This window comes from Rhodococcus sp. 27YEA6 (genome assembly GCF_044908235.1).
GTDB classification, from domain to species: domain Bacteria; phylum Actinomycetota; class Actinomycetes; order Mycobacteriales; family Mycobacteriaceae; genus Rhodococcus_F; species Rhodococcus_F qingshengii.
This window is the reverse complement of the sequence record NZ_JBIYCY010000001.1, coordinates 682,707-797,720: the sequence shown is the minus strand read 5'-3', so window position 1 is coordinate 797,720 and position 115,014 is coordinate 682,707. Positions and strand designations below refer to the sequence as shown.

Here is a 115,014-nt window from a genome sequence, read left to right as displayed (position 1 = left end):
GTGCAGTACGACGCATCACAGCCAAGATGCTGTAGCGTGCGAGCTGCTCACAAGGTGAGAACGAAGAATGCGCTGTTCGGGTCTTCGCGGTAGTTCCCGAACGGTGGACAAGGCACGAACCCGAATTTCGCGTACAACCGGCGAGCTGGATCGAAGAACTCTTGCGTACCGGTCTCCAATTCGAGTTGCCGGTAACCTCGTTGTCTCGACTCGTCCACGACGTGTTGAAGAAGTCGCGTTCCCACGCCACGCCCCCTTGCTGCCGATGACGTTCGCATCGACTTGATCTCGCCGCCCGCCGACGACCGTTCCTTGAGTGCGACGCAACCGAGTAACTCGTCACCTTCGCTCCACAGCGTCCACATGGTCACAGAGCTATCCATCAGCCCCGTGACGTCCAGCGCGTGAACGCTGTCCGCGGGCGAGGTCGCGTGCATGTCGGCGAGATGTTCGGTGAGTAGAGCACGGACCGCATCCCGACTCAGGTCGTCAATTTCGATTCGCACAGATCCTCACTGTCCTCTTCGCTTCCGGCAGTACCGAATGAAAGTATGACTGTCCTTCACTTCGCCGAAGGCCTGGCCCGAACGTGGATGCGTTCTCCTTGGGGGCCGAACAGACTCAGTACCTCGACCGGGCCGCGCCCGTCACTGCCGAACCAATGCGGGTTTCGGGTGTCGAATTCAGCAGCTTCACCCGTACCCATCACGATGTCGTGATCGGCCAACACCAACCGCAACCTCCCCGACAACACGTACAGCCATTCGTAGCCGTCGTGCACTTGGGGATCCGGTTCCGTCTGGCTTGCCGGGATGGTCATCTTGAATGCCTGCAACCCACCCGGTTGCCGAGTCAGCGGCAATACCGTTCGCCCACTGACGCTTCGAGGCGCACTCTGGATGCGTGGATCGGCGACCTGCGGTGCCGCCACCAGTTGGTCCAACGGCACTTGGTGGGCAAGCGCGATCGGAAGCAGCAACTCCAAGCTCGGGCGACGCTCCCCCGCTTCGAGCCTCGACAGGGTGCTCTTCGAGATACCGGTGGACTCGGACAGCGCTGTGAGCGTGACGTTCCTCTGTGTACGAATGCGTTTGAGGCGCGCGCCGATCTGCGAGATGGCGGCATCGATGTGCGGACCGTTGACATTCATGGTGCCGAGTCTGACGGCAATTCCCAGAAATGGCAACATTAGTTGCTGAAGAACCCCCTCCGCGAGCAATCTGTGCTCATGCGAACACACACTGAAACTGAGATCCTCGACGCCGTGATCGTCGGCGGTGGCGCCGCCGGACTCAGCGCAGCCCTGGTGTTGGGTCGTGCTCGGCGCTCGGTCGCCGTCATCGATTCCGGCAAACCGCGCAACGCACCGGCAGCACACATGCACGGCTTCCTCTCGCGCGACGGCATGGCGCCACGTGAGTTGCTCGCCGTCGGACGCAGCGAATTGCAGACGTACGGAGTGGAATTGACACAAGATGACGTAGTCGACATCTCCTGGCGCGGTATCGAACCCGGCTTTGTCGTCGAACTTTCAGGAGGCACGACGCTCGAAACTCGTACTGTGCTGGTTGCCACCGGTCTACGGGATTCACTCCCGGAAATACCAGGCATCCAGGAGCTTTGGGGACAAAGCGTGCTCCATTGCCCGTACTGCCATGCGTACGAGATCAGCGACCAACCGATCGGCGTTCTCGGCGGCGACGCTCGCGAGATGTCACTTCACCAGGCGTTTCTACTCCGACAGTGGTCGTCGGATGTGACGTTCTTCCCCGACAAGATCTCGCTCACCCCCGACGAACGCGCGCGACTGGCTGCCCGAGGAGTGACGGTTGCCGACGGATCGGTATCTGGATTGATCGGTGAGAGAGGCGAACTGAGGGCCGTCGAACTCGACAACGGCCAGTTGGTCCCTCGCTCAGCATTGTTCGTTGCGCCACGTTTCAATCCGAACCACACGCATCTGACGCGACTCGGGTGCAAAACCGGCCCTACGGGATTCGCGGTTGTCGACCCTTCCGGCGCCACCAGCGTTCCGGGCGTCTGGGGCGCCGGCAACGTCGTCGACCCTCGCGCTCAGGTAATCAATGCCGCGGCTGCAGGTTCGACCGCGGCAATCGCGATCAACGGATATCTGGTCGAGCAAGATGTCGAATCGGCTCTTCGTTCGACCGAGCCGGAAGGGGGCTTCTCGGCGACCGTGGAGCAACGCGTCTGCGAGTTGAACGGCGGCAGCGCCCTCCACGGCATGTGACCGAGGTGTCTACGTCGCGGGGCCGCCGTGCAACTTCTCGTAGGCGGCCTTCTCGGCGTCGTGGCGCGAGATCTTCTTCGGGTTCTCGAGGTCGGAAGGCAAACCGTGACGCTCGAGGCGACGCGACCTGTTCTGAGCCATGTAGGAGACCGAATAGAACAGTGCCAGAAGCACTCCGAGCAGCACCATCGATGCCCGCAGGGCCCACGGTCCGGGGAAGAGCATGAAAGCCGCGAACACTGGAATGAACGGCACCATGCTTCGGATCAGGTGACGCGGCACGGCCCAGTCACCGATCAGGTCGTTTCGTACCCAGTCCTGCATCGAATCGGGCAGCTTGCGCCCCACTGAATAACCCAACCACTGAAGAGGATTCGGGCTCGTACGTTGCTTTTTGGAAGTCACGGAAGTCACCTGTTCGGTACGCATCGACGGTACTGACGCAGTCATCACGTTTCTTTCGGATGCAGTCATCACATTTCTCTCATTGGTCCAAGGCTCCGGCGCGGAGCGCGGCCTCGTTGACCCGCGTCAGAACGTTGTGGAGTTCTTCGAGTTCGGCGAGGCTGACGCCGAGCTTCGCGACAACCGCCGGCGGGATCTTCTCCGCCTCCGCGCGCAGTGCCACACCGGCTTCGGTGAGGTCCACGTCCAGTTGCCGTTCGTCGGCGCGGCTACGGGTGCGCGTGATCAGCCCGGACGCCTCGAGTCGCTTGAGGAGCGGCGACAGCGTCGGCGAATCGAGTTGCAGTGCCTGCCCGATTTCCTTGACCGCCATCGGCGACTTTCCCCACAGTGCCAGCATCACCAGGTACTGGGGATGCGTGAGGCCCATCGGCTCGAGCAGTGGCCGGTAGACGGACAGCACCGCCCGGTTCGCGACCGCAAGTGCAAAGCACACCTGCCGGTCGAGAGCCAGCGGATCATCCATCTGCGTCTGCGGAGCCTTCGTCGTCATGAATCCGATGTTATCAGATTAATTAGTGCAGCAACTATTATTGCACTAATCAATCTGGCGATGATCGTCACTCTTCTCCAACGTCGACGTGGGTTGCCCGGTGAGACCCACGTGCGCTTCCGCCCTCATTCGCTCCACCATGTGCGGGTAGTGCAGCTCGAACGCCGGACGCTCACTGCGGATGCGCGGCAACTCGGTGAAGTTGTGACGCGGCGGCGGGCAGGTGGTTGCCCACTCCAGCGAGTTTCCGTAACCCCACGGATCGTCGACGGTGACAACTTCGCCGTAGCGGTAGCTCTTGAAAACGTTCCAGATGAACGGAAGCGTCGAGGCACCGAGCACGAAGGCAAAGATCGTGGACACCGAGTTCAGCACCGTGAACCCGTCCGAGGGCAGGTAGTCGGCATAGCGACGCGGCATCCCCTCGCCGCCGAGCCAGTGCTGAACGAGAAACGTGCCGTGGAAACCGACGAACGTGGTCCAGAAGTGCCACTTGCCGAGACGCTCGTCCATCATGCGACCGGTCATCTTCGGGAACCAGAAGTAGATACCGGCGTACGTGGCGAACACGACCGTACCGAAGACCACGTAATGGAAGTGGGCGACGACAAAATACGTGTCGGTGACATGGAAGTCGATCGGCGGGCTCGCGAGAATGACACCCGACAGACCACCGAAGAGGAAGGTGATCAAGAAGCCGACCGAGAACACCATCGGCGACTCGAAGGTCAACTGCCCCTTCCACATCGTGCCGATCCAGTTGAAGATCTTCACACCTGTCGGCACGGCGATCAGGAACGTCATGAACGAGAAGTACGGCAGGAGAACAGCACCCGTCGCGTACATGTGGTGAGCCCACACCGCGATCGACAGAGCTGAAATCGCCAGTGTCGCATAGACCAATCCGGTGTACCCGAAGATCGGCTTACGGCTGAAGACCGGGAAGATCTCCGAGACGATGCCGAAGAACGGCAGCGCGATGATGTACACCTCGGGGTGACCGAAGAACCAGAACAGGTGCTGCCACAACAGAACTCCACCCGACGCCGGGTCAAAGATGTGCCCACCGAGATGACGGTCGACGAACAGACCCATGAACGCAGCGGTCAAGAGCGGGAACGCCATCAAGATCAGAATGCTGGTGATGAAGATGTTCCACGTGAAGATGGACATCCGAAACATCGTCATACCTGGTGCGCGCAGGCAGATCACGGTGGTGATCATGTTGACCGCACCGAGAATGGTGCCGAGGCCACCGACCGTCAGACCGAAGACCCACAGGTCGGCGCCGACGCCGGGACTGTGCACCGCGCCCGACAACGGGGTGTACGCGGTCCAACCGAAGTCGGCAGCGCCGCCCGGCGTGAGGAATCCGCCGAGAACGATGAGACCACCAAAAGTGAAGAGCCAGAATCCGAATGCGTTCAGACGCGGGAACGCCACGTCCGGGGCACCGATCTGCAGCGGAAGTATGTAGTTCGCGAAGCCGAAAACGACGGGCGTCGCGTACAGCAGCAACATGATCGTGCCGTGCATGGTGAACAACTGGTTGAACTGCTCGTTCGAGAGGAACTGCATCCCGGGGACAGCCAGTTCCGCACGCATGAACAGGGCCATCAGGCCGCCGATCAGGAAGAACACGAAAGCCGTGATCATGTACATGATCCCGATCTTCTTGTGATCGGTGGTCTTGATCATGTCGAACATCCACGACCCCTTGGGATCACGGCGCTTCGGGTACGGCCGCTCCGGAATCGGCTCCAACTCTCCGGTCCGCTCGTCCGGCACCGTTGTCGTCATGCTCGCGCGTCCTCTTTCGTGCTCGATACCGCCTCAAGAACTTTCCGCACGACCATATCGCATGTTAATAGTTAATGCACAAACTAAGTGTGGCCGACGTGAGCAACTATCGAAAACCGAACGTACGCAACCTTTTGCAGATTTCGGTGAGATAAAGTCAGGCGGCGGAATAGGTCGAGGGTCCGCCGCGTTGAACAAACCCGTGACTCTTCCCGACACATCGACAGCACCCGAGGCCTCCGCGTTGCGCGGCCTCTTCGAGCCTTTCGAGGTCAAATCACTCTCGTTGCGTAACCGTTTCGCCATGGCCCCGATGACGCGCGCCTTCTCGCCGGACGGAATCCCCGGCGCCGACGTAGCCGAGTACTACCGTCGTCGCGCAGCAGGTGGTGTCGGCTTGATCATCACCGAAGGCACGTACATCCCGGACCCGGCAGCCGGCCCGCACACCCGCGTACCGCGCATCTACGGCGATTCGAGCCTGGGTGGCTGGAAGTCGGTTGTCGACGCCGTCCACGCCGAAGGCGGATCGATCATTCCTCAGCTGTGGCACCTCGGAGTCGAACGCGGCGAGAACTCGCGCCTGAACCCCGAGGTCGAAACCGTCAGCCCCTCCGGCCTGGCACTGGACGGCACCCGCCTGGGACGAGAATTCACTACCTCTGACCTCGACGACTTGAAGCAGTCGTGGGTCGACGCCGCACTCAACGCGAAGAACACCGGCTTCGACGGTCTCGAGTTGCACGGAGCACATGGCTACCTGCTCGACGAATTTCTCTGGGCGGGAACCAATGTCCGAACCGACGGCTACGGCGGATCACTCGAGGCCCGCACCCGTTTCCCGGCCGAGGTCGTCGCCGCAATCCGAGAGGCCGTCGGGGACGAGTTCGCGATCGTCTACCGATTCTCGCAGTGGAAGTCCGGCCATTACGACGCTCGTATCGCCCAGAGCCCGGCAGAACTCGGCCGCATCCTCACTCCCCTGGTCGACGCCGGCGTCGACGTTCTGCATCCGTCCACGAGGCGTCATTGGGAACCGGCATTCGCTGAACTCGACGGTGAAGACGGCACACTCGGCCTCGCCGGTTGGACGAAGAAGCTGACCGGGTTGCCGACCATCACCGTCGGTTCGGTCGGACTCGATTCCGTGTTCACGACGGCATTCACCGGCGAAGCTGCATCTGCTGTCACCGGACTGGAGCGTCTCGAAGCTCAGTACGAGAGGGGTGAATTCGACATGGTTGCCATCGGGCGCGCGCTGCTCGCCGATCCCGAGTGGGTCGAGAAGCTCCGCACCGGACGCGCGGACGAGCACATCGCATTCACCGCAGAACATCGCACACACCTGAACTGACCTCGCACGACAAAACGGCACTCCCGCAATTGTGGGAGTGCCGTTTGTGGGTCTGCCGGAAGTACTAGCTGCCGAGCGTGGCCGGGTCGGGGCCGATGCGGCCGGCCGGGTCGTCGAGAGCACCGATCGCGTTGATCTGTTCCGGTGTCAGTTCGAATCCGAAGACATCGAAGTTGGCGGCGATACGTTCGGGGGTCACCGACTTCGGAATCACCACGTTTCCGATCTGCAGGTGCCAGCGAATGATCACCTGAGCCGCGGTGACGCCATGAGCGTCGGCGATAGCGGTGATGACGGGGTCGCCGAGAACGGTTCCCTGGCCGAGCGGGCTCCACGCTTCCGTCGCGATTCCCTTGCCGGTGTGGAAGGCGCGCAGTTCGGCTTGGTTGAACTTGGGGTGAAGCTCGATCTGGTTGAGGACCGGCACCTCACCGGTTTCGCCGATGACGCGCTCGAGGTTCTCGATGGTGAAGTTGGAGACGCCGATGGATCGAACCCGTCCGTCGGCCTTGAGCTTCTGGAATGCCTTGAACGTCTCGACGTACAGGTCCTTGGACGGAACCGGCCAGTGGATCAGGTACAGGTCGAGGTACTCGAGACCCAACTTGTCGAGGCTGGCGTCGAATGCCGCAAGCGTCGAGTCGTAGCCCTGATCGTCGTTCCACAGTTTTGTCGTGATGTAGAGGTCTTCGCGGGCGATGCCGGATTCGGCGATCGCGCGGCCGACGCCCACCTCGTTGCCGTAGATCTTGGCGGTGTCGATACTGCGGTAGCCGGTCTTCAGGGCTGTGGAGACGGCTTCCTGCGTCTCGTCGTCCGGAACCTGGAACACACCGAATCCGAGTGCGGGGATCGTCTTACCGTCGTTCAGAACAATGGTCGGTACAGAGGTCACATCGTTGGTCTCGGTCATATATGGATCCAACGCGCGAGGGCCGGGAGGCATTCCCCGCCGAACCTCCGGGCAGTGCCCTTGTACCGCCCGAAATGCCGGTCTACCTTGGAAGACAAGTATTGGAATCGCCTCGAGAAAAGAGAGAGCGATGAATCTTTCATATCGTCTCGCCTACAAGGTCGGCGTCACTCCGTGGGAGCACACCGGGCACGGGTTCGACGCTCAACTGTCCGGCCTTCTGGATGCGATTCCCGTCCCGGAAGGTGGCCGTGCACTCGATATCGGTTGCGGCACCGGACGCCATTCCATCGAGCTGGCGCAACGCGGGTGGCACGTCACCGGCGTCGACGCCGAACAGGAACCGCTGGACAAAGCGCGCATACACGCGCGTGAAGCACACGTCGACGTCCGGTTCCTCCACGAGGACGCGGCAGACCTGCACATTGCTGTCGACGGCGGGCACATGCTGGTGCTCGACATCGGCTGTTTTCACGGGCTCACCGATCATCAACGGCGGGACTACGGGAGATCCGTAAATGCGATCACCGCACCCGGGGCGTCCATGGTGATGTTCGCATTCGGACCGGGGCACCGTTGGCCGATGCCACACGGCGTCTCGGAGGAGGACGTCATGCGAGCATTCGACGGTTGGTCGATGGCCTCGAGCATGGCCGCGGACGTGAGTGAATCGCCACTTCCGGTCCGTGCGGCACATCCGTGCTGGTATCACCTGGTCCGTGGCTGACTGCTGTGCGCCTTTATTAACCGCCCGCGGTTAATAAAGGCGCACAGCACCGGGGATACTTCTCAGGTGACTGCAACACTGCGCATCAGCGGCCTCTCTGCTTCCCGGGGAGAACGCACCCTGTTCTCCGACCTCGACCTCACCGTTGCCCCCGGCGACGTCATCGGCCTCGTCGGCGCGAACGGCGCCGGCAAGTCGACGCTTCTCACCGCACTGGCCGGAATCGGAACCGCCGACGTCGAGGGTTCGATCATCCTCAGCCCGCCGGATGCTGCGGTCGGTTACCTCGCGCAGGAACCCGATCGCATCGAGGGTGAGACCGTCCTCGAGTTCCTCGGCCGCCGCACCGGCGTCGCCCACGCCGAGGAAGTCATGAACGCCGCAGCCGAAACCCTGGCCGAAGCCGAAGAGGATCTGTACTCCCCGGCACTGGAACGCTGGCTCGCTCTCGGCGGCGCCGACCTGCTCGAGCGCGCCGAGAAGGTGGTCGAAGAACTCGGTCTCGGAGTTCCACTCGATGCACATATGACGGCATTGTCCGGCGGTCAGGCCGCGCGCGCCGGCCTCGCGTCACTGTTGCTTTCGCGCTACGACATTCTCTTGTTGGACGAGCCCACCAACGATCTCGACCTACGCGGTCTCGAGCAGTTGGAGCGATTTGTCGCCGAGACGCGCGCAGCACTGGTTGTCGTGAGCCATGATCGCGAGTTCCTCTCGCGCACCGTCACCGGAATCGTGGAACTCGATCTGGCACAACAGGACATCGCCGTGTACGACGGCGGCTACGAGTCGTACCTCGCCGAACGCGAGATCGCCCGCCAGCACGCACGCGAGGCGTTCGAGGAATACGCAGGCACCCGCTCCGATCTCGAAGATCGCGCACAGATGCAGCGCAACTGGATGGAACACGGCGTCCGCAACGCGCGTCGTAAAGCCAAGGACAACGACAAGATCGGACGCGGATTGCGGACCGAGTCGACGGAGAAGCAAGCCGCGAAAGCACGCCAGACTCAACGTCGCATCGAGCGACTCGAAGTGGTCGAGGAACCGCGCAAGGAGTGGGAACTTCGTATGGAGATCGCGGCGGCGCCGCGGTCCGGATCCGTTGTCGCGACCACGAACGGCGCCAAGGTAACTCGCGGTCAGTTCACGTTCGGTCCGGTCACGACGCAGATCGACTGGGGTGATCGGATTCTCGTCACGGGCGCGAACGGGGCAGGCAAGACCACCCTCCTCAACGTCCTGCTCGGCAAACTCGTCCCGGACGAGGGCATCGCGTCGCTGGGTTCCGGTGTCGCGATCGGTGAGATCGATCAGGCGCGTGGATTGTTCGAAGGTGATCAACCAGTCGTGGAGGCCTTCGGTGCACAGGTTCCGGACTGGCCCGATGCCGATGTCCGCACTCTCCTCGCCAAGTTCGGCCTGCGCGGACACCACGTACTCAGATCTGCCGCTTCCCTGTCCCCCGGCGAGAGAACAAGGGCTGCGCTTGCTTTGCTCCAGGCTCGCGGCGTGAACCTACTGGTACTGGACGAGCCGACGAACCATCTCGACCTTCCGGCGATCGAACAGCTCGAGCAGGCAATGGAGTCGTTCGAGGGAACCCTCCTTCTGGTCACTCACGATCGACGCATGCTGCAGTCCACCCGAAGCACGCGCCGGTGGCGAATGGAGAACGGACAGCTCTTCGAGGAGTAGCCGATCGACTCTGCTTGCGCAGACAACCCGCGTGTGCAACTATTTATCAGGCGCACGCAATATTTGCATGCGCGGCATAGGTGGCCCGCGGATGACATGATCCCCCGTCGAGCTGCCACATCCCAGTCCCGAAAGGCACTCTTCAATGTTGTCGATCCCCGACCGCACACTGACTCACGGAACCACCGGCGAGCCGATCACCATCCCGCAACTCGGGTACGGCGTTTTCCAGGTACCGGACGCACAGACCGAAGAGGTCACTGCCGCAGCTCTCGAGATCGGCTACCGCCACATCGACACGGCCGCGATCTACGGAAATGAAGCCGGGGTCGGCCGCGCCATCGCAGGTTCGGATATCCCTAGGTCAGAGCTGTTCGTCACCACCAAGCTGTGGAATGACGATCAGGGCCACGACCGAACACTCGCCGCTTTCGACACCAGCCTCGACAAGCTCGGACTCGACTACGTCGACCTCTATCTGATTCACTGGCCCGCGCCGGCAAAGGGCCTGTTCGTCGAGACCTGGGCGGCATTCGAGCAAATTCTCGCCTCCGGCCGCACCCGGGCGATCGGTGTGTCCAACTTCCTGCCCGAGCACCTCGAACTGCTGGCCGAGCACAGCTCGATCACCCCGGCCGTCAACCAGATCGAATTGCACCCCAGACTGCAACAGCACGCGTCACGGGAGTACGCGCGAAGTCGCGGCATCGAAATCGAGGCTTGGAGCCCATTGGGACAGGGAACCATCCTCGACGACCCGGCCATCGGGAAAATTGCTGCAGCACACGGCAAGAGCCCGGCACAGATCATTCTGCGCTGGCATCTCGAACAGGGTCACACCGTTCTGTCGAAGTCGGTCACGCCTGCCCGCATGCGCGACAACGCCGCAATCTTCGACTTCGCACTCGATGCCGACGAGTCAGCGGCCATCGCAGCGCTGAACACCGACAGCCGTGTCGGGCCTGATCCAGTCGAATTGAACTGAATCGAAACGGCTTCAAGAATTTTCGTGGGGAGTCAACGTCAGCAGCACAGAATCGACGGACTGCTCGGCCAGGAGCGCGTCCAGCGGTAAGTGACGGAACAACGCTCGGTAATAGATCGGCGACGCCAGCGCGTCCAGGACGAAGTCCAGGTCGAAGTCGCTCCGAATGTCGCCGCGTAGCCGCGCCGATTCCAGCACTGCCGCAGTGGAATCGCGTCGAGGCTGAAAGAATGCCGACTGGAAATCCCGCGCCAATTCCGGGTCCGCCGCCAGATCCGCGACCAACGCGGGCAGGATCCGACCGACTACCGTTTCACTCAGTCCCACAACCAATGTCGTGATGCCGGCGACCAGGTCTGCCCTGAGATCGCCGGTGTCCGGCGTTGGATCAGTGCCGATGTGCGCCACGACGACGTCCACCACCAGATGCCGCTTCGACGGCCATCTCCGGTAGATGGCGGGTCGATGCACGCCCGCTCTCGTCGCCACCGAACCGATCGACAGCTCCGCATATCCGTTCTCCCCCAACAACTCCAGGGTTGCCGCCAGAACGGCGTCGTCGATCCGCTCGTCGCGGGCGCGCACCATCTACAGCACCGGCCGCGGCATGAGCACCAGACGCCAGCCGTCGGGATCTTCGAAAGTCATCCCCGCATTCTCCTCCCAGTACGGATTCTCGGCGCCAACGGGTTCGTGCCCTGCTTCCCCCAACCTCTGAACTACCTCGTACATCGCCGACTCGCCGGCGAAGTAGAGCACCAACAGGTTGTCCTGCGTCGGCGCCGGGCACGGGCTTCCGTCTTCGTGGGTCGTGAATTCGAGGTGATAGTTCGAATCCGGCAGACCCAGCATGATTCCGTCGTACCCGGCATGACCGGAGAACCGGTAGAGCTCTGGCAATCCCAGACAGTCGCGATAGAACGTAATCACGTCGTCGAGCCTGTCGGTGGGTCGCGCTACGCGCACTTGCACTACTGCGAGGTCGTTCGGCCAAGTTGTCATTCCAAAACAGTACAGTACGTACCGTAATGTTTCGAGAAGATGGCTGCCAGCCTCCCGACGGCAGCTCGCTGCAACTACAAGCGATCATTCTCCGGAAACGCCGCCTTGGGCATGAACTTCGGCCTGGCGAACAGCACAGACAGTTTAGTGGGCTGCGACTCCACCGGGCGATCGGACCGGTACAGCAACGCCTGCTGCGGGGTACTCACCCATTCACTGGCGAAGATCTCACCGAGGCGCGAAACCGGCACGTGCGACCCGTCCTCGAGTCGAACGGTGACGTCCGCCCCGATGACCGACTGGCCGTACACGACCCACCACGATTCGCCTTCCACATCCCCCGGAGTGTGCTGCCCGATACCGATGACTGCACCCTTCTCCATCGGATCGCGCCAGACCGCTTCGCGCCCTTGCGGTCCCACGCAGTAGCTACCATCCTCGCGCACCTGCACGACCAGGCCGGACTCTTCGAGCACCAACTGTTCGACCACCATGCCAAGCCCCTTCCGTTGCCCGAACCTTATCCGCCGGCACGCCCCAGAAGCGGAACAATCGCGGTTCGTGTTGACAAACTGTTGGGTTTTTACAACACTTTGATGCATGAGCCCAGTCCGGCGGGGAGACGCGCTCCCCATCTTCAATCGCATCGGAGTGCTTCGCGCCGAGCGGAAGATGAGCCGGGCACAGCTTGCGCAACTCGTCGACGTGAATCCGCAGACGGTGGGGGCACTCGAACGCGGTGACCACTACCCCAGCCTGGATCTTGCATTCCGAATCTGCTGGGTGTTCGACCTCCCGGTGGAGGCGGTGTTCTCCCGGACAGAGTTCGGGCCGCTGTCGACGGAGGTCTACCGGAATGCACCGTCGACGGAGGTCTACCGGAATGCACCGTCGACGGAGGTCTACCGATCTGACCGCACTACCGAGGGGAGTGAAAAGCCAAGTGCCTGAATCAAATCTGATCGACCGCTACCAGGCCCACCGCACTCGGCGGTTCCTGCAGAACGAGGAGACGTTCCGACATTGGCTCCCGAATTGGCGAACCCGTCGACGTCGGCGCGTACTCGTCGTCGCCCTGGCGGTCCTGTTCACCACGATGGTTGCCGTCAGCACAGCATGCCTGTTCAATCCGCTCTTCGCCGTGGCATGGCCGGTCCTCACCCTGCTGTTCCTGCCGACGTGGTCCTCACTTCAAATCGTGTCGGGCCGGCAAGGGGATGCTCCGCGGCAGGCGTTGGACGAATGGGAGATCCAGCAACGCAACGACGCTCGCTCCGTCGGGCTCAGCGTGACCCAAACGTTGGTCTTCATTGTCGCCATTTTCCTCATTTTCACCTCGTCGGTGCAGTGGAATGTAGAGAGGCTGCCTTACACGGGAGGTTTATTGGCACTGACTGCAATGCTGATCGGCGCGTGCACGCCCGCGATGATTCTCTCGTGGACCAATCCAGACCCGGATCCGATTGATTCGGAAGAGTTCGATCTCTGACCCGTATTACCGAAGCGCACCACTCGACCGATGGGAAGGACCCATGTCAGCCACCCTCACGATCGACGGCATCTCGAAACGCTACGGCGACGTCGTCGCACTCGACAACCTGAGTTTCGAAGTGCGTCCAGGCGAGATCTTCGGATTCGTCGGCAGCAACGGCGCCGGCAAGACGACCACGATGCGCATTGCGCTGGGTGTGCTCGGAGCAGATTCGGGAGAAGTTCGCCTCGGCGGCAAACCTGTCGACCTCGACGTGCGTCGCACTATCGGATACATGCCGGAGGAACGCGGCCTCTACCCCAAGATGAAGGTGGGAGCGCAACTTTCCTATCTGGCCGAGCTACACGGACTCTCGAAGGCCGACGCGCACGCGGCCACTGAGCTGTGGACCGAACGTCTGGGCATCGCCGAACGCGTCAAGGACACCGTCGATTCCCTGTCCCTCGGTAATCAGCAACGTGTGCAGCTCGCAGCGGCGCTGGTTCACGACCCATCGGTACTCGTTCTGGACGAACCGTTTTCGGGCCTTGACCCCGTAGCGGTCGATGTCATGAGTGACGTGTTGGTCGAGAAGGCTCGCACCGGTGTTCCCGTAATCTTCTCCAGCCATCAGCTGGATCTGGTGGAGCGCTTGTGCGATCGCGTGGGCATCATCAGCCGCGGCAGCATGCGAGAGATCGGAACCGTCGACGAGCTACGAGGCAAGGGTGACGGCCGAATCGAAGTCTTCGCCCCTGACGCGCCGGTCGGTTGGGCACACCATCTGATCGGTGTCACCACACTGAGCCACCTCGACGGCCGAACGCTCCTGAGCGTCGACGGCACGGCCGACGATCAGCAGATCCTGCACGCAGCATTGAAAACCGGACCGGTGCACGAGTTCACGCTACGACGTCCGTCACTGACCGATCTGTTCCGAGAGGTAGTAGCCGCATGAGCAACCAGTTGAGCGGAGGTCGAGCCATCGGGTTGGTCGCCCGACGCGAATTCATGACGCAGATCTCGAAGAAGAGTTTTGTGATCAGCAACGTCATCATTCTGGTCGCGATCATCGGCGGCATCATCGCCTTCTCGCTCTTCTCCGGCGGCGACGAGGACAAGTCGAAGATCGGCTTGGTCGGCAACCAATCACTCAGTGCCACGATGGTGTCCATCGGCGACACCCTCGGAAATCCGGTGACGGTAACGGAGGTTTCCGACGACGGCACCGCGCGTGATCAAGTCAAGGACGGCGACCTCGACGTGGCCGTGATCGCTGGATCGGGCGGCGGCGTCACTGTCGTGACCAAGAAGGAAGTAGCCACGAATCTGCGGGCCGTCATCGAGAGTTCCGTTGCACAGCAGGCACAATCGAATGCGCTTTCCGCTGCGGGGATCGACCCGGCTCAGCTCGCCGAAGCCACGTCCACCGCAGTGGTCACCATCGATGCCATCGATCCCCCGGATCCCGAACAGGGCCAACGTATAGCGATGTCGATCGCTGCTGTGGTGCTCCTGTACATGCAGATCCTGTTGTTCGGAACGTACGTGGCGATGGGCGTCGTCGAGGAGAAGTCCAGCCGTGTCGTCGAGTTGCTGCTCTCCACTCTCCGTCCACTGCAGTTGTTGTGGGGCAAGGTTCTCGGAATCGGTGCTGTCGGCCTGATGCAGATGGCCGCTTACGCTGTCGCGGGCGTCGCCACCGGATTGGCGACGGGCGTCCTGACCGTGACGGGCACCGCAATCGGCGTTCTGTTCGGCACTCTCGGGTGGTTCATTCTCGGCTTCCTCTTCTTCGCCGTGCTGTACGCCGCGGCCGGGTCCATGGTCTCGCGACAGGAGGACGTCAACGCCACCGCGATGCCTCTCGCGCTGCTCGTCATGGCAATGGTCAGCGTGGCTTTCGTTTCGGTGAGCAATCCAGAAGGAACCCTGAGCAACGTGTTGAGTTGGATTCCGCCGTTCTCGGCAATCCTCATGCCCCTGCGCATTTCCGCCGGTGTTGCTTCTCCGTTCCAGATCGTGGGAACGATTCTGCTGATGCTGGTGGTGACCGCTGCGCTGTCGATGATCGCGGCAAAGATCTACCAGCGCTCCATCCTTCGCATCGGCAAGGTCGTTTCGTGGAAAGAGGCGTTCGGACGCTGATTTATCCGGCACACAACTGACGCCACACGATCCCGGCAGCACCCCGTCCAGGTAGGTTCATCCTGGACGGGGTGCTGCTTACTTGGAGGACGTTGTGCGAATCTCGGCCGAAGAACTACTCACTGCGGTACTCGATCCCGAGAGCTTCGTCTCCTGGGACTCCCCGCCCGTCGACGTCGGACCTGGCGCGAAATACGCGGAAGACCTGGCGAAGGCCCGCGAGAAGAGCGGAGTTGACGAGTCCGTCGTCACCGGTGTGGGTACGGTTCGGGGCCGTCGGGTCGCGGTAATTGCCTGTGAATTCAGCTTTCTCGCCGGTTCCATCGGAGTCGCCGCGGCCGAGCGGATCGTGACCGCCGTCGAACGTGCTACGGCAGAACAACTCCCGCTGCTCGCCTCGCCCACCTCCGGCGGAACGCGGATGCAGGAGGGCACCGTCGCCTTCGTTCAGATGGTGAAGATCGCTGCGGCAGTGGCTGTTCACAAAGCGGCACACCTGCCCTACCTGGTTTACCTGCGCAATCCCACCACCGGCGGAGTCTTTGCCTCGTGGGGATCCCTCGGCCACATCACCGTCGCGGAACCCGGTGCTCTGGTGGGATTCCTCGGACCCCGTGTCTACGAATCGCTGTACGGCGAAAAGTTTCCCGACGGTATCCAGACGTCCGAAAACTTGTATCGCAACGGCGTGATCGACGGCGTCGTCCCCGTCGACCGCCTCCGTCTGCTGGTCAACCGAGCGTTGTGCGTGCTCACCGATCCCCCGGCCCCGGCGGCCACGGACCCGATTCCCTCACCCGAGATTCCCGATGTTCCCGCCTGGCAGTCGGTGATGCTCTCGCGCCGGGCCGATCGACCCGGCATCCGGCAGTTGCTCCGCCATGCCGCAACTGAACAGGTACCGCTCAGCGGCACCGGGCAGGGTGAAACCGACAAGACGATCTTGCTCTCGCTCGCCCGCTTCCGAGGCTTTCCGTGCATCCTGCTCGGCCAAGACCGCAGTGGCCAATCCGCGCTCACCACGATGGGACCGGCCGCGCTCAGGGAAGCGCGACGGGGCATGAAACTTGCCGAAGAACTACAACTCCCGCTTGTCCTCGTGATCGACACTTTGGGCGCGTCGCTGTCCAAAGAAGCTGAAGAACGTGGACTGGCCCCTGAGATCGCCCGTTGCATCGCCGACCTCGTGACGCTGAAGACCCCGACAGTGTCGGTGTTGCTCGGCCAGGGAACAGGCGGCGGGGCGCTCGCGCTGCTGCCCGCCGATCGGGTACTCGCGGCACAGAACGGGTGGCTCGCTCCCCTGCCGCCGGAAGGCGCAAGCGCGATCGTCCATCGCGACATCAGTCACGCACCGGAGATGGCGGCAGCGCAGGGCATTCGTTCGTTGGATCTGCTTCGAGACGGCGTGATCGACGCGATCATTCCCGAAACGCCTGACGCGGCCGACGAACCCGTGGAATTCTCCAAGAGGGTAGGGGCTGCGATAGCGCACGAACTCTTCGTGCTTGCCGAAGAGTCGGACACCGATCGCCAGTCCTCCCGTATCGCGCGCTATCGAAACCTGGGAGTTCCGCAATGACGACGAAGGACCGGAATGCGCTGACGCTGCCGCACAGTTACGACCGCGCGGCACTCGCTCGTTTCGAATTGTTCCTGTTCGCGGGCATCGCCACCGTGCTGATCACCCGCGCTTATCTGGCGGCAACGGGCTATCCCCAGATCGGGGGCGGCGCCCTCCACATCGCACACGTTCTCTGGGGCGGATTGCTGATGGCCGTAGCCATCGTGGCGACCGCCATCACCGAAGGCTCTCGCACGCGTGACCTGGCCACGCTCGTCGGCGGAATCGGGTTCGGTCTCTTCATTGACGAGGTCGGAAAATTCGTCACCGCCGACGTCGATTACTTCTACCAGCCTGCCATCGCGATCATGTACGTCGTCTTCGTTCTCTTCTATCTTGCCGCGCGCGAGGTGGTGATTCGGCGCGGAATGAATGATCGTCATCGGCTCGCCATCGGGGCGCGAGCGCTCTCGGACCTCGCTCTCGGTCAGCTCGACGAGATCCAGTACAACCACGCCCTCCGCGTACTCGACGGCGTCGAAGACCGCAGCCTCACCGACCTCGTCGATTCGATCAAAGCCGGCCTGCATTCACAGACTCCGCCGACCGGCGGTATCGAATCGAAGATCACTCGTGGCCGCAACGCGTTCTTCCACCGTGCCGAGGAACTGCTCCGGCACCGGGTCGTCCGCCGACTGGTACTGACCCTGTTCGTACTGCAGGCTCTTCTGGCGATTGTCCAGGTGATCTACGCGTTGGTTTCCGAGAACGTCGTCGAGGCCGACGACGTCTCCGACCTGGTGGTCCAGATCTCCACCGTCGCAACCGGAGTTCTTGTGGTTCTGGGAGTGTGGTTCCTCTTCCGCGGTCCGTACCTGCGAGCCCTGAAACTCCTGCGTGCATCCCTCATCGTGAGTCTCCTGGTGACGCAGGTCTATCTGTTCACGCAGGACCAGTTCGGCGCGCTTTTCGGTTTCGCAGTGTCACTGTTCATGCTCGCGACACTTCGCATCGCGATTCGAAGCGAAGAGGCCGCCGCGGCTCTACCGCAGTAATCCCCTACCGCAGCGATTCTCTACCGCACTGAGATCGCAGGCCGACTCGGTAGATCGCGGATTCCGCGGAGGGGGCTGAAGAGCAAGACCAATCCGCACGGCGCGATCAGGCAGGCCATGATCCACATCGTCCCGCGCGGTCCCACTGCGTCGCCGAGATAGCCTGCCGTCAGAGCACCGAGCGGAATGCTGCTGTGCAGCAGGAACATACTCGTTGCCACCACTCGTCCGAGGCGGTCCGGCGGACAGTAACTTTGACGGAAACTGCCGAGCACCACGTTGCACGACACGACGCCCGCAACCGTCACCATGCCGCCGATGCAGAACCAGAACAGGCCGGCACCGTACGTCGTCAGAGGTGCTAACAGGATGAACGGTCCCGTCACCAACTGACAGATGAGGACGCTTCGGGCAGTGCCGAATCTGCGGCCGAGCGGGCGCGCGATCATCGATCCGACAATTCCGCCCACCCCGGCAATCGCCAGGAGAAGCCCGAGTCCGAACTCCCCCACGCCAACCGTCTTTTCCAGGAACACGATCTGGATCGTGGAGTACCCGGTGAGACCGAAATTGAGCAGAGTGCCGTAGACGACGATCGACCGCAGATACGGATCACCGGCGACGAATCGCAGTCCGAGCGCAATCTGCCGTCGCAACGGTTCTCGCTGATTCTGTCCGCGATGGACGGTCTCCTGCACACGAATCAGCCAGATGCATACGAAGCAGAAGGCGAACGTGAACGCGTCGACAACCAGACCGGCCGCGAGCCCGACAGTTGCAACCACCAGCCCACCGACGCTTGGGCCGATCACCCGAGTTGCGGCCTCGGCGCCCTGAATCTTCGAGTTCCCTTCGACAAGATCCGCTTCGGCGAGCACCGTGGGGAGATACGAGTGATAGGCCGCCTGGAAGAAGACGGTGGCTGTACCGGTGAGCAGCGCGACCAGGAGCAGGTGGCCGTATGTCATCGCCTCCAGGAAGCCGGCGATCGCGAGGCTCGCGAAGAACAGCGCGCACGCAGCGTTCGCGATCATCATGATCGGGCGCCGAGGCAGCCGGTCGATCCAGGCACCGGCTGGTAGTCCGACGATCAACCACGGCAACCACACTGCTGATGCCAGCACACCGATCTGAAAGCTACTCGCGTCCAGTTCGCGAAGCGCGATCAGCGGCAGTACGACGGTCGTGACACCGTTTCCGATACCGCTGACTGCGTCGCCGGTCCACAGAAGTCGGAAGTCACGCAGAGCGAGGACTCCCCAGAAGCCTGCGCGTTGCGCTGCACCTGTCACATCGATCCCCCATTTCAGTCCCTGGCCTATCCCACCCCTGCGCGCCACTGGCCGACGGGACAGGCCCGCCCGGCGCAAAGGGACGGTACCCGCACCGCTACTGAGGCGCACCGCACTGACGGTGACCTAAGGTGTTTCAGGTCACCGGTAAGCGAAGTTCACGAGAGGACACACGTCGATGAGCTCTTCCGAGCAGGCGTCCCACACCACGTATGCCGACGCATATCGCGAGAGCATGGATCAGCCGGAGAAGTTCTGGCTCGACGCTGCGCGGGCCGTCGACTGGGATGTCGCCCCCACCAAGGCTCTCGACGACTCTGCCGCGCCGATCTATCGCTGGTTCCCGGATGCTTCGCTCAACACCAGCTTCAATGCCCTCGATCGGCACGTCCGCGACGGCCGCGGCGATCAGACCGCGTTGATCTTCGACTCCGCGATGGTCCCCACCAAAGCCACTTACACCTACGCCGAATTGCTCGAGCAGGTCTCACTCTTCGCCGGCGTCTTGAAAGATCAGGGTGTGGTGGCGGGCGACCGCGTGATCATCTACATGCCGATGATCCCCGAGGCTGCGATCGCGATGCTCGCGTGTGCGCGAATCGGCGCGGTGCATTCGGTGGTGTTCGGCGGCTTTGCGGCCAAGGAGCTCGCAACGCGAATCGACGACGCCGGTCCAGTGGTGCTCGTGACGGCGTCCGGCGGCCTCGAACCCGGACGAACAATCGAGTACCTGCCGATGGTCGAGAAGGCTCTGCAACTGTCCGCCACTCCCGCGCACACCGTGATCGTGAAGAATCGCGAGCAGATTCCCGGTGCAGCTTCCGACTACAAGTCAAGTGCCGCAGCCTGGTTCGACTGGGACGAGCTGATCGCCGACGCCACCCCGGCCGACCCGGTGTCGGTCGCCGCGACGGATCCGCTCTACATCCTCTACACCTCGGGAACGACCGGTAAGCCCAAGGGCGTCGTCCGGGACAACGGTGGCCATGCCGTTGCGCTGACGTGGACCATGAAGAATCTGTACGACATCAGCCCAGGACAGGTGTGGTGGACCGCCTCCGACGTCGGCTGGGTGGTCGGCCACTCCTACATCGTCTACGGACCGTTGCTCGCCGGAGCCACGACGGTCATGTACGAAGGCAAGCCCGTCGGCACCCCCGACGCCGGTGCGTTCTGGCGCATCATTTCCGAATACAACGTGTCGGCACTCTTCACCGCTCCGACAGCGATCCGCGCGGTCCGCAAGGCCGACCCGGACGCAAAAGAGCTTGCCAAGTACGACATCTCGTCGCTCGACACACTGTTCGCGGCCGGCGAGCGCTTGGATCCCGACACCTACGAGTGGGCTACTCGGATTCTCGATCGCCCGGTGGTCGATCACTGGTGGCAGACCGAAACCGGTTGGGCCATCTGCGCGAACCTGCGCGGCCTCGAACCGATGGAGATCAAAGCGGGCTCACCCACCGTCGCCTGCCCCGGATACCGCGTCGAAATCGTCGACGGCAAGGGCGAACTCGTGGGTCCGGGCACCGAGGGCAACATCGTGATCGGCCTGCCGCTTCCTCCCGGAACACTCGCCGGACTGTGGCGTGACGAGGACCGGTACGTGAAGTCCTACCTGTCGACTTTCGAAGGGTATTACCTCACCGGCGACTCCGGGTACATCGACGAGGACAACTACGTCTTCGTGCTCGGACGAAGTGACGACGTGATCAACGTTGCCGGACATCGCCTTTCGACCGGAAGCATGGAGGCCGTCGTCGCCGGCCACCCGGCTGTCGCCGAATGCGCGGTCATCGGCATTCACGACGAACTCAAGGGGCAACGGCCGAGCGGTTACGTCGTGCTCAAGTCCGGCGTCGACATCGATCCCGAAACACTCCGACAGGAACTGGTCGCGCGGGTGCGAGACCAGATCGGTGCCGTCGCCACGTTCCGGGACGTCACCGTCGTCGCCGCACTACCGAAGACTCGTTCCGGCAAGATCCTCCGCAAGACCATGCGGCAGATCGCCGACAACGAGGAGTACACGGTCCCGTCGACCATCGAGGACGCGAGCGTATTGGACGAGTTGTCCAAACTCCTTCGCGGATAAGGATTCAGCGAATTCCCCTGTTTGTCTGCCTCCGGACGTAGCAGTATGAACACGTTCCAGTTTCGGCGATTCACACGGGCAGGGGAAGTTCGATGGGCAATTTGGACGGTCAGGTCGCATTCATCACCGGAGCGGCGCGTGGTCAAGGGCGCGCGCATGCCGTCAAGCTCGCGTCCGAGGGCGCGGACATCATCGCGGTGGATCTCTGCGCGCCGGTCGCAACGGCGGGGTACGACATGGCCACCGAAGCCGACCTCGCCCAGACCGTCGCCCTGGTCGAAGCTCAGGGCCGGCGTATCGTCGCATCCGTCGCGGACACTCGCGACCTCGATGCCCTGAAATCAGCGGTCGACGCCGGAGTCGAGAAACTCGGCCGACTGGACATCGTGATCGCCAACGCGGGAATCGCGGCGTCGGCGAAATTGTCCTGGGACCTGAGCGCCGAAGAGTTCCGCGAGCTGATCGATATCAACGTCACCGGCGTCTGGTTGACGACCAAGGTGTCGATTCCGCACATCATGAACGGCAATCGAGGTGGATCCATCGTGTTGATCAGCTCGATGGCCGGGCTTCGAGGCGTGCCGGGGATTGCACATTACTCGGCGTCCAAGCACGCCGTTCGGGGGTTGGCGAAGTCTCTGGCCAACGAACTCGGCTGGGCAGACATCCGAGTCAACTCCGTACACCCGGGCAATGTGCGAACGACGATGATCGACAACGAACCGATGGTTCGTGCGTTCCGTCCAGACTTGGAGAATCCTGTCCTCGCCGATACCGCTCCGATCATGTCGAAGCTGAATCTGCTGCCCCACCCGTGGGTCGACCCCGAAGTGATTGCGGATGCGGTGTTCTATCTGGTGGGGCCGGCCGGGCGCGGGATCACCGGCATCGCGTTGCCGATCGATCTCGGCACCTCGGAAAAATTCGCCGGCGGCTGAAGGCCCGAACTGATGCAGAATTGCCTCTGCCGGATGGGTCTCGAGCACCATCCGGCAGAGGCAATTCCGGCTTGATCAAGCCTTCGTAGCAACAGAACAAGTAGTCGACAACCTCATAGGCGCTCCTCGTCTGGTGTGGGAAAAACCGTTGTGGGATGCGCAACAAACCCAAGACCCAGCGTAGAAGCATTTGGCCGCAAACGCGCGTCATTCGGCACTATTTTTTTGGATTCGGGCATACTGGACAACGCTCCCACCACGTATTATGGACCCGAGTTCACACTTACAGGGGGTAGGCACAGTGACGGTCAGATACGCTGTAATGGACCCGATTCACGGAAAAGTCGAGATCTCGTTCGATGTCGACACGGGGGTCGTCGACGTCCGAAACGGCAACTCACACGCTCTGTTGACGCGTCGAGTCGATGCCCCGCGCCGTGAAGGCACACCCATCGGAACGCGCGCCGCCGCCGACTTGTTCTTCACTGTCGGTGGCGACGAAGTCGAACTCACTGTCGGCAAAGGGTTTCTGTCCCGTCGCTCGTACTCTGTCTCGGCACTTTTCGACGGCGTGAGTTTGAACTTCGCCCCAGTCGACGACGCGAACAGTGCATTCACCCGCGACGGAGTGCGGATCGGGCACTTCTCCAAGAACGAGGAATCCGATCCCAGACAGACCGACGCAGTCTGGTCGAGCACGCCGAGCACCGACGAACTTGTCATCGGTTACGCCCTGGCCGAAGCCTTCGATTGCGGAGCACTCAACGGGGCTTTTGCGTTGATCGAATCACTGGTGCTCGGCGGCGGATAGAGACCACTCAAAGCAGGTGGATTACGAGCAGAACAACGGCAATAGCTGGGAAAAGCATCTGTACGACGGCTGCGCGGGCTTTGTCGGGAGACGAGAGAATCAGCACCAATCCCGCGGCAACCATCGATCCTGTGCCTGCCAGTACGAGGGCAATTCCGACCGACGCGGAGCCGGTCGCCGCAATCACGATGCCGACCGCCGACACGATCGCCAAGAAAAGGTTGTAAAAGCCCTGGTTGAAGGCGAGCGGCTGCGTGGTGATCGCCTCTTCCTCGGACTTCACGCCGAACGTGGCGCGGGTCTTCGGGGCCGTCCAGAGAATCGATTCGAGGACAAAAATGTATACGTGCACTGCTGCGGCCAGTCCCGCGAAGATGTAGCCGGCGACGTTCATCGTTGAGCTCCTGTTGCTTCGAGTGAATTCTGTATCGTTCGGTCCAATATATACTGGACCGAACGATATAAAAAGAGCGAGGCTTTGATGGGCAGATCACAAGAATTCGACACAACAGCCGTGGTCGCTGCCGCTTTGGACGTTTTCTGGGCACGCGGATACGAAGGCGCCTCACTCGGCGACCTCGAATCCGCGACGGGGCTGAGTCGGTCAAGTCTCTACAACTCGTTCACCAACAAGCGCGGATTGTTCGACGCCGCCGTGCAGCTGTACCTCGACCACGTCATCCGGCCACGTCTGCGCAGCCTCACGACAAATCCCGGGGCAGACGCAGTCGACGACTACCTTTCCTCGCTTGCGCACGCGATCGGCACCATGACCGCCGACTCGCCTCGGCGCGGTTGCCTACTTCTCAATACGGCTGCCGGACTCGGCGCGCACGACGATGCGGCGGCCGCAGTGATCCGCGCGTACCGCCGAGAACTCGCCGACGCGATCAACAGTGGATTACACGCCGCGTTTCCAACCGAGACAGACGCCACGCTCTCAGATCGCACTCGAATCCTTCTCTCCTGCACGGTAAGTGCATTGGTACTCGCACGAGTTGACACCGAAGAGGCCATCGCAACTCTGGAATCTGCGCGCCGACTGAACGCAGAGTGGCAGGGATAATGACCGGAAAGCTCACGCCATTGCCCGCCATCAGGCGGGTAGGCGATGATGCTTCACGTGCCCAAGTTGACCACGCCCGCTATCGCCGCTGGATATCTCCGGGGAATGGACCAACCCTCGATCCACGTCGGGACTTTCGCGATTCTCCGACCCTGGACCCGCGACGACGCACCGGCCGTCATGGAAGCCTTTCGCGATCCGTCGATTCAGCGTTGGCACATCCGCCGCGCCGACTCGATCGACGAAGCACGGGGTTGGCTCACCCAGTGGAGAGACGGGTGGGCAAGCGAATCCGAATGCCATTGGGCGATCGCCGCTCCCGAGACAAATGAACTCCTCGGTCGAATCGCAGCAAAGGGGGTGAATTTGTGGGACGGCACTGCCGAGCTCGCGTATTGGGTGACCCCAGCGGCGCGCGGCCGCGGACTGTGCACCCAGTCTGTAACCGCACTGTCCGAGTGGGCATTCCGCGAAGCGGGGTTTCATCGACTGGAAGTCGAGCACTCGATCCACAACCCACGATCGTGCCGAGTCGCCACCAAAGCAGGGTTCAGCGAAGAAGGTGTTCGACGAAGCTCCGCCAGGCACGCCGACGGCTGGCACGACATGCACGTCCACGCCCGACTACGTAGCGATCAGCCTTCGGCAACGACTCGCGCCGCGAGGGCAAGCGTCTGATCCACCAATTCCGCAACTCGCTGCGGCACGACCGGTTCGAGGTCGAACAGAATTCGGTAGATGATCGGCGCCACTACATGGTCGACCACCGAATCACCATCCACGCCGGCAGCTTCCGGCCAACGCGCGAGGATCACGTCGATCTGCGTCCGACAGAAGAAGGCACACTTGAACTTCTTCGTACCGTCCGGTGCATGCGTCTGATCGTCGCTCATCAACACGTCACGCAACGAAGCACGACCGACAGGCGCAGACATCTCCTCGAGGTACTCCTGCGCCCAAATCGTCAGATCCCCTCGGAGCGAGCCCGTTTCACGCGGGTCGGCGTCCGGGCGCAATCTCTCGATCGAGACGTCGGCAAAGACTTCGTTGATGTCACCCCACCGCCGATAGATGGTCGACGGGGTCACTCCCGCATCGGTCGCGATCATCGGCACCGTGATCTCGGCTCGATCACGCTGTTCCAACAACTTGCGCGCCGACGCATGCACGGCCTGTTGGATGCGCGCACTACGGCCACCGGGGCGCGGACCTGCGGACGGACTCATAAATCCAATACTAACGCAAAGATGTTGCATTAGGCTACGGCCAGGCGTAGCGTCCCAAACGCAAAGTATTTGCGTTTGAAGTCTTCACCACCCGCACGGGAAGCGCTACGACAATGACAACGACCGTTTCACCACAGACCGAGAGCACTTCACGCCCACGCCTTGGGCGAGGCGTCGCTTTCACACTCATCGCCGTTATCATCGCCACGTTCCTGGGCGCATCCGCGACCCCGACACCGTTGTACGAGCACTATCAACAGTTGTGGGGATTCTCCTCGCTCGCGTCGACGCTCGTGTTCGGCATCTACGCTCTCGCATTGCTCGCCACGCTCCTGACCGCCGGATCCCTGTCCGATCACATCGGCAGGCGCCCGGTCCTGCTCGGAGCACTCGCGCTCGAGGCAGTCTCGCTCGCACTGTTCGCCTCGGCCGACGGTTTGACCATCCTGCTCATCGCCCGGGTCGTACAGGGTGTTGCCACCGGCGCTGCAATCAGTGCTCTGGGTTCGGCATTGATCGACCTCGAACGCACTCCGGGCCGAGGATCGATCATCAACAGCGTCGCTCCGACGATGGGGCTTGCAGTCGGAGCAGTGGGTTCGAGCCTCATCAGCGAGCACCTGCCCCGGCCCACCAGCACTGTCTACCTGGTCCTTCTCGTGCTTGTCATTCTCGAGATCTTCGGAGTATGGGCCGCTCCCGAGACTTCGGGCGGACGCCCCGGAGCCTGGCAGTCCCTGCGCCCCACACTGGCCGTTCCTCGTCAGGCGCGCACGATGATTGCCCTGACCGCACCGTGCCTGATCGCGGTCTGGGCGCTGGGAGGTTTCTACCTCTCACTCGGACCTGCATTGGCGCGCAACGCACTTGACGTTCACAGCTCCCTCATCGGTGCCATCATGGTTGCAACACTGACAGGATTCGGAGCGGCAGCAGTACTCACCTTCCGCAAACTCGGCGGCCGGACCGTGATGCTGATCGGAACCATCGCCTTGGTGCTCGGGGTGGCCGTCACACTCATCGGTGCTGAAACATCCTCTGCCGTATTGATTCTGGTCGGTACGGCTGTTGCAGGTATCGGCTTCGGAGCAGGATTCCAAGGAACTATCCTCACCGTCATGCCGCTGGCCGAGAACCACGAACGCGCGGGTTTGTTGTCCACCGTCTACGTCATCGCATATCTGGCCAACAGTCTTCCCGCCTTGCTGGCCGGCTACCTGGTCGGCAAGGTCGGATTGGTGGATACGACGCGTGCCTACGGAGCACTCGTCATGGTGCTCGCGGCGGCCGCACTGATCGGACTGCTGGTCACCGGCGAGCGAAAGGTCGAAGCCGTCTCGGTGTCGGAGTAGGTGTCCCCCGATCGGTGGACACACCGTTCCGCCTGCACAGGGTCCGGGGAGTGGACATACGACATCGATCTGCTCCGACATAGTTGTCTTCGAGAGAGCCAACCGAACGCTCACCCGGACAAAGGACACCGACGATGACGAACCCACGCTACGTAGTTGCGGCAATCACAGCTCTGGCCGCCGGCGCCCTCACGTTGGGATTGAGCGGAATCGCCAGTGCCGGAACCCTTCCCACAACCGGCAACAGCATCACGATGACGATCAGCAACGACACCGAACAGACAATTCATCTCGAAGGCGCCGACAACCCCTACGGACAGTGGATGCAGAGCCCACGCCAGTCGCTCGCGCCCCACGAGACCGAAATCGTCACGGCGTACAACCAGGACCCGCGCGGCCTGACGGTCGACGTCGTCTATTCCACTCCCGGCGGCGGACAAGCCGTCTTCATGGCCAACGACTATCCGCAGTTCGACACCGACGGAACCCGCACCACCGACCCTGATCACTACTTCATCTCGAGCTACATCGACGGCTACTACCCGAACCTGAGCGTCGGGTACCACCTCAGTGTGGTGTGACTGCAGCAGTCGTCATAAGTAATCCATCTGCCTCTCAGACGCACTTGTTCTTGGACATTCGTCCGGCGCGCGGGGATTGTTGAACGCAGCCCCGCACGACCAGGCACACGCCCCGTTGCCGGTGGCCCGAACATCAACGGGAGAGAGAAAACCACAGTGCGACTACCCAACCAGTTTCTGATCTACGTCAGCGATGCCGCCTCCGCAGCAGCGTTCTACGGCGAATTGTTCGACGCGAAGCCTGAGGTCCTCAGCCCTCGGTACATGACCTTCGACCTCGGCGGCGGTGTGGTCCTTGCACTGTGGAGCGGCAAGTCCCGCGACCTCGATCCCGCGACACCGCGCAATTTCGAAGTCGGCATCTTGGTCGACGGCGGGAGCAACGAAATTCGGGCGATCCACGACGAGTGGGTGGCCAAGGGAGTCGAGGTCGTCGAAGAACCCAACGAAGATGTCTTCGGTCTGACGTTCGTCATTTCAGATCTGGACGGAAACCGCGTCCGCGTAGCGCCCGCAGATCACTGAGCACTCAGCCTTTGATCTCGCCGTACCGGCGCAAGGCTTCTTCACGCTCGTGCGCGTGATCGACGATCGGGTCCGGGTAGTCGACCGGGCGCATCGCCTTCAACGAGTGGACGGCCTTCCCGGGAACATCGCGAAGTTCGGGGACCCACCGACGGACGTATGTGCCGTCGGGATCGAACTTCTCCCCTTGCGTAATCGGGTTGAAGACGCGGAAGAAAGGCGAAGCATCCGTACCCGACCCGGCAGTCCACTGCCACCCGTGCTGATTGGAGGCCAAGTCACCGTCCACCAGTTGCGACATGAAGTACCGTGCGCCGCGCCACCACGGAATGTGCAGGTCCTTCACCAGGAATGACGCGACGATCATTCGGACCCGATTGTGCATCCAGTTCTCGGCGGCGAGTTGCCGCATGCCGGCATCCACGATCGGGAAGCCGGTCTTGCCTTCACACCAGGCCGTGAAGGCGGCGTCTGCGTCGACTCCCCCGTCGTGACGTAAACGGTCGAACTTGTCGTCGTAATTCTTCCGCGCGCTGTCGGGGCGCTGAAACAGGATGTCTGCGTAGAAGTCTCGCCAAGCAAGCTGGCGACGGTACGCCTGAGCGCCGTCTCCGAGTCGCTTGGAGAGATCTGCCAACATGGTTCTCGGATGAATCGTGCCGTACTTGAGCGGGATCGACATCCGACTCGTGGTGTCGAGGTCGGGTCGATTTCGTTCGTCGTCGTACCGGTCAAGATCGTTCTCGCAGTATTCTTTCCACTGTTCGAGCGCACCGGCCTCACCGACGACATCGCTGACGGTGCCGGACGGCGCGGGGATACTCACCCGGCGCGGGCCACCGTCCTTCTCGCTCGGATCGAACCAACGGACCGTCCCCGCATCGGTCGACGCGGGGCCCCGCCAACCATGTTCCATCCACTGACGGAAGTACGGCGTGAACACCTTGTACGGATCACCGTCCGCCTTGGTGACGCGTCCGGGCGCCACGGCATATGGTGACCCGGTGGCGATCAACTCCACCTTCTCGGCCACGGCCGCGTCGCGCCGTCGGCCGTAGGGCCCGTAGTCGGCACTGATGTGAACTTCTTCGGCGCCAACGGATTCCGCCACGCGGGGCACCACGTCTGCCGGATCACCTCGAACAACCATCAATCGTCCGTCGAGCTGGTTGTCGAGTGCCGACAAGTTGGCGAACAGTTGATTCTGGCGGGGTGAGCCTGCCGGTCCGAGCAACTTCTCGTCGAGGACGAACAAACCCAACGTCTGTCCGCCGGCATCCGCCGCTGCAGTCAGAGTCGGAAGATCACCGACCCTCAGATCGCGTCGAAACCAGATCACAGAGTTACTCACCCAGTCGAGCCTACCGATCAGATCTCAGAACGCATCCCACCGCGCGGGCCGCCAGTTGCGCCGCTCTTTCGGCTGTCGGTTCGGAGGTGAGCCCGAGCAGTCGCCGCCGGTGCTCCTCCCCGAGCAGCAAGGTGTACAACTGATCCGCGCACAGCGCAGCCTTCTGGCCGTGCTGATCGATCAATATCTTCTCCAGAAAGGCAATCGACTTGGCCGGGCCGGATTCGTAGAACGCTGCGGCCAATTCAGGGAACTGCACTGCCTCGCCGATCATCATGCGGTGCAGCGCAATCGAGTTGTCGCTGTGCAGGGCGATGACGATGTCCACTGCAGCGGCGAGCAGGTCGGACTGGCCCTCGCCGGCATTGTCGACGTACGCGTGCTGACGCGCAACCGCAGCTGCAAAGACCGCAGACTTGTCGCCGAAGTAGCTGTACACGGTGCGCTTGGCGACGCCGGCCACCGTGGCAATGCCCTCGATGGTAGTTCGGGCGAACCCGACATCTCGAAACGAGTCGACAGCGACGTCGAGAATCTCGTTGCGTCGTTCGGCGCGCTCGGCGTCACTGGTTCTCCCACGTCTGCGCGGTTGCTCCATCAAGTCCCCTGTTACCGTGCCGGTAAATTAATGCTACGTTGACGTTTCATTAATTCGAATACTACAGGAGCACTGCATGACCGGACAACGACTCGTCCACGTCGCTATCGCCGACGACTGGGAAGCATGCAAGCGTTTCGGTGAGTACGAGGTCTCGACGCGCGGAATCAGTTACGACGAGGCAGGATTCATTCGCGCAACGACCCCGGACGCACTCGCTTCGGTGCTCGATCTGGTGTTCGGCGACCTCACATTGCCGCTGGTCGTCGCCGTCATCGATCAGGACGCCCTGACCTCCGCGGGCATCGACGTCGAATGGGAGGCGGAAAAGCCCCGAATCCTCCGACCTCTACCGATGGACGAGGACACCGTGGTCGCCGAACTGGCCGTGGAACGCGTTGACGGGGTCTGGCCGATTCCCGACCTGACCCCGTACGCAAGCTACGCCGGCTAGACCAGCGCAGCCTCCGGTTCGATAACCGGCGCAGACGCCTTCTTCCGGCCGGCAGCCACGCACAGCGCGATCCCGACGGCAATCCAGCACACCAGCACCAGAAGTGGCGTGGTGGCGCCATGGCCGTCGAAGAACGCCATCGAACGGACGGATGCTCCTGCGGCGCCGGGTGGGAGCAGCTGCCCCAATGCGCCCCAGCCTGCGGGCAACCACGCGGCAGTTGTCGCCATCCCCGAGAGTGGGTTTCCGATGAACATCATCGTGACGGCGCCCAACGCGAACCCCTTCATCCCGAGCAGGGATTCGAGCCCCAAAATGGGAAGCGAGATGGCCGAAATACCAACGGCGAGTGTGAGCGCGGTGAGCAGGTAGTTTCCGTCAAGGCTGCTGGTACCGAACTGCAGAATGGCAGTCAGGGCAAAACCCGCGACAACCGCGACGCCGGCAGCGCCCAACACTCGCTTGACAATGCTGCGCGGAAACAGCTGCACGAGAACAACAGCAGGCATGATTCCACCGAACACCAAGGGCAAGGCCAATGCCGTGAGCCCAGCACCGGTCGGGTCGTCCGCCGTCAACGGCACAACGTCTTCGACGGGAACCTTCACCCCCGAACTCTCCGCGAGCCCACTGGCCAGACCGGTCAAGGTTTGGGCGATCGGGGTTCCGCCTGCGGTCGCGATCAACACGTGAGGACCGTTGGCATCAACGGCGATTCCGCCGACCACGTCGCGATTCCGAATCGCGTCACGCAGGGCGTCGGCGTCAGCGAATTCTCGAGTATCGAAGGCGCCTTGCTTACTCGCCTCGAGCGAGGTGCTGATCTGTTCGGTTGCCGCAGCTGGACCGGTGATGCCCAACTTCAGTTCGTGCGGGCCACTGTTGACCGAGGGCAGTACGAAGGCAAGCAGCATCAGCCCGATCACGGCGGACAAGCCCAACACCACAGCCACCAACTTCTTGCGGTCCTGTGCTTCAACTTCGGCGTTCATAACTACCCTCCCTAAGTGGAAGTTTTTCCTCCACTATTTGTGGAAGATATTCCTCCGGTTATGATGAACTGTCAATACCGGAGGTGGATGTGCGAGCCGATGCACGTGAACGCAGAAACGCAATAGTCGACGCCGCACGAGCGGTGTTCACCGAGCGCGGGCACGACGCGCCGCTCGATGCAGTCGCAGAACTCGCGAAAGTGGGCATCGCCACGCTGTATCGAAACTTTCCGACGCGCGAGGACCTCGTGACCGCCGTTGCCGTCGCAACACTGACCGATGTCCGCGAGGCTGCCGACATCGCACTCACGGCAATGTCCACCGATCCGATAAACGCGTGGCACACGCTGGTGGACCGCCTCGTGGAACTGCGCCTGGGTGCGCTCATTCCTGCACTGGTGGAACGCAGTTTCACCGAGCTGGCGCCCGAAGTTCTGGCGGTGCGTGAGGTGACGAAAACGAAGATGACCGCGACGATCGGCGCCGCTCAGAGCGCCGGACTGGTCCGCGCCGATCTGCAACCGCTCGAATTCGTCATGGCTCTGGCCAAACTGACGCGCCCGCAAATCGAGTTGTCCGACGAAGCCATGCCGAACCTGGTCCCGCGGTTGGTCGCGGTGTTCATGGCCGGTCTGCGTCCGGACGGTACCGACTTGCCGGTCTGATCAGCGAAACCCGACGTACCAGGCAAGGCACAATGGGGCTGTGACCGAGATACCGAAAATCCTCGTAGTCGACGACGACGCAGACGTCCTGACCTCACTCGAACGCGGATTGCGGCTCTCGGGATTCACCGTACTGACGGCGGTGGACGGCGCCGACGCGCTCCGAGTGATCTCCGACAAACGACCGGACGCGGTAGTCCTCGACATCAACATGCCGGTGCTCGACGGCACCGGTGTGGTGACGGCGCTTCGTGCCGCCGGCAACGAAATCCCGATCTGCGTGCTCAGTGCGCGCAACTCGGTCGACGACCGCATCGCCGGGCTCGAATCCGGTGCAGACGACTACATGGTCAAACCGTTTGTTCTTGCCGAACTGGTTGCCCGGATCCGCGCAATGCTCCGGCGCAGCAACACTCCGGCCGGCGATCACTCCGAGGGTACGAATACCCTGCGCGTCGGAAACCTCGACATCGATCTCTCCGGTCGCAGAGTTCGTGTCGACGGCAAGGAAGTACCACTCACCAAACGCGAATTCGAGCTACTCGAAGTGCTCGCACACAATTCCGGCATCGTGCTCACTCGCGAACGTCTCCTCGAACTGGTGTGGGGCTACGACTTCGTCGCCGACACGAACGTCGTGGACGTCTTCATCGGCTATCTGCGTCGAAAGTTCGAATCCGGCGGTTCACCTCGTCTGCTGCATACCGTTCGCGGCGTCGGGTTCGTGCTTCGGGAGAACCCGTGAAGCGTCGCCGCTTCTCACTACGAACTCGCGTTGCCGCGGCCGCGGCACTGGGGGCGACGTTCATCGTCATCGCACTCGGTGTGGTCGTTGCACTGGCTATCGCACGAAACAATTTGGCGCAGTTGGACCGTCGATTGGAGACGGCATCGACGGTCATCGTGGCCAATGCGGCTACAGCGGGACCTTTTCTCGGCGCGTTCGGAGACGGCGGCGCCTTTTCCGTGACCATCCGCTCCGATACCGACGGAACCGTCAAATCCAGTACCCCGACGCGACTGCCCGAACTACCGGTCGGCTCGGCGACCGTCGACGTGGACGGTACGAAGTACCGGGCATATACCGCCGAGGCCGACGGGATCAATGCCCTTGTCTCGCTGGCGGTTCCCTATGCCGAAGCGCGAGACATCACAGTCGACCAACAGCGACAGGTTGCGTTCTTCGGCGTCGGGGCCGTAGCGGCCGCAGCTGCGTTGGGATGGTTGTTCGGTGGCCCGGCGGTGCGCCCCCTCGTGGAGTTGACCCGCCGGATCGCCAGGCGCGATCCCGATCTCGCCACCGAGGTTTCCGGAATCCGTGAAGCGGACGAGCTTGCCGCAGCAGCAGAATCGATGCTCAGCGACGTCGCTCGAGCGCAAGCCGCAACCAACTCCGCCCTTGCCGCCGCCCGAGATTTTGCGTCCGCCTCGGCTCACGAACTCCGAACTCCGTTGACAGCAATGCGAACCGACATCGAAGTGTTGTCCATTCACGACCTCGATCACGAACAAAGACGCGAGATCCTCACAGATCTGGCCCGCGCGCAGGGCCGCGTCGAGTCAACTCTGAGAGACCTCGAGCGCCTGGCGAAGGGTGAGCTCTCGACGGCCGAGGATTTCAAGGACACCGATTTGACCGAGGTCTGCGACATCGCTGCCGACGACGCACGCCGACATCATCCTGGGCTCGACGTCGGCGTCGTCACGGTGGATTCCCCACTCCCCTATTGCATCCGGGCCCTTCCCGGCGGAATCCGGTTGATCCTCGACAACGCGATCACCAATGCAGTCCGCCACGGCGGCGCGAGCGCGGTGCGCATCACCCTCGCTCGCCCGGCAGATTCACCGGACACCGTCACGATCACGATCGACGACAACGGTTGCGGAATACCGGCCGAGGAACGCTCGAGCGTGTTCGAGCGCTTCACTCGCGGATCGACGGCAGGCAAGACAGGCTCCGGTTTGGGCCTGGCGCTGGTGGCGCAGCAGGCGGCCCTGCACGGCGGACGGACGACATTTCACGACAGTCCACTCGGCGGGGCTCGCCTGCTGGTCGAACTCAGGGATCAGCCCGGACCCGAATAGCCCTTCAGGTCTCGATCAACTGGCCGATCCCCGACGCTGTCACTTCGATGACCCGAGCCGAGCCGATGTCGAAGAACAGTCCGGCGATACGCAGGCGACCATCCACACGGGCCTGACCGACGAGAGGATGGCGTTCGAGAGTCTGCAATTGGACTGCGACATTGACCATTCCGAGCTGATCAACCTCCGAGAAACCTGCCTCGGCCGCAGCACGCGCGACCGGATGGCCACTCGTATAGGCCTGCAAGCTCGTCTCCGCATGCCGCAGCCATTCACCGACGACTCCCGATTCCGACGGACCGTTGGTCAGGAGTGCTTGCATCGCGCCGCAGCCCGAATGTCCGCACACGACCACCGAACTGACACCCAACTCGTCGATCCCGAAGGCCAGTGCCGCTTCCACCGACGTATCGCGGCCGCCGGCAGGAACCAGGTTTCCGACATTGCGCACGGTGAACAGGTCACCGGGGCCACTGCTCGTGATGATGTTCGGCACCACTCGCGAATCTGCGCAGGTGAGGAAAAGGGAGTCGGGGTTCTGCCCGTCGCGCAACTGATCCATGTGCGGCCGTATCGCTTCGGCGCGATGGCGATGATAGTTGGACACCCCGTCGAGAATGGGCCGCAAGGCCGGCGGGCTGCTCAGATTCCTCCCCGAAGCCTGTGGTTGCCAACTGCCCCACGGCGCGAGCAAGCCGCGCAGGTCGGTGACTGCGGCGCCGCGCTTCGGCGGACCGGTGGTCGCGCTCTCCATACTCACCGAGCCGACTTCGTCGATGATCACCGAACCACCTGCCAACTCGTACTGCCTCGCCCACTCTTCGATGACGTCGAAGACGGCATGGTCGAGGAAGTCGACTGACAGCTCGACGGTGACGTCCGACCGCGGTGGGATTCCGGCGAGCACCGACGTCAGCTTGGGCAGCACCAGGAAGGTGCACGAGCCTTCGACCAGGACGCGCCACCTCCCGGAATCGTTGTCGCCCAACTCTTCTGCGGTGACAGTTGCGCGGATGACACGCCACACCAGGAGGGCGATGGCCAGCGCCAACCCGATCAGGACGCCCTCGAGCAGATTCAAGAACACGACGCCGACCACCGTGATGCCGTACACCCACAGATCACCGGTCCGTCGCGCCAACCGAATGTGCGCCAGCTTGACCAGTTGAATACCGATGACAATCAACAGTCCGGCCAGTGCAGACTTCGGAATCTGCTGGACCAACCCGGCGAGCGCAGCCGAGAACAGCAGAATCCACAGGCCGTGCATGATCGACGACGCGCGGGACTTCGCCCCGGCCTCGACATTGGTCGCACTGCGCACGATCACCCCGGTGACCGGAAGGCCGCCGATGGCCCCGGACACCATGTTCGCGGTGCCCTGGCCGAGCATCTCGCGATCGAAGTTCGACCGCGGGCCCGAGTGCATCTTGTCCACGGCCACGGCCGAGAGCAGACTCTCCACACTGGCGATCAGCGCGATGGTCAGAATGCCGGTTGCGACGCCGAGCCACTGGCCGTCGGGCAGAGCGGGGAGTCCGATCGAGTCCAGCAAAGATCCGTCGAGAGCAATACGCTCGACGTCGATCGGCAGCGCCAGCGAAGCGAGAGTTGCCAATACGATGCCCACCAACGCCGCCGGAACCTTGCGGACACCGGCAGGGAGATAGCGCCACCCGAGAAGGGTGGCGATGACGACGAGTCCGATCATCAGGTCCTCGACATGCGAGGCACCGATCTGTGCGGGCAACTGCCGTAGATTGTCCAGCGCCGAGCTGGCCGAGCTTCCACCCAACAACACGTGAACCTGTTGTAGCGCAATGGTGATGCCGATACCGGCGAGCATCGCATGCACCACCACTGGAGCAATAGCCAGCGCCGCACGGGCAATTCGGCTGAGCCCGAACACGATCTGCAGAATTCCGGCGCCGACGGTGATCAGGCAGGTGACTTTCCACCCGAACTTGCCGATCAGTTCGGCGACCACCACGGTCAGGCCGGCTGCGGGACCACTGACTTGCAGCGGTGAACCTCCCACAGCTCCGGCCACCACTCCGCCGACGATTGCGGCGATCAGACCTGCCATGATCGGCGCCCCGGAGGCGATCGCAATTCCCAATGACAGGGGAAGCGCCACCAGGAATACGACCAGCGACGCCGGCACGTCGTATCTGATCAGTTGCTCGAGATATCGCCGGCTTCCACCACCCGGCGGAGACGAATCCCCCACGACGCTCTCGTCTGCGGATGATTGTGCGTGCACTACGGACTGCGTCGACATAGATCTCCTCGCCGGACCCCGGATCCGGCTGCTGGGCAACATGTTCGAAGCGAATCGGCGATCGGTATCGCCGATCGACTGTGACCATGGTAACCGCGATTCCTTACCGTTCCCTTAGATGCGAGCCCAGACGTGGTCGACGTCACCGCCGCCCGGCACTGTGACTCGAACCTGAACATCGGTCCAAAAGATCGATCGAATTGCTTTAAACCGCAAGCATTTTGACTGACACACCTCCAGCGGCCGGCACACCTGAGCGCCGTCGGCGATAATGGTCGGGAGTGAACGCTCAACCGCAAACACAACGATGTGAAGGCAGGCACCATGTCCGATCAGTACGTCGCCGCGCAGGACCGCTACGAAGCCATGCCGTACCGCCGAACCGGTCGGAGCGGTCTCAAACTCCCGGCCATCTCGCTGGGCCTCTGGCACAACTTCGGCGACGACGTACCGATCGAGAACCAGCGCGCAGTTCTGCGGCGGGCATTCGATCTCGGAATCACCCACTTCGATCTTGCGAACAACTACGGTCCCCCGTACGGAAGCGCCGAGACGAACTTCGGCAGGATCCTGCGTGAGGATTTCTCTTCGTACCGCGAGGAATTGGTCATCTCGTCCAAAGCCGGCTGGGACATGTGGCCCGGCCCCTACGGATTCGGTGGTTCCCGCAAGTATTTGCTGTCGTCCCTCGATCAGTCGCTCGGACGACTCGGCGTCGACTATGTCGACATCTTCTACAGCCATCGCCCTGACGCCGAAACTCCGATCGACGAGACCGCAGGCGCCCTGATCAGCGCTGTCCAGCAGGGCAAGGCCCTGTACGCGGGTATCAGTTCGTACTCGCCGGAGCGCACCCGTGAAATCGCCGCACTGCTCGCCGCTGCGGGGGTTCCGCTCTTGATCCACCAGCCGAGCTATTCGATGCTGAACCGCTGGATAGAGCAGGACCTGCTGTCGGCTGTCGATGATCTCGGCGTCGGCGTCATCGCGTTCTCACCACTCGCTCAAGGCATGCTCACCGATCGCTATCTGAACGGCGTCCCCGAGGATTCCCGTGCAGCTCAAGGTAAGTCACTGGATCCGTCGTGGTTGACCGACGACGCTCTCACCCACATCCGCGCGCTCAACGACATCGCGGCAGACCGCGGCCAGTCGCTGGCTCAGCTGGCACTGAGCTGGGCACTCCGCGATTCGCGGGTCACCTCGGTACTGATCGGTGCGTCCAGTGTCGCCCAACTCGAAGCCAACGTCGGCGCGCTCGACAATCTCGAATTCAGCGCAGCCGAACTGGCCTCCATAGATCAGCACGCCAAGGACAGCGGCATCAATCTGTGGGCAGAGGCCAGTTCGATCTGAGCGATCACCTGCGCTAGAGCTGAGGCAACTCCACGTTCACGTGCTCGCCCTCTTCGAATACCGCCGACGCCGGCCCGACGATCAAGGGATCCGGAGTACCGACAGCCCGGTGATCCTTGTTGGGATAGTCGAAGCTGGCGAGCACGTGACGCATCGCCTCGAGGCGAGCGCGCTTCTTGTCGTTGCTCTTGATCACCGTCCAGGGCGCATCCCCGGTATCGGTGTAGAAGAACATGGCTTCCTTGGCCTGGGTGTAGTCGTCCCACTTGTCGAGCGAAGCCAGATCGGTCGGTGAGAGCTTCCACTGACGCACCGGGTCCGTTCGGCGGGCCGCGAACCGCGCCAACTGCTCTTCGCGGCTGACCGAGAACCACAGCTTGTGCAGATGAATCCCGGAGTTGACGAGCATCCGCTCGAAGTCCGGGGTCTCTCTCATGAACTCGAGATACTGCGTCGGCGTGCAGTAACCCATCACTCGTTCGACGCCGGCGCGGTTGTACCAGGACCGGTCCATCATCACTATCTCGCCGCCGCTGGGTAGGTGTGCGACATAGCGTTGGAAATACCACTGCGTCCGCTCGATGTCGGTGGGCTTCTCGAGCGCGACCACGCGGGCTCCACGGGGATTGAGATGCTCGGTGAATCTCTTGATCGACCCGCCCTTACCGGCAGCATCGCGACCTTCGAAGATGATGAGCACCTTCTGACCGGTTTCCTTGACCCACAACTGCAGCTTGAGCAGCTCGATCTGCAGACGCCGCTTCTTCCGCTCGTACTCGCGGCGCGACATCTTCTTCTCGTAGGGGTAACCCTGCTTCCAGGCATCCGCGAACTCCGAAGGCTCCAGCACGCCGAGCTTGTGCTTGAGACTCGACAGCTCGTCGATCTCGGCCGCGTAATCCTCGGTGACGGAAATTCTGGTCGACGGGGTCGGCAGGTCAGGAACCCGACCGTCCACACCGCTGGCGTCGGGGCTCATGAATACGCACTCCCTGTCGTCGAAATGAACGAACGTCCGGAAAGTGAATTTTACGCGCCGAAGCCCGCTCCCGCGGGTCCGAAGAGAATGTTGCTTGGCATCGAGGAGGTAACGACAGGTCCGGCTTCCCAGTCGCCGAACCCTCACGCGGTACCTTGATCGAGGTAACTGAGACGGTCGGTAACCCCGAGAGAAGAGAGTTCTGGCGAGATGCGAGTAGACGGACGGGAGATCCCGGTAACGGGAAGCCTCCTGCCACCACTGCACCGCCGTACGAGCGACATCATGCGGGTTGCGATCGCTGCTGTGCTGCTCGGCGGCGTGATCGCGGGATCTCTGATCACTCGAAGTCAGTGGGACGCCCTCGAAACGTCGGTGTCCAACATCGTCGGTGTTCTCTCGCCGAGCCTGTCCGACACTGTGTACCTGCTCTACGGCATCGCAATTCTGGCGCTACCGTTCGCCATCCTGATCGGCCTGATCGTCGGGCGCCGGTGGAAGTTGCTGGCCGGATACGCCGCCGCCGGCCTGTGCGCCGGTGTCGCGCTGTCCTTCACCGGAACAGGCCTGGCGGCACCGAAATGGCACCTCGACGTGCCGGACCGACTCGACGCCACCTTCCTGTCTCAATTCCTCGACGATCCGCGATGGATCGCGATGCTCGCGGCGGTGCTCACCGTCTCGGGCCCGTGGCTTCCGAAGAAGTGGCGACGAGCCTGGTGGACGCTGCTTCTGCTCTTCGCTCCCATCCATCTGATCGTCAGCTCGATCGTTCCCGCACGATCGATGCTGGGTCTCGCCGTCGGTTACCTGATCGGCGCGGTGATCGTTCTCGCCGTCGGCACCCCTGCCCTCGAAGTGCCATTGGACTCGGCAGTACGCGTACTCGCGCGGCGCGGTTACCGCGTCACCGCGTTCCGCGTCGTGAGTCCCTCGGGAATCGGGCCTCTTGTCATGTCCGCAGCCATCGACCAAGCACCGGACGACGAACCTTTCGACGAACTCGTCGTCGAGTTGTACGGACAGAACCAGCGAAGCAGCGGAGCAATTCGACAGACGTTCCGTTGGATCTCGTTCCGGAACCGTGAAACTCCGCCGCCCTACGGATCACTTCGTCGCGCCGTCGAACACCGAGCGCTCATGGGTATCGCTTTCGCCGACATCGGTCTGGCCAGTTCCAAGGCCGTCGCAATCTCGGTACTCGATCGCGGGTGGGAGATGTACGCGCGCCCGAGTCCTCGTGGCATCCCCCTTGCCGTCGCCGTCGAGAACCAGGCGGGCGAGGAAGAATCCACCAAACTGATCGACGCGCTGTGGCAAACACTGCATACCGCTCACGTGCACCAGATGGCGCACGGCGACCTGCGCGCTTCCGAGATTCGTGTCGAAGGCGGAACCATCCTCTTCGGCGGGTACGCGTACTCCGAATTCGGCGCCACCGAAGTTCAGATGCAGTCCGATAACGCACAACTTCTCTTCGCCACCGCATCATTGTTCGGGGTCGATGCAGCGGTGGACGCCGCGATTCGAGCGCAAGGCGCAGACACGATTCTCGCCGCCTCCGGCCGATTGACCACCGCTGCATTGCCCAACCGAATTCGGCGGACGGTCACGGATTCCGCGAAACTGATGACCGAGATCCGAGACGAGGTCGGTGCCAAGAACGGGATCGAAAAGGTCGCTCCCGCACAGGTCACCCGATTCAGTCGCAACCAGCTGATCCAGCTCGTTCTGCTCATCGGTCTGGTCTACGTCGCCTACCCCTTCATCAGCCAGGTCCCCGCGTTCATCACCGAACTGAAGACGGCCAACTGGTGGTGGGCACTGCTCGGCCTCGGCGTCTCCGCACTGACGTACGTCGGCGCGGCTGCGGCCCTGTGGGCCTGTGCGTCGTCGATGGTCAGTTACCGCAACCTCTTGATCATGCAGGTGGCCAACACCTTTGCGGCGACGACAACTCCGGCCGGAGTCGGCGGGCTAGCGCTGAGCGTGCGGTTCCTGCAGAAGGGCGGGCTCGGTACCGTCCGCGCAACGGCCGCAGTCGCGCTGCAACAGACGGTCCAGGTGGTCACCCACGTCGGCTTGCTGATCTTCTTCTCGATCGTCGCCGGACGTGATACGAACCTCTCGCACTTCATCCCGGGATCCACTGTTCTGTACCTGGCGGGCGGCGTCGCGCTCGGAGTTCTCGGTGCATTCATGTTCATCCCGAAACTCCGTGGGTGGCTGCGCGACGATCTGCGTCCTCAGATCACCGAGGTGTTGGGTGAACTGAGCCAACTCGCGCGAAATCCCACGCGCTTCCTCATCATCGTGGGCGGCAGCGCCGCAACAACTCTGGGTGCCGCCCTGGCTCTGTGGGCGAGCGTCGAAGCATTCGGCGGCGGAACGACGTTCATCACCGTCACCATCGTGACGATGATCGGTGGGACGCTCGCCTCGGCGGCTCCGACACCGGGTGGCGTCGGAGCCGTCGAGGCCGCCCTCATCGGTGGTCTGTCCGCATTCGGACTGCCGGCAAGCATCGCGGTCCCGTCGGTCCTGCTCTACCGAGTGCTGACCTGCTGGCTCCCGGTGTTCTGCGGTTGGCCGACACTGCGGTGGCTGCAGAAGAACGACATGGTCTGAGCCGTTCCGCTACTTTTGGCGAACGACGTGAGCCTGCAGTGCTTCGCCGTCCTCGTCCACCCAGCCTTTGCTCTGGGCGTAGTCGACCATCGCGGCAACACCTTCGACGTCCGTGGTGCTCTCGCGAACGCGGGCTACCGAGACGAATGCACTACCACCGCTGACGTATCCGTAATCCTGAAGGCGCAAGAGTTCGTCCAGTTCGGCTTCGGAGATGTGGGCACTCACCTCGACGTGAAAGGCCTTCAGGTTGTCCACATCGTGGATGCTGACGCGGCCGTCGTCCACCAGTACATACATGGCTTTCCTTCCTAGAGCACTGACGTCGGTGCGTGCGTACCGAATACACGCCGGTGGTAGGTCAGTGGATTCGACTCGCGGTGCTCGACCTCGTCCACCGATCCTGTCACGATCTTGTGATCACCACCGTCCACGACGGCATCAACGGTGCACGCGATCCAGATGGATACGTCCGGCAGTCTCGGAACACCGAGATGCTCCGCCCACTCGACACCGTCGAACTTCGCACGGCCCTTCCTCGCAAAGGCAACCGCCAGTGAGCTTTGCGCGGTCCCGAGGACATTGATCGCGAACCTCCGCGTTCCTTCGATGAGGCCGAGAACTTCCGACTGTCGATCCAGAGCCACCGCGGTCATCGGCGGGTCCATCGACAACGACATGAATGCGCTGACCGTCGTGCCGTGCGGCCGGTCGCCGTCCATTGCCGTGACGACGGCGACCGGTGAGCACACGTGCGCCATGGCTTCTCGAAAACGCAACGCCCGGTTGCCCTGTGGGACATTCACGATGTCAGCCCTTGTCTGCCAACTCTTGTGCGTACTTCTTCGTCATGTGGTCGACGGCGTCGAGTTGCGCCTTTGCATGCCCTTCCCTGACAGCGCGCGCGTGAGCTGCCGCGTCGAGCGTCGCCTGCGCCTGCCCTTGGAAGTGCGGAAAGACCTCCTGCGCGAACAACTCTGCCGAACGTCGGGTGTCCTGCGGGTTCGCCCAATCGTGACCCATCTGCAGCATGCAGCCGAAACCACCGGACTGGTCCCACAGCCGTTGTACCTGACGTCTGGCCTGCTCCGGTGTGCCGATGACACCGATCCCGGCCTCGTTGATGAAGTCGATCATCTCGCTCAGACGCGCACCGGAGACCGCCATCTGAGGGAAGGCCGCGACGTGCTGGAAATAGTCGAACCACTCCTCGATGCCGTACTCGACCTGCTTGCGTGCTTCCGCCTCGGTTTCGGCGATGTGGAAAGGTCCGGCAAGAGACCACTGCCGACGATCCACCGTCGTCCCGTTGACCTCAGCGCGTTCCTCCATCACATTCCAGTGGTGCGCCAAGGCGTCGAAACCGTCGGCGGACAAGGTTGCTCCGATGGAGAGCAGACCGAGACCGTGCGTACCGGCCAGGCGAGGTCCTGTCGGGGAGGCCACTGCGGCCACGGTGATTTCGATGCCGTTCTCCGAGTACGGAGCGAGCTGCAGCTTGGCGTCGTACAGCTCGTGGGTTCGTGTCTTCGCGGAAACCGTCTCGCCACGAAGAAGGCGCACGACGATGTCGAGGTTCTCCTGCAACAACTCTCGGGTATCCGTCGGGTTCAGACCGATCATCGCCGAGTCGGTGGGCAACGAACCGGGCCCGACTCCGAAGATGGTGCGCCCCTGAGTCAGGTGATCCAACTGCATGATTCGATCCGCTGCCCACAGCGGGTTGTGATACGACAACGACGTGACACCCGTGCCGAAACGAATCCGAGGTGCGCGCTGCGAGGCTGCAGCGATCATGATTTCCGGCGACGCGATGATCTCGCTTCCGGCAGAGTGATGCTCACCGAACCACGCCTCGTCGTAGCCCAACCGGTCGAGGTACTCGACCAGTTCGAGATCACGCTGCAGTGCGGCGGTGGGATTGCGTCCGGGGACGTGGAACGGTGCCATGAAATACCCGAAACGAAGCCTGCTCATGAGTTCTCCTAGTGCTGTGGGCCAACTCCTGGCCGTGCACCGAAAACGCTATCCGTGCCGTGACCGCGGTCACAGTGCACGAAAGTGGACAATCTCAAGCGCGTTGATCGGCAAGTTTCTGCGCGTAGACCAACTTCACGAACTCGGCACGGTTGCGAACGCGCAGAAGAGCAAGGATGCGGCTTACATACTTCTTCACCGTGTCCGGACTCAGCGACAGGATCACCGCGATCTCGTCGTTGGTATGGCCGTCAGCCAACAACTCCGCGAGATCGATCTGCCGGGGCGTCAGCTTCTCTCGCCATCCCGGCTCGCGTTGCCCGGGCAGCGTCTGACACAACAGCGACAATTGCTTGCCCAGAATGCCCAAGCCCACGATGTCGCGCCCCGACAGATCCTTGCCTTCTGAATCGAAAATCCCCACCAGACCGTGACCGCCGTGGGCCAACTGGAGATGCATCACCGACGCGCTGTGAAGGCGTTTGCGATAGAGGAAATCTCGCAGGTACGTCGCCGACTGTGAAGGGACGTCGGCCAACTGAGTGTGCGTGATGGCGGGAGATGCCAACAGCGTTGCCCGCGATTGCGCCGTCGCAAAAACGTCGTCGAGGTACCAGTGCGCTTGGTACTCGTCGAGGATCGGCGTGATCCGCCCGGTCGTCACCGGATCCGGGTCGGCGAAAGCCGTCGTGAAGGTCGGGCCGGCAAGGAATGTGGTGTTGGGACAGCGGTAGTGATCATGGAGCGCGACCATGAGGAGATCCTTGAGCTGATCGAGCGTTCTCGCGGCCGAGCAGTAGTCGAAGACAGCGAAGACACGGTCGTAGTCCGCAGCGGACAGAGCGACGTCACCGCTACCGTGCACGTCGACCACCTCACCCGAACTATGATCCAGATCACTCATCGGACAGCATATGCATTACTTCGAAAAAACGGACAACTTCGCCGCCTACCAGCACTGTTGATGCCGATAACCGATACTGAGCTGTATGTCGGAACTCGGAAATGAACCAGACTCGAAGCAGAAGGCGGTGCTCGAGCGACACGCGTCGTGGATCGAATTGTTCTTCGACCTCGTCGTGGTTGCCGGTATCGGTCAGTTGGCTCACCTGCTCCACGGTTCGCCGTCGTGGTCGGATGTCGCGCTCTACGCGTTGCTCTATCTCGCGTTCTGGACCGCGTGGGCGACGTTCACGATGTACGGCAACGTTGCCGGTGACCGTGTCCGGATCCCGAGCATGCTGATCGCCATGTTCGGACTGGCCGTCATGATGGCGGCCGTGGCCGGCATCCACGACAACCATGCGCTGGCCTTCGCTGTCGCCTACGTGGCCGTACGTCTGCTGGCGAGTCGGGTGTGGCACAACGGCCAGATAGTCGTGGACTGGCCGATCGCCCAGATGTCTCTCGGTGTGATCCCGTGGATCGTCTCGTTCTGGTTCGAGGGCGAAACTCGGTTCTGGCTCTGGACCGCCGGTGTGGCCATCGACCTGCTGATCATGTTCGTCGTCTCCGGCAGCGCGATCATGGAAGACGCGCAGGAAAAGCTCGACCGCATCATCAAGGTTCGGGGGTTCAAGGACGACCGGATGCCCGAACTCGAAGCCCTGCACTCCGATCGGGCTCACCTTGCCGAGCGCTTGGGCCTGTACGTCATCATCGTGCTGGGCGAGGGTGTGATCCTCGTGATTTCTGCGGCCTCGAAGCTCACCTGGGACTCGACGGTGGTCAGCCTCGCAGTCGGATCGTTTGTCCTGCTCTCGGGCATGTGGGCTCTCTCGCTTCTCTACGGCCACGCCGGTGTTCCGCACCTGCAGCCCGAGAAGTTTCCCGCTCGCATCGACATGGCGCTGCACTGTTTCACCACCGGCGCTATCGCGGTTCTGGTCGCGGGGCTCGGAGCGGCAACCGAACACGGTGCGGAGCACACGCCCGCGAACCTGCGGTGGTTGTTGTGCGGAAGCATCGCAGTCTATTTCGGAATCAGCCTGGTGGCAGGGCTGTTCGCGCGATCGGACCGACGGTGGCTGCTCGGCTGGGCGCTCCCGTGCACCGCCGTCCCCATCGTCATGGGCATCGTCGGCACGCACATGAGCGCCACGTGGATCATCTGGGTGCTGGTGGCCACCGTGACCTGGCAGAACGGCTACGAGTACGCGCAGGTGCGGCGTTCGCGCCGCTCTGCTGTGCGCCTTTATTAACCCCCCGCGGTTAATAAAGGCGCACAGCAGGGGCGGTTTTTACCCTCACCGCCGGGTCGAAGCGATAGGGCTGAGCCAACAGGATTCCGGCCAATCGCTTACGCAACCTCGACATCTCGGCCCGGACCGTCACCGTCTTGCGCGGATCGCCGAACAACTGTGAGGCGAGCTGCGCGGCCGTGAGGCCCTCGGGCGCCTGTGTCAGAGCCACGAGGATCTGCGAATGGCGCGGGCTGAGGTCGATGCTCCAGCTCCCCATTGCCGAGGAGTACCGCAATTCCATCGCATTCGGATCTTGCACATCCAATTCGACTTCGGCACAAACCGTTCCGGACGCCGGATCCATTTGAGGGCGGACGAGCCAACCACCCGGAAGCGGCTCGCACATACATAGTCCGAGCGACGGGAGCCAATGCTCGCCGCTGCTCATCACTTTCGGCAGTGCGATTCTGTAGATCGGCGCCATCGAGTCCACCGCCGCGACCCAGCCACTGCGGTCCACGACCACTGTCGGCTGACTCGCACGAGCCAGCGTCGATGCCGAGATCATCCGGAGCTGATCCAATCCGATTCGATGCTTCTCCCGCAGTGCGGATTCCGCCAGCCTGGCCACACTGTCCACCAGAGCGAGAGTCGACGGGTGGACCGTGTCTGCTGCGCCGGCGACGTTCACGACGGCGATGGCCCGGCGACTACGCGGATCTCGAACCGTCGCCCCGGAGCAGGTCCACGGATGCTGCGAGCGCGAGTAGTGCTCGGCCGAGAACACCTGCACTGCCGAACCTGATGCCAAGGAAGTGCCGATCCCGTTGGTACCAACAGCTTCCTCGGTCCACGACGCACCCTCGATCATCCCGAGCCGTTCGGCCCGATCCAGCATTCGACTGGACCCGTGTCGCCAGAGGATACGTCCGTAGCGGTCCGCCACCACGATCAGATTCGCGTCGTCCGGGCCGACGAGTGGTGCCAGACCGTGCACCGCCTCGCCGAAGATCTCCGCCATGCCGGCTGCGCGTCTGCCTTCTTCGATCTCGGATTCGCGGCCCGTCTCGGTGATCGAGCACCGGTCCGGATCGAGTCCGAGCGCACGCAAACGCGACCACGAATTCGCGATGACGGAGCGCGGACGCGCAGGCGGCTTGCGTCCCGACATCGTTGCTTCGTACACGGATTCGAGAACACGTGCGTACTGCGCCGGGTCTTCACCACTGGCCAGGGCCGGTTCGAGTCGATTCGTTTCGCCGATCACACTCCAGTCCTATGTGACGGGGTCTTCGAAAGCGAGCGTTGCACCCGGTTGCAGAGTTGTTCGCGTGCGTGAACGAAAGGACGGCGTTCACGCACGCGAACGGTACTCACGCGTTGAGGGGTCTCCCCAGCGCCGAGAGCACAGACTCGTGCATTGCCTCCGAGAGCGTCGGATGAGCAAACACGACCTCGGCGAGATCCTCGCCGGTGGCTTCGAGGGATCGAGCGATCCCGAAACCCTGAATCTGCTCGGTCACATCCGGACCGACCATGTGCGCGCCGAGAAGTTCCCCGGTATCGGCGTCGAAGATCGTCTTGACGAAGCCTTCGGCCTCGCCGATCGCCAGTGCCTTGCCGTTCGCCTGCAGGTCGAAGTGTCCGACCCGCAGCGCGCGACCAGTACCGGCGCACTGCTTCTCCGTCAGACCCAGGCTCGCCACCTGTGGGCGGGCATACGTGCATCCCGGAACGTAGTCGCGATCGAGCGGATGAACGTCGGGCACGCCTGCCAACTTTTCGACGCACAGGACAGCTTCGTGGCTTGCCTTGTGCGCCAGACATGGAGCGCCCGCGACGTCACCGATCGCATAGATCCCGAAAGCGCTGGTACGGCACCACTGGTCGGTGACGATCGCACCGCGCTCGATCTCGACGCCCAGAGCCTCCAACCCCAGATCCTCGACGTTGCCGGTGATTCCGGCCGCCACCAACACCCGGTCCACGGTCAACGACTCGACACCGTCGCTCGTCTGCACATTCACCTGGACGGCGTCGTCGCCGACGGTCACCGCCGACACCGAGGCTCCGGTGTGAATCGTGATGCCACGCTTCTCGAACTGCTTGCGAACGAAGGCCGAGATCTCTTCGTCCTCGACCGGCATGATGTGTGGTGCCATCTCGACGATGGTCACCTCGGTTCCGAGATCGCGGTACAGGCTGGCGAATTCGACTCCGATCGCGCCGGACCCGATCACGAGCAGCGACTTCGGCAGTTCCTTCGGGACGAGCGCGTCGAAGTAGGTCCACACCCGATCACCGTCGGGGGCAACGCCGGGAATCGAACGCGGCCGGGCACCGGTTGCAATGATCACGTGGTCGGCTCGATACGTCTGTCCTCCCACGGATACGACGCCTTTGTCCACCAACTTCGCGGCGCCTGAGATGACGTCGACGCCGTTCTTCTTCATCAGATAGGCAACACCGCCGGACAACCTCTCCGAAACCCCTCGGCTGAACGATACCAACTTCGAGATGTCGAACTGGACAGACGCCGAACTGAATCCGTATGTGTCGAGTTCACTCAAGGTATGCGCGACGTCCGCGCCGTGCAGCATCGCCTTGGTGGGGATACAACCCCAGTTGAGGCAGATACCTCCGAGGCGATCACGTTCTACCAGCGCGACGTTCAACCCCAACTGGGCAGCCCGGATCGCCGCCACGTAACCACCGGGGCCGCCACCGATGACAAGAACGTCGTACTTATGCGACGTATTGTTTTCCACCACAGCCCCTTACACCAACATCAGCGCGGGAGAAGCGACAAAGCGCTGGAGCTCCCGAAGGAAGGTCGCACCCAGGGCTCCGTCGATAACCCGGTGATCGCACGAGAGGGTCACGGTCATCACGGTCCGGGCAGAAACACTGTCACCGACCACCACCGCGCGCTTCTCCCCCGCACCTACGGCAAGGATCGCTCCCTGGGGCGGATTGATGATCGCGTCGAATGCCTTGATCCCGAACATGCCGAGGTTGGACACCGTGAAGGTTCCGCCCTGGAATTCTTCGGGACGAAGTTTGCCGGTCTTCGCCTTGGTGGCCAACGAGAGCACCTCACCCGAGATGTCCGCCAACGACTTGGTATTCGCGCTACGCACGATGGGCGTGATCAGCCCGGTCGGAAGTGCAACTGCCACCGAGACATCCGCCGACGCGAATCGAAGAACCGATTCGTTCGCGGCATCGAACTGGACGTTCACGTCCGGCACCTTCATCAGTGCAGCGGCGCAAGCCTTCACGATGAAGTCGTTGACCGACAGCTTGACCGCCGGGACGGTCAAATTGATCTCCTTGCGCAGAGCGAGAAGCGCATCGAGCTCGAGGTCTGCGGTGAGCCGGAAATGGGGTGCCTGCTGCTTGGACGCCTGCAACCTACCGGCGATTGCCGATCGCATGGGGGTGAAAGGAATTGTGTCGTACTCGGGTTCGGCCGCAACAGATTCGGTCTCAGCCGCCGCCTCGGGCAGGAGCTGCGCGGAACGAGCGGCGTCGTGCACGTCGGCGACGCAGACGCGCCCCCGCGAACCCGTCGGACGACAGTCATGCAGGTTGACCCCCAGTGATCGGGCAGTTCTGCGTGCGACCGGGGTGGCAGGCACGGCACTGTCGTCGGCGGTCGATCGCAGCGGGAGGCCGGATCTCGCGGCCGGCACTACCGGCGCAACAGTGCCACCGGCGTCACGAATCGCGTCGTCGATGTCGCGGACACTGATCCGCCCGAGGGGACCGGTACCCACTACGGCGGCGAGATCGATTCCGAGCGATTCCGCACGTCGGAGTGCGCGAGGACTCGCAAACACATCGTCCTGCGTCGTGCCTTGCAGAACGCTCGGTACGACGGTGGAACCGGTTGGTACAGGTTTCGCTGCAACAACCACCTTCGCAGCCGGTGTAGCCGCAGGTGTCACGGGAGCCGCCGGCGCAGCAGCTGGTGACGGTGCCGGCTCTTCCGCCGGCGCGGTTGCGCCGCGGGCGGCGAGGAACTGCTCGATCTCCGCATCCGTCGCGGACGCATCGGCGGATACACCGATCACGGCGCCGACGGGCAGAGTCTGCCCAGGCGTGCCGACGATCTTGCGGAGAACACCGTCGAACGGCGCCTCGAGCTCGTTGGTGATCTTGCTGGTCTCGATCTCACAGATCAACTGGCCCTTGGTGAACGAGTCACCTTCCCCGATGAGCCAGGCGTTGACCAACCCCTCCTCCATGGAGAGCCCCCATTTGGGGATGTCGATAGCTTTGATGTCAGCCATGATCAGGCTCTCACCAGCTTGCGAACCGACTCTTCGATGCGCGCCGCGTCAGGCAGCCAGGCAGTTTCGAGGGTTGGGGAGAACGGAACCGGCGTGTGCGGCGGCGTGATCAGTTCGATCGGCGCTTTCAGGTAGTTGAATCCCTTGGTGGCGATCAGCGCGGCTACGTCGTGCCCGAAACCGCAGCGGGCGGCGGATTCGTCGACGATCACGACCCTTCCAGTCGATGCGACGGATTCGAGGATGCCGTCCTCGTCCAATGGTGAGACGGTACGAGGATCGACAACCTCGACCGAAATACCCTCGGCGGCCAGCTTGTCCGCTACGTCGTTGGCGCGGTTCACCATTGCGGACAACGCGATGATCGTGACGTCGTCGCCCTGCCTGGTGTAGTTGGCGACGCCGAACGGAATCGCGTACGGCTCGTCCGGCACTTCGTCCTTGAGGTCGTAGAGAACCTTGTGCTCACAGAAGACGACGGGATCGTCGTCCCGGATGGCTTGGATGAGAAGGCCTTTGGCGTCGTAGGCATTGGACGGAGCGACTACCTTCAGACCAGGCACCGCCGCGAACACGTTGTACGGAGACTGAGAGTGCTGCGCAGCGGCGGAGAAGCCTGCGCCGATCATGCCTCGCACCACCAGCGGGGTTCTGGCCTTGCCACCGAACATGTAGCGGAACTTGGCAGCCTGGTTGTAGAGCGCGTCGTAGGAGACTCCGAAGAAGTCCATGAACATCAGCTCGGCGACCGGCCTCAGTCCGGTCAGTGCGGCTCCGGCAGCCATTCCGATGATCGCGGATTCGGTGATCGGGGTATCGATTACACGCTCCGATCCGAACTCCGTCCACAATCCCTTGGTGACACCCAGGACACCGCCAAATGCCTCGATCTTCTTCGTCTCCAGATCGGGATTGGTACCGGCATGCCCACCCCGTACGTCCTCACCGATGAGAACGACGCTCGGGTCGCGTTGCATTTCTTGGGCGATGGCCTCTTTGACGGCCTCGCGGTAGGTCTTCTTCGACACGTTCTCGGCTTCCACGCTTGTCATCTCGGGCTCCTCAGTACGACACGTAGACATCGGTCAGCAGATTCTCGACGGGTGGATACGCCGCGGCACGCGCCTTCGCTACCGCCTCGTCCACCAGCACTCGCGACTGCTCGTCCACCGCGTCCAGATCAGCGGTGCTGACCTTCTTCACATCCACGCTGCTACGGAAATTCTTGAGCGGATCCTTGGTTTCCCGTAGTTGCGCAACCTGTTCCGCCGTGCGGTACAGCTGCGCGTCACCCTCGAAGTGGCCGTGCCAACGGAATGCCGCCGCCTCGATCGTGGTGGGGCCACCGCCGGTCCTGGCGCGCTCGGATGCTTCCGCCATCGCGTCGTAGACCGCGAAGAAGTCGGTGCCGTCCACCTTGACGGCAGGCATGCCGAAGGATGCGGCGCGCGCGGCGATGTCGGGTGCACCAACTGCGTAGTCGGTTCCGGTGGCCTCACCGAATCCGTTGTTCTCGATCACGAAGACGATCGGAAGATCCAGCACCACAGCCATGTTCATCGCCTCGAAGACGGTTCCCTGGTTGGATCCACCGTCACCCGTGAACGACGCTGCGATGACACCGTTTCGAAGCGTCTTACCACTCAGTGCAGCGCCGATCGCCAACGACGGGGCTCCGCCGACAATCGCGTTGGCGCCGAGCATTCCCACGGACAGGTCGGCGATGTGCATCGAGCCGCCCTTACCGCGACACAGGCCGTCGTCCTTGCCGAAGATCTCGGCCATCATGCCGTTCAGATCGCAGCCCTTGGCGATGCAGTGCCCGTGACCGCGGTGAGTGGATCCGATGTAATCGGCGTCGCTCAGGTTCTCGCACACTCCCACCGCGATGGCTTCCTGGCCCGAGTAGAGGTGAATGAAGCCGGGGATGTCACCGGTTGCATTCTCTTCGTGCAGTCGATCCTCGAACGCACGGATGCGCGACATCTTCTCGTACGCCTTCAGCAATGCATCCCGGTCCAGCCCCGAATGAGGCTTGGCGCCGGTCTTTTTCGATCCTGGGGTTGTCGGCTTCTGCGCCGTCCGTTGAACCACAGTCACACTCCTCGTTCTCGATCACTCGTCGCCATGCAGTGTCGTGCAGGTCACGGGCGAAGGGAAAGAGTTGCGTGAGGTTGCCGGGAGTTGCGAAGGGTTGCAGCTGTTGACTTTCGAGCGTTGATTCAGGCGCCGCTCAGGCTGTCGCGTCTGATCTTGGCCAGCGCGCGGTGTTGGGCGAGTTCGACGGCGCTCGTTGTCGTTCGCAGTGACAGCGCCGTCTCGCGCACGTCGAAGCCGACAACGATGCGAGCTACCAAGACGTTGCGTTCTGCGGCCGACAGATCACCGAAGGGCAGAGTGAGTCGACTGGAGGCGGGTAGCGAATCGATTTCGCGACTGATCGCGTCGTACAGATGCGCGAGGAACGCTTCTCCGGCACGTCTACGTCGCCGAATGTCGGACAGGACGGATCGGCAGATACCGACGGCAATACGATCAGCGTCGAGCGGTCGCAGTTCGGCACGACAGCGCCTCGTCACCAGAGGCACGATGCGTTGAAGGAGTTCTGCAATCGCGTCCCGATCCCCTCGGGACGCATCGTCGGCAACACTGTCGATCGAACGTCCACCTGCCCTGCTTGTCATTCCGATCTCCCCCTGCTTCGGCTCTTGGTCGAATTCCCGACTACTGCTCAGGTTTTGAAGTCGCTAGGGGCGTATCGGCTCGGGGCAGATCCCGGTTTGTTCCCCGATGATGTTGATCTCGGCGTTGGAACGAGGGTCAGCGCCGTAGTTGATCTGGTCGGTGCACTTCTCGGAGGGCTCGACGGCATCGGGCGGGAGCGGCGCCGGGCATGAACCCATCTGCTCTCCGATGCTGTTGATCTCCGCATTCGAACGAGGGTCACCCACATAGTTGATCTGATCGGTGCACTTGGTCGACTCGGTAGCCGGACCAGGGGCCGCAGGGGCAACCGCGCTGGTCGAGACCGGGGTCCAGGCCGGCGCTGCTCCGCCCGCCGGGACTCCGGGGGTGGATGCGTCCGTACCGCCGCCCACCGAGTTCGAGCCTTCGACTGTCTCCGAAGTGGTCGCTGCGGTCAGCGGCGGTGGGGTCGTAGACGCCGCAACCACCGATGTAGTCGTCGGTTCGTCTCCTGGAGCGCTGTTGTCATCACTCGAACACCCTGTCATCGCGCACATCACCCCGATCGTCAGTACGGCGAGCAGCACTCGCAGACGCCGAGTCTTGTTGGTCAGCAATAGTTCAGGCATTTGCTCTCACACTCCTCGATACGCGGATCAGCTCGTTCCGCCCAAGCGGTGAACACCGACGTGACTCACTCTAGGAGCCTGATTCCATCGGTTTCGTAACAGAATTCCGTCGGTCGCGTACCAACTCTCGACGGTCCAGAAATTCATACGATTACGTAACGGTGGGTGGCAAAACTCCGATATCGAGATCACCTGTGATCGTATGAAAACGCACATGCCGATGAGAGGGTTCGCAGCGGCCGGGGAGGGGAAAGTGTTGTATCGGAGTGACATCTGCGGCGGTCGATCAGACCGTACTCGCAGCCTGTTCGGTACAGCGCTCGCGGCAGCAACCCTCGGAGCGTCCGTGATCACCGGCTGCGCGTCCACCCAGGGCGTTGTGATCGAAGGCGATGTCGCTTCCACCGGGTTGCCCGTCACACAACCTGCAGACCTGGCCAGACGGGTTGCCGAAAACTCGAGGTTGGGCCGGGCGCTCCTCGACGATCCTGGGGTGTCCGAGGGAGTGAAGACAGAACTTCGGTCGTGCCCTGACTGGTATCCGATCTCGGTCGGGTCCATCCTTCTCGATCCAGGCGCACCGCGTATCGTGCCGGAGACCGAACTCGTCGTCATGAATGTGTATCCGTGCCAACCGGCCCACCAACCCGGGACCGGAGTGTCGATTTCGGTCAACCTTGCCGGCTACGTCTACCGCAGCGGCAAGGCCGGTTCGAGTGAAGACGATCCCGAACTGGGTGAGCGCCTGTTCTCCGTCGAAGAGCGCGGAAAGTTCATCGTCAGCGGTCAACGCGCCGCGAGTTTGTCTGTCCTGGAAACGGATCCGCGGCCACCGGAGTTCGAATGTTGCCCCCGTCCACCGCTTCGGACCGAGTTCCACTGGGATGGAATGGAGTTCATCCGTGATTGATCGCCGTCGCCGCGCGATGCTCGCCGGTGTTTGCCTGCCGGTCGCGTTTGCTCTCGTCTCCTGTTCCACCGAGCCTGAATCAGAACCCACTCCGAATATCGCAGCATCACTCGACCCCTCGGATCTCTCACAGGGCTTGAGCATCGATCCTGTTGCCCTCCTCAGAGCAGACCCGGAAGTGTCCGATGCGGTCAAGGACAGTCTCCGACTGTGCGGTGATGCGAACTTCCCCTTCGAAATCCGGTACTCCCCCGTGACAGGCGCCGTTTGGCAAGATGCCGTCGTCAATGTCTTCACCTGCGAGTCTGTCGGCATCTGGGGACGACCGGCCCCACCGGTCAGCTTCATGGTCGCCGGATTCGTCTACCAGATCGACGAATCGGGCGCTCACAAAGTCTTCGGAGTGCAAGACCCAGGACGCTACGTCGTCGGCTCAACCGGAGGATTGTCGGTCATGGTCGACCTGTGCAAAGACCCCGGCATTCCGGAGTTCTGTCAATCGTCGACTGCATACAAGTGGACCGGTGAAGGGTTTGAGAGTGTTCCGTTCCCATGAAAGCGAAGGCCGATGACCGATCCGTTGATTTTGCTGGTCGAAGACGACGCTGTCATACGCGAAGCAACGCAATTGAATCTCGAACGCAACGGGTTTCGGGTGATCACCGCATCGGGTGGGTTGACCGGAATGGATATGGCGGTCGACGCCAAGCCGGATATCGCCGTCCTCGACGTGATGCTTCCCGACCTGAACGGAATCAGCCTGTGCCGACGCATTCGTGAGGAACTGTCGGTGCCGGTCATCATGCTGTCCGCGCGCGACGACCCGGTCGACATCGTTCTCGGATTGGAAGCCGGTGCCGACGACTACGTCACCAAGCCCTTCGACAGCGGTGTCCTGGTGGCCCGTATCCGCAGTGTGCTCCGGCGGGTCGAATCCCATTCCGGCACGGAGAAAGACATCGTGACTCTCGGCGATCTGGAGATCGATCGCGAGTTGGTGACCGTCACGCGTTCGGGCGCCGAAGTGGCTCTCACGCCCACCGAAATGAAGCTGCTCCTGGTCATGGTGAGTGTGCCGCGCAAAGTCTGGTCTCGCTCCGAACTGCTCTCGGACGTCTGGGATTACGACTGGGGCGGCGATACGCGCATCGTCGACGTTCACGTTCAGCGATTGCGCACGAAGATCGGCTCCGAACAGATCCGGACCGTCCGGGGGTTCGGCTACACGATGGACAACCATCGGTGAGATCGCGGGATCTCGCCGCCAAGCTCCCGTCCACCGGGAGGCGGTTGTCGTTTCAGTGGAAGATCGCGGCGGCCATCACGTTCGTGATCGCCGTCGCCTCGATCACGCTCAGTACCGTGATGCATCAAACCTTTTCACACAACCAAGAGGATGCAGCGCGGGCGGCAGCTGATCGCAATCTCCAACTGGTGCTGCAGGACGAAACGGGCAGCATGCGTGCGCTGTTCCGCGCCACCACAGATGGTCTCGACGTTCCGGAAGAGTTGCGTCAGGCCGTGGCGGGCGGCAAACGTGCCACCTACCTTGTCGACAGCGGGGACCAGCCATTTGTCTGGGCTGCTGCCGACGTCAACACTCAGGTGGTGGCGATTCGCGTCCCGTACACCGCGCAGCGGGAATCGATCGCCAGCGTCGATCGGACACTTCGCAACGCCACCATCGCAGTGATCGCAGCGGGTGCCGTCCTGGGTGTGCTGCTTGGACTCGCGATGTCGTATCGATTGCGCTCGGCCGCCCGTGCGGCTCGCAAAGTGTCTACCGGAGCGGACATCCGCGTCCGCTCGGTCACCTGGTCGCTTTTCGACGACGAGATCACCGAGCTGGCGGATGCGGTCGACGCGATGTCCGATGCTCTACGGGGACAACTGGACGCCGAAAAGCGCGTGACAGCCAACATCGCGCACGATCTCAGGACGCCCATCTCCGGACTGGTCGGCGCCGCAGAGCTCCTGCCACCCGGTAGGCCAACCGAATTGGTGCGCGACGGCGTCCATAAACTCAGGAGGCTCGCCGAGGACGTCATCGAAGTGGCACGCCTCGACACCACCTCCGAGCAGGCAGACATCCAATCGGTGGAACTGGCGCCGGTGGTGCGTCACGCGATTTCCACCACAGGAGTCGAGTGTGAAGTGAGTGTTCACGGCACCCCCGTGTCGTACACCGACGCGCGCAGACTGGAGCGGATCATCGCCAACCTGATCTTGAATGCTCGCAATCACGGAAAGTCGCCGATCAATGTCCACGTCGACCACTCCCGCATCACGGTCCGAGATCGGGGCGTCGGGTTCACTGAAGAGTGGCTTCGCCAGGGGCCGAAGAGATTTCAGACCAACTCCGTCGAACGCGGCCCGAACTCGGGCCTGGGCCTCGGCTTGACGATCGTAGTGGGACAAGCGGCGGTCATCGGCGCTCGTATCGACTTCGCGAACCATCCGAACGGGGGCGCGGTGGTGACGATCGACCTCCCCGAATGTTCGGCAGACGAGTTCGATTGACACCGAGGCAGTTCGGTCGATCGGCCGGGACACAGGGTCCCGGCCGATCATTGGTGGTGTCTCGGACTCAAACCTGTCCGACAGCGACTCCGGTTCGAACGTCCGGTGCACCGAGGCGCGCCGCATCAGCGGTCAGGTCATCGGGCTGCTCCTGAGATTCCCGCTCGGCTGCGACACGCAACCGGTAGTGTTCGATCTCCTCGGCAATGTGCTCGGGAGTCCAACCCAGCACCGGCGCAACCAGTTCGGCTACTTCCGCTGCTGCCGCGTCGCCGCGATCGGTAACCTCGATGGAGATGCGGGTACGACGGGTAAGGATGTCGTCGAGATGCTGTGCACCCTCATGGCTCGCAGCGTAGTGGATCTCCGCCTTGAGGTACTCGGGGGCGGAGTCCAACGGCTGCCCCAGTTCCGGTCGCGCCTCGACGAGTTCGAACAACTCGTCAGCCAGAGTGCCGTACCGACCCAGTAGGTGCTCGATGGTCGAAACGTGCAGTCCCGTGCGCTCAGCGGTGAGATGCCGATTGTTGTGCGCGGCAAAGTAGCCGTCGGCACCCACAAGTTGGATACGCACGGTGCAGGACTTCGGCACCTTCTGTTCCAATCCGTGCACCGCGGAATCGACAGCGTCCTTGGCCATCACGCGGTAAGTGGTGTACTTGCCACCGGCGACCACCGTCAAACCTCGGACCGGACTCGACACCGCATGCTCACGCGAGAGAGTGCTGGTCGAATCCGATTCGCCGAACAGCAACGGACGCAACCCCGCGTACACACCGACGACGTCCTCGTGCGTCAACTCGTCCTGAAGGAGCTTGTTGACATGTCCGAGGATGTAGTCGATATCGCTTCGGCTCGCTGCCGGATGGGCGAGGTCGAGGTTCCAGTCGGTGTCCGTCGTACCGATGATCCAGTGGCTTCCCCACGGAATCACGAACAGCAGACTCTTCTCGGTCCGCGTGATGATTCCGGTCGCAGAGTTGATGCGGTTTCGCGGGACGACCAAATGCACACCTTTCGAAGCGCGAACCTGGAATTGTCCTCGACCACCTACCATTTCCTGAATCTCGTCAGTCCACACACCGGCGGCGTTGATGACCTGACGAGCACGGATCTCGAACGCGCGACCTGTTTCCAGATCCACGGCCTTCACCCCGACTACGCGGTCCTCCTCACGGAGAAAGCCGATTACGCGGGTGCTGTTGACGCACAGCGCGCCGTACTCGGCCGCCGTGCGCGCCAGCATCATCGTGTGGCGGGCGTCATCTACCTGACCCTCGTAGAACTTGACCGAACCCCGGATAGCAGAGCGCTTTCCGGAAGGGAACGATTCGAGAGTCTTCTTCTTGCCCACATGCTTGTGGTGTGAGGGAACCCCGCGGCCTGCGCCCATCACGTCGTAGACGCCGATGCCCAGACCGACGTACGGCCGGTCGATCAACTTCTCGAGTGGGTAGATGAACGGCACCGGCTTCGCGAGATGCGGGCACAGCGAATTCAGAACCAGCGACCGCTCACGCAGTGCCTCGAACACGAGCGCAAAGTTGAACTGCTCGAGGTAACGCAGTCCGCCGTGGAACAGCTTGCTCGACCTGCTCGAGGTTCCGGACGCGAAGTCACGAGCCTCCACCAAGCCCACCTTCAGACCGCGAGTTGCGGCGTCGAGCGCGCTACCCGCTCCGACCACGCCACCGCCGATAACGAGGACGTCGAGTTCGGTTTCTTCCAACTTCTTCAGCGACTCCGCCCGCGAGGACGGACTCAATGCTTGTGCTGTGCTCATGAAAACTGTTCCTTCACTTGAAAATAGGTAGAAATGGGGGCGCCGCGATCAGTCTGCGTCGACCCAGTCGAGTGTCCGAGTGACGGCTTTCTGCCAGCCTGCATACAGGCGCTCACGCTCGGCCGAATCCATCGACGGCGTCCAGCTCTTGTCCTTCGCCCAGTTGCTGCGAATGTCGTCCTCGCTCTCCCAGTACCCGACCGCGAGACCAGCGGCGTACGCAGCGCCCAATGCCGTGGTCTCCGCAACGACAGGGCGGATCACCTCGACGTCGAGCAAATCGGCCTGGAATTGCATGAGGAGTTCGTTCGCGACCATTCCGCCGTCGACCTTGAGAACCTTCAAGTCGACACCCGAGTCGAGGTTCATCGCCTCGATCACCTCACGACTCTGGTACGCAGTCGCTTCGAGCACCGCCCGGGCAAGGTGCCCCTTGTTCACGAACCTTGTCAGACCGACGATCGCACCGCGTGCATCCGCGCGCCAATGCGGTGCAAACAGGCCCGAGAACGCGGGCACGAAGTACGCGCCACCGTTGTCGTCCACAGAGCGCGCGTTCACCTCGATGTCGGCCGCGTTGTCGATCATGCCGAGGTTGTCCCGAAGCCACTGGACCAGCGAACCGGTCACGGCGATCGAACCTTCCAGTGCGTAAACCGTTGGCTGCTCACCGATCTTGTAACAGACCGTCGTCAACAAGCCGTTCTTGCTCATCACCTTTTCGGTGCCGGTGTTGAGGAGCACGAAGTTGCCGGTTCCGTAGGTGTTCTTCGCTTCTCCGGGCGAGAGGCAGGCCTGACCGAAAGTCGCTGCTTGCTGATCGCCGAGGATTCCGGCGATCGGCACGCCGGACAACGTTCCGCGTTCGCGCACGAATCCGAAAGTTTCGGACGAGCTGCGAATCTCGGGGAGCATCGATTCGGGGATGCCCATGTCGGCGCAGATCGCCGAATCCCAAGCGAGAGTGTCGAGATCCATCAACAGAGTGCGCGACGCGTTGGTGGGGTCGGTAGCGTGCACTCCGCCGTCGACGCCGCCGGTCATGTTCCACAGCACCCAAGTGTCCATCGTGCCGAAGCACAACTCGCCTGCTTCGGCCTTCTCACTCGCGCCCTCGACGTTGTCGAGAATCCACTTGACCTTGGGGCCCGAAAAGTACGTGGCCAACGGCAATCCGGTGACTTCGGTGTACTTCCTGGGGCCGTCTTCGCCGGCGAGTGCAGTACAGATTCGATCGGTGCGTGTGTCCTGCCAGACGATGGCGTTGTAAACGGGCTTTCCGGTTGCTCGTTCCCAGACCACTGCCGTCTCACGCTGATTGGTGATGCCGACGGATGCGATGTCGGCCGCGGTCAGATCTGCGTTGGCCAAGGCGCCCGCGGTGACGTTGCGGACGTTGTCCCAAATTTCGATCGGATCGTGTTCGACCCAGCCTGCCTGCGGAAAGATCTGTGTGTGCTCGTGCTGTTCGACAGCGACTACGTGCCCACTGTGATCGAAGATCATGCATCGCGTGGAGGTGGTTCCCTGGTCTATCGCGGCTACGAACTGCGCCATCGTGCTACCCCTTTGGTGTCGAAGAAAGTGCGAAAGATTTACTGTCAGAGATGATGATTCGCCATCAGGCCGGTATCGTGGCCGGCTCCTCGGCTGCCTTCTCCACCGACTCGTCAGGCAGGAATCGACCAATCAGCTTGTCGTAGAGGAACACCCCGATCGGAGCGCCGATCAGCGGCCCCACGATGGGCACCCAGAAATACAGGCTCCCGTACTGATCTCGCCAGGCGCTGCCGTAACCGGTGAGATACGACGCCAGCCGCGGACCGAAGTCACGGGCCGGATTGATGGCGTAACCCGCGTTGGTCGCCCATGCGAATCCGATTGCCACCACGATCAAACCGACGACGAAGGGCGCAAGATTCGCGAGCGGCGGAGTTCCCCGAGTATCGGTCACCGCAACGATGAGGAACAACAGGATCGCCGTGCCGATGATCTGATCTATCAGCGCTGATCCCAGACTGACCGGGAGCGTTCCGTTTCCGGGCATCGTCGAGAAGATCGTCTGAGTCGCCGTTGTGTGTCCGGGATCGATGGCATTGAGCATGTCGTTGTAATTCCACCGGACGATCAGGGCCGCGACAAAGGCTCCAGCGGTCTGCGCCAGCGTGTAGGGCAGGACCTTGCGCCAGGAGAATCCCCGGAAGATCGCAAAGGCGAAGGTCACTGCGGGGTTCAGATGAGCACCCGTCACCCGGCCTGCGACATAGATGCCGAACATGACGCCGAGTCCCCAGGCCCACGCGATACTGTCGTGTCCGCCGAGACCCCCACCGCTCCCGCCGGACACAACCTGCGCCACAACTCCGACGCCGAACAAGATCAAGATCATCGTTCCGGCGAACTCGGCTGCCAACTCGCCTGGAAGCCCTAATCGCTTGGCTTTCTCCATCCCCACCCTCACTTCGTTGTGATGCATGTCATAGTTTGGATTGCTGCACCCGTAGCGTAAGGCCGTTTGCACATTCACGCATAGCTCGTGCACATATGTGCAATTGCCCCATTTGCGCACCGTAACGCGGGTAACAGACACACTTCTGGGACTTTGCGTGATCGAGCGCCTCGGCCTGGGCCTACTCGGATAAGATTCGGTTCAATGCTCTTGCACGTACGTGCAGACAGGACGAACCCATGGAAACTCCCACTTCGGACTCCGCTACCTCCGATCCGGCGGACCCGCGCATCGCCGACGCAGTTCAGGCCGCACGCCTCTACTACTTCCAGGACCAGACCATGGCTGCCATCGGCCGCGACATGGGGGTGTCCCGATCCACCGTCTCCCGATTGATCACCTACGCGCGCACCTCGGGTCTCGTCGAGATCAAGATCAGCACCCCGCACGGCCAGGCTCCTCGCATCGAACGCGAGTTCTCGGAACGGTACGGAGTGCGCGCCCACGTGGTGACCGTGCCGGAACTGGTGGGAGATCTCGAGCGACTCGAAAAGGTCGCAACCTTTGCAGGACGCCTGCTGGCGTCGTTCTTCGACAGCGACATGGTGATGGGGATCGCCTGGGGAACCACTCTCAGTGAAGTCAGCAAGCACCTTGCCCCCAAACGCACGTACAACTCGTACGTCGTGCAACTCAACGGCGCCGCGAATACTCGCACCACCGGGATCTCTTACGCCAGCGACATCATCAGAACCATCGCCGACGCCTACGGTGCTCTGCCACAAGGATTTCCGGTGCCTGCCTTCTTCGACTACCCGGAAACTCGGGAGCAACTGTGGCGCGAACGAAGCATCAAACGCGTCTTGGACATGCAGAAGCGAATGGACCTGGCAGTCTTCAGCATCGGCGTACCGGGCGGCAACGTACCGAGTCACGTCTACACCGCCGGATACCTCGAACCCGATGAAGCAGAAGCACTTCGACGCGACGGAGTGGTCGGCGACATCGCAACCGTCTTCTTCCGGTCGGACGGGAGCTACCGCGGAATCGAACTCAACGAGCGCGCGAGCGGCCCGCGACTGGACCTTTTCGAGAAGGTCGCCAGGCGCGTGTGCATCGTCGCCGGAACAGCAAAACTGCCGGCCCTGGAGGGAGCACTACGGGGCGGGCTGATCACCGATCTGATCATCGACGACGTCAGCGCCACCGCGCTGGTGTCCTGACCGCTGCACCAGCTTCTCGATTCCGTCGAGAAGTAAGCCGAGCGAGAAACTGAAATCGAAGGCATCGTCACCGGCGGCCTCACCCTCCGGGCTGCCGTCCTCGAAGCCGCCTTCCTCGATTGCGGCACTCAGGTAGGGGAATCTCTCCCGATTGATGACACGAGCAATGAGAGCGCCGTATGCGACGTCGTCGTCTGCCGACTGCGCTGAACGAGACGCCAGGTCAGCCGAGAATCGAGCGCGGCCGATGACGAACAACGACACGTTGGTCACCACCTGGAACTTCGACGCGGCGCTCAGGGCGACCCCGTCGAGGGCGCTCAGACCCGCGTCGAGCCACGCCATGTTGTTGGGCCCGGTCGGTGGAGCCGTGATGGGCAGCTTGAGCCACCACGGTCGACTCAGCATCGTGGCGTACTCCTGATTCGCCCACGCCTCGAGCTTGACGCGCCAGGTCACGCCGTCGGGAATTGCCGGCGGCGGCCCGATCACCCGATCCGAAATCAGTTCGATCAGTTCGTCTTTGCTTGCCACGTAGCGGTAGAGCGACATGGTCGTGAACCCGAGCGCTTTGGCCACGCGGCCCATCGACAGAGCGGTGACGCCTTCTGCGTCGGCCAATTCGATCGCGGTGTCGAGAATTTGCTCGAGACTGAGCCCCTTCTTCGGACCCCGCGTTCCCGGCTGGTCCAGTCCCCAGGCCAGTTCAACTGCTCTCGGTAGCGCTCCGCGATCCATAAGCTCCCACTCTTCACTCTTGCCATCATCCTAGAACTGTGTACGCTATAAACACGAGTTTATGACATACACAGTTCTTACTTGGAGGTCTCGATGTCAGGAACGATCCCCGCAATCTCGGTCCGCGGACTCCGTAAGCGCTACGGCGATCAACAGGTACTGGCTGGACTCGACCTGTCGGTCCCGGCCGGATCGGTGTACGCCCTCCTCGGCGCGAACGGCGCCGGAAAGACCACGGCCGTAAGAATTCTCACCACCCTCATCCCCTTCGACGGAGGTGAGGTCACGGTCGCGGGGCATTCACTGCCCGGAGATCCACAGAACGTTCGGCGACGCATCAGCGTGACCGGGCAGTACGCAGCCGTCGACACCTTGCTGACCGGATTCGAGAACCTCACCCTACTGGGCGAACTGAATCACCTGGGCCGGAAGAACTCCCGTCGCCGTGCCGAGGAATTGCTCGACCAGTTCGTTTTGACGGACTTCGGCGACAAACGCGCCGGCGACTACTCGGGCGGCATGCTCAGACGACTCGACATCGCAATGAGCCTCGTCGCCCGACCGGACGTCGTCTTTCTCGACGAACCCACCACCGGCCTGGACCCGCGAAGCCGCCACGACATGTGGTCGATCGTTCGAGGACTCACAGCGTCAGGCGTCACCATCTTCCTCACCACCCAATACCTCGACGAGGCAGACGAATTGGCCGATACGGTCGGCGTGCTGAGCGGCGGCCGCATCGTCGCCGAGGGAACACCGGACGAACTCAAACGCCTTGTTCCCGGCGGCCACGTCGCACTGCAATTCGAGAACCTGGCCCAACTCGAACTCGCCGCGGCATCACTGCCGCAGGCGCATTCGAATGCCGAGACCTTGACCCTGCACATCCCCTCCGACGGGGCAGTTCCGTCGATCAAAGCGATCCTCGACTCGATCGACGATCCGTCGATCACCGTCGAGAAGTTCTCCGTTCACACTCCGGATCTGGACGACGTGTTCTTCGCGCTCACCGGATCAGGCCAACCCGAGATTGCGAGCGTTCGATGACCTCCACCATTGCAATCGATTCCGCGGTGATGCTCCGCCGGAATCTCAAACACGTTCTGCGCAGTCCGGATTCGATGATCACCGCGATAGCCCTTCCGGTCATGCTCATGCTGCTGTTCGTCTACGTCTTCGGCGGCGCCATCAACACCGGTAGCGAGTACATCGACTACGTAGTGCCCGGAATCATCCTTCTGTGCGCCGGTTTCGGCGCCTCGACCACCGCGGTCAGCGTCTCGAGCGACATGAAGGACGGGATCATCGACCGTTTCCGGACCTTGGCGATCTCTCCGTCGTCGGTCCTGACCGGTCATGTACTGGCCAGCGTCGTCCGCAACGTCCTGACTACGGCGATCGTGGTCGTGGTTGCGCTGATCATGGGATTTCGCCCGACCAGCGATCCGTTGCGCTGGCTCGGCGTCGCCGCTGTGATCGTCGCCTTCGTCTTTGCCATGTCGTACCTCTCGACAGCTTTGGGACTCTTGGCCAAGAACCCGGAGGCTGCAAGCGGATTCACCTTCGCCATCATGTTCCTGCCCTACGTCAGCACTGCTTTCGTTCCGGCTGAGACCATGCCGTCCTGGCTGCAGGGGTTTGCCCGGCACCAACCGGTGACTCCGATCATCGAGACTGTGCGCGGACTCCTGATGGGCACGCCGATCGGGAACAGCGCGGCCATCGCCCTCGCGTGGTGCCTGGGCATCGCCGCCGTGGGATTCGTGTGGTCCAACTGGCTCTACCGACGAAAGACCGCGAGCTGACCACACAAGAAAGCCCCACACCTGACGGTGCGGGGCTGCTTGTGCTGTGCGCCTTTATTAACCGCGGGGGGTTAATAAAGGCGCACAGTGGATTACTTGGCGTCCAGCAGATCGATCACGAAGACCAAGGTCTTGCCGGAAAGCTGGTGCCCTGCACCGGCGGGGCCGTATGCCAGCTCCGGCGGAATGGTGAGCTGACGGCGTCCGCCGACCTTCATGCCCGGGATGCCGTCCTGCCAGCCCTTGATCAGGCCACGAAGCGGGAACTGAATGGACTCGCCACGGCTCCAGGAAGAGTCGAACTCTTCGCCGGACTCGAACTCGACACCGACGTAGTGAACGTCGACGGTGCCACCGGGAACGGCTTCGGCGCCTTCTCCGACAACCAGATCCTTGATGACCAGATCGGTCGGCGCGGGGCCTTCCTGGAACTCGATTACGGGCTTGCTACTCATGGGTCCTCCTCGTTGAGGCGAAAATTGGGGGGCAGGGGCTAGCGGGTGGTGATGTCCCGATAGTCACGCTCGGTGTAGCCGGTGTAGATCTGGCGCGGGCGGCCGATCTTCGTAGCCGGATCCTCGTGCATTTCACGCCAGTGCGCAATCCAGCCGGGCAGACGGCCCATGGCGAACAGCACCGTGAACATGCGCGGCGGGAAGCCCATCGCGCGGTAGATGAGGCCGGTGTAGAAGTCGACGTTCGGGTAGAGCTTGCGCTCGATGAAGTAGTCGTCCGTGAGGGCGGCCTCTTCGAGTTGCATTGCGATGTTGAGCAGTTCGTCGTCGCCGCCGAGCTTGGCGAGGATGGTGTGCGCGGTTTCGCGGACCAGCGCAGCGCGCGGATCGTAGTTGCGGTAGACGCGGTGCCCGAAGCCCATGAGCTTCACGCCGTCTTCCTTGTTCTTGACCTTGCGGACGAACTCGGCTGCGGTGCTGCCGCTGGCCTTGATCTCGTCGAGCATCTCGAGCACTGCCTGGTTGGCGCCGCCGTGCAGCGGGCCCCACAGTGCGTTGATGCCGGCCGAGACGGAGGTGAACAGGTTGGCGTCCGACGAGCCGACCATACGCACGGTCGACGTGGAGCAGTTCTGCTCGTGGTCTGCGTGCAGGATCAGCAGCATGTCGAGTGCCTTGGCGACCTCGGGATCACCCTGGTACGGCTCGGCGGGGAAGCCGAACGTCATACGCATGAAGTTCTCGACCAGGTTCAACGAGTTGTCCGGGTACAGGAACGGCTGTCCGACGGACTTCTTGTACGCGTACGCAGCGATGGTCGGCAGCTTCGCGAGAAGACGGATGGTGGACAGTTCCACCTGCTCCGGATCCTCGGGATCGAGCGAATCCTGGTAGTACGCCGACAATGCGTTCACTGCGGACGAGAGAACCGGCATCGGGTGAGCGTTGCGCGGGAATCCGTCGAAGAACCGCTTGAGGTCCTCGTGAAGCAGGGTGTGTCGACGGATGCGGTCCGTGAAGGACTCGAGCTGGGCGTCGGTCGGCAGTTCGCCGTAGATCAGCAGGTAGCTGACCTCGATGAACGTCGACTTACCTGCCAACTGCTCGATGGGATATCCGCGGTAACGCAGGATTCCCTTCTCACCGTCGATGTAGGTGATTGCAGAACTGGTGGATGCAGTGTTCACAAAACCGGGGTCAAGGGTGGTGTACCCCGTTGTGGCCAGCAGCTTTCCCAGCTCGATGCCGTCATTGCCCTCTGTTGCCCTGGCAATGGACATCGTGTACTCACCACCGGGGTAAGTAAGCGTGGGCTTTGTGTCATTGTCAGCGGGCACGAAGGATCCCTCTCAAGCTCGAACCAACGAGTAACTACATGCGATCAACTAGAAACTAGTCGCACGGGAGAGATCGTGCCGAAGGAGGGTCGCTCCACGGCTATTTTTCGGGTACTCACGAACCCGACATACCCACCGAAACTGAAACATGTTCCAGTCTGGGCTTTCCCACTCGCGTGACCGGTACTCCAGTCTACGGAATCGCGCATTTACCCACACTGATCTGCAAATCTCGGCTGCAATTCGCAAATGGGAGCAACGTCGGACCTTCCGGACCACTGACACGGGGTACTGAAAACCGATTGTTATCGGCTGATGCCTACCTGGTGTTACACGATCCCACGGTATGAGAGCCGGATCACAGCGCCTTGATGCCCCAGCTACCCGTCCAGGTCTGACCCGGATGAAGCACCAGGAGATCGATGCCCGAGTTGAAGGCGTCAGGCGGGCAGGTCATCGGCTCCAAAGCCAATGCGCGGCCGCGATCAGGATACCCCTTGTCGTTGGCGGGATCTGCGATGAAGGCCTGAATCCACGGGAACTCGCGGTTGGTCCACAGGGCAGTGCCCGTTCCATCCGGAGCCAGCAGCTCGTGTTGCGTGCGACCACTGCCGTCGACGACGTCCAATGCGCTGTACGGAGTGTCCAACTGCACCCCGGCAAGCAGTCTCGGTGTCCGGAAGTCGTAGTCCGTACCGGCGACTGCCTGCGAATACGCGTTCGGCAGCATCCTCGCCGGATCGATCGGCAACCGTGTGCCTGCTGCCAGATGCAGAGCACATTCGTCGAGCGGAAAGTCGCCGGCGCGAATGAAGGTGTGCATTCCGAGCCCGAACGGCGACGAGGTCGCACCCTTGTTCGTGGCCGTGTGCGTGACGGTCAGTCCGTCGGCACCGACCTCGTAGGCGACCGTCAGCTGCAACGGATAGGGCCAACCCTTGTGAAGTCCCACGTCGACCGACAGTTCGACGCGCTCGTACGTGTGGTCCACGAGGCTCCAATTGCGACGCCGGACGAACCCGTGGCTCGCGTTCCCCAGCGCAGGTTCGGTGATCTCGAGTTGATGCTCGATCCCGTCGAACATGAAGTGCCCGTCGCGAATTCGGTTGGGCCACGGCGCGAGAACCAATCCGGCCGACAGCGGTGGCTTCGATCCGAGTGCCCAGGTCTCGGTCAGCGCGCGCTGACCGTTCGGTCCTTCGTGATCGAGTAGCCGCAACCCGGCACCGGCCGCGGCGATCTCGGCTCGATAGCCTCCACCACGGATCTCGAACCCTCCCCTACCCGTGCTGTGCGGCGCAGTCATACGTACCAGTTTCCACCACGAGCGACCGGTTAACCAGGACGTCAGACGGCGCGTCCCACCTTGTAGCGAACGAATGCCGGAAATGCGAGGGCAGAAAGGACAACACCGACAATCACCAGGAAGCCGCCGCCCGCTGCCGCGACACCGGTCCCGAACAGGAAGGCTGCACCGCCGTGCAGCACGTCACCGATACGCGGACCACCTGCCACGACCACGATGAACACGCCCTGCAGTCGTCCGCGCATGTCGTCGGTTGCCACTTGCTGGAGCATCGTGCTGCGGAAAGCCGCCGAGACCATGTCGACGGCTCCGCCGAATGCCAGGAACGCGACCGCCACCCAGAGCAGAATCACACTGGAACCGGGACTCGCGAAGTACACGGCAACGCCGAAGCCGACCATGGACAGCCCCCACAGCGCGATGCAGACCAGAACGGCTCGCCCCTGGTACTGAACCCGTGGCAACCAACCCGAGAAGACTCCGCCCAGAACGGCTCCCACCGACATCGCCGCGAACAGCAGTCCCAGCGCAAAACCGCCGCTGGCGGGATCACCGAAGGATTCGTGGGCAATCTCCGGGAACAGTGCTCGCGACATCCCGAACACCATCGCGATGATGTCCACCACGAACGACGCGAGCAGAACCTTCTGCGTCGCGAGATACGTGAAACCGCCGAGGACCTCGCTCAATCCGGCTCGCCGAGACGTTCCGGTCGGCGGAATCGCCGGGAGCTTCCATACCGCCCACAGTGTGGCGAGAAGAAAGATCGAGTCGAGCAGGTACAGCAGTTGCAGACCGGCCGACGGTATGAGGACACCCGCCAGTAGCGGGCCGGCTATCGCACCGAACTGCACGACAGTCATGTTCAGCGAGTTCGCGGCCGGTAACTGCCTGCCCGGAATCAACCGAGGGATGATCGCCGCTCGCGTCGGCTGGTTCACCGCGAAGAACGCCTGTTGAACCGAGAACAATCCGAGCACCAACCACACGTTGTTCACGTTCAGGGCAGCCTGGATCCAGAACAGCACCGACGTGACGCCGAGTCCGATCGAGGTGATCATCAACAGCCGTCGTCGATCCATGACGTCGGCCAGTGCGCCGCCCCACAGACCGAAAACGACCAGCGGGACCAGACCGAAGATTCCCGTCAGACCGACGTAGGCCGAGCTTCGGGTGATCTCGTACACCTGTTGCGGTACGGCGACCACGCTGAGCTGAGCGCCGATGACGGTGACGATGCCGGCCGTCCACAGCCGTCGATAGTCGCGATTCTCGAGCGGAGTCGTGTCCGCGAGTAGCCGGCTCACGGCTGGAGACGGACGGCGGACCACTGTCCGTCGACCAGGCTCGTGCGAACTCGATTGTGCATGCGGTTCGCGCGTCCTTGCCAGAACTCGACGGACTCGGGCCGAATCAGAATCCCGCCCCAGTTCGGTGGCACCGGAATCTCACCGTCCACGCCGAATCGAGCAGCGACCTCACGCAGTTGCCCGTCGAGATCGGCACGCGAGTCGATCGGACGAGACTGCGACGACGCCCACGCGCCGAGCTGTGAACCTCGAGGCCTGGTTCGCCAATACTCCTGCGTCAGTTGAGCACTCACCCGCTCGGTGGTGCCGCGGACGATCACCTGCCTGGCAAGGGTCAGCCACGTGAAGTTCGCCGACGCGTACGGGTGGGCGTCGAGGTGACGAGCCTTGTCGGATCCGTAGTTGGTGAAGAAGAGGACGCCGTCCTCGCTGAGCCCTTTGCAGAGCACGGTGCGCGACGCCGGACGGCCACCGTCGTCCACCGTCGACAGAGTCATGGCGTTGGGCTCCGGCGCGTCAGCTTCGACGGCGTCCACGAGCCATTGGCGCATGAGGGGCAGCCAACCGGTTTCGACAACCGAAGTATCCAATTCCGCACTCATGCGGTCCTCGACGGACTCCGATTCGCTGCCTGCTTGCGGATAGCCCACACGCATGGCCGCGAGTTCGTTGTCCACCGCCTGCGGGTCCTGACGTTCATTCGACACAGCCGAGAACGCTACTCCCGGGTACTCACTGGCCAACGGCTACGCGGCACGCGCTAAAGTTTGCCGTGGCTAGACCCGACCCGGACCGCGAGCCGCACCAGCGACAGCGCCGAATCGGGACGAGACGATTGCGCAGTACAAAACACGGTGCGTGCTCATCCCTGCGAGCACCGAGGCGCAGTCACTGAAGCTGAGGCAGTGCGACTGTAGACCTGGCGCACTCGAACGAGGAGAGTCCACGAGAATGGCAGCGAGCGCAGCAATACCGGACGATTTTGTGAGCGGACTCGAAGGCGTCGTCGCCTTCACCAGCGATATCGCAGAACCCGACAAGGACGGCGGCGCACTGCGCTACCGCGGAGTCGACATCGAAGACCTGGTCGGCCAGAGGGTCACCTTCGGCAACGTATGGGCCCTTCTCGTCGACGGCCGCTTCGGCCCCGGCCTCCCGCCGGCCGAGCCGTTCCCCCTCCCCATTCACACCGGCGACGTCCGTGTCGACGTTCAGGCCGGACTGGCGATGCTGGCTCCCATCTGGGGCTACCAGCCGCTCCTCGACATCGATGACGAGACCGCCCGCGACCAGCTCGCCCGCGCATCCGTCATGGCGCTGTCGTACGTCGCGCAGTCCGCTCGCGGCATCTACCAGCCTGCAGTCCCGCAGAGCCGCATCGACGAGGCCAAGACCGTCACCGAACGCTTCATGGTTCGCTGGAAGGGTGAGCCCGATCCGGCACACGTCGAGGCAATCGACGCGTACTGGGTCTCGGCAGCCGAGCACGGCATGAACGCCTCCACCTTCACGGCCCGCGTCATCGCCTCCACGGGCGCCGACGTCGCGGCTTCGCTTTCCGGCGCCATCGGCGCGATGTCCGGCCCGCTGCACGGCGGCGCACCGGCCCGAGTTCTTCCGATGATCGAAGAGACCGAGAAGACCGGCGACGCCCGCGCACTGGTCAAGGGAATCCTCGACCGCAAGGAAAAGCTCATGGGCTTCGGACACCGCGTCTACCGCGCCGAAGATCCCCGTGCACGCGTGCTCCGCGCCACGGCGAAGCGCCTCAACGCTCCCCGCTACGAGGCTGCCGCAGCTCTCGAGCAGGCTGCACTGGCGGAACTGCGTGAGCGTCGTCCCGATCGCGCGATCGAGACCAACGTCGAGTTCTGGGCCGCCGTCATCCTCGACTTCGCCGAGGTTCCCGCGCACATGATGCCCGCCATGTTCACCTGTGGCCGCACCGCCGGCTGGTGTGCACACATCCTCGAGCAGAAGCGTCTCGGTAAGCTGGTACGCCCGGCCGCCATCTACACCGGCCCGGCGCCCCGTACTCCGGAGTCGGTCGAGGGCTGGGACCAGATCAGCCACGCGTAGTACCCCGCTCGAATTCGCCAATCACGGTAGTACAGAACACAAGTGAAGGAACAGAAAGAAGCGATGACCTCCACACCGATCATCCCCGCCGACCTCAAGCCCGCCGACGGACGCTTCGGCTGCGGTCCTTCCAAGGTTCGCCCCGAGCAGCTGCAGTCCCTGGTCGAGGTGGGCGCTTCGGTGTTCGGCACCAGCCATCGCCAGAAGCCGGTCAAGAACGTTGTGGCCAGCATTCGTTCCGGCCTCGCCGATCTGTTCTCACTGCCCGAGGGCTACGAGGTCGTCCTCGGCAACGGCGGAACCACTGCGTTCTGGGATGCGGCCGCATTCGGCCTCATCCGCGAGAAGTCGCTGCACCTGACCAACGGCGAATTCAGCTCCAAGTTCGCTTCGGTCGCCAAGGCCAACCCGTTCATCGGTGACCCGATCGTCGTTTCCGCCGATCCGGGCAGCGCACCGGTGCCGGTCTCCGACCCGTCCGTCGATCTCATCGGCTGGGCGCACAACGAGACCTCCACCGGTGTGTCGATCCCCGTCTCGCGTCCCGCGGGTTCGGAGAACGCACTGATCGCCATCGACGCCACCTCGGGCGCCGGCGGACTTCCGGTCAATGTCGCCGATTCCGACGTCTACTACTTCGCTCCGCAGAAGTGCTTCGCTGCAGACGGCGGACTGTGGATCGCGCTGATGAGCCCGGCCGCCCTCGAGCGCGTCGCGGAGATCAAGGATTCGGGACGCTGGACGCCTGACTTCCTCTCGCTGCCCATCGCCGTGGACAACAGCTCCAAGGATCAGACGTACAACACCCCGGCCCTGGCCACCCTCTTGCTCTTCGCCAACCAGATCGAGTGGATGAACAGCAACGGCGGCCTCGACTGGACTACCGCTCGCACCGCGGATTCGTCCTCGCGCCTGTACAACTGGGCCGAGGCCAGTGAGTTCGCAACGCCGTTCGTCGCTGATCCGGCACACCGCTCGCAGGTTGTCGGCACCATCGACTTCAACGACGACGTCGACGCTGCCGAGGTGGCAAAGATCCTGCGCGCCAACGGAATCGTCGATACCGAGCCGTACCGCAAGCTCGGCCGCAACCAGCTGCGCGTCGGCATGTTCCCGGCCATCGACCCCGATGACGTCACCGCTCTCACCAAGAGCATCGACTGGGTCGTTTCTCAGCTCGGCTGATTTTCACATTTGCTTCACCGCTCGGCCCCCGGCATGACGTCGGGGGCCGAGCGTCGTTTGCGCCAGGCCTTGTGAGCTACCACACCGGTGGGCGGATCCGAGGTCATCTCGCCCTGCGTGTCCTGCCGAGTCCATGGTCACGAATGAATTACAGTTGAGCGCGGCGCAAAGTCGCGAGCCGGCGCGATAAGGAGGTCAATGTGCGAGAGCTTCGAGTGATCGGACTTGAACCCGATGGATCGCATGTGGTGTGCGCAGATGCTGAAACCGGCCAGAAATTCCGGCTTCCCGCCGATGACAAACTTCGTGCAGCTTCCCGCGGAGACGTGGCTCGACTCGGCCAGATTGAGATCGAAATGGAAAGCCAACTCCGTCCCCGCGAAATTCAGGCGCGCATTCGTTCCGGTGCTTCCGTAGAGCAGGTCGCCGAAGAAGCGAAGATCCCCATCAGCAAGGTCGAGCGCTTTGCGTACCCCGTTCTGCTCGAGCGCTCCCGCGCCGCGGAAATGGCGCAGGGCGGACACCCGGTGCGCGACAACGGTCCGACAGTTCCCACCCTCTCCGAAATCGTGACCCACGCATTCCGCGCCCGCGGCCACAGTATCGACGAGGCCACCTGGGATGCCTGGCGCGACGAGGACAATCAGTGGGTCGCGCAGTTGCAGTGGCAGGCCGGCCGCACCACCAACGCCGCGCACTGGCGCTACCAGCCCGACGCGCACGGCGGAACGATCGTCGCACTCGACGACGCGGCATTCGACTTGATCGATCCCGACTTCGGTCGCCCGCTCCGCGGCCTGGTACCGGTGGTCTCGAACGAACCGGAACAGCTCGAACTGTCCCGATTCGACGTCGAACCGGTGGCGGAGATCGAGCCCGAGCCCGCAGCAGTTTCCGAGCGGACAGCAGTTTCCGAGCGCACAGTATTCCCCGAGCGGACGGTGGTGGCGGAACGGATCGTGGCGCCCGAACCGATTGCTGTCGAGCCGGAAACCGTCGTCACCGAAGAGGTTCCCGAACCCGCACCGGATGTGACCCCGAAAACCGCTCCGCAGCAGACGCAGACCAAGGACAAGCGCGGACGGCCTGCTCTTCCCTCGTGGGACGACGTACTCCTCGGGGTCCGCAGCAGCGGTCGCTGACCCGAAGGAAAGTATTCTTCTTTCGAGCGAGGCTGAGGAGAGAGGGCTGCCGGTGGCTGCACGGGTATCGACGATCTGGTTTCTGGGCGGCGCAGACGCTCGCACCGAATTGAGCAGGTACCCACAGCCGGATCAGACCGAGGCCCTGAAAATCGCCATGTCGCTGTACCCGGACAAGGAGTTCGAGTCGCTCGGGCCTCAGCCGCTGTCGATGGCCGCGACGGTGAGCCCCGGCTACGTCTTCGTCGGTGCGTACGGCCGAGTGAGTGTCGTCTGCAGCTCCGAACTCAGCACCTTCGTCCCCTCGAAACTGCCTGATTCCTGGCACCTTTCGGCAGAGGGTGGCTCGACGCTGTTGATCAGCTCCGTCCCCGAAACCGCGCAGGGTTCGTTTGCACTGTGGGAGGACGGCGAGCTACGACGCTCGTTCAGTGCCATCCCGATCGACATCGTCGAAAATCTGGGGATCCCCCAGACCTGGGAACTGGAATTCTGGGCCGGCAACCATCCCCTGCGTTACCCGCCCGGGATCCTGCCTGATCCGCAGTCACTTCCGTTCCACCCGCAACAGTTCGCGGAGTCCGCCAACCTCGAGTGGCTGGGATTTCGATACACCGGCGCGCCGCGAGAACACGAACTCGACACAACGCAGATTCTCCTGTGGGGCTTCAAGATTCACCGACCCGGCGAGGCACCCAAACCTGCACCCCCAGCCCCCGCGCCGATGCCCGAGCAGGCGCCGACAGAGGTACCCATGCCCGAAAACATGCCGCCGATCCACGACGCACCGGTGGCCAAGCCGCGCGGCCGCCTCGCTCGGTACTTCGGCTTCAAGTAGCGCCGAGCAGCCTCACAGGTTCACGCGGCTATCGCTGCGATCCACCCGAGCGGTACGCCGGCTACCGCGCCGTAGACCACCCATCGCCAGACGGGGACGGCTCGCCAGCGCCAGACGGTCGGCGCAAGTCCGCCTACCGCAATGACATTGACGACAACCGCCAGGAGCACGTTCACGTTGCCCAGCGCGACACAGAACGCCGCGACGGCACTGGTCGAGAGCATGGCTGCGAACACCGACACCGCGATTCCGGTGAACCAGGGCGTGCGGTCCAGAGTCACCGGCCGGTCCTGACACGTTCGTAGAAGGCCATCGCCGCTGCGGTCGCGACGTTGAGCGAGTCGGTGCCGGGCGCCATGGGTATCTTGGCACGAATGTCGGTGGCCCGCATCGCATGTTCGGTCAAACCTGGCCCCTCGGCGCCCAGCAGTAGCGCTACCTTCTCCCCGGTCATCGCTTCGGCCAAAGTGACCGCTTCCGGATTCGGAGTCAAGGAAATGAGCTGAAAACCGTTGCCACGCAGCTCATCCAAGTCGTGTGGCCACTTTGCCACATGCGCGAAGGGCACTCGCAGCACGTGCCCCATCGACACACGGACCGACCGCCGGTACAGCGGGTCGGCACAACCCTTCCCGAACAGAACTGCATCGACACCGAGCCCCGCCGCGTTGCGGAACATCGAGCCGAGATTCTCGTGATCGTTGACGCCTTCGAGAACCACGACGGTCTTCGCGTCCTTCAACACGTCCGAGACCGCGAGCGGTGCCGGGCGCGCTGCTGCAGCGAGGACGCCGCGGTTGAGGTGAAATCCGACGACCTCGGCCATCACTTCGGCGCTCGTACGGTAGAACGGCACGTCCACACCGTCGAGATCGTCAGCGAGCTCCAGGAGCCGTCGTTCGACGCCGAGGAGACTGATCGGCTCGAACCGCGAAGTCAGCAGTCGCTGAGTGACGAACACTCCCTCGGCGATGACCAGTCCCTTGCCCTCCGGCAGGTCGGGGCGCCGATCCGAAGAGTTGAGATCGCGAAAGTCATCCAGCCGGGGGTCGGCGGGATCTGAGATGTCGATGACGTGAACCACGGGTCTATCGTGCCGTACGCACCGCAAGCCCCCACCACTACTCCCGACCTAGCGCAACAGCGTGACAAAATGCGCGTCGAGCACCTGGCTGATCACCTCTGGATTGGTTCGCTCGGGATTGTCGACGCCGTGCGACGCGAGCCCGTCGGCGAGCGCATGCAATCTCATCGCCTCGATGTCGACCGAGGCACCCGGCCGTAGAAAACCCGCTCGATGCGCCGCTTCCACGAACGAACGAAAGTGCTCGAACAAGGTCCGGTCTGTCTCGTCACGCACGGCCGTCAACGCCGAATCGGTCTGGGCGGCAGCAGCAAAGGCCTCCCAAACCTGCATTTCTTCACGCCGATCTTGGTCGAGGGGAACGAACTGATCGGTGAACTGACGGATCGCGCGGCGGATGTCGGGATCGAAGTCGATGCCGGCAATCCTTTCCTCCACCCGGACGGTCACGAGCGTCATCGCGAACAGCAAGAGTTCGGACTGCGTCGCGAAGAAGTGCCGTAGCGACCCCGTCGACATCTTCGCCTCGTCCGCGACCGCCCGGACGCTGGCGCTCGCGACACCGTCTCGACGGATCACACGCCACACGGCCTCGGCGATCTCTTCACGCCGCTCATCCGGACTGCTACGTTTCACCACTTCACAAAACTAACACAGCTGTGCTAGTTTTCGATCACTAACACAGTCGTACTAGAAATGAGCTGATGTCATGATCGTCCACTTGATCATCGCGTGCGAAATCATGTTCTGGGTGTTCATCGCCGCAGGTCTCGCGGCCCGCTATCTACTGCGCCGCAAAACGCTGGGCGCCGCACTGCTCATCTGCGCGCCCCTGGTGGATGTCGTACTGCTCGTCGCCACAGCCCTCGATCTTCGTGGCGGTGGCGAGGCGAACTTCACCCATGGGCTTGCCGCGGCCTACATCGGATTCTCCGTCGCGTTCGGACACAGCCTCATCTCCTGGGCCGACGCCAGGTTCGCCTACCGATTCGCCGGCGGCCCGGCTCCCGTCGCACCACCCAAGTACGGGAGTGCGCGAGCACTGCGCGAATGGCGCGAGTTCGGCAAAGCCGCGATCGCCTGGGCCGTCGCGTGCGGACTTCTCGGCGCGGCCATCTTCCTCGTCGACGACCCCACCCGTACTGGAGCCCTCGACGGATGGATCAGCAAGCTGACAGTGGTACTCGCAATCTGGGGAGCAATCGCCCTGAGCTACACGGTGTTTCCCAAGCGTGAGAAGGTCACGGCGCGCGGCTAGCCTCGACTGCCTGTTCGGTCGCGTCGCATACGATCACCGGACGCAGGACGAAAACCGGCAGCCTGCCACCGTCTTCCGGTCGCGCAAGACGAAGTTTCAGCCCTTCGCTGCGTAGCAGGTACACCCCGGCCACAGTGCCCGAGACGAGCGAGATCACTCCGCCCACGATCAAGGGCGCACGTGGGTCCACGGAGTCGGCGAGCCAACCCAGCAACGGGCTTCCCAGCGGTGTGCCACCGAGGAAACTGAGCATGTAGATACCCATCACCCGCCCGCGCATCTCGGAAGGCACCGACATCTGCAGGATGTTCATCGCGGACGTCGTGAACGTCAACGTCAGTGCGCCCGTGGGGATCAACATCAGCGCCACCAACGCGTAGGTGGGCATCAATCCCACCGCGACCTCGAACACACCGAAAGCCACGGCGGCACCGAGGAACGTCCGCAACCGCGGCGCTTCCTTCCGTCTTGCGGCGTACGCAGCGCCGGCAAGGGTGCCCACGGCGAGCGTCGTGGACAGCAATCCGTAACCGTCGGCCTCGAGACCGAACGTGTTGCGCGCCATCACCGCCAGGCTGATCGCGAAGTTCAGGCCGAAGGTCGAGACCATGAAGACCGACACCATGATCACGCGAAGGTCCTTGCGGCCCCATACATATCGGAACCCGTCGCGCACCTGCCCCTTGGTGCGCGGGGCCGGTTCCGACGGGATCAACTCCTTCTTGTTCATCAGGTAGAGCGCGATGAGCACCCCACCGAATGTCGCGACGTTGAGCAGGAACACCCACCCTGTTCCGATCAGGTTGATCAGCACACCCGAGATGGCCGGACCGACGATGCGGGCCGTGTTGAACGTCATGGAGTTGAGCGCGATGGCGTTGGACAGGTGCTCCTTGCCCACCATTTCGATGGTGAACGATTGACGCACGGGTGCGTCGAGCGCCGAGACACAGCCGAGGGCAAAGGCAATCAGGAAGACATGCCACAACGCGACGAGCCCACCGACGTCCAGCAGGCCCAACACGAGTGCGCATACCGCACTCGCCCACTGCGTGAAGATCAGGATCCGACGCTTGTCGTACCGATCGGCCAGCACCCCACCCCACACCGACAAGAACAGCGTCGGGCCGAACTGCAAGGCCATGACGATGCCCACCGCCAGCGCGTTGCCGTCCGAGAGCGTCAGTACCAGCCAGTCCTGGGCGATGCGTTGCATCCACGTGCCGACCAGAGAAACGATCTGTCCGGAAGCCCAAAGGCGGTAGTTGCGGTTGTGGAGCGCGGCAAACATGCCGGAATCGGGGTCTCGGGGCACCCCACTATCTTGCCCCTCGAGTAATTCGTTTGGGCAACGACCTCTGGGTAGCGGAGCTACGCGACCTCTAACTCACGGAGCTACTCCGTCTTGTTGACCATCTCGGTGATGATCTCGACGGCACCGCGCAGCGTCGCGAGTTCTTCGCCACCCAGCCCGGCCAGCTGCTCGTTCATCCACGCCTCGCGCGCATGGGTTTCGTCCGCGAGCAACGCCTGCCCGGCGTCGGACAGATTCACGATGATCTGACGACCGTCCGTGGGATGCGGCGAGCGCTCGACCAGACCGAGCTCGGCGAGAGAAGCAACAACGCGCGTCATCGACGGCGGCTGCACTTTCTCACGTGCTGCGAGTACGCCAGGAGTCATCGGGCCGTACTGATCCAGGCTCGCCAAGGCGGACAGTTGCGTCAGCGATACCTGAGCGTCGACTCTGCGGCCGCGCAGATGCCTGGTGAGACGCACTACAGCCAGGGAAAGATCGCTGGCCAGCGCACGAGTTTCGGTGGTCACGCGTCAGACAATACGTCAAGAGCTGGCCGGTAGCTCACGTAATCGAATACCGGTCAACCCTGATTTCACGTAAGGGCGTCGGTAATGGGTCCGACAGTGAAGTAGGCCACAAAAAGTGCCGCCACGATCCAGAGCAACGGGTGGATCTTCTTGATACCACCGCTGGCAGCGTGCAGGACCACCCATGAAATGAAGCCGACGCCGATGCCGTTGGCGATCGAGTAGGTGAACGGCATGACGATCATGGTCAGGAACGCCGGGAGAGCAACCGAGAACTTGGTGAAATCGATGTCTCGGACCTGCCCGATCATCAGCGCACCGACGACGACGAGGGCAGGCGCAGCTGCCTCGATCGGCACGACGGAGTAGAGCGGCGTCAGGAACATCGCGACGAGGAAGAGCAGTCCGGTCACGACGTTTGCCAGGCCCGTGCGGGCGCCTTCGGCGATACCCGACGCGGATTCCACGAACACGGTGTTCGACGACGCCGAAGCGCCACCGCCCACGATCGCGCCCGCGCCTTCGACGACAAGCGCGCGACCGACGTTGGGGAGGTTTCCGTCCTTGTCGGTCAGGCCGGCTTCCTTACCGAGACCCGTCATCGTGCCCATGGCGTCGAAGAAATTCGCGAGCACGAGGGTGAAGACAAGCAGGCTGGCGGCCAGAACACCGATGCGGGTGAATGCGCCGAAGATGCTGACGTCGCCGACCAGGCTCAGATCAGGCATACCACCGAGCATCTCCGGGATCGCGGGGATGCTGAGGTTCCAGCCCTTGGGGTTGGTTCCGAGCGAGGGTCCGACGTCGGCAACTGCCTCGATGATCGCGGCGAGGATCGTCGTGACGACGATGCCGATCAGCAGTCCACCACGAACCTTGCGCACTACCAGAACACCCATGAGCAGCACACCGAAGATGAACACCACGGTCGGCCACGAAGCGATGGAGCCGTTGATTCCGAGTCCGACGGGAACCGTCGTACCGGCGGCATCGGGGATACGGCGGACGAATCCGGCGTCGACCAGTCCGATGAAGGCGATGAACATGCCGATACCGGCCGCGATCGCGGACTTCAATGCCGAGGGAATCGCATTGAACACCGCAGTTCGGAAACCGGTGAGTGCCAACAGAACGATGATCACACCGTCGATGACCACCAGGCCCATCGCCTCGGGCCAGGTGACCTGAGGTGCGATTGTGACGGCGAGCAGGCTGTTGATGCCGAGACCCGCGGCGATGGCAAACGGATAGTTGGCAACGACACCGAAGACGATGCTCATCAGGCCGGCAACCAGAGCGGTGACCGCAGCCACCTGGTTGACCGGAAGGATGTTGCCGAGAACGTCGGTCTTCGCTGCAGCGTCGTCAGCCGAGAAACTGCCGAGGATCAGGGGGTTGAGGACCACGATGTAGGCCATCGCCACGAAGGTGACGACACCGCCGCGAATCTCGGTCGAGATCGTCGACCCTCGTTCGCTGATCTTGAAATAGGTGTCGAGGATCTTGCCGGGTGCCGCCATGTTTGTTCTTTCCCCATCGCTGTAGGTCGCCGTGTGCCGGCGCACATGAAGCCGGTCGCACTAGGGAGAGTAGGCCACCGGGGTACGGGTAGCGTTAATTTTGTGACGGAGACTCGCAACACAACAGGCCTGATCGGCAAATTGTCCGCACCCGCGCCGGCACTGATCATCGGCACCGCGTTGTGGGTGATCGCCACGATCGTGGTCGCGGTGAGCGGCGATCGTTGGTCGGATGCACTCCCGATCTGTTACGCGGGTATCGGAGTCGGTTTCCTCGGCTTCGCTCTGTTCTCCATTCAACGACGCGCAGCTGTGCGCGGTGACAAGGGCGCACAACAGGGCGCCGGTCTGGTCGACTGAGCAGGTCGATTCACCCTTTCAGTATGGTAAGCCTACCCTGCACTTCAGTGTCGGTCTTAGCTTGTCAATGCTGAAAGGAACCACGTAGCCGTGAAGATCTCCCACCGAAATCGTTGGAAAAGCCGAGGACGTTGGACGAGACTGACATCCGTTGCTGTGGTCGCCCTGGTCGGCACAGCACTCGTCTCCTGCAGTTCGAACGACGACGCAGCAAGTAGTTCGTCGAGTTCCGGTGGTGGCGCCTTCCCCGTCACGATCGATCACGCTTTCGGCAGCACCACGATCGATTCCGAACCACAACGGATCGTCACCGTCGGTTACAACGACGAGCAGGCTCTGTTGGCTCTGGGCATCAAGCCCGTCGGAATGGTCAACCAGTACCCGGGCGAACCGGACGTCAACCGCACGTGGCCATGGGTCACCGGCCCTTGGGGCGGAACCGAACCGACCGTCGTCGGCAGCAATCCCGAAACCACGATCAGCGTCGAAAAGATCGCTGCGCTCGAGCCCGACCTGATCCTCGCGCTCTACTCGAGCATCGACAAAGACCTGTACAGCACACTTTCCGCGATCGCCCCGACCGTCGCGAAGGATCCGGCCTACGGCGACTACGCAACTCCGTGGCAGATCACGACGAAGACCGCAGCGAAGGCAGTGGGTCGCGAAGCCGACGGCGAGAAGTTGGTCGCCGATATCGACAAGCAGTTCGCCGACGCCAGAAGCGCTCACCCGGAATTTGCAGACCAGACCGCGGTGATCATCAGCGTCGACGCGACCCCGGAGTTCTACGCCTTCTCCTCCGAGGACGCCCGCGGACGGGTTCTCGGCCGTCTCGGATTCAAACCTGCTCCCGCGGTCGAGGCCTTGATGAACGGTGAGTTCTACGCGCCGATCTCCACCGAACGACTGGATCTTCTCGACGTGGACCGTCTCGTTGTCATCGGCAATCCCGATGCCGCACAGGCGGTCCGAAACAACCCTGGCTTCCAGCAACTCGACGTGGTCAAGGACAATCGCGTCGTCTACGTCAACGACGATCAGGCTCCGCAGGTCGGTGCGGCCTTGACCGCAAGCTCGGCACTGAGCTTGCCGTGGGCCACGAGCCAACTACTCGCCGAGCTCACGAAGTAACCAGCGCCCGGCGCTTTCTGATCTGCGCGGTTCCCCAGATCCACACCCCGGCCCACATCATCCCGAACGCCCAACCTGCCAGTACATCGGTCATCCAATGGGCAGCCAGGTAGACGCGGGAGAATCCGACGGCGATCGTGTACAGGCCGAGGCTCGCGAGCATTGCCATCTTCGCGAGCCTCGGCAAGGCAAGACGAAGGATCACGGCGGCAACCGAAGTCGCGAGGATCGCGCTCATCATCGCGTGGCCCGACGGGAACGAATACGAATCGATTTCGATCAACCGCTCCGGCAGGGGTGGACGGGTTCGCGTGAAGATGCGCTTCAATCCGCTCATCACGAGCAGACCGGTCAACATCGATCCGGCGATCAGCAGAGCTTCGGTGCGTAGTCCCCGAACCAGAAGCACGATCGTGAGCAGCGTCGCGATCAGCCACGACGCGAGGGTTCCGCCGCTGTCGGTGATGACGTCGACGACGTCCACGAGCCACGCCGTCCGCTGACTCACTGCGCTGTCGAGTACCCACTGATCAAAAGACATCTGCCCTCACATTCCTTGCGGCAGAGTCCACGTACGCATCACGTGATGAACGCCGTCCGAGTCCACCCACCACGGCACGATCACCGTCGTCTCGACCGCCCCCGTCAGTTCCACCGACAGTTCGTGATGGATCACTACCTCGCCGCCGGGAACCTCACGGCCGAGGGCTGCGAAGCCGAGAACTGCCTGCGGTTCGTTCGCCCACGTCGTCACGACGCCGGTGCTGCTCACTCGTCCGTGAACGGATGCAGACGCCGTCGCGACGTCGAGCAGATCTGCCAGTGCGTCGGCCGTCTCGAAGCTGCCGAGCACCACTCGTTGTGCAGGCAGTGCCGCTCCCAGCCACGGTCGGTCGAGAACAAGGGCGTCGCCGGGATCGACCAGATCGCCGGAAAGGCCTCGCACGAACGGCGGCAGGTGCAGTTCCTCCAGGTCGAGAACCCGTCGCTGCGCTGCCTCCCCCAGTAGTCGGTGCGTCCGCGCGACGACGGCGGAGGCCGGCATCCGTAGTGGGTCGGCAAGCCGATCGAGCAGCAGCTGAGCCAGTTCCGGATCGTCGACGGTATCCGATGCCAGCAATCCGGAGAAGAATCCGGCGTCGGGGTGTTCGGCAGCATCGAGCAATCCCTCGAAGGTGCGATCGCCCGGAGCGCGCAGCAAGCCCAGCACCTCACCGCCGAGTTCGGCATTCGAACGCAACCACCACGCCGTGTATCCACGACGGTCGGTGAGCAGCGCCCGCGTCGCCGGCGACTCGACCAGCAGCGACAGCGCCTGCGGCCAGCGGTCTTCGTCCACGAGATCGAGATCGCGCACGGCTTCGATGTATTCGGGGTCCTCGTCGAGGGTGTCCCACCATGCGTCTTCGGCGTCGAGATCGTGATCGGGGCCGGACGGCAATTCCTCACGGACCACCGTGAAACCCCACCCGACACCGACTACCCGTAGCGCCTGCTCCCCCACCCGCTGAACAAAATCAGCGTCGACGATGCCGAAGGGAGAATCCTCGACCAGGACGCTTGCAAGGGGAGCTCCCGGAAGCAGAAGTTGGTCGGCGGACCGCAATTCGCCTTCCGAATCAGGAAGCAGCACTTCACCGATCCACGACGGCAGCGCCCCTGGCGCCACGTGGGCCGCCAATCCGAGCACCACTTGCGCCAACTCCGTCGCTACCGAATCATCTTGGTCCGCAGCATCTTCGATCAATGCGCGCAGCGCCGGATCGGACAGCAGGTCGGTGGCACTCGCGGTCTGCGCTCCCAATCGAGACAGCAACGGGTGAACCGCGACGGGATGAACCAACCTCGTCCACTCCACCGACGGCGCGTCTTCGCCCAGTTCGACGCCGACGACGACGGTCCGCGGCCCGGTCACCGTCCGTCCATCGGAGAGCGGAACCGGCAGTGTTCCAAGCTCTTCCACCGCAAGAGTGTCGATCACCAGAGGCTCGAGAGCGGAATAGAGGCGATTCCACCACTTGGGTTCACGTTCCGAACCGCTGAGCAGTTCGGCGATGCGCGCGAGCCCGATGCGGTGTGTCGACACCGCCGCGAGCGCTCGCTCGTGCTTGGGGCCGGAGAGCTCGGGGACAACCAGGCCACCGATGATGTCGGTGAGCAACTCGGCAAGGTCATCACCGAGCCCGGGCACCACGGATGCTCGCTGCGGCGCGCGGTCGGGTTCACCGACCACCGGAAGCCACTCGTTTTCCTGCAGCTCCTTCAGAAGCGCTTCGCGCAGAAGCGAATCCGTTTCACTGCGAGCGAAGGCCGGAATCGGAACGAGTGCCGTTCGCTGCCGAGGAGGTAGTGCAGCAAGGAACTTCGCGTACCCCTCGGCAAGCGGAGCGATCGGTGCAGCGGGCATGAGGCGTCGCCGATCGGGTTGCATTGCAATGTCGGCAATGATGATCGCGGGGATCGACAGTTCCTCGTCGGATCGCGTCGGCGCCCGCAGGACGTCGTCTGCGACCGGCTCGACGACCCCGTCGCGGACCGGCACCAACCATCGCGCGTTCGGCGCGGTGTACTGCCACCACGTGCGATCACCGATCGCGATCTCGACGAGGCCGGAATCCAGCACCCGTTCCGATCGCCGAAAAGTCTTCTCACCCAGACGAATTGATCCGAGAGCTGGGAGCTCGAGGAGCAGGTCGACAGCCTCACGTGCCATCTGCGAAAGCAGCGCTGCGGCATCGACGTCCGGCCGAAGCGTCAGCACCACTTCCGAATCAGCACCATCGCTCGGCAATTCGCCAGACGGCCACACCAAACGAAGTACGGGGACACCGGTTTCCGGCACCGGGAGTTCGCGAGACTCGATCTCGCGCAGAGTGTGCGAGGCAGAGAATCGAATCGATCCCGTCGACGAGCGCAGTTCCACCTCGTCACTGACCGAGAGAACTGCCGAGAATCCGACGCCGAACCGTCCCGTCACACCTTCGTCGGCGTCGACCTTGTTCGACGCGCGCAGCGCGGTGAGCGCATGTACACCGGGTTCGTCCAGTGGACGGCCCGTGTTCGCCACCGTCAGCGTCCGACCGTCCACGTCCACCCACAAAGAGCCCTCGACGCCCTCGCGTGCAGCTGCATCGGCAGCGTTCTGCGCCAGTTCGGTGAGCAGACGGTCGCGGTACCCGGCCTTCGCGAGGTCGGATTCCGCAGCCGCGTCTTCACGCAATCGCGTCGGAGATTCCGACCACGCGCGCAGCGTCGCCTCGCGGAGTGCGTCCGTACCGAACGGATCTTCTACTCGGTGGATACCGAATCCTCAACTGCAACAGCGCTCGACCGGCGAGCGGGCACCGCAATCAGCTCGACGGCCCCGTCGTCGAATGCGTCGAACTGCGGCGAGCCCGCACCGAGCGGCAAGCTGGTGTCCGAGTGCGCGCCACAACCGTAAGACATGCTGACCACACGGCCGTCTGCGGAGAGTTCGTTTCCGCACACACCGAACGCTGCGTGCAGCGAACCGGCGAGTGGAAGGAAGAATCCACACAGTCCACACGTCGACGGCGCGGCCTTCGCCATCTCCGACTCCGGGCCGAAGTCACCGTCGAACCAACGCTGCGCGGCATCGAGTCGGCCCTCGCGGCTCATGACCTGTTTGCGGCCGAGCCCGATTTCGAGAGCTACCTCGTCGACTTCCGGGTCACCGGTGGCGACGTAGCCGGGAACGAGGCGAGGATCCTTGGCCGGCGGGGCGAGTAGGTCACCGACGGACAGATCGCCGGGACGAATCCGCTGATCCCATGGGAGCCATTCCGGCGCAACCAACGCGTCGGGACCCGGCAACAGCGCCAACTCACTGATCGTGGCGTGGGTGTCCTCCGGTCCGGCAGCGACGACAACCGCCCACTGCCAACCGCGGTATCCCGGAATGTCTGCTGCAAATCGATGGGTGGCGGCGAATTCGTCCTCCGACGTCACGCCGAGGTATGCCCCCACACCGCCTTCACGCAGGTCGACGACTGCCTTTCGGGCAAGCTCGACCGCATCGGCCAGTACTGGGCGCGGCACTGCACGCTCTGGAGAAGTAGCAACACTCACTCCTCCAGTTTGCCGCACCACCGCAAGTCCGCAACGCACTGGGCTGCCATGCTGGGCAGATGAGTAGGTCACACGCCAATTCCGTGCGCACTTTTGCAGTGGTCGCCGTGATCGCCTCGGCCTTGGCGGGGTGCTCCGATTCCCCCGGCGCTCCCGACAACCTCACGTCCGAAACCGGCTCCGTCGAGATCGTTCGAGTGTCCGCGCACGATCCCGACGCGTTCACGCAGGGCCTCGAGATCGACGGAAACCGGTTGTACGAAAGCACCGGACGCGTCGGGCAGTCCTGGGTGCGCTCGAGCGAGATCTCCGACGAGCAGTCCCCCGCCTCGGGACCGGAAGTTGCGCGTGCCGATCTCAACCCGCCGTTGTTCGGTGAGGGCATCACGGTCGCCGGAGACACACTGTGGCAACTCACCTGGAAAGACGGCGTTGCCATCGCCCGTGACAAGGACACCTTGACCGAACGGGGGCGGTTCCCACTCGACACCGAGGGATGGGGAATCTGTTCGCTCGGGGATCGGCTGGTCTCGAGCGACGGTTCGGCCACGTTGACCTTTCGCGATCCCGAAACCTTCGCGTCGATCTCCACGATCGACGTCACCAGATCTTCGGAGTCCGTCGGCAAACTGAACGAACTGGAATGCTCCGAAGACGGCTCCGTCTACGCCAATGTCTGGACCACGGATACCGTCGTCCGAATCGACCCGTCGGACGGCACCGTAACGAACGTGTACGACGCTTCGCCGCTACGCGAAGAACTCGTCGCGGACGGATCGACCAGCACCGTCGACGTTCTCAACGGCATCGCGCAGATTCCCGGTACCGATCGATTCCTGCTCACCGGCAAGTATTGGCCGCAGATGTTCGAAGTCCGTTTTGTTAACTGAGTCCGACATGACACAGGACTCGCAGGGGTGTGCGTGGTAGCCGCGCCGACACTAGGACAGAATTGAGTGGTGACCGGACCGCGCGAACCCTACGACCCCGAAACTCGGCGAATCCACGACGAGCCGGAGGGGCAACAGGTGCACCCCGGTTACGACAATTACCCACCCGCGGCCCGCCCGGACAATTACCCACCTTCGGCCCGTCCCGCTGCCCGTCGCACGCCTTTGCCACCGCTGCATCCGATTCCCGAATCGCGGGGAGACTCCGAATCCGCGGCCGGTTCGAAGACGCCGGGGGCGGACGCTCCCAAGGCTCCACCGATGCCTCGCAAGCTCACCGTCACTCGCGTCGCAGCGATGCGCAGCCGCGAACTGACGAACAAGGGCATCGCGACCTTCCAGCGCGCGGCGAAGGCCGACGGCGCGGACAAGTCCGGTCTGACCGCTCTCACCTACGCGGTGATGACGAACAACGCGACCGACGCGGCGATCTCCGTCGCTCTGGCCAACACGCTGTTCTTCTCGGCCGCGACGGGCGAGGACAAGACCAAGGTCGCGCTCTATCTCCTGATCACGATCGCACCGTTCGCGGTCATCGCACCGCTCATCGGCCCCATGCTCGACCGGTTGCAGCGCGGACGCCGCATCGCACTCGCGTCGTCGTTCGGAATCCGGACGCTCCTCGCGGTGATCCTGGTCTTCAACTTCGACAGTTGGATCCTCTATCCGGCCGCGCTCGGCCTGATGGTGCTCAGTAAATCGTTCTCGGTGCTCAAGAGCGCAGTGACACCACGCGTCCTACCACCGGAAATAGACCTGGTGCGCGTGAATTCGCGTCTGACGGTCTTCGGGCTGATCGGTGGAACGATCGGGGCCGGCGCGGTCGCAGGTGCGCTCGCGCTCGCTTTCGGTTCCACCGGCGCCTTGTGGTTCGCGGTCGCCGTCACCGTGTTCGGCGCATATCTGAGCATGCGAATCCCGTCGTGGGTCGAGGTCACCGAGGGTGAGGTTCCCGCGACCATCACCTACCACCCGGACGAAGCGCATCACGCCGGCAGCGCCCCACCGCAGCCGGACGCCAAACCTGCCAAGGTCCGTCAGCCTCTCGGACGCGCCGTGATCATCGGACTCTGGGGCAACGGCACCATTCGCGTGCTCACCGGCTTCCTGACGCTCTACATCGCGTTCGTCGCCAAATCACGCACCGATCACGAGCCGCTCCAGCAGGCCATGATGCTCGGCCTGGTCGGCGCAGCAGCCGGTCTGGGTAACTTCGCCGGAAATGCCACGGGTGCGCGCCTCAAGCTCGGCCGGCCTGCCTTGATCGTGCTCCGGTGCACTGCGTCGGTGTGGATCATCGCGGTGATCGCAGCTCTGACGGACAACCTCATGACGGCCGCGCTTGCCACGCTCATCGCATCGGCCGCCAGCGCGCTCGCCAAGGTCTCACTCGACGCGTCACTCCAGCACGACCTGCCCGAGGAATCGATCGCGTCCGGATTCGGTAGATCCGAGACGGTTCTGCAGCTGAGCTGGGTACTCGGCGGCGCATTGGGGGTTCTGCTTCCGACCGAATACTGGATCGGGTTCACTGTTGTATCGGTGTTCCTGACGATCGGGCTTCTGCAGACCTTCCTGAGCTACCGAGGAAGCAGCCTCCTGCCCGGCCTCGGCGGGAAGCGACCCGATCTGGCCGAACAAGAAGTGACCGAAGTGATTTACACCGGTAAATCCAACCGAGGACAAGGAAGTACTCCGCAGTGATGATGCGCTCGAGAACAAAGAAGATCGTGGCAGCGATCAGTGTCCTGATGGTGGTGGCACTGGTTGCTTACGTCTCCGTTCTTTTCGTGATCATCAAGAACATCAACGACGACCCCGACAAGCTGCCGGTCATCACTGCATACGCACACGGCAAGACGATCGAAACGAACCCTGCCGGTTTCTGCACCATCGACCTGTCCCAGTGCGCCCAGGTGGGCGACATCTACGCACTCGACGTTCCAGCGGGCTACCCGCTGCAGCTGTCGTTGTCGACGGACGTCTCGGATGCGCAGTGGGCACTGCTCGCCGTCTACGAGGATGCCGACGGCAACCAGACCGGTGAGCCCCGAGTCTTCGAGCCCGGCGAGGCCCTGGCAGTGACGGTCGAGTCTTCGAGCGATCCCGTCAAGCAACTCGTCGGCGTCGAAATCCACCTCGCCGTCGGTGAGGGAAGCGAACAGGGACTGCTGATCTGGTCGATCAAGACCGCCTGATCCCCGGAACGTCGAAAATGCCCTGCACACCGATTGGTGTGCAGGGCATTTTGTTTCGAAGCCGTGTATGGCAGCTCGTATCGAGCGATCAGGTGTCGAGCTCGCGAGCGACGGCCCGGACGACCTCGGAGATCCGCTGAGCGGTCTTGCGGTCCGGGTACTTGCCGTTGCGCAGATCCGGCTGGACCTTCGCCTCGAGCAACGTGATCATGTCCTCGACCATGCCGTGCAACTGATCAGGGGTGTGCTTACGCTCGACGGGCTCACGACGCGTCGCCGTCGCGCCGCGCAACGACGGCGCCGGCTCGAGTACCTTCAGGCTCAGTGCCTGCGGACCGCGGCGGCCCGCAGCCATTCCGAACTCGACGCGCTGGCCGGCCTTCAAGCCTTCGACGCCCTCGGGGAGAGCGGAAGCACGGACGTAGACGTCCTCGCCCTCTTCCTGCGACAGAAAGCCGAAACCCTTTTCGACGTCGTACCACTTCACCTTGCCGGTCGGCACCGCGTTCACCTGCTCATCACTCGACTGGGGCGTCTGCCCCAATGTGCTCGGGAGGCTCTCGGAAGAGCCTCATGGCCTTGCTCGCATCGCTTCCGGTGGAAGAATGCAAAAGAACGCGCCCCACACTTGCTTCAGCGGGGCGCGCAGTCTGTTAACAGTCTACCTGTGACGAACCCGGGTCGGCACCCAGGTTTACAGGCACTATCCTCGTAGGTGTGGACCCTCAACCGAACCCGCGCACTTCCGGCACCGGAAACGGTCTGTTCCGTACGGCGATGGCACTGTTCATCGTCGGATTCCTGGCGATCGTGGCCATCTTCGCAGTCCATATCTTCAGCGACACCCCACCCGGCCTGGCGTTGTACCTGGTAGCACTCGCGTGCCCGATCGGCTTCCTCCTGGCCATCGTCTACACGCTCAGATCCGGTCGACGCGTGCGCTGATCACTCCCGCCTCCAACCGAAAGGTCACTGACCATGAGAATCCTCCTGAACGTGATCTGGCTGGTCTTCGGCGGCTTCTGGCTGGCGTTGGGTTACTTCGCCGCAGGCATCATCTGCTGCATCCTCATCATCACGATTCCCTTCGGAATCGCGGCATTCCGCATCGGCATCTACGCACTGTGGCCGTTCGGTAAGACCGGCGTCGACAAGCCGACCGCTGGTGTCGGTTCGATGATCGGCAATGTCATCTGGGTGATCATCGCCGGTATCTGGTTGGCGATCGGACACATCGTCACCGCCGTCGCGATGGCGATCACGATCATCGGAATTCCGCTCGCGGTCGCGAACCTGAAGATGATTCCGATCTCGCTGATGCCGCTCGGCAAGGAGATCGTCGACGTGGACCGGGTGAATTACGCATAGTCGTGGACCGCGTCGATTACGCATAGCGGGCCCGCGGACCGAAGAACCCGACCACAGCAGGTGCTGTGGTCGGGTTCTCTGGTATCAGGTCGTATCAGCGGCCGAGGCTACCGAGTCCGGGGAGGTTACCGAGCGAACCGGTACCCGTTCCCGGGTTGCCCGGATCGACGGGGCCGACCGGCCCCTCGGAGACCACGATGGTCACGCTCGAAGCACGCGAAAGCACGCTCTTCGCAGTGACCTCGACGGTGACGCTGCCGACAGCGGTGGGGGTACCCGAGATGGTGCCGTCCTGTGCGAGGGACAGTCCGCCGGGCAGAGTGCCACTGGTGAGTGCAAAGGTTGCGCGCGCATCGGCGGCAGTGAGCTTCTGCGAATACGCCTTACCTACCTGAGCGGCAGGCAATTCGACGGTCGCGGGTAGCGGGTACGCAGCAACGACTGTCACCTTGCCCCCGTTGGTCGTCGACGCGATGGCGCCGGTCGAGGTGTCGAGCGCGAGGTTTTTGACCTTCTCCAGTGCCGGAACCTTGGTATCGGTCAGAGCGGTGGTGGCGCGGGTCGTCAGATCGACCGACCACAGGTGTCCGTTCATGACGTCCGCGACATATGCAATGCCTGCCGCAGCGTCGACGACCACGCCGTTGGGAATCGCAGTCGGAGACAGCGTGGTCTTCGACAGAACCGCGCCGGCCGGGGTGATCGCCCACAGGTTGGTTGCCCGGGTGTCGGTCATGTAGATGTTGCCGGTGTTCGTGTCGACATCGACGTCGACCGGGTAGAGGTTGTCGGCACGCACGATCGACTTGAGTGCTCCGCCCTTGCGTACGTCCGCCTGCCACAGCGTGCGGCCGTAATTCTCGTCGAAGAAGTTGGTGTCCGCGATGTAGAGGAAGCCACGGACACTGTCGAAGGCGAGCTTGGTCGGCGTTGCCGACTTGTGGACCAGAATGCTCGACACGGCGTCGGCGGCGTTGGGGTCGACGACTCGGATGTTGCCGGACTTGTAGTCCGAGAAGTACGCGCGGTGTGTTGTGGGATCGACGACGACATCGTTGATCTGCGGACGCGAGCCGTCGGGGTTCTTCTCGCTCAGCGTGACCGTCTTTTCGACCTTCCCGGTCTTCGTGTCGACAATCGAGATCGCGCCGCCGTAGGAGGAGGACACGTATGCGCGTCCGAGGCCTGAGTCGACGGCAAGTGCCGACGGGTAACCGACGACGCCGTCGATGGTGCCGACGGACTTGCCGGTGTTCGTGTCGACGACGGACAACGAGCTGGTCGGTCCGCCGTACTGCGTGATGTATCCGCGGTGGGTTGCCGAGTCGACGACGATGTCGCCGGGCTGGGTTGCGGAATAGCTTCCGACAACACCGTGTGTCGGATCCTCGGGTGAGGCGTGTGCAGCGGGAGCAGTGACGGCCAGGCCGACAGCAGCAGCGGCGACGGCGAGTGATGCGGTGACCGCACGCCGACGGTATTGCAGTTTCATGAGGGGTGCCCTACTTCTTTGGAAGACTCTGCGAAACCTGCCCAATCGAGGCAAGTCAGGCAAACCTAACCTAAGTTTCGATCTCGATGTTGAGACACGGGCCACACCTTGGGCCCGGATCGACACGCCTCTCAATCGCCCGAAATTGTATTTCCACATAACGTGTGACCTTGCTCACATTACGGATGGATAACGGAACGGACACAACCGGACATTCACTCGGGCACCCCCACCTACCTGGGAAGAGTCTCCTGCGCTTTGTGTGACGCGTTGTACGGCTTTCGCCACGCCGCGTTATCAAATGGTGACACGAGCGACTCGAGCCGTTACCGTCGTTTTCGGCCGGGAAACTCGGCCACCTCCGGCCCGCCGCGCCAAGCCTTGTCCCGCGGGTACCGGACTTCCGACAGAGCATTCCAGGGACGAGGACGGGGGACCCAAAGTCCTCTGTGAGAACAGAAAAGTTCTCCAGTGGACACCGGTTCGATCGCAAGACCGAATCTTGGGGTGAAGCCAGACCCTTTCCAGCCAGGAAAGGCGAGGCCGGGCGACCTCTCAGCCCGAACCCGACAGCTGACCTCGCAGGCGCGTGTGGAGAGGATTTCGACCATCATGAGCGGACGCCATCGCAAGCCCACCACCACCGGCCGCACTGTCGCCAAGGTCGCCGTCACCGGCGCCATCATGGGCGTAGCAGGAATTGCAGCCACCGGAACCGCAAACGCTGCCCCCGACTCCGACTGGGATCGTCTCGCCCAGTGTGAGGCCGGCGGAAACTGGGCCATCAACACAGGCAACGGTTACCAGGGCGGACTGCAGTTCTCCCCCAGCACGTGGAACGCACACGGCGGCGGACAGTACGCAGCCACCGCAAACCAGGCCACTCGCGAGCAGCAGATCGTTGTTGCCGAGCGTGTTCTCGCAAACCAGGGTTGGGGCGCATGGCCGTCCTGCTCCTCCAGCCTCGGGCTGAGCAGCGGCGCCACCGAGCGTTCCGCTCCGGCCACCACGGCTCCTCAGGCAGCTCCGGCTCCGGCTCAGCAGGTCGCACAGACCGTTGCACACCCGGTCGCCGACGCCATCGATCAGGCAATCGCATTCGCCGAGGCCAACGGCATCCCGGTCGACCCGCAGATCCTCGCAGTCGCCGACACCGCGAAGTCGTTCCTCAAGTAACACCGGCAAGACTGTCCGCTCGGACGCTCGAACATCAAGAAGGCCCGCACCGAATCGGTGCGGGCCTTCTTCGTGTCGAGTTGTTATCGGTTGATGACGGTGTGCGGGTGTACGTAAGGAAGTGACTCCACCGGAACCGGAAAGGTGGTGTCCTCGCCGAAGGGTGAAAGTCCACCTGCGCGGGTCGATGACAATTCGGTCACTGCGTGATCTCCGTCTGCAGTTTCCGGCCATCCTGGATCTACATAGTGTTGCTTCGAATTGTTGGCCACGAAGTCATTTTGACAGGACGCCGTTACGCCGTACAGACCAGGTCTCTAATCTGATACCTGATGACCGAAACACGTGGCACCCCGGCGGGCAGTTCCGCAGCCGAAAGTCTGACCGATTGGCTCTCGGCGCGCAGTGACGCCGAGTTGACGGAGTTGCTGCGTCTGCGCCCCGATCTGGCCGTACCGCCGCCGAGCACGATGGTGGTTCTCAGCGGTCGGGCACAGCAACGCGCGTCGGTCAGCCGAGCCGCGGACGAACTCGACACCCTCGATTTCGGTCTTCTCGAATTGTTGGCACTGGCCGGCGCCGAGGAAACTCCGATGACGCGGGCGGAGCTCAACAGTGCGATCGCCGAACGCGCCCTGACCGGCAAGGGCAAGGTCACCAAGAAGGCCGTCGACAAGTCTCTGTCGAAGATGCGCGCGTCCGCCCTCATCTGGGGTGTCGATCCCATCAGCGTCGTCCCGGCAGTCATCGGGATGATTCCGTGGCGTGTGGGGCGCGCCCTCGAACCTGCCGAGGCGATGACCGAGACCGAGATCTCGGCTGCGCTCAACGCTCTGGACACCCGCGAGCGGGATCTCCTCGAGACACTCGCCAACTCCAGCCCGATCGGTCGCACCCGCGACGCTGCCCCCGGAACGCCGCCAGAGCGCCCGGTTCAACGACTGCTGGCGGCCGGCCTGCTGCGGTGGCTCGACGAGCAGACCGTCGAGCTTCCGGCGACGGTTCGTCAGGTCATCCGCGGCGAGCCGGTTTTCGATCCGACGACGCTGACCGAACCTGTCATCGGGGGCGACAAACTCAAGCCGGCGGACGTGAACGCCGCAGCAGCCGGCGAGGCGCTCGAGTTGGTACGCCAATGCGAGAACGTGATCGCTGTTCTGGGCGCAGCGCCGGCCCCCGCACTGCGAGCCGGTGGGCTCGGTGTTCGAGAACTACGACGCGTGGCCAAGACGGCCGATCTCGACGAAGCGCGCGTGAGCCTACTTGTCGAGTTGCTCTCGGCAGCCGGACTCATCGCCAGTGGAACACCAGATCCGGCGCCGGTCTCGGACAACGCGGACGAATACTGGACGCCCACGCTCGCGGTCGACGGCTGGCTGAACGCATCCACAGCGCGACGGTGGGAGGTCCTGGCGTCCGCCTGGGTCGACGTACCTCGAGTCCCGTGGATGATCGGGCTGCGCGATTCCACCGACAAGCCGATCGCGGCGTTGTCCGAGGAGGGCCGCGCTCCGGCGGCTCCGCGAGATCGTCAGGCCATTCTCGGGCTGCTCTCCGAACTCGACAGCGGCCAGACCGCGTCGGCCGTCGAGGTAAGTCGACTACTGGCGTGGCGACGCCCGCGATGGAGCGGGCGCCTACGGACGTTCGCGATCGAGCGGACTCTGGACGAGGCCGCCGCGCTCGGGCTGGTGGCCCGCGGCGCGTTGTCGTCACCTGGACGAGCTTTGCTGCACGGCGGGGACGCCGAAGCCGAAATGCAGTCCGCCCTACCCGAGCCCATCGACTACATCCTGGTCCAGGCAGATCTGACTCTGGTTGCGCCCGGCCCGCTGGTACCGGACCTGCTCGAGCAGGTGAGCCTGGTCGCAGACATCGAGTCGGCCGGATCGGCGTCCATGTACCGCATCAGCGAGGACAGCGTGCGTCGTGCGCTCGACGCCGGTCTGACGGCCACCGAACTGCATACGATGTTCGCTTCGAAATCGAAGACTCCTGTCCCCCAATCACTTTCGTATCTGGTCGACGATGTCGCCCGTCGACACGGACGACTGCGTGCCGGAGTGGCGGCGTCGTTCATTCGATGTGAGGACGCGTCACTGCTGGCGGAGGTCCTCGCATCCGCAGTGGCCGAGCCGTTGGCACTGCGCGCCTTGGCTCCCACCGTCGCGATTTCGCAGGCCCCTCTCCGCGAAGTCCTGACCGAGCTGCGAGCCGCCGGATTCGCGCCGGCAGGTGAGGACTCCTCGGGCACGTTGGTCGATCTCCGCCCACGCGGGGCACGTGTACCCAACCGTCGCAGCCGACCGGCGTCGAGGATGCCGGCGAGCCCGTCGGCGGATCAGCTGGCGTCGTTGGTCCGCACGATGCGGGCCGGAGACCGTGCTTCCGCCCCCGGCCGCGGCGGAGTGCGAACGGACGGTTCACGGGAGAACAACGCCGCCACCATCGCCTTGCTGGCCACGGCGGCCCGAGACAATTCGAGCGTCAACATCGGCTACGTCGACGCCCAGGGGGTCGCGACGCATCGCATCGTCGACCCCGTCAGCGTGGGCGGCGGACAGCTGGACGCCTTCGACCCCGCGAGCGGCGCGGTTCGCCGTTTCACGTTGCACCGAATTACTTCCGTCAGCCCCGTCGACTCCGGAAAAAAGTAGCAAAAAAGAAGCAACTGGCTTTTTTCTGTAAATGAAGTATGGTCGAGGTCAGTTTGTGATTGCCACTTCGAAAAATGAGGAGCGACAATGGCTGACAAGGCGCCGGGTAAGAACATGAAGAAACCCGCCCAGTCGATCAAGGAACGCCGCGCGGAGAAGCGGGCGAAAACTGCGGAGTCTTCCGAGTTCATCCGTAAGCGGAAGCGGAGCTGACAGCAAAGTCCAGAGAAGACGAGCTGATTGCGAAGCTGACCAATGCCTGCCTCTACCGACACCCTCGTGCACCTGCACGAAACGTTCAACCTGTTCAAGTCACGTAATCGAGGAACTGACGCACGCTCGCGCGGGTACGCAGCGGGCATGACCCTCGCTTCACTCTGCGTCCTCGACGAACACGCTCGGCAATCCGGAATACTTCTATCGGATTTACCGCAGAAAGAGAATCAACCATCGTGAAAAGAACAATCCATACCCTGGACCGCATTCAAACAAGACTCGAATCGGAGCTTGATTCCACTCCGGGTGATTCCGAAAAGAATATCGGTTACCGGTCCGGAATTTCCGAAGCTATTACTCATGTAATGGAAATGCGGAAGTCAGTGGTCGCGCAGAAATAGGAGACGCATCGATTAGGCGCTCACCCCAATAACTGCCGCACACCACCCATAAGAAAGACGACCTGGTCCTCGTAGAAGTCGGCAAGCCGCTCCGGCGCGAGCGGCTTGCCACTTCCGCTCCAATCGTCCGCCCGGCTCAACGCCTGGAGGAAGCCCATCAAGGCAATCGCCCAGCGAGTCTCGAGCCGTTCGGGATCGGTAGCAGGAAAAGTACGACGGACCTGGTCGAGAAGATGTTCACGCAAGTGCAGCTCGGTCGCCTCGAGGGCTGGATGGCCCGGTCGTGACATCTGCGGCTGCGAGATCTGCGTGACGATTCTGATCCATCGCATTCCCCGCGTGCGATGGCGAAGGAGCAATGCCTTGTAGGGCGCAGTGACGGCCCGTACCAGCGCCTCGACCGTCGGCGGCGTCTTGTCGGCGGAGAGGGCGTCGACGTTCGCGCTGATCTGATCTCGCACCGACGTTCCCATGTCCAACAGCACCGCTGCGACCAGATCGTCCTTGGTTCCGAAATGGTAGTGGACCGATGACGGCCCGAGACCGGCCGCGGCGTTGACCGAGCGCAGCGAAACTGCATCCAATCCCTCTGTCGCGAAAAGCCGTTCAGCAGTTTTGAGCAAACGCAGACGCGTCGCGTCGCCTTGACGGTTCTGCCGGGAGTCGGTCATACGAACGAGCTTCGCACGGGCTCGACAAACGTCTCAACCGTGGCGAACGCGGAGTCAGAGTGATTCACGGTGTGCTCGCACCCTGTTGTCGCGATCCACCCAGCCGTGGGCGCGTGCGTAGACCACCATCGCGGAGAACTTCTGTCTCCACTCGGTGTTTCCGATCCGGGCAGCGACGGCTTGCTCCAAGTGGCCGATGTCGAGCCAGACGTGATCCCCCTCGAGTTCCCCCCACGGTTCCAGTACCCGACTCAGAGTCTCGGATCGATCGTCGCCGCCAACGACGACCGAGAGACTGGTGAAGTCGTCGACACTGTTCAGTTCGACGGTCGAGGAGTCGGGGGTGATTGTGACGTCCAGTTGCATACCTCTTCAATACTCCTTCGGAAAGTACTTGGTTCAGTCGATCGACTTGCAACCACGATATCCGACGTCATTGCACCAGATAACGTTGAACTACAGGTGATTACAAATCTCCCACTGTGCGGGAGGCTCAACTTATTGGATCAGTTGATCCATGTTAGACATCTCGATCAGAGCGAGTGATCCAAATCACTCCCCTGTCGACAGGAGTTGTCATCGTGTGGTCCGCATCGTCCATCCGCTTCGGAGCCTTCCTCGCCCCGTACCATCCGCTCGACGCCGATCCCGCCCTGCAACTCAGACGCGATATCGACCTCATGACACACCTGGACCACCTCGGATTCGAAGAAGCGTGGATGGGTGAGCATCATTCGACCGGCGCCGAGATCGTGCCTGCCCCGGACATGTTCATCGCGGCCGCCGCAGAGCGAACCGAGCGCATCCAGTTCGGCACAGGCGTGACGTCTCTGCCCTATCACCACCCGTTGATCACGGCCGACCGCATCACTCAGCTCGATCTGCAGACGCGCGGACGACTCATCTTCGGCACCGGCCCGGGCAAGATCCCCCTCGATGCGCACATGATGGGCATCAACCCGTCGGACCAGCGTCGTCGCCAGGGCGAAGCGCTCGAGGCCATTCTCGCGTTGCTTCGCGGCGAGGTCGTCAACATGGAAACCGACTGGTTCACGTTGCGTGACGCACGTGCGCAACTGCCCACCTACCGTGCGGACGGCATCGAGACCGTGACAGCGTCGACGATTTCCCCCAACGGTTCGGTGCTCGCCGGCAAGAACGGCCTCTCCCTGCTCTCACTCGCGGCGAGTTCACCCAGCGGCTTCGACGCACTGGATCGCAACTGGGATGTGTACGAGAAGGTCTCGGCCGAGCACGGCCACCACGCCAACCGAGCGACGTGGCGTGTGGTCACTCCAATGTTCATCGCCGAGACCCGAGCGGAGGCCGAGCGCGCCGTGAGCCGACGGATCGGATCGATGGCTTCCTACGTGAATCGACAGACCGGCCAGAACCCGGCCTGGGCAGATACACCGGCCGGAGTCATCGATCAGTGGCGCAACGACACGCTCGGCGAGTTCGGTCAGGCGATCATCGGTACCCCCGAAGATGCGATCGCACAGATCGAGCGTCTGATCGAGAAGACGGGAGGGTTCGGCACGTTCTTGATCCTTCACGTCGACATGGCGAGCTGGGAGGACACCAAACGCAGCTACGAATTGTTCGCCTCCGAGGTGGTCCCGCACTTCCGGAAGCGAAATGTCGGGCGTCAGGCGAGCATGCAGTTCGCCGAGGACAACCGCGAATACCTGATCGGCGGGCTGGTCGGAGCGATCACCAAAGCCCATACCGACTACTACGGCCGGCCGGCCGAGACGGGAGCCGTGCGCGCATGAGGGCCGTCCGTTTCCAGCAGGGAGAATTCGCGGTCACCGAGATCGCCGACCCGCCGCCGTTGGCACCCCATCAGATCCGCATCGACGTCGTCGCCTGCGGGATCTGCGGCAGTGACCTGAGCATGTCGAAGGACCCGTGCCGCTTCGTTCAGGTCGCGCACGACGGGGGCTACCCGCTCGCCACCTTCGATCCGGACGCGCCAGTGGTGCTGGGGCACGAATACGCGGGTCTCGTCTCCGAGACCGGTTCTGCAGTAGACGATTTCGCGATCGGCGATCGGGTGGCCGGCATCGGCTTGGCCACCGACACCGCTACCGGGATCCCGACGATCATCGGCTACTCGAACGAGTACCACGGCGCGTTCGGCGATCACATAGTCGTCGACGCGTTCTGGGTCCGCAAAGTTCCCGACCACCTGTCACTCGAGCACGCCACACTTGCCGAACCTCTCCACGTCGGCGAGATGCATCTCCAACAGTCCGGCCTCACCTCGGCCGATTCGGCGCTCGTCATCGGTTGCGGAACGATCGGACTGGGCGCCATCGTCGCCGCGAAAGCGCGCGGAGCGCAGATCGTCATCGCGTCGGAGCCCTCCCCCAAACGACGCGAGCTCGCCGCGAAGATGGGCGCGGACATCGTCGTCGATCCGGCCGAGCAGGATCCGATCGAACTGTGGAATCGAATGATCGCCGAAGGCAACCAGCTTGTCGGCCAGGCCGCGAACGGAGTTCTGATCGCCTACGAATGCAGCGGTCGGGCGGGAGTCATCGGAGAACTGATGCACACTCTGCCGTTCAACTCGCGGATTCAGGTTCTGGCTGCGCCGTTCGGCGACGAGACGATCATTCCCGTCGTCGGGCAGTTCCGGAGGATCTCGATCAATTTCGGTCACGGTCCTTACGAGAATGCCTACGACATCACCCTGCAGAGGCTCGCCGACGGCGAGATCGACGCCGAAGCGATCATCACCGGCAGGGTCGGTCTGGATGGAGTCTCGGACGCTTTCGCAGCTCTGCGCGCACCCGACGAACACGTGAAGATCCTCGTGCTACCCGCGGGCCTCCCGGAATAGCGGTCGATCCTGCCCTGTTGACGTAGGGGTGCTCGCACTCGGGCACCTCTACTTCGGGCTGTGCGAGCGTCGCATGTTGGCGTCTGCGCCCCGATACCAGGACAATGGCAGGGTTGGCGTCAGCCGACAACGCGGCGCAACGCTCTGTGGCTGCCGCGTTTGCTTCACTAGGAGGATTCCGTGACCGACGGACCGTTGATCGTCCAATCCGACAAGACGCTGCTGTTGGAGGTCGACCACGAGCGCGCCGGCGATGCCAGGCAGGCAATCGCCCCCTTCGCGGAACTCGAACGGGCCCCCGAACACGTCCACACGTATCGCATCACTCCCCTGGCCTTGTGGAATGCCCGCGCCGCCGGACACGACGCCGAGCAGGTTGTCGACGCGCTCGTGTCGTACTCACGATTCGCGGTTCCACAACCGCTGCTGGTCGACATCGTCGACACGATGGCCAGGTACGGACGCTTACAGCTGGTCAAGAGCCCGGTGCACGGCCTCATCCTGGTCAGCCTCGACCGCGCAGTCCTCACCGAGGTGATGCGACACAAGAAGATCTCGCCGATGCTCGGTGAGAAGGTCGACGACGACACCGTGATCGTCCACCCGAGCGAACGCGGCCGCCTCAAGCAGATGCTGCTCAAGGTGGGCTGGCCGGCCGAGGACCTCGCCGGCTACGTGGACGGCGAAGCGCACCCGATCGATCTCGCTTTCGAAGAGGGCCACTGGGAACTGCGCGACTACCAGCAGATGGCAGCGGATTCGTTCTGGGCCGGCGGCTCGGGCGTCGTCGTGCTGCCGTGTGGCGCCGGCAAGACGATGGTGGGCGCCGCAGCGATGGCAAAGGCCAAGGCCACCACCCTCATCCTCGTCACCAATACCGTTGCCGGTCGTCAGTGGAAGCGTGAGTTGATCGCGCGTACATCGTTGACCGAGGAAGAAATCGGCGAATACTCCGGCGAGCGCAAGGAGATTCGGCCGGTCACGATCGCGACCTACCAGGTGATCACACGTCGCACGAAGGGCGAGTACAAGCACCTCGAACTTTTCGACTCCCGCGACTGGGGACTGGTGATATACGACGAGGTCCACTTGCTGCCCGCGCCCGTCTTCCGGATGACGGCAGATCTGCAGTCGCGCCGCCGTCTCGGCCTGACCGCAACGCTGGTTCGTGAGGACGGCCGCGAAGGCGACGTCTTCTCGCTCATCGGCCCCAAGCGCTACGACGCTCCGTGGAAGGACATCGAAGCGCAGGGCTGGATCGCGCCGGCCGACTGCGTCGAGGTGCGAGTGACGATGACGGACGCCGAGCGCATGTCCTATGCCGTCGCCGAACCGGAGGAGCGCTACAAACTGTGCTCGACGGCTCACACGAAAATTGCGGTCGTGAAGTCGATCCTGGCCAAGCACCCCGATTCTCCGACTTTGGTGATCGGTGCGTATCTCGATCAGCTCGACGAACTCGGCGAAGCCCTGAACGCCCCGGTGATCAAGGGATCCACCAAGAACAAGGAACGCGAGATCCTCTTCGATCAGTTCCGTAACGGTGAGATCCAGACGCTGGTGGTGAGTAAGGTCGCGAACTTCTCGATCGACCTTCCGGAGGCGTCTGTCGCCGTGCAGGTTTCGGGAACCTTCGGGTCGAGACAGGAAGAAGCGCAGCGACTCGGACGCCTACTGCGACCCAAGCACGACGGCGGTCAGGCTCACTTCTATTCGGTGGTCTCGCGCGACACTCTCGATGCGGAGTATGCGGCACATCGTCAGCGATTCCTCGCCGAACAGGGCTACGCCTACCGGATCACCGACGCCGATGACCTGCTCGGACCTGCAATCGGCTGAGCATTTCTGCAACACGTTGCAGAATTAAATGGACATACGTCCAGTTATCTGTAGAGTGTCCCCTGTCACAGTCGTGTCCATCGGCCGGGGGTCACCAGCACCATGCGCTCAGTTCCACGTCTACGGGGTCGGCTCGCCGGAACCATCTCGCTGCTGACTGCCGCCGTCGTCGTCGCCGCGACCGGCGTCAGCGCCGCGGCACCGAGTCCTGCTCCTACTGCGCAGAACTCGGTGTACGCACTTGCGAACGGTTGCTTCGCGCTGCGCACCGAGTCTGGTGATTTCGTCCGTCGTGACGGGTCGGCGTACCTCACCGACGTAACGAAAGCCGCAGACGCCGAACCGTTCCGGCTACATGCGGCCCAGTTGGGTCGATTCATGCTGTACGGCCCGGACGGGTCGATGCTCTCGCACGACGGCGCAGACTCGGTGCTCGCCACTTCCGAAGCAACTCCGTCCACCGACTGGACCGTGATGTCCACTGGCGAGTCCTTCGTTCTGACAGCGACCTCGAACGGCCGACAACTGATCTCGCGAGATTTGATGCTCACGATGTCCGATCCCGGTGACGTTCCCGAATCTGCGTTCACGCTGATCCCGCGCGACGGCTGCGCCGACTTCCCCGAAGCGGAGGTGGGCGCAAACGGCGTTCCGGGAGAAATCGGACCGAACGGTGAAGTCACCGGATTCATCGACACACACGTGCACATGAATGCTTCCGAGTTCATGGGCGGAAACCTGCACTGCGGCCGACCTTTCGATCCTCAGGGCGTCACCGCAGCGCTCGTCGACTGCCCGGACCATCAACCCGACGGGATACCGGCGCTCCTCGAAAACGTTCTGTCGTACGGCAATCCCTTCGAAACTCACGACACCACCGGCTGGCCGAGTTTCACCGACTGGCCGGCGCACGATTCACTGACACACGAGCAGACGTACTACAAGTGGGTCGAGCGGGCCTGGCGTGGCGGTCTGCGAATCTTCACCAACCTCTTTGTCGCCAACCGTGTCCTGTGCGAGCTGTATCCGAGTAAACGAAATCCCTGTGACGAGATGGAGACCGTCCGGATCCAGGCGCAGCAGACACGCGAACTCCAGGACTACATCGACGCCCAGTACGGCGGTCCCGGCCGGGGTTGGTTCCGCATCGTGAGCTCCCCTGAACAGGCCAGGCAGGTGGCCGCCGACGGAAAGCTGGCCGTCACCCTCGGGGTGGAGGTGTCCGAACCCTTCGGTTGCTCTGTGCGCAACGGAATTCCGCAGTGCACCGAGGACGACATCGACCGCGGCCTGGACGAGTTGTACGACCTCGGTGTCCGGCAGATGATCGTCACGCACAAGTTCGACAACGCCCTCGGCGGTGCCCGTTTCGACGGCGGCGTCACCGGAGTGGCCGTCAACATCGGCAACTACCTGGGCACCGGGGAGTTCTGGCAGTCGGAACCATGCACCGGCGTTGCCGAGGACAATGTGCTGCCCACCAAGGTCGACGGCGCACAGAATCTTCTCGCGGTACTCCCACCCGGAGTGACGCTTCCGGTGTACCCCTCTGGTCCGCAATGCAATTCGCACGGCCTGACCGACCTCGGCGCGTACACGATCCGAGGTTTGATGGACCGAGGGATGATCGTGGACATCGATCACATGAGCGTCAAGACCGCCGAAGCGGCTCTCGATATTCTCGAAGCTGCGAACTACTCCGGCGTCGTTTCCAGTCACAGCTGGAGCGACCCGAGCCTGTACAAGCGGATCTACGCACTCGGCGGATTTGTCGCCCTGTACGCCGGACAACTCGACGCATCGGACGAAAAGCCCGAAGAGCGTGGGTTCATCGACCAGTGGCGGGACGCACGGGCGATGCGAAGCGAGAACTACTACTTCGGTTTCGGCTACGGCGCCGACACCAACGGCTTCGGGCCGCAGGCCGCACCGCGCGGCGACGCCGCAGAAAATCCGCTGCAATATCCGTACACCGCCTTCGACGGCACGGTCATGGACCAGCAGCGCGCCGGCACCCGGGTTTTCGACGTGAACACCGACGGCGTGGCGCAGTACGGGATGATTCCCGACTGGATCGCGGACATGCGCATCGCCGCGGGAGCCGACGGCGACACCATCATCGAGGACATGAGCCGCGGCGCCGAGGCTTACCTGCAGATGTGGGAGCGCGCGCGAAACTAGCTACGCTGGTGGACGGTCCCCGGGCGATCGGGGGCCGGTCCTAGATCGTCCGGCACCACCCGAAGGAATTTTTCGTGGCTGACTTCCAGTTCACCGTCGACAAGGCTCACGCCAAGTCGGTCAACGACACACTGGCCGATGTACGCCGCCTGCAGATTTCTGCGGTGATCTTCGCGATCGTCCTCGCCGCGGTCGGGGCCTGGCTGATCAGCATGGGCGAGGTGTGGTCCATCATCATCGGCGCAGTCCTCGCCATCGGTGCGGCCAGTTCCCTGTGGGTTGCCGTGTGGGCACCTCGCAAGGTGGGAAGCGTCGAATCTCTGTATGCGGACAACCCACTGGTTCCCGCGATCGTCACCGAGGTTCACCCTCGAGCGGCGACCTTGACGGCATTGATCGACATCGCGAAGCCGGCGGCCGGAGCACCGCAGTACGCGCTCGTCAGCCGCAACGTTCGACTCAATCCGAAGTGGCGAGTCGGCGACCGCATTCCGTCGGTCGCACTGCGTTCGGATCGTTCCACCCGCAGCAAGGCTGACACGTGGCAGATGGTCAGTCCCATGCCGATCGAGTGGGGGACCAAGGACTCGGCAGTGCTGGCACGCGCGATCGCTGCTGTCAGTGCGAGCGAGTGGAACTTCCTGCAGAGCCGGATTCCCGATTCCGAAGAAGTTCGCACCCACCCCGATCGCCGGGTTCTGATCAACCCGGCCGATCTTCCTGACTCGCTGCGCTAGCCCCAACGATTACGCGAGCGCGGGCAGCACTTCCTTCTCGAACATCTCGATTCCCGACGTGTCGTACGCGGCCTCGGGGAAGTAGAAGATTCCGTACTCGAGTCCCTGCGCCTCGAGCGCCGACAGGTTCTCGATGATCTGCTCGGGCGTACCCACGGCAGGCATTCCGCGGAACGCATCGAGCGACGCATCGGCGGCAGCTTCGCCGACCAACGGCGTCAGTCGGGCCTTCAGTGTCTCCAACCGCTGAGCCACCTCGGATTCCGTCGCGCCGATGGCCACGTTGTAGTTGGCCGAACGGACGATGGCGTCGAAATCGGTGCCGACGGTGTCGCAGTGCTTCTTCAGGATTTCGGACTTGTGCGCGAAGCCGGCCGGGGTGCCGTCGAAGTTCGTGTACTGCGCGTACTTGGCCGCGATCTTGAGTGTGACCTTCTCGCCGCCACCGGCAACCCAGATGGGAATTCCGCCCTCTTGCAACGGAAGTGGACGGCACAGCGCTCCGTCGACCTGGTAGTACTTGCCGTCGAGCGTCGCGCTGCCGGTCGACCACGCCTGCTGCATGATCTGGATTCCTTCGTCGAGGCGGCCCAGACGCTCACCGGCAGAGGGGAAGCCGTAGCCGTATGCGCGCCACTCCTGCTCGTACCAACCGCCGCCGATGCCCATCTCGACGCGTCCACCCGTGATGAGATCGGTGGTCGCGGCGACCTTGGCGAGGTACGCCGGGTTTCGGTAACTCATGGCGGTACACATCTGGCCCAGTCGGATACGCGAGGTCGACGCACCGAGTGCGGCCATCAATGTCCACGCCTCGTGAGTCGCTTCTTCCGTCGGCTGGGGAACGGTGTGGAAGTGGTCGTAGACCCACACCGACTCCCACGGCCCTGCCTCCGCGCGCAGCGTGAAGTCTCGCATCACCTCCCACTGCTTCGCGGGGTCGATGCCGACCAGGTCCAGACGCCAGCCTTGAGGTACGAACAGTCCGAATCGCATGTAGCGAGCCTACCTACAGTTTCCCGACGCGCGACCGGGGTGACACCCGCGGAGAGTAGACCGGAATGAAGCGGAACATCATCGCCGCGCCGGCGAACGACGTCGCGCCCAGAGCGGCGAATGCCCACCCGAGTGGGAGCACCGCGGCGAGTAGACCGATCGCGAGCGGCCCACCGAACATGTCGGTGTCGTGAGTCAATCGCCATGCAGCGAGGAACTCGGCGCGTTCTTCGGGCGGGGCGATATCGGCACCGAGGGTCATGATCACGCCGTTGCCCAGCCCGTTGCCGATCCCCATCACGACAGCGACCACGGTCAACCCCACTGCACCCGTCGAGAACGGCAACAGTAGGTACGACACACCGATCACCGTCAGCGAAGGCACCGCGACCAGCCTGCGGCCGTATCGGTCCATGATGTGTCCGGCCGGGTACGAGCACAGCAAGTCCACGGCCGCACCGATACCGAAGATCACACTCACCTGGGCTGCATCCAATCCGAGGTGCAGTGCCCACAATGGAAGAACGGCCTCACGCGAAGTGCGGGCGGCGCCCATCAGAAGGGAGCCTGTCCCGAGCGTCGACAGAGCGGCACGATGACGGCGAAGGATCTCCGGGAGCGTGACGTGTCCGTGATCGCTGTTGCCTGCCTGCACCTTTCGTGGCGGGTCGGGAACGCGGGCCATCAGCGCCCCGGCGAGCACGACGCCCACCAACTGGACGAGGAATCCTCCGCGCGCTCCCACCAGGAGAATCACGCCGGCCCCGATGAGCGGTCCCAGGAAGAAACCCAACCGCCACATCGCGGCGAACGACGACATTGCTCGGGCCCGTAGACCGAGTGGCACGGTCTCGGCGAGGTAGCTCTGCCGCGCAAGGCCCCACACCGCATTCGCCAATCCGGTCAACAGTGCGCCGATACCGAGCATCCACGGAGTCTGTGCAAGGAGACAGATCACCACTCCTGTTGCACCCAAGGAACTTCCGCCGATGATCGACCTGCGCTCACCGAAACGCGACACGATCCTGCCGGCGGGGAGGTCACCGAGTACGGCGCCCAAACCACCGAGTGCAACGATCAGGCCGGCGACGGCAACCGAGGCACCCAGGTCGCGCGCGGTGACGGCCATGATGGGGGCAGCCGCACCCTGACCGATCCCGAAGATCGCCGCCGGTACGAAAACCGTTGTGACCAGTGGCTTGAGACCGGCAATCGCCGGCTGTTCCTTGGGCAGTGTTTCCGTCACGCGCTCACTTCTGCCGCGTCAGCGGCCCGCGAGAACCGATTCGCCGGACGATCGAGGCCGTAGTGACCCCGCAGGGTGGATTCCGTGTATTCGGTCCGGAAGAGCCCACGCGCCTGCAGAATCGGCACGACCCGGTCGACGAACACCTCGAGCCCTCCGGGCAGATAGGGCGGCATGATGTTGAAGCCGTCCGCGGCGCCCTTGTCGAACCATTCGGTCAACTCGTCCGCGACCTGCTCCGGTGTCCCGGCAAATGTCCGATGCCCACGGCCACCCCCGAGTTTGCCGATCAGTTCACGGACGGTGAGGTTTTCGCTCTCCGCAAGGTCTTTGACGAGCTGGTATCGACTCTTGTTTCCTTGGATGCGATCGATGTCCGGCAACGGGGGCAACGGGGCATCCAGCGAATGCTCGGTGAGGTCGACGCCCACCATGTTCGAGAGTTGGCGCAGCGAGTACTCAGGTGAGATGAGATCCGTGAACGACTGCTCCAGTGCCTTGGCTTCTTCTTCCGTATCCGCGATGAAGGGAACGATGCCTGGCAGCACCTTGATCTCGTCGGGACTACGCCCGTACTTGATCAGCCGCGCTTTGAGGTCGGTGTAGAAATCCTGCCCCTGCTCGAGTGTTCGTTGAGCGGTGAACACGGCCTCGGCATACTTCGCCGCGAAGTCCTTACCGCTCTCGGAGGAACCGGCTTGCACGAGCAACGGACGTCCCTGTGGAGACCTCGGCGAATTGAGCGGGCCAGCCACCGTGAATCGTTGACCGTCATGGTCGATGCGATGGACACGATCAGGATCGGCGAAGATTCCGGTCTCTTCGTCCAGGACAACTGCCCCCTCTTCCCAGCTGTCCCAGAGTCCGAGCGTCACGTCGAGAAACTCCTCGGCGCGCTCGTAACGACCGCTGTGCGTCGGTACCGCATCGAGGCCGAAGTTCGCGGCCTCGTCGGCGCCGGCCGACGTCACGATGTTCCACCCGCCTCGTCCACCACTGATGTGATCGAGGGAAGCGAACTTCCTTGCGAGAGTGTACGGATCGCTGTAACTGGTCGACGCGGTTGCAATCAGTCCCACCTTGTCGGTGGCCGCAGCGATCGCCGACAGCAAGGTGACGGGTTCGAAGATCGCCTGGGTGTTGTACTTGACCCGCGGGCCGACTGCTAGACCGTCGGCGAAGAACACCGAGTCCAGCTTTCCACGCTCGGCGATTCTCCCCAATTCCTGGAAGTGCTTGACGTCCAGGAGGTTGGCCGCGTTTGTGCGTGGGTGGCGCCACGCCGCCTCATGATGGCCGACGCCCATCAGGAAGGCGTTCAGATGAAATTGTCGTTCGGACATGAGTTCGCAGAATCTTTCCGTGAATGTGTGGTCAGGTGGTGACGCGCCAGCGCGAGAGCCGACGTTCGATCAGGACCAGAATCGCGTTGATTGTCAGACCCAACAACGAGATCGCGACGATGCCCGCGTACATGTTCGGGATCTGGAAGTTGAGTTGTGAAGCGGTGATCAGATACCCGAGACCGGCTTTGGCCCCGACCATTTCGGCGGCGATCAGCACGAGAATCGACGACGCGGCTGCCATGCGGATACCCGTGAAGATCGTGGGAACAGCGGCGGGCAGAACCACCTTCTGGAACAGCCGAATCGAGGAGAACCCCAGCGAGGCAGCGGACTTGATCAGCAGGGGGTCCACTGTTCGCACACCGGAGATCGTGTTGAGCAGAATCGGGAAGGTGCAGGCGTAGATCACCAGGGCGATCTTCGATTCCTCACCGATTCCGAGAATCAGCACGAAGACGGGAAGCAGAGCCAAGGCTGCTGTGTTGCGGAACAATTCGAGAATCGGGTTGAGGAAGTCGGAGACCGGGCGGTACCAGGCGATCGCGATTCCCAACGGAATCGCGATCGCGATGGCCACGAAGAATCCGGTCAGCGCACGCGTCAGACTGGCCGAAACATGCTCTTGCAATTGTCCGTTCTCGGCGAGAGTGAAGAATGCGGACACAACTTCGGTGAAGGGCGGGAGGAAGACCTTGTCCACCAGCCCGAGCCGAGGTGCCGCTTCCCAGATCCCGAGGAAGATCGCGATCGCAATCGACGGCTTGGCAATCCGCCAGGCGGTGGAACGAATGTAGCGCGCCGCCTTGCCGCCGGCCTGGCTCCGCTGCGCAATGTCAGGTGTTATGTCGGCCAACGGTTTCGGGGTGGCGACCACCTCCGGCGTCGCCAATGCGCTAGACATGTGCAACCTCCTTGGCAGGATCGAGTTCGCCGGCCCGAGCGCGCTCGACTTCACCGTGCAGCAGCGTCCAGATCCGGTGCCGGAACACTCGGAACTCCTCACCTGATCGCACGTCGTCGCCGGACCGGTCGATGTCGATGTCGACGATCGTCTTGACGCGCCCCGGCCGCGAAGTCAGTACTGCAACACGTTGCCCGAGGTAGATGGCCTCGTCGATTCCGTGGGTGATGAACAAGATGGTCTTGCCGGTGGCCTTCCAGATGCGCAGAAGCTCGTCCTGCAGCGACTCTCGCGTCTGTGCGTCCAGCGCAGCAAATGGTTCGTCCATCAGCAACACTTCGGGGTCGAATGCCAGGCTGCGGGCGATCGCGACTCGCTGCTTCATTCCACCGGACAACTCGTGCGGATAGCGATCCGCGAAACCTTGCAGACCGACCAGTTCGAGGTAATGCTCGGCGAGCTCGCGTCGCTCGCTCTTCTTCACGCCCTTCGCTTCGAGTCCGAACTCGATGTTGTGACGTGCAGTTCGCCATGGAAGTAGCGCGTATTGCTGGAAGACGATTCCCCGATCCAAGCCTGGGCCCGTGATCTGCTTGCCGTCCAGAAGGATTCGACCGGAAGTGGGCGAACTGAGTCCTCCGAGGAGGTCCAGCAGAGTCGACTTGCCGCAACCACTCGGCCCGACGAGGACCAGGAACTCCCCCGGCGCCACGTCGATGTTGATGTCCTCGACCGCGGTGAAAACTTCGTCGGTCCCACGAATGTCGAACTGTTTGGTGACGTGCTCGAGCCGTAGTTTCGGTTCTGTGCTCATTTTGCTGCCTCCAGTGCCTGTCCGTCAGCGCCGCTGTCGGGTGAATACGTTCCGTTGGCGTACGGGTTGAATTCGTTGGTGTAGATGTCCGACGGCTTCAACTTTCCTTCTTCGAGTTCGCCGTTACGGGTGAGCCAGTCGATCCACGTGCTGATCTCGGTATCGGTGATCGTTCCGCCGGGGCCGGCGACTCCTGGGCTCTTCCAGTAGCTGATGAGCTTGGTGTCCTCGTTGCGTCCGCGGCTGTTGATGATCGACGTCAGCTTCGCGACCACTTCTTCTCGTGGGTGTGTCTGCGTCCAGCGGATGGCCCTCGCTGTTCCCTGCACGAAATCGGCGACCGCCTCCTTGTTCTGCGCGATGTAGTCGTCACGGAACACCAACGTGCCGTAGGTGAACGAGCCGAACAACGATTCGTCCGTGAACAGCTCGCGAAGGCCACCACGTTCGAGCGCGGAGTCACGGAAGACCGAGCCGAGGGTGGCGACGTCGATCTGTCCCTGCCGCAAAGCTTGTTCCGTGTTGACCGGCGGAACCACGATCAGTTCCACCTGCTTGATCTCGTCCGGTGTAAGCCCCTCCCGCGCAAGCCATTCACGCACGACGAACTCGTGGTGCGCACCGAGGGTGTTCATCCCGACCTTCTTGCCGATCAGGTCCTTCGCCGATTTGATCGGACTGTCGTCGAGAACGTAGTACCCGTTGAAGCTCTCCTTGTCGGAGCCGTAGTACCCGATGACCGAGGTGATCGGTGAACCCGCGGAAGCCAACTTCACCACCGCCCCGTTGAACGCTCCGCCGAACTCGGTTTGACCGGTCGCTGCGTTCTGAATGCTCTGAGGGCCGCTGGTCGTATCGCCGATCCAGTTGAGCTCCACGTCGTTGAAGTAGCCGAGGTCAGCGGCCAGTTCGGGGTAGATGACCTGTCCGGTGCTGCCCTCGTACCGCAGGACGGTCTTGCCGTCGGCGGTCTTGACCACTTCGTCGGAGGAGCCCGAGCAGGCAACGGCAAAACTGGACAGAGTGACAAGAGCGACGACCGCGGCTACCGAGCGCGCGAAACGAGGGCGAATCATGAAGTTGCTTCCTGTAGAAGATGATTGGTTCAGTTCTCGGCTACACCTGTCCGGAGCGCCGTGTGCGGCGCTCGGCACAGGCAGGTGTGGGGAATGTCAGTTCAACGACAACAGTTGAGCGACATGAGCGGGAAAGACCGAAACACGTGAGACTCCAATGAATGTGCAGACAGGATCGAGCCGTGAGCAGTGCCGAAACCATACGTCGGCACCCACTACCTGGGTCAACGGTTACATTCATGCCGGATTTAATGTGTGAGGTCCGTATCATGAGGGCATGCTTTCGCCGACGACTGCGCAGGACTTCGAGCAACACCGTGGCCACCTGACGTCGGTGGCCTACCGTCTCACCGGAAGTTTCAGCGACGCTCAGGATGCGGTGCAGGAAGCGTGGATACGGCTTCAAGTTGCCGAAAACACGCGAGGCGACGAATTGCAGATCCGCGAACTGCGCGGATGGCTCACCACAGTTGTCGGCCGAATCTGCCTCGATCATCTCAAATCGGCCGCGGTCAGAAGAGAAAGCTATGTCGGACAGTGGCTTCCGGAGCCGATCGTCACGCCCGTCGACGCCACCTCGGGCACACCCTCAGCGACACCCGATCCGCTGGAGTACGTCGTGACGCAGGAACAGAATCGTTTTGCTGCCCTCGTCGTCCTGGACACCCTTACTCCCGCTCAACGCGTTGCCTTCGTCCTGCATGACGGCTTCGACGTGCCCTTCGCCGAGGTTGCGCGCATCCTCGACATCGAAGTAGCCACTGCCCGTCAGTTGGCCTCGCGGGCCCGTAAAGCCGCAGCGTCGGCGCCGGCCCCGGTCAGTAGCGAGGAGCATGCTGCTGCCGTCGAGCGATTGGTGACGGCTATCGCGAGTGGAGATCTGAACGCCGTGATAGGTGCACTCGATCCCGATGCCGTCCTGATCGGTGACGCAGGCGGAACTACCCGCACGGCTGTCAACATTGTGCGCGGCAGCGATCGTGTCGCGCGGTTCTATCTGGGATTGGCCCGCAAGTACGGACCGGCAGCGGTGTTCTCGATGTCACCGGTTCTCGTCAACGGACAGCTCGGCGGTGTATTCGCCGGCTCACCGGGGGACGACCAGTACCCGCAGTTCGCCGCTCGCGTTGCCGGCTTCACTGTCCGCGACGGAGTCGTGTGCGCGGCCTACGACATTGCGAATCCAGCCAAGTTCAGCGCTGTGCCGATGCTCGATCACACCGAACCCGAACGCAAGTAGCGAGACTCCCATTCCTCGAGGTGTGATCTGGACACCTGCGTGCCGAACCACAGTCGGTGCAGTACATCCGATCCCAGATGATGCAATTCGGTGTGCGTCCTCCACTGCTGCGACGCCCACTCGGGTTCGTTGTGGGCGGCGTCGATCCCGGCCATCGCGCTACCTCGCAGTTCGAAGTCCAGGTCCCGACGAAGCTCCGAAAGCTCCGACCAATTCGCCTGTGGTGCATAGTGCCTCGCGCGAATTTCGGTCAGCAGCTTGAACAGGACGCTACCCGCCCGCTCGTCGACCCAGATCAGAGTGCGTCGATGCGCACCGCGCCCCACCGTCCACAGGACCACCAACGCCACGACGACGCCGATTGCCGTCTCGAGCATGCGGCTGAGGATCAGATGTCGGACGGTCCCGTGCGCACCACCGGCCGCGCCGAGGAGAATCGCGAGGGCGGTGATGAAGATGACGGCTATCCCGTAATTCCGCACCAGGAACAGCTCGATCCCCGCCATCAGGACTGCAAGTACCGCCACCAACCACAGACCGGTCGGACTCCAGGAGTAGATGGCACCCAACAGAATCAACCCGAGGACGGTCCCACCGATGCGGTGGATTCCGCGATAGGTGCCCAGTATTCGATCCGGTCCTTGATGAAGGACCATCGCCGCGGCGATCACCGCCCAGTCCGGGCGATCGATGCCGAGCAGGACGGTGAGGGTTCCCGCCGCCATACAGGCAATGGACAGCCGAAGTGCCGTCACCGACGCTCGGCTGGACGGATTGCAGGCGCGGAGGAACCGATATCGGATCGTCGGGTCGGGCAGAGGCGGGTGGGCCCCGACCTCGTCGACGTCGAACGCGGGGTCCGCCATGAGCTCCGGATCGTGGTCGTCGGAGATCGCTCTGGCCATCGAGATCTGCGCTCGTTCGAGTTCACGGGTCAACGGGTGGTCTTTCCCGACGATTGCGCCGCGGTAAAGGCACTGCCACGCGTCGTGCAGCCGAAGTGCTGCAGCGTGGCGTTTGTCTCGCGTGAGTTCGGGTGGGGCGTACCTCGCCTGAGCGTCCGTGTACTCCGCAACGGCCGAGACGGCTGCCTGTACAGCGCTGCGTTCGACAGCTCTCGGTGCCCACAGGATTCCCGTCATCGAGACGACCACCGCGCTGATCCCACCGATTGCCGTCCACATCGCGACCTCGACCGGCGGCTGACCGGGAGTGGCGATCACGGAACTGATCTCGGTGGTGAGCAACAGAAAGAACGCGCCCGGTGGACCCAATCGAAGCGCGTCGACGGTGAAGGCGCAGGTCGACACCACGACGGCCATGATCAGCACGACAAAGACCAGCAGCACCGTCGGCGCTCCCTCAGCGATGGCTCGGTGGACGGGCTCACCCACCGATGCCCCGACGAAGGACAGGATCGTCAGCGCCGTCGCAGCGATACCGACTGCCTTCCACCTGCTCCGGTACGGACGACCCTCACCGTAGATCGATGCAAATGCACCGAGGCCGACCAGGAGCGAAGCAGACCCGAATCCGAGCAGTGTGGCGATGGCCGCCGGAATCGCCAGGGCTAGGGCGACGCGAACCGCTCCGGGGTACCTGTTTCCCACCGGCGGCAATCCGAACAGGACGCTGCGCGCCGGCCGCGGAGCCGGGAGGTTGGACTCGTGACCCGCTGATGTTTCTTCGGGGTCCACTGCCCATCCTTCGCGCCGGCCTGTTCGTGTCTGTGTCCTCCCATTCTTGCGGGCGGCCGACGTGGAATTCGAGGCGGGTCCGGAGGTCGATTCGACCACCCCTTTATTGACACTATGTCAACAGTGTGGATGATAGGTGGAGTCGGATCCGCTCGCGGGTCGCACTTCATCGATCGGGAGAATCACGATGACGCAAGGATCTACCGCAACCCGGACCGCAGAACGACGGTCCCCGTGGATGGACGACGAATTGGAGGCCGTGGCCGACCTGGCAAGGAACTTCTTCGCCAAACACGTCACACCGCATCAGAAACGCTTCGCGTCCCAAGGTTTTCCCGACAAATCCGCATATCGAGAACTCGGGGCGCTCGGGCTCGCCGGCATGTCGATCCCCACCGAGTACGGCGGCGGAGGAGGAACTTTCGCGCACGACGCCGTGCTGTTCCACGAGCAGGTCATGGCGGGTGATCATTCACTCCAACTCGGCGTGCACTCGGGAATCGTGCCGCACTACCTCAATGCCTACGCCGATCACGAGCACAAACTGCGCTGGCTACCGAAGCTGGTGAGTGGCGAGTGGGTGGGCGCAATCGCCATGACCGAGCCCGGCACCGGATCCGACTTGCAGAACATCACCACCCGAGCCGTCCGCGACGGTGACGACTATCTGATCAGCGGCGCAAAGACCTTCATCTCCAACGGTCGCAATTGTGATCTGGTGATCATTGCCGCCAAGACCGATCCCAGCCTCGGAGCGCGTGGAGTGTCGCTCATCGTGGCCGAGGTCGATGACAACACACCGGGTTTCGAGCGCGGGCGAATACTCGAGAAGGTCGGACAGAAGGGCCAGGACACCACCGAGCTGTTCTTCGACCGCTTGCGGGTGCCTGCAACAAACCTGCTCGGGGACCGCGAAGGCACAGGGTTTGCCCAGCTGATGCAGCAGCTACTGCCCGAACGATTGATCTGCGGAGTTGCAGCCACTGCGGCAATGGAGCGTGCAGTCGCCCTCACCGTCGAGTACACCAAATCCCGAAACATGTTCGGGCAAAAGCTCTTCGATCTGCAGAACACGCGCTTCGAACTTGCCGAGTGCGCGTCCATCGCTCGTATCTCACGAACGTTCATCGACGACTGCATCGTCAAATACCTTGCCGGGCAGCTCGATGCGACTACCGCCGCGATGGCCAAGTACTGGCTCACCGATCAGCAGTGCGCCGTGATCGACCGCTGCGTGCAACTACACGGCGGGTACGGCTACATACTCGAATATCCCATCGCTCAGATGTATGCCGACGCTCGTATTCAGCGAATCTACGCCGGATCGAACGAAGTCATGAAGGACCTCGTGGCGAGATCACTCTGAGCAATCAGGAATCCGCCTCGCACGCCGGCAGAACGTCACGCACGATGGCGAGCAAACTGCGTACCAGCAGAAGGTGCACCTGTTCGCGGTCGAGCGCTCCCGTCACCAACCACTGCTTACTGGCAGCCTTCGCCAAGCCTCCGTACGCCACGATCATCGAATGAACAGCAGCCTCGCTGCCTTCACTCGGTCGAATCTCGAGCGCATCCATCATGCGTCGCGCAGCAACGTCGTCAGCATCCTGCAGGATCCGATCCATCTCGGGATCACGGCGGAGGT

At 62.8% G+C, this 115,014-nt stretch carries 115 protein-coding genes and 1 riboswitch (2 of these 116 running past the window's edge); of the genes, 56 read left to right on the top strand and 59 right to left on the bottom strand.

Going from position 1 to position 115,014, the window contains the following annotated elements:
* Window positions 1–35: the 3' end of an AAA family ATPase gene (locus ABH939_RS03955; RefSeq protein WP_058226099.1), read on the top strand. Its footprint begins 502 nt before the window's first position; only the last 35 of its 537 coding nucleotides appear in the window; its start codon lies off the left edge, out of view; its stop codon occupies window positions 33–35.
* Window positions 36–47: 12 nt separating this feature from the next.
* On the opposite strand, the gene ABH939_RS03950 is transcribed toward ABH939_RS03955, so the two are convergent.
* Window positions 48–506, bottom strand: coding sequence for a GNAT family N-acetyltransferase (locus ABH939_RS03950; protein ID WP_042451126.1), 459 nt, complete (start codon window positions 504–506; stop codon window positions 48–50).
* 56 nt (window positions 507–562) lie between these two features.
* Window positions 563–1,189 carry a helix-turn-helix domain-containing protein gene (locus tag ABH939_RS03945; protein ID WP_081377535.1) on the bottom strand — a complete coding sequence of 209 codons (627 nt, stop codon included), beginning with the start codon at window positions 1,187–1,189 and terminating at the stop codon, window positions 563–565.
* 33 nt (window positions 1,190–1,222) lie between these two features.
* Here ABH939_RS03945 and ABH939_RS03940 point away from each other — a divergent pair, with 33 nt between their 5' ends.
* Window positions 1,223–2,251: an NAD(P)/FAD-dependent oxidoreductase gene (locus ABH939_RS03940; protein ID WP_404649475.1), complete on the top strand. Its 1,029-nt coding sequence runs from the start codon at window positions 1,223–1,225 to the stop codon at window positions 2,249–2,251.
* Window positions 2,252–2,260: 9 nt separating this feature from the next.
* Here ABH939_RS03940 and ABH939_RS03935 read toward each other — a convergent pair whose 3' ends face one another.
* The 3 genes from ABH939_RS03935 to ctaD are packed head-to-tail and all read right to left on the bottom strand — an operon-like array spanning window position 2,261 to window position 5,009.
* Window positions 2,261–2,680, bottom strand: a complete 420-nt coding sequence (locus tag ABH939_RS03935) for a DUF5313 family protein (RefSeq protein WP_042451127.1) — start codon at window positions 2,678–2,680, stop codon at window positions 2,261–2,263.
* A 55-nt stretch (window positions 2,681–2,735) separates the two neighbouring features.
* On the bottom strand, window positions 2,736–3,209 hold the full coding sequence (locus ABH939_RS03930; RefSeq protein ID WP_003939892.1) for a MarR family winged helix-turn-helix transcriptional regulator: 474 nt from the start codon (window positions 3,207–3,209) through the stop codon (window positions 2,736–2,738).
* Window positions 3,210–3,254: 45 nt separating this feature from the next.
* Entirely contained in the window at window positions 3,255–5,009 is a 1,755-nt protein-coding gene (gene ctaD, locus ABH939_RS03925; protein ID WP_404649345.1) for a cytochrome c oxidase subunit I, read from the bottom strand.
* Window positions 5,010–5,211: 202 nt separating this feature from the next.
* Between ctaD and ABH939_RS03920 the strand changes: the two genes are divergently transcribed.
* On the top strand, window positions 5,212–6,363 hold the full coding sequence (locus tag ABH939_RS03920; RefSeq protein ID WP_007733403.1) for an NADH:flavin oxidoreductase: 1,152 nt from the start codon (window positions 5,212–5,214) through the stop codon (window positions 6,361–6,363).
* Window positions 6,364–6,427: 64 nt separating this feature from the next.
* Here the strand turns inward: ABH939_RS03920 and ABH939_RS03915 are convergent, their stop codons facing one another.
* Window positions 6,428–7,276: an aldo/keto reductase gene (locus tag ABH939_RS03915; RefSeq protein ID WP_336872837.1), complete on the bottom strand. Its 849-nt coding sequence runs from the start codon at window positions 7,274–7,276 to the stop codon at window positions 6,428–6,430.
* Window positions 7,277–7,406: 130 nt separating this feature from the next.
* Between ABH939_RS03915 and ABH939_RS03910 the strand changes: the two genes are divergently transcribed.
* From ABH939_RS03910 to ABH939_RS03900, 3 genes are all read left to right on the top strand, one after another.
* Complete coding sequence (locus ABH939_RS03910) at window positions 7,407–8,003, top strand: class I SAM-dependent methyltransferase (RefSeq protein ID WP_030535396.1); 597 nt, start codon at window positions 7,407–7,409, stop codon at window positions 8,001–8,003.
* A gap of 66 nt (window positions 8,004–8,069) precedes the next feature.
* Window positions 8,070–9,701 carry an ABC-F family ATP-binding cassette domain-containing protein gene (locus ABH939_RS03905; RefSeq protein WP_030535395.1) on the top strand — a complete coding sequence of 544 codons (1,632 nt, stop codon included), beginning with the start codon at window positions 8,070–8,072 and terminating at the stop codon, window positions 9,699–9,701.
* 145 nt (window positions 9,702–9,846) lie between these two features.
* Complete coding sequence (locus ABH939_RS03900) at window positions 9,847–10,686, top strand: aldo/keto reductase (RefSeq protein WP_058037842.1); 840 nt, start codon at window positions 9,847–9,849, stop codon at window positions 10,684–10,686.
* A 12-nt stretch (window positions 10,687–10,698) separates the two neighbouring features.
* On the opposite strand, the gene ABH939_RS03895 is transcribed toward ABH939_RS03900, so the two are convergent.
* The 3 genes from ABH939_RS03895 to ABH939_RS03885 all read right to left on the bottom strand — a co-directional run bounded on the left by ABH939_RS03895 (window position 10,699) and on the right by ABH939_RS03885 (window position 12,182).
* The gene (locus ABH939_RS03895; protein ID WP_007733408.1) at window positions 10,699–11,274 is read right to left on the bottom strand and encodes a TetR/AcrR family transcriptional regulator; all 576 of its coding nucleotides are present in this window, start codon (window positions 11,272–11,274) and stop codon (window positions 10,699–10,701) included.
* On the bottom strand, window positions 11,275–11,688 hold the full coding sequence (locus tag ABH939_RS03890; protein WP_042451168.1) for a VOC family protein: 414 nt from the start codon (window positions 11,686–11,688) through the stop codon (window positions 11,275–11,277).
* Between the two features lie 74 nt (window positions 11,689–11,762).
* Entirely contained in the window at window positions 11,763–12,182 is a 420-nt protein-coding gene (locus tag ABH939_RS03885; RefSeq protein ID WP_064687576.1) for a hypothetical protein, read from the bottom strand.
* A 106-nt stretch (window positions 12,183–12,288) separates the two neighbouring features.
* On the opposite strand from ABH939_RS03885, the gene ABH939_RS03880 reads away from it, so the two are divergent.
* The 6 genes from ABH939_RS03880 to ABH939_RS03855 all read left to right on the top strand — a co-directional run bounded on the left by ABH939_RS03880 (window position 12,289) and on the right by ABH939_RS03855 (window position 17,926).
* Complete coding sequence (locus ABH939_RS03880) at window positions 12,289–12,639, top strand: helix-turn-helix transcriptional regulator (protein ID WP_042952669.1); 351 nt, start codon at window positions 12,289–12,291, stop codon at window positions 12,637–12,639.
* Window positions 12,632–13,177, top strand: coding sequence for a hypothetical protein (locus ABH939_RS03875; protein WP_003939943.1), 546 nt, complete (start codon window positions 12,632–12,634; stop codon window positions 13,175–13,177). Before ABH939_RS03880 ends, ABH939_RS03875 begins: the two co-directional genes overlap by 8 nt.
* Window positions 13,178–13,220: 43 nt before the next feature.
* Window positions 13,221–14,117, top strand: coding sequence for an ABC transporter ATP-binding protein (locus tag ABH939_RS03870; protein ID WP_064687578.1), 897 nt, complete (start codon window positions 13,221–13,223; stop codon window positions 14,115–14,117).
* Window positions 14,114–15,307, top strand: a complete 1,194-nt coding sequence (locus ABH939_RS03865) for an ABC transporter permease (protein WP_007733417.1) — start codon at window positions 14,114–14,116, stop codon at window positions 15,305–15,307. Before ABH939_RS03870 ends, ABH939_RS03865 begins: the two co-directional genes overlap by 4 nt.
* Window positions 15,308–15,401: 94 nt before the next feature.
* A complete protein-coding gene (locus ABH939_RS03860) occupies window positions 15,402–16,889 on the top strand; it encodes a carboxyl transferase domain-containing protein (protein WP_003940141.1) in 1,488 nt (495 codons plus the stop codon).
* On the top strand, window positions 16,886–17,926 hold the full coding sequence (locus ABH939_RS03855; RefSeq protein WP_151098116.1) for a hypothetical protein: 1,041 nt from the start codon (window positions 16,886–16,888) through the stop codon (window positions 17,924–17,926). Before ABH939_RS03860 ends, ABH939_RS03855 begins: the two co-directional genes overlap by 4 nt.
* Before the next feature lie 20 nt (window positions 17,927–17,946).
* On the opposite strand, the gene ABH939_RS03850 is transcribed toward ABH939_RS03855, so the two are convergent.
* Complete coding sequence (locus tag ABH939_RS03850) at window positions 17,947–19,218, bottom strand: MFS transporter (protein ID WP_151098117.1); 1,272 nt, start codon at window positions 19,216–19,218, stop codon at window positions 17,947–17,949.
* A gap of 178 nt (window positions 19,219–19,396) precedes the next feature.
* On the opposite strand from ABH939_RS03850, the gene ABH939_RS03845 reads away from it, so the two are divergent.
* The 3 genes from ABH939_RS03845 (at window position 19,397) to ABH939_RS03835 (ending at window position 23,062) form a co-directional block, all read left to right on the top strand.
* Window positions 19,397–21,313: a propionyl-CoA synthetase gene (locus ABH939_RS03845; RefSeq protein ID WP_003940009.1), complete on the top strand. Its 1,917-nt coding sequence runs from the start codon at window positions 19,397–19,399 to the stop codon at window positions 21,311–21,313.
* Between the two features lie 92 nt (window positions 21,314–21,405).
* Entirely contained in the window at window positions 21,406–22,251 is an 846-nt protein-coding gene (locus ABH939_RS03840; RefSeq protein ID WP_007733421.1) for a mycofactocin-coupled SDR family oxidoreductase, read from the top strand.
* Between the two features lie 322 nt (window positions 22,252–22,573).
* A complete protein-coding gene (locus tag ABH939_RS03835) occupies window positions 22,574–23,062 on the top strand; it encodes a hypothetical protein (protein WP_234551932.1) in 489 nt (162 codons plus the stop codon).
* 7 nt (window positions 23,063–23,069) lie between these two features.
* On the opposite strand, the gene ABH939_RS03830 is transcribed toward ABH939_RS03835, so the two are convergent.
* Window positions 23,070–23,456: a DUF1304 domain-containing protein gene (locus ABH939_RS03830; protein ID WP_003939752.1), complete on the bottom strand. Its 387-nt coding sequence runs from the start codon at window positions 23,454–23,456 to the stop codon at window positions 23,070–23,072.
* Between the two features lie 87 nt (window positions 23,457–23,543).
* On the opposite strand from ABH939_RS03830, the gene ABH939_RS03825 reads away from it, so the two are divergent.
* Both ABH939_RS03825 and ABH939_RS03820 read left to right on the top strand, forming a co-directional pair.
* Window positions 23,544–24,128, top strand: a complete 585-nt coding sequence (locus ABH939_RS03825; protein WP_007733423.1) for a TetR/AcrR family transcriptional regulator — start codon at window positions 23,544–23,546, stop codon at window positions 24,126–24,128.
* Between the two features lie 57 nt (window positions 24,129–24,185).
* Entirely contained in the window at window positions 24,186–24,806 is a 621-nt protein-coding gene (locus ABH939_RS03820; RefSeq protein ID WP_404649344.1) for a GNAT family N-acetyltransferase, read from the top strand.
* Here ABH939_RS03820 and ABH939_RS03815 read toward each other — a convergent pair.
* Window positions 24,764–25,354 (bottom strand): TetR/AcrR family transcriptional regulator, encoded by a 591-nt coding sequence (locus ABH939_RS03815; protein ID WP_007733425.1) that lies wholly within the window; start codon window positions 25,352–25,354, stop codon window positions 24,764–24,766. The genes ABH939_RS03820 and ABH939_RS03815 overlap by 43 nt on opposite strands.
* Before the next feature lie 113 nt (window positions 25,355–25,467).
* Between ABH939_RS03815 and ABH939_RS03810 the strand changes: the two genes are divergently transcribed.
* From ABH939_RS03810 to ABH939_RS03800, 3 genes are all read left to right on the top strand, one after another.
* Complete coding sequence (locus tag ABH939_RS03810; RefSeq protein ID WP_404649343.1) at window positions 25,468–26,706, top strand: MFS transporter; 1,239 nt, start codon at window positions 25,468–25,470, stop codon at window positions 26,704–26,706.
* A 134-nt stretch (window positions 26,707–26,840) separates the two neighbouring features.
* A complete protein-coding gene (locus tag ABH939_RS03805) occupies window positions 26,841–27,287 on the top strand; it encodes a hypothetical protein (RefSeq protein ID WP_287980014.1) in 447 nt (148 codons plus the stop codon).
* Between the two features lie 156 nt (window positions 27,288–27,443).
* Complete coding sequence (locus tag ABH939_RS03800) at window positions 27,444–27,812, top strand: VOC family protein (protein ID WP_003939994.1); 369 nt, start codon at window positions 27,444–27,446, stop codon at window positions 27,810–27,812.
* A 4-nt stretch (window positions 27,813–27,816) separates the two neighbouring features.
* On the opposite strand, the gene ABH939_RS03795 is transcribed toward ABH939_RS03800, so the two are convergent.
* Together ABH939_RS03795 and ABH939_RS03790 are read right to left on the bottom strand one after the other, a co-directional pair.
* Window positions 27,817–29,163: a deoxyribodipyrimidine photo-lyase gene (locus ABH939_RS03795; protein ID WP_047270918.1), complete on the bottom strand. Its 1,347-nt coding sequence runs from the start codon at window positions 29,161–29,163 to the stop codon at window positions 27,817–27,819.
* 10 nt (window positions 29,164–29,173) lie between these two features.
* Window positions 29,174–29,761 carry a TetR/AcrR family transcriptional regulator gene (locus ABH939_RS03790; RefSeq protein ID WP_047270920.1) on the bottom strand — a complete coding sequence of 196 codons (588 nt, stop codon included), beginning with the start codon at window positions 29,759–29,761 and terminating at the stop codon, window positions 29,174–29,176.
* A 76-nt stretch (window positions 29,762–29,837) separates the two neighbouring features.
* On the opposite strand from ABH939_RS03790, the gene ABH939_RS03785 reads away from it, so the two are divergent.
* The gene (locus ABH939_RS03785) at window positions 29,838–30,215 is read left to right on the top strand and encodes a DUF952 domain-containing protein (RefSeq protein ID WP_064073987.1); all 378 of its coding nucleotides are present in this window, start codon (window positions 29,838–29,840) and stop codon (window positions 30,213–30,215) included.
* Here the strand turns inward: ABH939_RS03785 and ABH939_RS03780 are convergent.
* Window positions 30,212–31,207: an ABC transporter permease gene (locus ABH939_RS03780; protein ID WP_209909639.1), complete on the bottom strand. Its 996-nt coding sequence runs from the start codon at window positions 31,205–31,207 to the stop codon at window positions 30,212–30,214. The genes ABH939_RS03785 and ABH939_RS03780 overlap by 4 nt on opposite strands.
* Window positions 31,208–31,296: 89 nt before the next feature.
* Between ABH939_RS03780 and ABH939_RS03775 the strand changes: the two genes are divergently transcribed.
* Genes ABH939_RS03775 through ABH939_RS03765 form a run of 3 tightly spaced genes read left to right on the top strand, consistent with a single transcriptional unit; the run spans window position 31,297 to window position 33,957 of the window.
* Window positions 31,297–31,872, top strand: coding sequence for a TetR/AcrR family transcriptional regulator (locus ABH939_RS03775; protein ID WP_007733449.1), 576 nt, complete (start codon window positions 31,297–31,299; stop codon window positions 31,870–31,872).
* 40 nt (window positions 31,873–31,912) lie between these two features.
* A complete protein-coding gene (locus ABH939_RS03770) occupies window positions 31,913–32,617 on the top strand; it encodes a response regulator transcription factor (RefSeq protein WP_003939853.1) in 705 nt (234 codons plus the stop codon).
* Window positions 32,614–33,957, top strand: a complete 1,344-nt coding sequence (locus ABH939_RS03765; protein WP_003939972.1) for a sensor histidine kinase KdpD — start codon at window positions 32,614–32,616, stop codon at window positions 33,955–33,957. Before ABH939_RS03770 ends, ABH939_RS03765 begins: the two co-directional genes overlap by 4 nt.
* A 4-nt stretch (window positions 33,958–33,961) precedes the next feature.
* On the opposite strand, the gene ABH939_RS03760 is transcribed toward ABH939_RS03765, so the two are convergent.
* Window positions 33,962–36,238 carry a SulP family inorganic anion transporter gene (locus ABH939_RS03760; protein ID WP_404649342.1) on the bottom strand — a complete coding sequence of 759 codons (2,277 nt, stop codon included), beginning with the start codon at window positions 36,236–36,238 and terminating at the stop codon, window positions 33,962–33,964.
* Between the two features lie 324 nt (window positions 36,239–36,562).
* Here ABH939_RS03760 and mgrA point away from each other — a divergent pair, with 324 nt between their 5' ends.
* Window positions 36,563–37,594, top strand: coding sequence for an L-glyceraldehyde 3-phosphate reductase (gene mgrA, locus ABH939_RS03755; protein WP_007733451.1), 1,032 nt, complete (start codon window positions 36,563–36,565; stop codon window positions 37,592–37,594).
* 13 nt (window positions 37,595–37,607) lie between these two features.
* Here mgrA and ppk2 read toward each other — a convergent pair whose 3' ends face one another.
* Window positions 37,608–38,573, bottom strand: coding sequence for a polyphosphate kinase 2 (gene ppk2, locus ABH939_RS03750; RefSeq protein ID WP_003940295.1), 966 nt, complete (start codon window positions 38,571–38,573; stop codon window positions 37,608–37,610).
* 210 nt (window positions 38,574–38,783) lie between these two features.
* Between ppk2 and ABH939_RS03745 the strand changes: the two genes are divergently transcribed.
* Window positions 38,784–41,201: a lysylphosphatidylglycerol synthase transmembrane domain-containing protein gene (locus ABH939_RS03745; protein ID WP_007733454.1), complete on the top strand. Its 2,418-nt coding sequence runs from the start codon at window positions 38,784–38,786 to the stop codon at window positions 41,199–41,201.
* Between the two features lie 9 nt (window positions 41,202–41,210).
* On the opposite strand, the gene ABH939_RS03740 is transcribed toward ABH939_RS03745, so the two are convergent.
* The 4 genes from ABH939_RS03740 to ABH939_RS03725 form a co-directional block, all read right to left on the bottom strand.
* Window positions 41,211–41,501, bottom strand: coding sequence for a hypothetical protein (locus ABH939_RS03740; RefSeq protein WP_030535380.1), 291 nt, complete (start codon window positions 41,499–41,501; stop codon window positions 41,211–41,213).
* Window positions 41,502–41,512: 11 nt separating this feature from the next.
* A complete protein-coding gene (locus ABH939_RS03735; protein ID WP_007733458.1) occupies window positions 41,513–41,962 on the bottom strand; it encodes a flavin reductase family protein in 450 nt (149 codons plus the stop codon).
* Between the two features lie 49 nt (window positions 41,963–42,011).
* On the bottom strand, window positions 42,012–43,178 hold the full coding sequence (locus tag ABH939_RS03730; protein ID WP_007733459.1) for an LLM class flavin-dependent oxidoreductase: 1,167 nt from the start codon (window positions 43,176–43,178) through the stop codon (window positions 42,012–42,014).
* A gap of 94 nt (window positions 43,179–43,272) precedes the next feature.
* Entirely contained in the window at window positions 43,273–44,082 is an 810-nt protein-coding gene (locus tag ABH939_RS03725) for a helix-turn-helix transcriptional regulator (protein WP_007733461.1), read from the bottom strand.
* A gap of 85 nt (window positions 44,083–44,167) precedes the next feature.
* Here ABH939_RS03725 and ABH939_RS03720 point away from each other — a divergent pair, with 85 nt between their 5' ends.
* Window positions 44,168–45,379, top strand: a complete 1,212-nt coding sequence (locus tag ABH939_RS03720) for a low temperature requirement protein A (protein WP_081558286.1) — start codon at window positions 44,168–44,170, stop codon at window positions 45,377–45,379.
* 10 nt (window positions 45,380–45,389) lie between these two features.
* Here the strand turns inward: ABH939_RS03720 and ABH939_RS03715 are convergent, their stop codons facing one another.
* The 7 genes from ABH939_RS03715 to ABH939_RS03685 form a co-directional block, all read right to left on the bottom strand.
* Complete coding sequence (locus ABH939_RS03715; protein WP_007733463.1) at window positions 45,390–46,628, bottom strand: helix-turn-helix domain-containing protein; 1,239 nt, start codon at window positions 46,626–46,628, stop codon at window positions 45,390–45,392.
* Window positions 46,629–46,734: 106 nt separating this feature from the next.
* Window positions 46,735–48,132, bottom strand: a complete 1,398-nt coding sequence (gene lpdA, locus ABH939_RS03710; protein WP_042451192.1) for a dihydrolipoyl dehydrogenase — start codon at window positions 48,130–48,132, stop codon at window positions 46,735–46,737.
* 6 nt (window positions 48,133–48,138) lie between these two features.
* Window positions 48,139–49,656 (bottom strand): 2-oxo acid dehydrogenase subunit E2, encoded by a 1,518-nt coding sequence (locus ABH939_RS03705; protein ID WP_064073982.1) that lies wholly within the window; start codon window positions 49,654–49,656, stop codon window positions 48,139–48,141.
* A 2-nt stretch (window positions 49,657–49,658) separates the two neighbouring features.
* A complete protein-coding gene (locus tag ABH939_RS03700; protein WP_007733466.1) occupies window positions 49,659–50,708 on the bottom strand; it encodes an alpha-ketoacid dehydrogenase subunit beta in 1,050 nt (349 codons plus the stop codon).
* Window positions 50,709–50,718: 10 nt separating this feature from the next.
* Complete coding sequence (locus ABH939_RS03695) at window positions 50,719–51,642, bottom strand: thiamine pyrophosphate-dependent dehydrogenase E1 component subunit alpha (protein WP_051649553.1); 924 nt, start codon at window positions 51,640–51,642, stop codon at window positions 50,719–50,721.
* A gap of 236 nt (window positions 51,643–51,878) precedes the next feature.
* Entirely contained in the window at window positions 51,879–52,340 is a 462-nt protein-coding gene (locus ABH939_RS03690; RefSeq protein WP_007733468.1) for an RNA polymerase sigma factor SigD, read from the bottom strand.
* A gap of 63 nt (window positions 52,341–52,403) precedes the next feature.
* Window positions 52,404–52,970: a hypothetical protein gene (locus ABH939_RS03685; protein WP_042921673.1), complete on the bottom strand. Its 567-nt coding sequence runs from the start codon at window positions 52,968–52,970 to the stop codon at window positions 52,404–52,406.
* Window positions 52,971–53,223: 253 nt separating this feature from the next.
* Here ABH939_RS03685 and ABH939_RS03680 point away from each other — a divergent pair, with 253 nt between their 5' ends.
* Genes ABH939_RS03680 through ABH939_RS03665 form a run of 4 tightly spaced genes read left to right on the top strand, consistent with a single transcriptional unit; the run spans window position 53,224 to window position 56,400 of the window.
* A complete protein-coding gene (locus ABH939_RS03680; RefSeq protein ID WP_003939689.1) occupies window positions 53,224–53,880 on the top strand; it encodes a hypothetical protein in 657 nt (218 codons plus the stop codon).
* Entirely contained in the window at window positions 53,873–54,436 is a 564-nt protein-coding gene (locus tag ABH939_RS03675) for a hypothetical protein (RefSeq protein ID WP_003940255.1), read from the top strand. The genes ABH939_RS03680 and ABH939_RS03675 overlap by 8 nt, the downstream gene beginning before the upstream one ends.
* Before the next feature lie 12 nt (window positions 54,437–54,448).
* Window positions 54,449–55,126, top strand: coding sequence for a response regulator transcription factor (locus tag ABH939_RS03670; protein WP_003939990.1), 678 nt, complete (start codon window positions 54,449–54,451; stop codon window positions 55,124–55,126).
* On the top strand, window positions 55,123–56,400 hold the full coding sequence (locus ABH939_RS03665; RefSeq protein ID WP_050654708.1) for a HAMP domain-containing sensor histidine kinase: 1,278 nt from the start codon (window positions 55,123–55,125) through the stop codon (window positions 56,398–56,400). The genes ABH939_RS03670 and ABH939_RS03665 overlap by 4 nt, the downstream gene beginning before the upstream one ends.
* Before the next feature lie 67 nt (window positions 56,401–56,467).
* On the opposite strand, the gene ABH939_RS03660 is transcribed toward ABH939_RS03665, so the two are convergent.
* The 3 genes from ABH939_RS03660 to ABH939_RS03650 form a co-directional block, all read right to left on the bottom strand.
* Entirely contained in the window at window positions 56,468–58,183 is a 1,716-nt protein-coding gene (locus ABH939_RS03660; RefSeq protein ID WP_404649341.1) for a glycerol-3-phosphate dehydrogenase/oxidase, read from the bottom strand.
* Between the two features lie 48 nt (window positions 58,184–58,231).
* Window positions 58,232–59,740 (bottom strand): glycerol kinase GlpK, encoded by a 1,509-nt coding sequence (gene glpK, locus ABH939_RS03655; protein ID WP_058037823.1) that lies wholly within the window; start codon window positions 59,738–59,740, stop codon window positions 58,232–58,234.
* Window positions 59,741–59,804: 64 nt separating this feature from the next.
* The gene (locus ABH939_RS03650; protein WP_003940085.1) at window positions 59,805–60,632 is read right to left on the bottom strand and encodes an MIP/aquaporin family protein; all 828 of its coding nucleotides are present in this window, start codon (window positions 60,630–60,632) and stop codon (window positions 59,805–59,807) included.
* A gap of 239 nt (window positions 60,633–60,871) precedes the next feature.
* On the opposite strand from ABH939_RS03650, the gene ABH939_RS03645 reads away from it, so the two are divergent.
* Window positions 60,872–61,855: a sugar-binding transcriptional regulator gene (locus ABH939_RS03645; protein ID WP_007733475.1), complete on the top strand. Its 984-nt coding sequence runs from the start codon at window positions 60,872–60,874 to the stop codon at window positions 61,853–61,855.
* On the opposite strand, the gene ABH939_RS03640 is transcribed toward ABH939_RS03645, so the two are convergent.
* Complete coding sequence (locus tag ABH939_RS03640; protein WP_404649339.1) at window positions 61,790–62,593, bottom strand: TetR/AcrR family transcriptional regulator; 804 nt, start codon at window positions 62,591–62,593, stop codon at window positions 61,790–61,792. The two genes, ABH939_RS03645 and ABH939_RS03640, sit on opposite strands and share 66 nt — an antisense overlap.
* A gap of 93 nt (window positions 62,594–62,686) precedes the next feature.
* Between ABH939_RS03640 and ABH939_RS03635 the strand changes: the two genes are divergently transcribed.
* Both ABH939_RS03635 and ABH939_RS03630 read left to right on the top strand, forming a co-directional pair.
* Entirely contained in the window at window positions 62,687–63,640 is a 954-nt protein-coding gene (locus tag ABH939_RS03635; RefSeq protein ID WP_404649338.1) for an ATP-binding cassette domain-containing protein, read from the top strand.
* Window positions 63,637–64,398 carry an ABC transporter permease gene (locus ABH939_RS03630; RefSeq protein WP_047270941.1) on the top strand — a complete coding sequence of 254 codons (762 nt, stop codon included), beginning with the start codon at window positions 63,637–63,639 and terminating at the stop codon, window positions 64,396–64,398. The genes ABH939_RS03635 and ABH939_RS03630 overlap by 4 nt, the downstream gene beginning before the upstream one ends.
* Window positions 64,399–64,490: 92 nt before the next feature.
* Here the strand turns inward: ABH939_RS03630 and ABH939_RS03625 are convergent, their stop codons facing one another.
* The 5 genes from ABH939_RS03625 to pdxH form a co-directional block, all read right to left on the bottom strand.
* Window positions 64,491–64,853, bottom strand: a complete 363-nt coding sequence (locus ABH939_RS03625; RefSeq protein ID WP_003940440.1) for an FKBP-type peptidyl-prolyl cis-trans isomerase — start codon at window positions 64,851–64,853, stop codon at window positions 64,491–64,493.
* A 38-nt stretch (window positions 64,854–64,891) separates the two neighbouring features.
* On the bottom strand, window positions 64,892–66,190 hold the full coding sequence (locus tag ABH939_RS03620) for a citrate synthase (RefSeq protein WP_020908786.1): 1,299 nt from the start codon (window positions 66,188–66,190) through the stop codon (window positions 64,892–64,894).
* A gap of 358 nt (window positions 66,191–66,548) precedes the next feature.
* Window positions 66,549–67,496, bottom strand: a complete 948-nt coding sequence (locus ABH939_RS03615; protein ID WP_003939677.1) for an aldose 1-epimerase family protein — start codon at window positions 67,494–67,496, stop codon at window positions 66,549–66,551.
* A gap of 41 nt (window positions 67,497–67,537) precedes the next feature.
* On the bottom strand, window positions 67,538–68,803 hold the full coding sequence (locus ABH939_RS03610) for an MFS transporter (protein WP_021332219.1): 1,266 nt from the start codon (window positions 68,801–68,803) through the stop codon (window positions 67,538–67,540).
* Entirely contained in the window at window positions 68,800–69,513 is a 714-nt protein-coding gene (gene pdxH / locus ABH939_RS03605; RefSeq protein WP_042451217.1) for a pyridoxamine 5'-phosphate oxidase, read from the bottom strand. The genes ABH939_RS03610 and pdxH overlap by 4 nt, the downstream gene beginning before the upstream one ends.
* 244 nt (window positions 69,514–69,757) lie before the next feature.
* Between pdxH and ABH939_RS03600 the strand changes: the two genes are divergently transcribed.
* From ABH939_RS03600 to ABH939_RS03585, 4 genes are all read left to right on the top strand, one after another.
* Entirely contained in the window at window positions 69,758–70,885 is a 1,128-nt protein-coding gene (locus ABH939_RS03600) for a citrate synthase 2 (protein ID WP_003940025.1), read from the top strand.
* Between the two features lie 63 nt (window positions 70,886–70,948).
* Window positions 70,949–72,070, top strand: a complete 1,122-nt coding sequence (gene serC, locus ABH939_RS03595) for a phosphoserine transaminase (protein WP_007733484.1) — start codon at window positions 70,949–70,951, stop codon at window positions 72,068–72,070.
* A gap of 200 nt (window positions 72,071–72,270) precedes the next feature.
* A complete protein-coding gene (gene sepH, locus ABH939_RS03590; protein WP_372024841.1) occupies window positions 72,271–73,212 on the top strand; it encodes a septation protein SepH in 942 nt (313 codons plus the stop codon).
* 52 nt (window positions 73,213–73,264) lie between these two features.
* On the top strand, window positions 73,265–74,050 hold the full coding sequence (locus ABH939_RS03585) for a DUF6928 family protein (protein ID WP_042451221.1): 786 nt from the start codon (window positions 73,265–73,267) through the stop codon (window positions 74,048–74,050).
* Between the two features lie 20 nt (window positions 74,051–74,070).
* Here ABH939_RS03585 and ABH939_RS03580 read toward each other — a convergent pair whose 3' ends face one another.
* The 3 genes from ABH939_RS03580 to ABH939_RS03570 are packed head-to-tail and all read right to left on the bottom strand — an operon-like array spanning window position 74,071 to window position 75,773.
* On the bottom strand, window positions 74,071–74,331 hold the full coding sequence (locus ABH939_RS03580) for a DUF2537 domain-containing protein (RefSeq protein WP_404649337.1): 261 nt from the start codon (window positions 74,329–74,331) through the stop codon (window positions 74,071–74,073).
* Window positions 74,328–75,134 (bottom strand): RNA methyltransferase, encoded by an 807-nt coding sequence (locus ABH939_RS03575; protein ID WP_003939731.1) that lies wholly within the window; start codon window positions 75,132–75,134, stop codon window positions 74,328–74,330. The genes ABH939_RS03580 and ABH939_RS03575 overlap by 4 nt, the downstream gene beginning before the upstream one ends.
* Before the next feature lie 48 nt (window positions 75,135–75,182).
* A complete protein-coding gene (locus ABH939_RS03570; protein WP_037128521.1) occupies window positions 75,183–75,773 on the bottom strand; it encodes a TetR/AcrR family transcriptional regulator in 591 nt (196 codons plus the stop codon).
* 70 nt (window positions 75,774–75,843) lie between these two features.
* Between ABH939_RS03570 and ABH939_RS03565 the strand changes: the two genes are divergently transcribed.
* Window positions 75,844–76,392: a hypothetical protein gene (locus tag ABH939_RS03565; protein WP_003940103.1), complete on the top strand. Its 549-nt coding sequence runs from the start codon at window positions 75,844–75,846 to the stop codon at window positions 76,390–76,392.
* On the opposite strand, the gene ABH939_RS03560 is transcribed toward ABH939_RS03565, so the two are convergent.
* The 3 genes from ABH939_RS03560 to ABH939_RS03550 all read right to left on the bottom strand — a co-directional run bounded on the left by ABH939_RS03560 (window position 76,376) and on the right by ABH939_RS03550 (window position 79,739).
* On the bottom strand, window positions 76,376–77,683 hold the full coding sequence (locus ABH939_RS03560; RefSeq protein ID WP_007733487.1) for an MFS transporter: 1,308 nt from the start codon (window positions 77,681–77,683) through the stop codon (window positions 76,376–76,378). The genes ABH939_RS03565 and ABH939_RS03560 overlap by 17 nt on opposite strands.
* Window positions 77,684–77,787: 104 nt before the next feature.
* Entirely contained in the window at window positions 77,788–78,219 is a 432-nt protein-coding gene (locus ABH939_RS03555) for a MarR family winged helix-turn-helix transcriptional regulator (protein WP_003939901.1), read from the bottom strand.
* A 65-nt stretch (window positions 78,220–78,284) separates the two neighbouring features.
* Entirely contained in the window at window positions 78,285–79,739 is a 1,455-nt protein-coding gene (locus tag ABH939_RS03550) for an NCS2 family permease (protein WP_003940242.1), read from the bottom strand.
* 102 nt (window positions 79,740–79,841) lie between these two features.
* On the opposite strand from ABH939_RS03550, the gene ABH939_RS03545 reads away from it, so the two are divergent.
* Together ABH939_RS03545 and ABH939_RS03540 are read left to right on the top strand one after the other, a co-directional pair.
* Window positions 79,842–80,099: a DUF2530 domain-containing protein gene (locus ABH939_RS03545; RefSeq protein ID WP_007733492.1), complete on the top strand. Its 258-nt coding sequence runs from the start codon at window positions 79,842–79,844 to the stop codon at window positions 80,097–80,099.
* A 90-nt stretch (window positions 80,100–80,189) separates the two neighbouring features.
* Window positions 80,190–81,230 carry an iron-siderophore ABC transporter substrate-binding protein gene (locus ABH939_RS03540; protein WP_404649336.1) on the top strand — a complete coding sequence of 347 codons (1,041 nt, stop codon included), beginning with the start codon at window positions 80,190–80,192 and terminating at the stop codon, window positions 81,228–81,230.
* Here ABH939_RS03540 and ABH939_RS03535 read toward each other — a convergent pair.
* From ABH939_RS03535 to ABH939_RS03525, 3 genes are all read right to left on the bottom strand, one after another.
* Window positions 81,220–81,771, bottom strand: coding sequence for a phosphatase PAP2 family protein (locus ABH939_RS03535; RefSeq protein WP_007733495.1), 552 nt, complete (start codon window positions 81,769–81,771; stop codon window positions 81,220–81,222). The two genes, ABH939_RS03540 and ABH939_RS03535, sit on opposite strands and share 11 nt — an antisense overlap.
* Before the next feature lie 6 nt (window positions 81,772–81,777).
* A complete protein-coding gene (locus ABH939_RS03530) occupies window positions 81,778–84,450 on the bottom strand; it encodes a sacsin N-terminal ATP-binding-like domain-containing protein (RefSeq protein ID WP_404649335.1) in 2,673 nt (890 codons plus the stop codon).
* 68 nt (window positions 84,451–84,518) lie between these two features.
* Window positions 84,519–85,340 carry a DUF3027 domain-containing protein gene (locus ABH939_RS03525; RefSeq protein ID WP_404649474.1) on the bottom strand — a complete coding sequence of 274 codons (822 nt, stop codon included), beginning with the start codon at window positions 85,338–85,340 and terminating at the stop codon, window positions 84,519–84,521.
* 38 nt (window positions 85,341–85,378) lie between these two features.
* Here ABH939_RS03525 and ABH939_RS03520 point away from each other — a divergent pair, with 38 nt between their 5' ends.
* The 3 genes from ABH939_RS03520 to ABH939_RS03510 all read left to right on the top strand — a co-directional run bounded on the left by ABH939_RS03520 (window position 85,379) and on the right by ABH939_RS03510 (window position 88,467).
* Window positions 85,379–86,209 carry a glutaminyl-peptide cyclotransferase gene (locus tag ABH939_RS03520; RefSeq protein ID WP_234551918.1) on the top strand — a complete coding sequence of 277 codons (831 nt, stop codon included), beginning with the start codon at window positions 85,379–85,381 and terminating at the stop codon, window positions 86,207–86,209.
* Window positions 86,210–86,278: 69 nt separating this feature from the next.
* Complete coding sequence (locus ABH939_RS03515) at window positions 86,279–87,973, top strand: MFS transporter (protein WP_404649333.1); 1,695 nt, start codon at window positions 86,279–86,281, stop codon at window positions 87,971–87,973.
* 26 nt (window positions 87,974–87,999) lie between these two features.
* Window positions 88,000–88,467, top strand: coding sequence for a DUF2771 domain-containing protein (locus ABH939_RS03510; RefSeq protein WP_223304425.1), 468 nt, complete (start codon window positions 88,000–88,002; stop codon window positions 88,465–88,467).
* Window positions 88,468–88,555: 88 nt separating this feature from the next.
* On the opposite strand, the gene ABH939_RS03505 is transcribed toward ABH939_RS03510, so the two are convergent.
* Complete coding sequence (locus ABH939_RS03505) at window positions 88,556–88,969, bottom strand: cold-shock protein (protein ID WP_007733502.1); 414 nt, start codon at window positions 88,967–88,969, stop codon at window positions 88,556–88,558.
* A gap of 215 nt (window positions 88,970–89,184) precedes the next feature.
* Here ABH939_RS03505 and ABH939_RS03500 point away from each other — a divergent pair, with 215 nt between their 5' ends.
* The gene (locus ABH939_RS03500; protein WP_003940194.1) at window positions 89,185–89,412 is read left to right on the top strand and encodes a hypothetical protein; all 228 of its coding nucleotides are present in this window, start codon (window positions 89,185–89,187) and stop codon (window positions 89,410–89,412) included.
* A gap of 33 nt (window positions 89,413–89,445) precedes the next feature.
* Complete coding sequence (locus ABH939_RS03495) at window positions 89,446–89,835, top strand: YccF domain-containing protein (RefSeq protein ID WP_404649332.1); 390 nt, start codon at window positions 89,446–89,448, stop codon at window positions 89,833–89,835.
* Window positions 89,836–89,929: 94 nt separating this feature from the next.
* Here the strand turns inward: ABH939_RS03495 and ABH939_RS03490 are convergent, their stop codons facing one another.
* Window positions 89,930–91,327: a YncE family protein gene (locus tag ABH939_RS03490; protein WP_058226123.1), complete on the bottom strand. Its 1,398-nt coding sequence runs from the start codon at window positions 91,325–91,327 to the stop codon at window positions 89,930–89,932.
* A 383-nt stretch (window positions 91,328–91,710) separates the two neighbouring features.
* Window positions 91,711–91,931, top strand: a riboswitch (cyclic di-AMP (ydaO/yuaA leader).
* Between the two features lie 8 nt (window positions 91,932–91,939).
* Between ABH939_RS03490 and ABH939_RS03485 the strand changes: the two genes are divergently transcribed.
* Complete coding sequence (locus tag ABH939_RS03485; protein ID WP_003939675.1) at window positions 91,940–92,503, top strand: transglycosylase family protein; 564 nt, start codon at window positions 91,940–91,942, stop codon at window positions 92,501–92,503.
* A gap of 83 nt (window positions 92,504–92,586) precedes the next feature.
* Here the strand turns inward: ABH939_RS03485 and ABH939_RS03480 are convergent, their stop codons facing one another.
* Window positions 92,587–92,775, bottom strand: coding sequence for a hypothetical protein (locus ABH939_RS03480; protein ID WP_019744939.1), 189 nt, complete (start codon window positions 92,773–92,775; stop codon window positions 92,587–92,589).
* A 60-nt stretch (window positions 92,776–92,835) separates the two neighbouring features.
* Between ABH939_RS03480 and ABH939_RS03475 the strand changes: the two genes are divergently transcribed.
* Both ABH939_RS03475 and ABH939_RS03470 read left to right on the top strand, forming a co-directional pair.
* On the top strand, window positions 92,836–95,160 hold the full coding sequence (locus tag ABH939_RS03475; RefSeq protein WP_099698053.1) for a helicase-associated domain-containing protein: 2,325 nt from the start codon (window positions 92,836–92,838) through the stop codon (window positions 95,158–95,160).
* An 87-nt stretch (window positions 95,161–95,247) separates the two neighbouring features.
* Window positions 95,248–95,373: a hypothetical protein gene (locus ABH939_RS03470; protein ID WP_007733507.1), complete on the top strand. Its 126-nt coding sequence runs from the start codon at window positions 95,248–95,250 to the stop codon at window positions 95,371–95,373.
* A gap of 424 nt (window positions 95,374–95,797) precedes the next feature.
* Here ABH939_RS03470 and ABH939_RS03465 read toward each other — a convergent pair whose 3' ends face one another.
* Window positions 95,798–96,448: a TetR/AcrR family transcriptional regulator gene (locus ABH939_RS03465; protein ID WP_075834174.1), complete on the bottom strand. Its 651-nt coding sequence runs from the start codon at window positions 96,446–96,448 to the stop codon at window positions 95,798–95,800.
* Window positions 96,449–96,502: 54 nt separating this feature from the next.
* On the bottom strand, window positions 96,503–96,814 hold the full coding sequence (locus ABH939_RS03460; protein ID WP_064073975.1) for a hypothetical protein: 312 nt from the start codon (window positions 96,812–96,814) through the stop codon (window positions 96,503–96,505).
* A gap of 215 nt (window positions 96,815–97,029) precedes the next feature.
* Between ABH939_RS03460 and ABH939_RS03455 the strand changes: the two genes are divergently transcribed.
* The 5 genes from ABH939_RS03455 (at window position 97,030) to ABH939_RS03435 (ending at window position 104,053) form a co-directional block, all read left to right on the top strand.
* Window positions 97,030–98,223, top strand: a complete 1,194-nt coding sequence (locus ABH939_RS03455; protein WP_047271186.1) for an LLM class flavin-dependent oxidoreductase — start codon at window positions 97,030–97,032, stop codon at window positions 98,221–98,223.
* A complete protein-coding gene (locus tag ABH939_RS03450) occupies window positions 98,220–99,296 on the top strand; it encodes an alcohol dehydrogenase catalytic domain-containing protein (protein WP_404649331.1) in 1,077 nt (358 codons plus the stop codon). The genes ABH939_RS03455 and ABH939_RS03450 overlap by 4 nt, the downstream gene beginning before the upstream one ends.
* A gap of 180 nt (window positions 99,297–99,476) precedes the next feature.
* The gene (locus tag ABH939_RS03445) at window positions 99,477–101,135 is read left to right on the top strand and encodes a DNA repair helicase XPB (protein WP_003940219.1); all 1,659 of its coding nucleotides are present in this window, start codon (window positions 99,477–99,479) and stop codon (window positions 101,133–101,135) included.
* Between the two features lie 102 nt (window positions 101,136–101,237).
* On the top strand, window positions 101,238–103,316 hold the full coding sequence (locus ABH939_RS03440) for a peptidase (RefSeq protein WP_081558299.1): 2,079 nt from the start codon (window positions 101,238–101,240) through the stop codon (window positions 103,314–103,316).
* Between the two features lie 74 nt (window positions 103,317–103,390).
* On the top strand, window positions 103,391–104,053 hold the full coding sequence (locus tag ABH939_RS03435; RefSeq protein ID WP_007733514.1) for a DUF3239 domain-containing protein: 663 nt from the start codon (window positions 103,391–103,393) through the stop codon (window positions 104,051–104,053).
* A gap of 9 nt (window positions 104,054–104,062) precedes the next feature.
* Here the strand turns inward: ABH939_RS03435 and ABH939_RS03430 are convergent, their stop codons facing one another.
* From ABH939_RS03430 to ABH939_RS03405, 6 genes are read right to left on the bottom strand one after another with little or no spacing between them, the layout of a single operon-like run.
* On the bottom strand, window positions 104,063–105,049 hold the full coding sequence (locus ABH939_RS03430) for an LLM class F420-dependent oxidoreductase (RefSeq protein ID WP_404649330.1): 987 nt from the start codon (window positions 105,047–105,049) through the stop codon (window positions 104,063–104,065).
* A 13-nt stretch (window positions 105,050–105,062) separates the two neighbouring features.
* Window positions 105,063–106,295: an MFS transporter gene (locus ABH939_RS03425; RefSeq protein ID WP_404649329.1), complete on the bottom strand. Its 1,233-nt coding sequence runs from the start codon at window positions 106,293–106,295 to the stop codon at window positions 105,063–105,065.
* Window positions 106,292–107,638 carry an LLM class flavin-dependent oxidoreductase gene (locus ABH939_RS03420; RefSeq protein ID WP_007733520.1) on the bottom strand — a complete coding sequence of 449 codons (1,347 nt, stop codon included), beginning with the start codon at window positions 107,636–107,638 and terminating at the stop codon, window positions 106,292–106,294. The genes ABH939_RS03425 and ABH939_RS03420 overlap by 4 nt, the downstream gene beginning before the upstream one ends.
* 31 nt (window positions 107,639–107,669) lie before the next feature.
* Window positions 107,670–108,542 (bottom strand): ABC transporter permease, encoded by an 873-nt coding sequence (locus tag ABH939_RS03415; protein ID WP_083056879.1) that lies wholly within the window; start codon window positions 108,540–108,542, stop codon window positions 107,670–107,672.
* Window positions 108,535–109,356, bottom strand: a complete 822-nt coding sequence (locus tag ABH939_RS03410) for an ABC transporter ATP-binding protein (protein WP_003940477.1) — start codon at window positions 109,354–109,356, stop codon at window positions 108,535–108,537. Before ABH939_RS03410 ends, ABH939_RS03415 begins: the two co-directional genes overlap by 8 nt.
* Window positions 109,353–110,432, bottom strand: a complete 1,080-nt coding sequence (locus ABH939_RS03405; protein ID WP_007733528.1) for an ABC transporter substrate-binding protein — start codon at window positions 110,430–110,432, stop codon at window positions 109,353–109,355. The genes ABH939_RS03410 and ABH939_RS03405 overlap by 4 nt, the downstream gene beginning before the upstream one ends.
* Window positions 110,433–110,709: 277 nt before the next feature.
* Here ABH939_RS03405 and ABH939_RS03400 point away from each other — a divergent pair, with 277 nt between their 5' ends.
* Complete coding sequence (locus ABH939_RS03400) at window positions 110,710–111,672, top strand: sigma-70 family RNA polymerase sigma factor (protein WP_404649328.1); 963 nt, start codon at window positions 110,710–110,712, stop codon at window positions 111,670–111,672.
* Here ABH939_RS03400 and ABH939_RS03395 read toward each other — a convergent pair.
* Entirely contained in the window at window positions 111,648–113,369 is a 1,722-nt protein-coding gene (locus ABH939_RS03395) for an FUSC family protein (protein ID WP_064074069.1), read from the bottom strand. The two genes, ABH939_RS03400 and ABH939_RS03395, sit on opposite strands and share 25 nt — an antisense overlap.
* Window positions 113,370–113,556: 187 nt before the next feature.
* Here ABH939_RS03395 and ABH939_RS03390 point away from each other — a divergent pair, with 187 nt between their 5' ends.
* On the top strand, window positions 113,557–114,735 hold the full coding sequence (locus ABH939_RS03390; protein WP_047271188.1) for an acyl-CoA dehydrogenase family protein: 1,179 nt from the start codon (window positions 113,557–113,559) through the stop codon (window positions 114,733–114,735).
* 4 nt (window positions 114,736–114,739) lie between these two features.
* Here ABH939_RS03390 and ABH939_RS03385 read toward each other — a convergent pair whose 3' ends face one another.
* A protein-coding gene (locus tag ABH939_RS03385) for a TetR/AcrR family transcriptional regulator (protein ID WP_030535343.1) crosses the window boundary here: on the bottom strand, window positions 114,740–115,014 show its 3' end. The gene runs 352 nt beyond the window's last position; only the last 275 of its 627 coding nucleotides appear in the window; the start codon falls outside the window, past its right edge — the gene reads right to left on this strand; its stop codon occupies window positions 114,740–114,742.

Coding starts and splice junctions, on each gene's coding strand:
- ABH939_RS03730 (WP_007733459.1), bottom strand. CDS start 43,178: ATGAGCAGGCTTCGTTTCGGGTATTTCATGGCACCGTTCCACGTCCCC.
- ABH939_RS03745 (WP_007733454.1), top strand. CDS start 38,784: ATGCGAGTAGACGGACGGGAGATCCCGGTAACGGGAAGCCTCCTGCCA.
- ABH939_RS03790 (WP_047270920.1), bottom strand. CDS start 29,761: ATGGAGCAACCGCGCAGACGTGGGAGAACCAGTGACGCCGAGCGCGCC.
- ABH939_RS03895 (WP_007733408.1), bottom strand. CDS start 11,274: ATGGTGCGCGCCCGCGACGAGCGGATCGACGACGCCGTTCTGGCGGCA.
- ABH939_RS03565 (WP_003940103.1), top strand. CDS start 75,844: ATGATCGTCCACTTGATCATCGCGTGCGAAATCATGTTCTGGGTGTTC.
- ABH939_RS03685 (WP_042921673.1), bottom strand. CDS start 52,970: ATGCCTGAACTATTGCTGACCAACAAGACTCGGCGTCTGCGAGTGCTG.
- ABH939_RS03815 (WP_007733425.1), bottom strand. CDS start 25,354: ATGAGTCCGTCCGCAGGTCCGCGCCCCGGTGGCCGTAGTGCGCGCATC.
- ABH939_RS03440 (WP_081558299.1), top strand. CDS start 101,238: ATGCGCTCAGTTCCACGTCTACGGGGTCGGCTCGCCGGAACCATCTCG.
- ABH939_RS03635 (WP_404649338.1), top strand. CDS start 62,687: ATGTCAGGAACGATCCCCGCAATCTCGGTCCGCGGACTCCGTAAGCGC.
- ABH939_RS03690 (WP_007733468.1), bottom strand. CDS start 52,340: ATGACAAGCAGGGCAGGTGGACGTTCGATCGACAGTGTTGCCGACGAT.
- ABH939_RS03415 (WP_083056879.1), bottom strand. CDS start 108,542: ATGTCTAGCGCATTGGCGACGCCGGAGGTGGTCGCCACCCCGAAACCG.
- ABH939_RS03560 (WP_007733487.1), bottom strand. CDS start 77,683: ATGTTTGCCGCGCTCCACAACCGCAACTACCGCCTTTGGGCTTCCGGA.
- ABH939_RS03520 (WP_234551918.1), top strand. CDS start 85,379: ATGAGTAGGTCACACGCCAATTCCGTGCGCACTTTTGCAGTGGTCGCC.
- ABH939_RS03725 (WP_007733461.1), bottom strand. CDS start 44,082: ATGAGTGATCTGGATCATAGTTCGGGTGAGGTGGTCGACGTGCACGGT.
- ABH939_RS03865 (WP_007733417.1), top strand. CDS start 14,114: ATGAGCAACCAGTTGAGCGGAGGTCGAGCCATCGGGTTGGTCGCCCGA.
- ABH939_RS03475 (WP_099698053.1), top strand. CDS start 92,836: ATGACCGAAACACGTGGCACCCCGGCGGGCAGTTCCGCAGCCGAAAGT.
- ABH939_RS03485 (WP_003939675.1), top strand. CDS start 91,940: ATGAGCGGACGCCATCGCAAGCCCACCACCACCGGCCGCACTGTCGCC.
- ABH939_RS03670 (WP_003939990.1), top strand. CDS start 54,449: ATGACCGATCCGTTGATTTTGCTGGTCGAAGACGACGCTGTCATACGC.
- serC (WP_007733484.1), top strand. CDS start 70,949: ATGACCTCCACACCGATCATCCCCGCCGACCTCAAGCCCGCCGACGGA.
- ABH939_RS03885 (WP_064687576.1), bottom strand. CDS start 12,182: ATGGTGGTCGAACAGTTGGTGCTCGAAGAGTCCGGCCTGGTCGTGCAG.
- ABH939_RS03855 (WP_151098116.1), top strand. CDS start 16,886: ATGACGACGAAGGACCGGAATGCGCTGACGCTGCCGCACAGTTACGAC.
- ABH939_RS03695 (WP_051649553.1), bottom strand. CDS start 51,642: ATGTCGCGCATCCGTGCGTTCGAGGATCGACTGCACGAAGAGAATGCA.
- ABH939_RS03615 (WP_003939677.1), bottom strand. CDS start 67,496: ATGACTGCGCCGCACAGCACGGGTAGGGGAGGGTTCGAGATCCGTGGT.
- ppk2 (WP_003940295.1), bottom strand. CDS start 38,573: ATGAGCCCCGACGCCAGCGGTGTGGACGGTCGGGTTCCTGACCTGCCG.
- ABH939_RS03840 (WP_007733421.1), top strand. CDS start 21,406: ATGGGCAATTTGGACGGTCAGGTCGCATTCATCACCGGAGCGGCGCGT.
- ABH939_RS03625 (WP_003940440.1), bottom strand. CDS start 64,853: ATGAGTAGCAAGCCCGTAATCGAGTTCCAGGAAGGCCCCGCGCCGACC.
- ABH939_RS03430 (WP_404649330.1), bottom strand. CDS start 105,049: ATGCGATTCGGACTGTTCGTACCTCAAGGCTGGCGTCTGGACCTGGTC.
- ABH939_RS03780 (WP_209909639.1), bottom strand. CDS start 31,207: ATGAACGCCGAAGTTGAAGCACAGGACCGCAAGAAGTTGGTGGCTGTG.
- ABH939_RS03700 (WP_007733466.1), bottom strand. CDS start 50,708: ATGACAAGCGTGGAAGCCGAGAACGTGTCGAAGAAGACCTACCGCGAG.
- ABH939_RS03660 (WP_404649341.1), bottom strand. CDS start 58,183: ATGAGCACAGCACAAGCATTGAGTCCGTCCTCGCGGGCGGAGTCGCTG.
- ABH939_RS03495 (WP_404649332.1), top strand. CDS start 89,446: ATGAGAATCCTCCTGAACGTGATCTGGCTGGTCTTCGGCGGCTTCTGG.
- ABH939_RS03490 (WP_058226123.1), bottom strand. CDS start 91,327: ATGAAACTGCAATACCGTCGGCGTGCGGTCACCGCATCACTCGCCGTC.
- ABH939_RS03805 (WP_287980014.1), top strand. CDS start 26,841: ATGACGAACCCACGCTACGTAGTTGCGGCAATCACAGCTCTGGCCGCC.
- ABH939_RS03930 (WP_003939892.1), bottom strand. CDS start 3,209: ATGACGACGAAGGCTCCGCAGACGCAGATGGATGATCCGCTGGCTCTC.
- ABH939_RS03630 (WP_047270941.1), top strand. CDS start 63,637: ATGACCTCCACCATTGCAATCGATTCCGCGGTGATGCTCCGCCGGAAT.
- ABH939_RS03760 (WP_404649342.1), bottom strand. CDS start 36,238: ATGTCGACGCAGTCCGTAGTGCACGCACAATCATCCGCAGACGAGAGC.
- ABH939_RS03910 (WP_030535396.1), top strand. CDS start 7,407: ATGAATCTTTCATATCGTCTCGCCTACAAGGTCGGCGTCACTCCGTGG.
- ABH939_RS03720 (WP_081558286.1), top strand. CDS start 44,168: ATGTCGGAACTCGGAAATGAACCAGACTCGAAGCAGAAGGCGGTGCTC.
- ABH939_RS03845 (WP_003940009.1), top strand. CDS start 19,397: ATGAGCTCTTCCGAGCAGGCGTCCCACACCACGTATGCCGACGCATAT.
- ABH939_RS03825 (WP_007733423.1), top strand. CDS start 23,544: ATGGGCAGATCACAAGAATTCGACACAACAGCCGTGGTCGCTGCCGCT.
- ABH939_RS03935 (WP_042451127.1), bottom strand. CDS start 2,680: ATGCGTACCGAACAGGTGACTTCCGTGACTTCCAAAAAGCAACGTACG.
- ABH939_RS03735 (WP_007733458.1), bottom strand. CDS start 41,962: ATGGCGCACGTGTGCTCACCGGTCGCCGTCGTCACGGCAATGGACGGC.
- ABH939_RS03830 (WP_003939752.1), bottom strand. CDS start 23,456: ATGAACGTCGCCGGCTACATCTTCGCGGGACTGGCCGCAGCAGTGCAC.
- ABH939_RS03450 (WP_404649331.1), top strand. CDS start 98,220: ATGAGGGCCGTCCGTTTCCAGCAGGGAGAATTCGCGGTCACCGAGATC.
- ABH939_RS03535 (WP_007733495.1), bottom strand. CDS start 81,771: ATGTCTTTTGATCAGTGGGTACTCGACAGCGCAGTGAGTCAGCGGACG.
- ABH939_RS03810 (WP_404649343.1), top strand. CDS start 25,468: ATGACAACGACCGTTTCACCACAGACCGAGAGCACTTCACGCCCACGC.
- ABH939_RS03405 (WP_007733528.1), bottom strand. CDS start 110,432: ATGATTCGCCCTCGTTTCGCGCGCTCGGTAGCCGCGGTCGTCGCTCTT.
- ABH939_RS03410 (WP_003940477.1), bottom strand. CDS start 109,356: ATGAGCACAGAACCGAAACTACGGCTCGAGCACGTCACCAAACAGTTC.
- ABH939_RS03835 (WP_234551932.1), top strand. CDS start 22,574: ATGGACCCGATTCACGGAAAAGTCGAGATCTCGTTCGATGTCGACACG.
- ABH939_RS03465 (WP_075834174.1), bottom strand. CDS start 96,448: ATGACCGACTCCCGGCAGAACCGTCAAGGCGACGCGACGCGTCTGCGT.
- ABH939_RS03470 (WP_007733507.1), top strand. CDS start 95,248: ATGGCTGACAAGGCGCCGGGTAAGAACATGAAGAAACCCGCCCAGTCG.
- mgrA (WP_007733451.1), top strand. CDS start 36,563: ATGTCCGATCAGTACGTCGCCGCGCAGGACCGCTACGAAGCCATGCCG.
- ctaD (WP_404649345.1), bottom strand. CDS start 5,009: ATGACGACAACGGTGCCGGACGAGCGGACCGGAGAGTTGGAGCCGATT.
- ABH939_RS03640 (WP_404649339.1), bottom strand. CDS start 62,593: ATGGATCGCGGAGCGCTACCGAGAGCAGTTGAACTGGCCTGGGGACTG.
- ABH939_RS03740 (WP_030535380.1), bottom strand. CDS start 41,501: ATGTATGTACTGGTGGACGACGGCCGCGTCAGCATCCACGATGTGGAC.
- ABH939_RS03460 (WP_064073975.1), bottom strand. CDS start 96,814: ATGCAACTGGACGTCACAATCACCCCCGACTCCTCGACCGTCGAACTG.
- ABH939_RS03400 (WP_404649328.1), top strand. CDS start 110,710: ATGCTTTCGCCGACGACTGCGCAGGACTTCGAGCAACACCGTGGCCAC.
- glpK (WP_058037823.1), bottom strand. CDS start 59,740: ATGGCGCAGTTCGTAGCCGCGATAGACCAGGGAACCACCTCCACGCGA.
- ABH939_RS03890 (WP_042451168.1), bottom strand. CDS start 11,688: ATGACAACTTGGCCGAACGACCTCGCAGTAGTGCAAGTGCGCGTAGCG.
- ABH939_RS03880 (WP_042952669.1), top strand. CDS start 12,289: ATGAGCCCAGTCCGGCGGGGAGACGCGCTCCCCATCTTCAATCGCATC.
- ABH939_RS03550 (WP_003940242.1), bottom strand. CDS start 79,739: ATGGCGGCACCCGGCAAGATCCTCGACACCTATTTCAAGATCAGCGAA.
- ABH939_RS03945 (WP_081377535.1), bottom strand. CDS start 1,189: ATGTTGCCATTTCTGGGAATTGCCGTCAGACTCGGCACCATGAATGTC.
- ABH939_RS03390 (WP_047271188.1), top strand. CDS start 113,557: ATGACGCAAGGATCTACCGCAACCCGGACCGCAGAACGACGGTCCCCG.
- ABH939_RS03870 (WP_064687578.1), top strand. CDS start 13,221: ATGTCAGCCACCCTCACGATCGACGGCATCTCGAAACGCTACGGCGAC.
- ABH939_RS03900 (WP_058037842.1), top strand. CDS start 9,847: ATGTTGTCGATCCCCGACCGCACACTGACTCACGGAACCACCGGCGAG.
- ABH939_RS03785 (WP_064073987.1), top strand. CDS start 29,838: ATGACCGGACAACGACTCGTCCACGTCGCTATCGCCGACGACTGGGAA.
- ABH939_RS03650 (WP_003940085.1), bottom strand. CDS start 60,632: ATGGAGAAAGCCAAGCGATTAGGGCTTCCAGGCGAGTTGGCAGCCGAG.
- ABH939_RS03420 (WP_007733520.1), bottom strand. CDS start 107,638: ATGTCCGAACGACAATTTCATCTGAACGCCTTCCTGATGGGCGTCGGC.
- ABH939_RS03915 (WP_336872837.1), bottom strand. CDS start 7,276: ATGACCGAGACCAACGATGTGACCTCTGTACCGACCATTGTTCTGAAC.
- ABH939_RS03600 (WP_003940025.1), top strand. CDS start 69,758: ATGGCAGCGAGCGCAGCAATACCGGACGATTTTGTGAGCGGACTCGAA.
- ABH939_RS03645 (WP_007733475.1), top strand. CDS start 60,872: ATGGAAACTCCCACTTCGGACTCCGCTACCTCCGATCCGGCGGACCCG.
- ABH939_RS03705 (WP_064073982.1), bottom strand. CDS start 49,656: ATGGCTGACATCAAAGCTATCGACATCCCCAAATGGGGGCTCTCCATG.